This window comes from Cupriavidus sp. H19C3, assembly GCF_049393815.1.
Lineage (GTDB): Bacteria > Pseudomonadota > Gammaproteobacteria > Burkholderiales > Burkholderiaceae > Cupriavidus.
Genome location: NZ_CP184988.1, coordinates 1 through 112,148 on the forward strand (window position 1 = coordinate 1; position 112,148 = coordinate 112,148).

Genomic DNA, 112,148 nt, shown 5'->3' on the forward strand with positions numbered 1-112,148 from the left:
ATGACTTTCGCGCAACGCTCCGTTGCTGGCGAGGATGTTGCTCGCCCACAAAAACACCTTAACCAGACAGACGCTCTGATTGCTCCGGCGCCCAAGCGCCTCAAACGCAAGACTATCGAAGCAGTCGAGCGCGCAACTCGAATCGTCGGGATCGGGCGTAGCGCCCGATCAGCTCTTGCCGCCCTCGCCCGCACGGCGAATAACGATGACCCCACCGGTAAGATCTTTAAGCACCGGGAAACGCTTTGTGCCGAAACCGGAATGTCGCCGGCTACTTGGTACCGTGCTCAACGAGAACTGCTCGACTTGGGCCTAATTACCGTCGACGTTCAAGTTCGGAAGCGATTTGGCCGATTCGCAGGAGCCTACATTTACCTGACGGAAAAAGCGACGGAGATGCTCGGCTTAAGCTCGCGAAAAGAAGAAGAAACCACGGGTACGGGCGAGGACGACACAGCGCAGCTCGGCGAGCCGGCCGTTCCACCACCCTCTTCTATGGCGCAACCGTCTCTCAAAACGAGAGTCCTGTTTACAGAAGATCGTGTCCCATACTCCTTTCAAAAAAGACAGCAGGATCGGCTCCCCCAGGACCTGACACGTCTGCGCGGCCTGGGTCTTGATGTAAATTTAATTTTTTGGTTGATGCGAAAGGCTAAAGAGCAAGGCCACTTTCTCTCAGATGTCGTAAGCGCGACATGGGAGAGTCTTGCGAAAGCACGCGTGCCAAAAGCGTATCTGCTTGCCCTACTCACCGCCCGCACCGATTTCAGTGCTGTCTGCAAAGCAAAGGCACTCAAAGAAGACAAAGCCCGAATCCAAGTGCAGGACCGCGATTTCGTGCGTTCGATACTCGCAGGGGCAGCGCGGCAGTGTTTCGTGGACGAAAAAGGCAACCATTTCGAAGTCGAAAGCGACGGAAGCTCAGTGCTTGTCACCGAGGTCCAAAGTGCGGTCACTTCCCGCTTGGTAGGAACTTCCCTCGCCGAATTTGCAAGGCGACTACACGCTGGTGCGTACCAGAAAGCTGAGGTCTACGCTGCTCCCCAGAGAGCAAGCGGCCGGCTCGAGAAACGGGGAAAGGAGGCGGCTTCGACGTTATCGGCGTTGCGAGCGATGCTGCGCGACCGCAGGTCAGCCAACGCGGCAAACACGACGAACAATGCTCATGCCATGGCCTAGGGTGTGTTTTGCGCTGAAAGAATCTCCGAACGAACACGGAGCCCGTCCTTCGACCAGGCCCCGCCTGAAAAGCAGTAAGCTGCATAACTTGTGACGACTTCGAATGGAAGCTTCATGCCCGACCAAGTCTTGTACGTCTACCGTTGCTCTGCCTGCGACCATCGCGGCCAGGTTCATTTTGACGATGACACCCACGATGGCGACGCCGGGCACTGCAGCACTTGCCATGCCACGGTTACGCTCGAATGGGACGGCGGCGTGACGCTCGATTTCGAACCTTCCAAACCGGGAAGCCCACGTGCCTGAGATCGATCCCACTGTCACCGTTACCCTGGAACTTGCCTACCACTAGGCATTTTCGCGGCCCGCTTCGACATTCGCGAGTGGGCCTAGATCACGACGAGGCTTCCGTGAAGATCGAAGCCATAGGGAGTCCGGCAAGCCTTGGCAGATCAAGGCTTCACGCCTTGTTGAATGCCGATCCGGGCGTTTCTGTCGCCCGGAAATCAATGCAAATTATTTAAGCGCGGCCGCATGAGACGGGCATATGTCCGATTTGACAGATTACGTAGTCGTCCTGCCCACCGTGGCGAACATGGTCATGGGCTTCTTGGGATTCCAGCTCACCAATCAGATCAAGAGGACAGACCTGCTGCTAAAACTGCGCAAAGGCCATGGAGAAGCTCGTTTCGCCCTACCGTGCGCTACGCGGCCTAGCTGATCACGGCAGTCGTTCCAAGTGAGCAGTGATAGCAGCTATCGGCAATAGGGCAGGGCAAGAGGTACGCTGGCGACAACAGGTAAAGACCGACCAAGCAAACATAGGCGAATTCGCGGCTGCTATTCGTATTGACATGCAGACGTCACCCAGCCCGCGTCCGAAGCACTCGGACCAGAATTCGTCGCAGCGCGACGGATAGGAACTGCGTTAGATGATCGAGCGATGAGGTATCGCCGAATTGGCAACGGATCACCGGACGCGCGAGCGCAATTGGTCATGACACCACGGAGCGGCCCACAGCAACGGGGCTACCGTTGCCCGAAGCGTCTCATGCCATTGCGATGAACCTTCCTCGTACGATGCGCTGCGCCGAGAGGGCGAGGGCAAACAGTATTTATATACTGAACGAAGCGCAATACGCCCACGAAAATCGGCAGGCAAGAATTGCTTTCATGAAATTCATGAACTATCATGTTCGCATGGAAACGAAAAACCGACCCGTTCCGAATCGCAGGATCACTTACAAAGCCGCTGGCTCGAGTGGCGTAGCGAGAACTACCGTCGTGCCAACGGACGCCGGGCGCAGGATATTTGCCGACAAGCTTCTAGAGCGAGTCGTGGAGCTGGCAGGGGACGAGGTGCACAGTCAAAAGATGACGGTCGCGTTCCTGGACCGGTTGATCTTGGGCGCGGCGGAAGCTTTGGGCGAAGTTGGCACGAAGCCGACCACCCAGAATGGCCCTGTCGATGCGCTTCAAGCTGCTCGGGAGCGCGGCCGCCAATACGCGTTGGAGGAGCTGCAGCAGCCGGAAAACCTATCCTTACGCGATGCGGCAGCGTACGCGGGTCGCTCCGACCGCGCGATCAACGAAGCCCGCTTGAGCGGGCAGCTGTATGCACTGGTGCCCCCAGGCAAGCAACGCGGCCTGCGCTACCCCCAATGGCAGTTTGATGCCGAGGCTAGCCGACTGGCAGCCGTGCTCGCCCCGTTTATCGCGGCCAAGGCCAGTTGCTGGGTGGTCCATCACTTCATGCAGCGCCCGCTGGAAGTTCTTGACGGTGCACGGCCGATGGACTGGGTGATGGACGCCGCGCGGCCCATCGCGCCACTCGTCGAGGTCATCAACGCCCGGTACGCCGGCGAGCAGGGAGCTGCTTGATGCCGGTGCTGACAGCGGAGGCGCTGGGTTGCCCGGTGCCTCCGCAGGATTTGGCTGCCCGCGTCATGCCGGTGAAGGAACTCGACCCGGGGGTAACTAAGTTGTGGCGGATCCATCGCGGCGTCTACGGGCCGATCCACTACAACCGCCGCTCCACGGGAGGGCAACCCTACCGCTTTGACGCACCCGACGATACGTTTGGCGTCCTGTATGCGTCCCCGAGTTTTGCGGCATGTATGGCCGAAGCGGTGGTCCGGGACCGATTTCAGGGCGAGTCGTTACCTTTGCTGCTCGACGAAGCGGAGCTGACGCTGCGCTGCGTAAGCCGACTGGGCACCGCAACGAATCGCCCGCTGCGCCTGGCCGACCTCACGCAGCCCCACTTTCACCTTGGAATGGACAACCGCATTCTGTCGACGGCAGACTACCGCGGTCCGAACCTGTGGAGCGCCGCCATCCACGCGGCTTACCCGGACATTGACGGGCTGTATTTCACGTCCCGCTTTGCCAATGAAGCTAGCGTGGCGATTTTCGATCGGGTCCGCATCGTGGCGCAAGGAGAGCCAATTCCGCTAGCGCAGTTCCCCTTGCTGCCGGCTTTTCTGGAAGCCTACGATATCGGCATCGCGCCCGCCCAAGACCCTTGGAACTCGTGAAGGGGGAGGGCACAGCGAAGTCGGCCGACCCTACACCGCCGGTAATTTGCCGCCGATGCTGCGCGCGACATCCTCCAGCGCCTCATGGGTGTAGCGTCGCGTCGTGTTGATATCGCGGTGACGCAGCGTGCGTTGCACGTCGGTTACCGGCACGCCGGCCCGCAGCAGGTGCGTGGCGTGTGAGTGGCGCAGCCAGTGCGTGGACGCTGCCCGCAGGTTTGCCGCGCCTTCGGCGTATCCAGATGCTTCTAGCCGAACAGCTGCGGCCTCGAACACCTGCCGCACGATCGTGTAGAGGCCTTGGCGCGTGCGTACCGGACGGCTAAGCCGGCGCTGAAGCGCGAGCGTGTCGGTGAGCGGGGCCAGGCGCTGCCGGCCTCCGGCCATGGCTGGGACGACGGCCATCGTGTCGGTGGCACGCGGCTCGGGCGAGAGCCCCACCAGCTGGCGAAAGCGGGCCAGTTCCGCCATGACGTTATCACAGGGCACGAGCTGGTCACTGCCGCCCTTGGCCTCGCGGATGCGCACCGTCCAGAAATCCCCATGCCTGCCGCGCTGACGCTCGAAGTCCGGCCACGTAAGCGCCGTCACCTCGGAGGCGCGCAACCCGGTGTGGAACAGCAGGGCGAGCAGCAGGCGGTCACGTGCCTTGTGCAGTTGCGCCCATAGCGTGGGCGCCGGTCGCGCCTCGACGGCGTCGAACACGGCCGCTAGCTGCTCGGCCTCTAGGAAGCGGCGCTGCGAGCCTGGCCCGCGCGCCGACCGAGCGCGCGGCACCGCCTGGAACGGATTCACGCGCAGCGCCTCCACCCCGACCAGCCACTCGAACAGGCCCCCCACGATGGTGGCAGTCTGACGCCGCGACGCCTCAGAGAGCGGGCCGCGCAAGGGCCGCCAAGCCGGGCTGTCCTGCCGCACACGGCCGTCCCCGACCGCGTGCGCTGGCGGATCGGCTAAGAAGGCAAGGTAACCATTAGCGTCCGCTACCTGCCAGCTGGCCAGCGGCCGGCCGAGCGCGTGGGCGTACCACAGCAGGCGGTGCGCCTCGAGTGCGTACTGGGCGCGGGTGCTGGCGCGAATGCCGAGGCCCGCCGCGTACTTGGTGTCGAGCCAGGTGCGCACCAACTGGGCATCGCTTTGGCCGGCTGGCAGTACGGGGCTGGCCAGGGCGTTAGGTAGTGCGTCGCGGTGGTCCAGCGAGGGGAGCGTAGGCAGGAGATCTTCCATCAGGCGGCAACGGCGGCGAAATCGGCGGGCAAAAGCGGCGGCAGGTGCCCGCCAGCCAAGGCGGGAGGCGGCTTCGCCTCACGGCAGGTGCAGTATAGCCTTTGTGGGCATCCATTTGTCATTATTGGGATAATGACAAATCGTACTGTTATTGAATACTGATAATCGTACTGAAAAAGGGTAGACTATCGACATGCCCGCCGACGGTCATTTGATAGTTCACCCATGCCCCGCACGCCCACCGCCTTTGCCGACGCCGAACTGCTAGCCATCACCCGCGCGCTGCAGGCGCTCGATGTCGCGCAGGCCGACAACCGCGCCTTCCTGCGTCGTGCCTTCGACGCCATCGATCGCATCACCGGTCGCACGTTCGGGGCGTCCGTCTACCGGCGCCTCTTGGCCGCCGCCGGCGTGGCCCGCACGCCGAGCGGCCAGACCGTGGCGGCCGTCATCGCCGAGCGCAAGGCCGTGCCAACGGCAGCGGGGGAGGTCGAGCGCCGCGCACTGCTCGATGAGGGCCTGCGCGGTTTCCTGCACAAGGAGATCCGCGTGGCCCTGGACGAGACCGGCGGCCTGGCCACCCCGGCTCCGCGCGGGCCCGCCGCCCGGGTCGGGGCGCTGGCAGCCGCCCCGGTGCCAACGATCGCGGGGGAGGGCGCCGCGGGCGCGCCGGCAGGGACGCTGGCGGCGCTGCTCACCCAGCGCGTGGCCGTGTTAGAAGCAGAAAACCGCCAGCTGCGCGAGCGCGCGGCCACCGCGGAGGCGGCCGGCCGGGCGGGGCAGGCCGAGGTGGCGTCGCTGCACGCGACGCTGGCCAGTGCGCGGGCGGCCCTGGCCGACAAGGAGGCCGGCTTGGTGGCGGCACTGCAGGCGGCCACCGAGGAACTGGCGCGCATGGGCGAGCGCCAGGCGGCGGCCGAGCGGCGCCGTGCGCTGGAGACGGACAACGTGCGGCAGGCGTATCGGGCCGAGCGCGACGCGCTGGCCGGGCGGGTGGCGTTTCTGGAGGAGGAATTGAAAACGGCGCGAGCCGGCGTCGACGCCTACCGGCAGGCGCTGCGCGGCAAGGGGTGAACAGCCGGCCAGTAGCGGACACTGTTGTTGAGGAGTCACCCCCCAACTGAGGGATGTTCCGGAATGCTCGCGCTGCTACAGTCGCGCCCAAGACGTCTCCATCGAGGGGCGCGAGCCGCTGCCGGCCAGGCCGGACGGCCACGACAATTCTAAAACCGGGTTGGGTCCATGTTTCCACACGCTCTTGCCGGCGCACGCGCTGCCGGCCTCGCCTTGCTCACCGCGGCGCTACTCGCCGCCTGCGGCGCTGACGACAGTCCCCAGACGCCAGCCGCCTCGCCGGCGGCATCGCGCCTGGTGGTCGACACGGGTAGCGCCGCGCCGGTGGCCGGCGGCTCACTGACGCTCAAGGCGACCCTGCTGGCCGCCGACGGCAGCGAGGTGAAGGGCGCGAGTTTCGCGTGGACGTCGTCGGATCCGACGGTCGCCACCGTGTTGTCCGCCTCGGACAAGGCGCCGGCGGCTTCGGCTTCGGCTTCGGTGATGGCGGCCCCGGTGGGCATCTACGCTACGGTCCAGGCCCTCGCGGCCGGGGCTGCCGATATCACGGCCATGGCGACGCTGGCCGACGGCAGCCGCATCACCAGCGTCACGCACCTGGTGGTGCAGGCCGCGCCCGCCAAGTCCTACACGCTCGCGCTGACGCCGGCGACCGTCGCCGTGGCAGCGGGCGGCGCCGCGCAGACCGTGACCGTGGCCGTGCGCCGCTCGGATGGCGTGGACGGGGCAGGGGACCTGACCCACTGGTCGTGGACGAGCGACGACGCGAGCTTCGTGGCGACGCCGGCCGCCGACGGCCGCAGTGCGCAGGTGGCCAGCCCCACGACGGCCTACGCCGCCGGCGCGGCCACCCTGACGGCCTGCGCCGAGGCCCCGGCCGGCGGGCGGCTGTGCGCCAATGCCGCGCTTTCGCGCAACGCGTCGTTGCCACCGACCTATACGGTGGGCGGCACGGTCTCGGGTCTCGCCACGGGCAAGAGCCTGCAACTGGCCGACACCAATGGTGACACCCAGGTGGTCAGCGCCAATGGTGGCTTCACCATGCCGACGCCCCGACGCAGTGCCACGGCCTATACGGTGACCGTCGCGGCCCAGCCCGCCGGTCAGACCTGCACGGTGGCCAATGGCGCGGGCACGGTTGCGGCGACGAATGTGACCAACGTCGCGATCACCTGCGTGCAGGCGCAGTTCGTGGTTGTCTCCAACAGTACGGACCGCACCTTGTCCGTCTCCCGGATCGATCCCGCGAGCGGTGCACTGACGGCGGTGCCGGGCAGCCCATTTGCCGTCAGTGGTCTGGTCGCCGACATCGCATTCCTGCCGTCCGGCCTGGTCGGCTACGCTGTGACGAGCGACACGAATCTTTTGGTACCATTCACACTGGATGCCGCATCCGGCGCCGTCGTCATTCTTCAGGCATCAAGCGTGTCGCTGCCCTGTTGCGCGGGCGCATCAGTGGCAATGCATCCATCCGGTGCCTCCGTGTATGTAGGAAGCGCTCAAGGTTGGCTCGCTCAGCATCCGCTGAACGGCTCTGGCATGCCGGGCCCGTGGCCGCTCGCTATTAGTTCCGGTACCGGTGCAAATCCCATTAGGGGTCTAGCCTTCTCCGCGAGCGGTCAGTATGTCTACGCTGCCAATATGGAGCAGGACAACCTCTCCTTGCTTCCTTCGGATCTCGGCTTCATTAAACAGAGTGTGCCGGTTGGCGGAGTGTGGCCTAATGCCGTTGTGCTCTCGTCCAATGGAAAGTTCGTCTACACGCCGAATGCGCTGACTTCTACCGTGAGCGTGGCGCCCTTGAACCAAGACGGGACGGTCGGGCCCATTGCGATGTTTCCGACGCCGCTGATAGGCGTGTCCGACTTCGCTCTTACGCCGTCTGGGCAGTTCGGTTATGCGCTAGAGTATCTCGGTAACAGAATTGCCAAGCACCTGATGGACCCGCTGACGGGCACCTCTACCACCGCTATAGATGTCAACGCGGTCGGTCTGAACGGCCGGCGCATCCGTATCGACTCGACTGGTCAATTCCTGTATGCACCATCCTTTGATCGTACGCTTTACGCGTTTGCGATCGACGGCACGTCTGGGGCCCTGACGCCTGTACCCGGCAGTCCGTTCGCCACTGGCAACGGCAACGTGGCCATCGCCATTGTTGAACCGAAGCCTTGAACTGAAAAAGCGGGCCGGCTGGCCCGCTTTCGTCACAGGTGGCTAACGCCAAGAACAACGGCGTACTCCTCATCGGTAAGTTTTTGCATTCTGGCGGCCCGCGCGGCGCCGGTGTGAGGATGTCGCTCGACCTGGCCGCCAGGGCCGGCGCATTGGACAGAGGTGACCTGCAGATCGGCGCGATCTCGGTCGCGGGCCAGGTTGCCAAACATCTGAGCGGTCGGGGAGAGGGGCACAAGGCACTCCTGTGATTGAAGAGCGCTCATTGTCGGAGGCGATTTCGGCGCAGCCGGGCAGCGTTTTCCTAGCAATGGCAGCATGGCCGGGTGCACCGTTCGGCGCGGTCCGTGCACAATGCAAGGCCTAGCCATCCATTCTTGCGATTTCGTCCATGCACCAACCCTCCGCAACGGTTCGACACCATGCGGGCGGCCATCGACCGTGCCGTCGACGAGCGCGATCCCGGTATCGCCACGCAGGCCGGCGAACAGTTCATGTCACCTGCCGGCTCGCCCATGGTCTCGCCCTATCACCGGCGGTTTGCCTACGCGTTTGAGGATGGCACGTCGAGCGTCACCTTTACCTATGGAATGCGTAACCGGAGCACGCCGATGCGGGAAGAGGACGACCGCCACGATTTCTTGCTGTTGCTCAAGGTGGACGACGTGGACCAGGACAAGCACTACCGGCTGTTTCACGGCGTCGCGTGACAGAATCGGTGGGTATCAGGTCGCGCCCTCGGCGACCGGCGCGGGCTGGCATGTTGCCGGCTAAAAGGGCGCGATGCGGCGAGGCAAAAAATACACGCGCCAAATTGTTGTGTAACCGACGCTTTCTGCGATCATCCGGGTTTTCAACCATCAGAAGACCGCAGGATGCCCTCTCAAGACGTCATCGACATCCTGGACCATGTGTCCAAATACCAGCCGGTTCAGTCTGCCGCGAAAAACAAGATGGAGCTTTGGGCAGATACGCTGAGGCTCTGCCTATTCTCATTTGCCGGACTCTGCATTCTAATAGCCGCTGGCCTTATTTTTGGCCACAGGGTTGAGTGGTGGTCGCCAACATGGCTGTCGACAACGCTGATCGTGCTGGTGCTACTGACGACGTTCGCCACCCTCATCGGGGTCATGGTTGAGCCCATCATGTTGCTGATGAAGGTCCGCCGCTGGAAGGACGATGCAAGCGCAGCGGCAAAGGACGCGCTCGCCAACGATTTGCAAGCCGCCGCCGCTCTGGTGACGTACACGGGAGAGTCGCTTCAGATCGCCCGTCATTGGCTCACGACCCGAATCGGTCGGATTGACACGCGGATCTCCCAGTTTTTCGGAAAGGAGACCGCATTCATTTCCCAGGTGGGCCTGGTCTACGCCGTCGTGAAGGAGGGGGGCGGAGTGCCATGGCTGGGACGAGAACTTGCCAACGGATCGAGCAGCTTCGCCGGCACCTTCATGCTGTACGCCTGCGCGGGGGTGTTGGGCTTGTCGTTGGGCGCGATGTGGCTTCGGGCCATACAGGGAGTGCACAAGCACCAGCTGGACCTCGTGGACCTTGCGTTGAAACAGCAGGAGCTGTCGAAAAATGTGCCCGCGCCGTCTGCGGTGGGCGTCACTGCAGGAGCAGCGCCTAACGCCTAACTAACGTGGCCGTCCTGGCAAGCGATGCCGTTTTACGCTTACATAGCACTCGCCCGCTGTGGTGACACCGCGGTCGTCGGGTCCGAGGCATTAGGCCGGCCGAAGAGGAAGCAGGGCTTGTCGCGTCCGGCCGAGGCCGACAACATGCGGTAGCCGAACCGCCCGAGCGGGACGCCCTCTCGCTGGGCGGGTGGTGCTACTGGCTGAGGAATTGAATACCGTACGCATTGGTGCGGAGGCCTATCAGCTGGCGCTGCGTGGCAAGAGCTGACGGGCGGGGCAGGATGACCGCGACAAACGCCGCAATACTCAGCAGCAGATTGCATTGTGCAAGCGGCAGAAATTGGTAAGCTTTAGGGACAATGGCACGCAAGGGACTGCGTATCGACCGGCACACTGGGCGCGCGCTCTAGGAAAAACAATCGTATGCAACTTCAATCGATCCGCGTCACGAACTACCGCTGCTACGCGGAACTGAACGTTGAGTTCAAGCCAGGAATGAATGTAATTGCTGGCGTCAATGGCAGTGGCAAGACGTCGCTCCTCAGGGCGGTACGCGAGGCGTTGCAGGGGCTTATGGGGTTCATTCCGAATCCTTCTGGTGCATTCACTCCGCTTCAGGATTCCGAGATCAGGCTTTTGATGACGACAGTGAACGGGCGCGTTCGTTACGAGCCACAGTTTCCAGCCGGGGTATCGGTCGTCGGCACCGTCTTTGGCCAGCAGAGATCTTGGTCGGTGACAAAAGCGGGACAGGCAAACGGCCCCTTCCTAGAAGGCCAGTTGCCTGGGCAGCTATGGCACGATCTGTCTCAAAAGATTGGCTCCAATGATCTTGAAAACAGCATTACGTTGCCGATTGTGGCGTTCTATCCCGCTTACCGCCAGTGGCCCGCCGCCCGTCCGAATGAATTGCAAGCGGCGACCATGCGGACTTCTCGGGTGCATGGATATCACCAATGGTGGGAGGCCTCCACGCAGGCCGCTGAGTTGCAGGGGTGGGCCATCGGGAAAAGTATGGAACGGCTCCAATTGGTCGCGGAACGTAGCGTATCGTGGGACACCGTGCGCGATGATGAGCTAGCGCTTGTCAATGCTGCGGTGGCAACGGTAGTGGAGGGCGCGAAAGGCTTGCGTTATGACTTTGCGCAAAAGGCGCTGGTTGTCGACTGGCTGAAAGTCGATCGGCAATCGACCTTGTTTGACAACTTGAGCGATGGCCAGCGTGTGTCGATCGCGCTGGTTGCCGACATTGCGCTACGAATGTGCATGCTGAATCCCCATCTTGGGCAGGCAGTCACGGAGCAGACGCCGGGGGTGGTGCTCATCGACGAACTCGACATTCACCTGCACCCGAGTTGGCAACGGAGGATGGTGGCAAGCCTGACGAAGGCCTTCCCGGCGGTGCAATTTATCGCAACCAGCCACTCTCCGCAGATCCTCAGTGAACTCGAGCGAGAGCAGATTATCTTGTTGTCCAACGGCGACAGTCCACTGCATCCGATCGCGAGCTATGGCCTGGACGCGAGCCGCGTACTCGAACAGATTATGGGAACGTCTTCGCGCCCTGTCGAAGTGCAGCGTTTGCTGGATGAAATGTTTCTGGTAATCGAGCGCAATGACCTGGAGCGTGGTGGCGCGATGCTGGAACAGCTCAAGAAAACAGCGCCTGACCTGCCGGAACTGGCCCGCGCCGAGGCACTCATCAAGCGCAAGCAGGTGCTTGGGCGATGAGATTTACGGATAAGGGCGCATCGCCTGCAGAATTTGAAGCGTGGAAGGATCTCGCCACGGAAGACTGGGAACCCTCCTTCGAGCAGTTGCAGAATCCCCAGAAACGCATCCTGCATCAGGCTCTAATTCGAGAGCAGGGGGGGGTATGTTGCTATTGCGGCCGCGCGATCAATCTCGACAATAGCCATGTCGAGCACTTCCGTCCACAGGAGAGCTACCGGGAGCTAGCGCTCAACTTTGGAAACCTGCATGCCTCGTGCTACCGCATGCCGGCGCCAGAAGCGACCCACTGTGGACACTACAAGGGAAATCGGTTCGACGAGGCATTACACATCTCGCCGCTGGACCCGGGATGCGAGCAGCGGTTCATCTACACCGCCATGGGCGCCATTGCTCCGGTGATGGCAAACGACGAGAACGCTTCGTTCATGGTGCAGCTACTTGGCCTGAACGCGCAGTTTCTACGCGACGGCAGGGAAGCAGTACTAAGTGTGCTGGACGATGGATTTCTGGACACGGCTTCCGCTGCGGAGTTGAACGAACTTTGCACCGCGCTACTGCAGGGGGAACCGGATGGTGACAACTCCTATGCTCATGTGCTGGCGCGCTTCATAGATCAATATCGGTAAGGGCAAGGTTTTGGGGGCGAATCTGCATCAAGAACCCTGATCAAACGACAGCAGTATGGAAAGTACCGACACCATGGAGCGCTGGTTCGGCCTCGGAGCCGAGGTTCACGCCAGCCTGCTTGCTGCGGCCGACATGGCGCAGGAATTGACCCGGGCCTCGACGAGCTGGGCACCGGAAGCAGTCGCCGTTCGGCTCTTGCTCCGTTCGTGTCGCAATCTCGAAGGAGTTCTCCTCCTATGCCGGCAGGGTCTGGTAGTGGAAAGCCGTACGCTGGCGAGAAGCCTGATGGAGAACTCTTTTGGCGTCGCAGCCTTGGGGTCAAAGGACGCGGCTCATACGTACTTGAAGATGCTGCGGGACGATTCCGAGGAGAGTCGCCGCAGGCAGGGCAAATTCATCCTGGACAAGCTGCCGAACAGTCCCGGCGATCTGGCCCTGCTGAAGCAGGTTGTCGACGCCATGGACAAGAGCCTAAAGACGATCAGCCCTAAGAAAGTTGCCGGACTTGGCCCTATGCTGCCTCAGTATCTGGGCTATCAGCGACTTTCTGACAACGCAGCACATGCGACCGCCAACGCGCTGAACCATCACGTCGCCATCCAATCCGACGGTGCAAACGAGCATTGGACCTATCGCTTCGAGCTCGGCACAGACGAGGAAACGTCGGCCACGCTTCTTTACGCATTGCTTGCGGCTCTCGCGGTGGGCATCGGTGTCACGCACCTGGTCAAGGCCGATGCTCCCAATGCACATTTGCATCAGCTCAGCGTACGCTGGAAGAACATGCCATCCATCGGGACAATTTGAGGCATGTAGACGGGCGCCGATTTCAACCAGGAGCCGGCAGTGGACAGCAGCCCCAGAGTGCAGGCACCGCCCGACCGCATCGAGTATCCGCCCTCGCTGACATTGCACGGTGGCAACGAGGCAATGTTGACGTTCGGATTGGACGCGAAGGGTGTGTTGCGCCACGTCGACTCTGTGCCTAACGGCAAACAGTGTGGATGCGTGTGCCCGGCATGCGGCGAATCACTCATCGCCCGGCAGGGTGCCGTGCTGGCGCACTCATTCGCTCATGACTCGGGAGCCGACTGCCGGTGGGCGCACGAGACGGTGCTGCATCACCTGGCAAAGTATCTGATCGCGCAGCGGGCTGAGTTTGCAGTTCCCGAAATGAACGTCAGTGTCGAGCGGTCAGCTGCAGGCCAAGTGAGGGTTGAGCGGTTATTGCCTGCGCAAACCATCCGCCCGGATTCAGTCTCTTTGGAGCACTGGATTTTCACTTTGCGTCCGGATGTGGTGCTAGAGCTCGGCGGGCGCAAGCTCCTGGTCGAAATTGCCGTCACCCACAAGGTGGACCACGTGAAGCTCGCAAAGCTTCGCGAACTGGGTCACGCGACGGTCGAGATCGACCTGACGCGGCACCGTCCCGCGACTATCGAACAGCTGTCAGCGGTGCTGTTCGGGCAGGACGAGCGCAAGAAATGGCTGGTAAATCCGAAGGCTGACAAACTTCGCCGCAAACTGGCGGAGGAATGCGAGAAGCTCTGCCAGGAACGGCAGAGCGAGTACGAGGCACAGCTGGAACGACTTGCGCAAGAGCGCACGCTGGAAAACCAAAGACTGGCAGCGGCGATGGCATCGCACTCGAAACCTACTTTGCAGGGCAAGCGCTATACGGTCACAGGCGGAGCGCTTGTGTTGCACCAACAACCTCGCAACACCGTGCGGATCACCATCGAGGGGGATCCAGGGGCCCTCTGCAAAGTGCTCGAACGCCGGAGCCTGACATATGGTGTCGAAGGCTATCTGATGATGAAAGACGATTGGGCGAGGTTCCTTTGGGAGTTCGGCCATCAACTCTGCGCCGATCGCGAATAGCTACTGGTTCGCGGACAATAGCAGGCCCTCAATGCGTTGAAGCGAGAATCGCCAGCTTTGAGGGATTTCATCAATGCTTCCAGCCGCGTGCGCGCGTGCTCCCCAGGCGTGACGCTCATGGAGGATTGTGTCGCCACGACCATTGGCGGTTTGCTTCAGCCGATCAGCGATTTCCGTGGGCGTCGCTAAATAGACTCGCGGCATGGCATCGATCGGCACATCCTGATACTGGACAAGGCAGAAGATTGAGCGCGCCCCGTGGCGCGCTAGCCAAGCGTCAGCCGCGGCGTGGTAGCCAGCATCACGGAGGAGCGACTGCGTCAGACCCCAGCCACCATCCTTACTACCCTTCACGGAGACCTTGAGGATGTCCTCGCTGCGATCAGTTTCGCCGCGCACCACTGGCCTGGCAACGATGAGGTCGTACTCGGGCTGGTTCGCGCCATATTGGACCGACACATCGAAGCCTGCCCGGGCGAACAGTGCCGCGGCGGCTGCTTCTGCTGCAACGCCGATATGACGCGACGACACTTCGATCCGACGCGAGTCCATGTCAGTCAGCGATGCGGAAACGTTCGCGATTCTTCCCGAGCCATGCAGGCACGCGCCCACGGCCGGACCAAGTTTTGCCAGTCTTGGGATCTTGGTACATCGCCGGCAGCGACGCCTTGGCCTTGACTGATTTCACACCAGGCTTACGACCACGGGACGTTGCCACGACGTCGTCTGGCGTCAGCTCATACTGAGCCATCAGCTCGCGAATGCGATCGATCGCGGCACCGACTTCTTGTGCTCGTACGGCATCAATCTCTGCATCAAGTGCAGCACGTCGGTCGAGCAGTTCTTTATAGGTGGCCATATTTTCAAGGGTACCTCATGCGGAGGAAGCGACAGAGTATGCCACGGTATCACTACCCCCGGATGCACGCCGGCGTCGCAAACCTTATAGGTTCCGTTCTGACACGAGTAGGAGCTGCATCTCGTTCACGATTTGACGCCGACGGCCATTCATTCCTGCGCTATTTAGGCTCCCTAATTGCCCCAATACAGATGAAAGGGACGAGTGTGAACCCGATGAATATGCTACCCATGATGTAGTTGCCAGCCTGGCCAAAGCGTTGCTGGGAAATAGCCTCAGCAATTTCCAGTGGAGTTTGATCTCGCCAACCAATCGCTGTCCACATTTCTGGCCAGCCTGCCCAAGCTAGCAGAAGCAGCCCAAGAACTAGCAAGGCGACCCACCAGTAAGGATGGTAGCGCTTCCGAAGCTGATATGGCACGCACCCAAGCGCCGAGCCCGTCAAAGCATGCAGAAAAACGGAAATAATCATCGGAGTAGCTTCGATAGGAGTGAAGGTGCCCACAATTTTAATGATGATCGGTGAAATCGCCAAAAACGGGGTCAAAAATTGGCAATTATTGAATTTCACTCAAGAACGGTAAAGGATTTAATATTTTTTCCCGTTATAAATGTCTCATATTGAAGGAGATCTTTATGAAGAGAATCATTGCTGCAATGACACTGATCGCCGCAGCCGGATCGGCGATCGCCGCAGAGGCGGTGAAGGATTTGCCGGTCGCAGTATTGGCCATGACGTCGACTGGCCCGAGGACGGTGGAGGTTCAGGGGGTTCTGACCAACACGTCTGGAAAGAAGCTGTCCAATGTAGTGGTCACAATTCCGCTATATGACGCGGGAGACGTCCGCGTTGGTCAAGCAATGGCCGTGTCTATGAATCTCAGAGCCGGAGAAAAATGGTCCTTCGCGGCGCCGGGAGCTGGGCCGGCAGCCGGTAGTATCGCGAAGACAGGAGTTCCAGAAGTGCTTGCGATTAGCGAATGAGAGCTACCGGCCATCTTGTCCAAACGCTGGCTCGTGTTCAGGCAGTCTGCTCGTCTGGTCGCGTTTTCTGGTGTGGGGGCAGAGGGGCCGGTTCCGCAGTCATCGCATCTGCAGGATTGAGCCGCAGGAACGTTCGCGCCTCCTCGGGATCTTTGCAGCGCAGCCAATCGTCCCAGGTATCGCGAGGAAGAATCACGACCCCGCGCTTTTCATCGCCGGGCTTATGGAAGCGCTGCATGAGCGGATGGTCTCCTGCGGCCATGGTTGGCATGGTGAAGCTCACGGCGCCATCGGGCCAACTGCGCCACAGGCCGGCGATGGCGAACGGTTCACCATCTGCCAAGCCGATGCGCCAGCGCGTGGACTTGGCCGTGTCATCGTACCGGGGCTCGAAGAAGGCGTCGGCTGGAATAAGGCATAGCTGCCCGGCTTTCCAGTGCTTGGAAATGAGACAAGCTGCCCGATCGTTTCGCTCCGTGCGTTCATGGTGGACCGCATCTTCTGCTCGCCGCGCAGCTGCGCGCGCGGCGTCATGCCGAAGCTTCCGAGAACAGCCTCTCGGCCGCCAACACCGGCCCGAATGATGGGGGCTGGGTAGTCTTGCCAGGCTCGGCTCGCCACTCCGCCGCCGGCAGCTCTACGCCGAAGATTTCCTTCAAGACTTGACGCTGCACGGGGGCATAGCTGACGCACATCGGGGCGAATCTCCACTGACAGCGGTCACTCGAACCGGTGCCGCTCTGAAGAGCTAACCTACGAAATTCGGGCGCGCAGTCCGGATGACATCCGAAACGTCGCGGATGACCTCCGCGCAGGAGAGAACAAACGCGTCATCCACCTCAATTAGAGTCGCGACTTCGGAGACATCTCCCTCAGAGAAGAACGCCTGACCTGGCAACTTGACACGAAAGGGTAATGTTGCGGCCTTGCCGACGAGGTAATTGTAGCTGCGGCCTGTACCGTGTTTCAGAACGTTCACTGCGGCCTGCAGGTCCTCGAATTTTTCTTTCAGAGACACTTCACCTTCGCACTCAAGAATCGTGGCCGCTTCGTTAAACCCGTGCCCAACGCTCAGTCCGTCCTGCAGCATTGCTTCGAACATGGCGAACATCCCAACTGCTTGGATGGCCTTCTGCAACTGCACCAGTTGAAGGGCCTTCACCAGCGACGTCGCGGCGCTGGTTTGCAGAGCGTTGGTGGCGTTTTCGCTAACTTCGCGCAGTGCATCGAGGCTGAATTGGGTGCTGCTATAAATGAGATCCGAGTAGGCGTGCATGTGGTCGGGTGCGTTGTGGGAAGTGGAGCTGAGAAACGGCGCTAGTATTTTTCGGATCGGAACGCCCGGCGGGCTATGACACCAAGGCTACCCACCGTCGCGACCACAAGGACGCTAACTATCCCGCCGAACGCATACAACACGCCCTTGTTGAACTTGTCTGTCAAGGCCTGTCGACGCTCCCATTCCTTCCGTTCTTCCGGCGAAAGGGAGTCAAGGTCGACCTCGGTATCGCATTCCTGTGCGCGGCGTCGGCGCTCGTCATCTTGGTCGTCCGACTCCCGTCGCGCCTGCTCGTAGCGCGCCGCCTCTTCTTCCCGGCGTTCCCGGCGCTCGTCAGCTTCCCGGTCTTCGGCTGCCTGTTGAGCTTCCCGTTCAGCCAGTTCATAGGCGTTGCAGCGAGAAACCTCCGCCTCGTCGAACTGCTTGCTGACCATCGTGCTCTCCCGGAGTGTTGAAGAGCAAAAGCATACACAACTTCGAAGCGCCCAAAAAAGACGCCCACCGTGGAAAGTGGGCGTTACGGGAAGTCAGACCGGTCGGGGTCAATTTCGACAGATCCCCTAGCCGCGCAAACATCCAGGTGCTTGTAGCTTGCCCGCCCGGGGCGCCTTTCTTTATATATAAGGCGGGTCTGCTTCGATCGCCGAAACTGCTCCTTCGGTCGCTGCTTTGCCGTTTCGGCGCGGCCAGCGTTTCTGAGCCACGTCAGACGCCTCGCGCCTCTGGCGCGAGGCTATCACGTCCTCAATCGCGAAATGAACCAGCCGCGCAGGCTGTTACAAAAGTGCGTTAAGCAGCCCCTTTCGAATTATGTGAAGCATGAGGCACCATTGGCGAGCTGGAGTTCTGATTGAGGCGCGGCGGAGCGCTTGCCCAAAGCCTCTATGTAGAAGGCTCGCTAGCAGCCTAGCGCTGCCAGTCTCTGTATCGCATACCTCGCCGGGTGTGCCAATTGCCATGCTATGAAGATAACTTGCGCGCTTTAGCTTTACCCAATCAGGCGAGCGTGTGCCGGCCTGGTAGGTCGAGTTGGCGCGCTTCCCCACCATCCCTTCCAACTTGAGCGCGAGCACGTTGGCCAGCGGCCAGGCGCCGTCGTCGACCGCCTGGACGCGCAGCAATGCGCGCCAGCGCTCGGCCGGCAGTTCCTCGAGCAGCAGGCGGCGCGCCTCGAGTGTGGCGGTACGGGGGACCCCCAAATCGAAGCTAAACGTGGCGATCACACTTTCATGCGTGAAAGTGTTTTCCTCGGTTCTTGATATGAAAGATTATCAAGAATGGGTAAAAGCGTCCCTTATTGATAAATAGTGATCCAAAGGCCTCTCTGTTGACCGGTCACCCCCAAGCGGGGGATGTGTCGAACCCCTCGCGCTGCTACAGTCGCGCGCAAGACGCCCCAACGAGGGCGCCACTGGCCGCCAGCCCGCAAAGGGGAGAGCGGTGCCTTCTATATAGATACGGGTTGGGTCCATGTTTCCACACGCTCTTGCCGGCGCACGCGCTGCCGGCCTCGCCTTGCTCACCGCGGCGCTACTCGCCGCCTGCGGCGCTGACGACAGTCCCCAGACGCCAGCCGCCTCGCCGGCGGCATCGCGCCTGGTGGTCGACACGGGTAGCGCCGCGCCGGTGGCCGGCGGCTCACTGACGCTCAAGGCGACCCTGCTGGCCGCCGACGGCAGCGAGGTGAAGGGCGCGAGTTTCGCGTGGACGTCGTCGGATCCGACGGTCGCCACCGTGTTGTCCGCCTCGGACAAGGCGCCGGCGGTTTCGGCTTCCGTGATGGCGGCCCCGGTGGGCATCTACGCGACGGTCCAGGCGCTCGCGGCCGGGGCGGCGGACATCACGGCCACCGCGACGCTCGCCGACGGCAGCCGCATCACCAGCGTCACGCACCTGGTGGTGCAGGCCGCGCCCGCTAAGTCCTACACGCTCGCGCTGACGCCGGCGACCGTCACTGTGGCGGCCGGCGGCGCCGCGCAGACCGTGACGGTGGCCGTGCGCCGCTCGGACGGCGTGGACGGAGCAGGGGACCTGACCAACTGGTCGTGGACCAGCGATGACGCGAGCTTCGTGGCCACGCCGGCCGCCGACGGCCGCAGTGCCCAGGTGGCCAGCCCCGCCACGGCCTACGCCGCCGGCGCGGCCACCCTGACGGCCTGCGCCGATGCCCCGGCCGGCGGGCGGCTGTGCGCCAATGCCGCGCTTTCGCGCAACGCGTCGCTGCCACCGACCTATACGGTGGGCGGCACGGTCTCGGGTCTCGCCACGGGCAAGAGCCTGCAACTGGCCGACACCAATGGTGACACCCAGGTGGTCAGCGCCGATGGCGGATTCATCATGCCGACGCCACGGCTCAGCGCCACGGCCTATGCCGTGACCGTGGCGGCCCAGCCGGCCGGGCAGACTTGTACAGTGTCCAACGGCGCCGGGACGGTCGCGGCGGCAAACGTGGCCAACGTCGCGATCACCTGCGTGCAGGCGCAGTTCGTGGTGGTGGCCAACCAGAGCGACAGCACGCTCTCGGTCTACCGGATCGACCCGACAAACGGGCGGCTGGCCGCCGTGCCGGGTAGCCCCTTCGCCGCCGGCGGCCCGGTCAACGACCTCGCGTTCCTGGCCTCGGGGCTGACCGCCTACGGCGCGCTTAATACGAACGCCGTGACGGGTTTTTCGCTCGACCCGGCCACCGGTGCCATGGCCCCGATGCCGGGGACCAGCGCCCCGATCGCCGTGGTCGGCTCGTCGCGATCGATCGTGATCAACCCATCGGGTCAATGGCTCTACGTGAGCGGGCAGGGCAGTGCCGAATCTCATTCGATTGGGGCGGGCGGGACCCTTGCCCCGGCCAATAACACGATAGGCGGGAGCGGCTCCAACGTTTCGATGGTGATCTCTACGACGGGTCAGTATCTCTATATGGCGAACATGGTTGCCAATGTCGTCCTCAGCTTTGACTTGGGGACCTATCCGGGTAGCTTTGCTCTCGACGGGGGCAGTCTTTGGACTGGGTCGGGTCCCAACTCCCTCGCGCTGTCCCGCGATGGAAGTTTCCTGTACGCGCCCAACGTTGCGAGCAACGACGTCAGCGTCTACGGTATTGACCCGTTGTCGGGCTCGATGGCCCCCTCCAGCCTGTTTGTCACTCCTGCGCTGGCGCCGGCCGATATCGCGTTGACTCCCTCCAGGCAATTTGCGTACGTGCTTGGGAGTACGAGTAACAATATCGCGATCCATCAACTGGACCTCGGGACCGGGTCGTCCACTGCCGTGGTGGGCACGACGCCTGCCAGCACCAATGGTCGGCGGCTTCGTATTGAACCGAATGGGAAGTTCCTGTACACGCCGTCGCTCAACGGCGCCTTGTATGGGTTCGCGATCGATGGCGCGACCGGGGCGCTGACGGCGGTGCCCGGCAGCCCGTTCCCGGCTGGCAACGGCAACGTGGCCATTGCCATTGTCGAACCGAAGCCGTGAGAAAGCCTCTCTGTTGACCTATCACCCCAAGTTCTTGGCCGCCGACCCGGACCGGGCAGGGCGGCCGCTCTCTCTAGATACGGGTAGGGTCCATGTTTCCACGCGCTCTCGCCGGCGCGCGCGCTGCTGGCCTCGCCGCGGCGCCGGCACCCTTGACGCACAAGGCGACCATCCTGGCCGCCGATGGCAGCGAGGTGAAGGGCGCAGGATTCGCGTGGACGTCGTCGGATCCGACCGTGCCGTCCGCCACGGCCAAGGTTGGGCGGCCACGGTCACGGCGTAGGCGGAGGCGACCGACGCGCCGCCGGCATGGTGAATTCGCCATTGACGCGGACCACCTGAGTGTCACCATTCGCATCGGCCCGTTTGACGGCGCGTTACGAGAAAAAGTAGCTAATGATTATCTTTCAGGGGTTCCCTGTCGTTGACAATGTTGTTCGTCAGGCAAAATAGAGGCGTAAACAAACCTTGGAGGCGGGATGAGAGAGTTACCGGAAGTGCAGCATGTCGGCGCCTGTTAAGTGGTTACTGCTGGAGGCGCTTCTGCCGTTGTTCGGGGCCACCATTATTTATGCCCTGCTGGGTGCCGCGAAATGGTTGGTCACCCCGAAGACTAAGCGGGTGAAATGGGCGTGGAAGGAAGCGTTCGACTCAATGGGTTGGCTCTACGGCGGCGCTATTTTGGCCGTCCAAGCCGGGTTGAGGGGCGAGGACACCGCTACGTATGGGGAGAACGCTTATGTTGTCTGGACTTGTTTCGGGGTCGCCCTCATATGCGGCTTTGTTCTTGCTGCAGCGATGGTCGCCCGCGGCGAAGACCCGGACTGGAAGCCGCCCACGATCATGCTAATATGCACATGTCTGCTGATGGCGGTGATTGTTCTGTCCGCCTTTAAAATTCAGTACACAGCACTTTCCAATGGAGTCGGCAATGCTAAGCACGGCACGCCCGAAAAAACCGGCAGCTAATATTCCGAAGGCGCACTCGGTTACTCGCACCCACTTGAAGCATGGGGCGGCTAGCGGTTGGGCGCGCTCGGCGAATCATAGCGTCGCGACCGGGCTGACCAAGGTCGCCTCGACTCTTAGCGGGGGAGCCTCCCTCGGCCTTGCCACTGCCGTACTCGTCCCAGGTACACCCATCGTCGCGGGAATCGCGGCCGTGGCAGGGCTTATTGGTAGTGGCCTGCTTGTGAAGCGGTACGGCTAACGCGCGCTGTCTGAGAATTGCTATCTGCGGCGAGGTCTTTCGCTGATGGTCAAAAGCCTCCCCCGGGAGGCTTTTGTTTTGGCTATTGCCCTGGTGCAGCATTCAAATAGTCCGCGCCACGGCATCGGTAGGACGCTGATAAGGCGTCGACGCTAGAGGCGGCGCGTGCCCGTGCTGGTCGGCCTGTTTGGGGCTGTCCGTAATCCTCTTGCGCATGCCCCAAAAAACGAACTGGCCTGGACGCAGTGGACATTCTCACGATGGTTTCACTTATTCATCGCAAGCTGGACACGGCGCAGATTTCCCGCTCAGCTTCCCTCGGATTCGGGATAAGGGTATGACCTACGTGGATTGGAAGCATTATCAGCAGGCCACGGCGGAAGTTTTTCGACGCTTGGGCTGCAACGCCCAAGTGGACTACCAGGCAAAAGGTGCTCGTGCGAAGCATGACGTCGACGTCTACGCCACCTTTCCTCGGTCTGGCATTTCATGCACCTGGGTCATCGAATGCAAGCTTTGGAAGCATCGGGTGCCAAAGGAAAAGGTGATGGCTCTCCGAGGCATCGTCGAGGACCTTGGCGCCGATCGCGGCATCCTGATCAGTGAGGCGGGGTTCCAGCCAGGTGCCCATGACGCCGCGCGAGGAACGAATATCACCCTCATAACCTCCTTGGAAGATTTTGAGAGGACCGCATTGGCCGCGACAACGGAGGTCCCGCTTCAATTGAGCGGGCATGACGGCGGCGATGTCTATGCGTTTCCGCCCGGGACGCAGCCTTCTGATCTGCTCCGCCATGGTGACTTCATCATCACCGCAAACTGGGCAGGCTGTAGCATTTCCATCATCAACCCCTCCACCAAATCCATCGTGCGTACGATCGATTTGGACAAGTATGACCTGGTCTCGAATGGAAAGAGGGAGATACATGGTCACCCACCTGGGAGTCTGGTCGTTGCCGATGGCCGGCTTTTTGTTGGCCAGGTGTTTTCGGATGTGATCATCGTTATTGATATGGCAACCCATGCCATCATCCGAAGAATCCCCATCCCTGGTGGCGGTGAAGGGCAACTTTCTGTCTCGAAGGACGAGACAGAAGTCTATTTTGCAAGCAATCTGCTCAGTCAATTCCACATCATCGACACGGCCACTTATGCGCTAGAGACAGTGGCGTATCCCGGAGGCGGCCGAGGCTGCCTTTCTATTCTGCGGCATCCATCGAATCGGCTTTTGTACCTTGGTGTCACGCGCGGCGGGCACATCGATGGCAAGGGGTATCCCCACGCGAATTCGTACCTGGCAATCTACGACTTGGCTCGGCGGGAATACGTGGCGGAGGTCCAGCTAGCTGAGTTGGTCAATGGGCAAGCGGACGACGCCATGCCGGTTTGCATAACGTACGATGATCTACATGAGCGCGTGTACGTTGGAATGATGCAATCCAACCGCGGCATCTGCGTCATCGATGCTCGAAGCGGCAAGGCACTTCAGGACATCCAGTTCAAGCCACATGAGTGGAGTAAGCCTTACCAATGGGTTGACCCATTGTCGCAGTGCATAACCGACAATTTGTTGCTGACCGTCAATCGGAACAATCGGGAGCTCGTTGCAATCGATCGCGATTCATTGACCGCCGTGGGAAGCGCTCTTCTCGGTGACGCGCCGAATGGACCGAGATCTGTTGTTGCTTGGGAAGGTCACGCTGTTGTGAGCTATCCAGGAAGGAACGCGCTCATATTCGTGCCGCTTGAAAGCCTCGGATCGACTCCCCTTAAACATTAGTTCTCTGCCAAGGTAAGCCAGCATGGCCGGAAAAATCTCGACCTTTAGAATCGGTGTTGCCTTATGGGTACTCACTGGACTGCAAGGTGCGACGGCGCAGGAATATGCCCCTGATTACCGATGTACCGTAGAGCGATTTGACGGAGCCGACCACGACGACCGATCCCGTGCAGAGTTCTACAAGGGGAAGACGTTCTCCGTGCATCGACGGACCGGCCTTATCGTCGGCGGGATTGGGGAGCTTAAAAACTCTTACGCCGCCGACCAGCAGCCACAGGTTGTCGACTACGGAAGGGTCGAAATGAACTCGTTCAAAGCGGTCACCATTCAGCCGTTCAGCGGCAGCGGCGGCTCAAACGTGTATCTTCTAGTGATAGACGAGTACGTGAACCGCACGTTGAAGCCATTTATGTTTTCGGCCAATGATCGCGTATGGTTCGGCCACTGCACTCACGCCCACTAGTTAATATCTTCGTGGATAGCTATAGCCGATATTTAGCCCGTCGCAGCAGTTCAACTAGTTTCTCGTGTTGGGGCGTGGAAGATGGCAGATCGACGCCCTGAATGATGGTCTCTATACCATCACCCCACAGCGTCGAGCTGGCAGGTAATATCCTCCACAGAAGGTCAACCAATGCTGGACTGTGGTCTTCAACGATTCGTTCGTCGATCTGATAGAAGAGCGAGCCTGGCACATGATCCGAGGCCCGGACGAGTCGATGCTGCAAAAGCGTTATGGCTTCGGTGAAGCGAGCAGGAACGGCGAAAGCGAGCTCGACTAGACGTTGAGTCATTTCAGTAGTTTTCACGACGATCTGGAGAGGCCAAACCTTGTGAATAAACCTCAAAACCTGATCGTCCATGGTTCCCGCTGCCTCCTTGCTCCACAGCGCAAGATGCCTAACAACGAATCCGCGGAATTCATTACTTGATCTGATTAAAGTCTCGCGCAACTGAAGGTCGGAAACGGCCGCCGCCTGTGCGGGATCTTGCTTTTCGAGCCAGCAGTTGAGCAATGTGGCAGCAAGTACGCTAACAGCGCTCAGTGGAAGTTGCTGCTCATAAAGCCGCTCGAGCATGTGCGGCCGAAGTTCTTGAACAAGACTCCACGACAAAGTGTTACTCGTGAGCGTGCCTTGAAAGAACGGGTCCGAGCTTTCGGGGGCTGCCGCAAGGATCAGTAAGTGCGTCTGTACCCATTCGGGATCTTGAGCGTACATCGGATCCAACCGTGTTGCGATCACAAAGATCGCACGCTGTCGGTGCGGAGGAGGGAGCTCTAGCAGCCGAGCAATACCGTTTTTGAGGTCGACATGGAGGCCCTGTGCCGTTGTTGTCGGGCCCTCAGACACTGTCGCAAAGAGAGTACCAGCAAGGTGGCCAGCGGTCGCGTTCGAGCTTTCGTTCACCCACCGCCGAGCAGAACTATTTTCTTCAGCTTGACTCGCGCGCAATATGCCGAAAAGAGCGTTCCAAAGGTCTTTGAGCGCTTGCGGATCTGTTTTCCAAAGCGCAGCCGCGTGTTCATGCAGCCAACGACTGGCTGGCCGTCGAATCGCGGAGAGAAATTCAAAAGGTAGCTTCGTAAGTCGGCGAGCGGCCATGGTTGCCAGGCGGCCCGAGACAGCCACCTGTTCACTTAAGAATGTGTGCCAAAGCTCCGCGGAAAATTTACCACGTCGTGAAGCCAGTTCGAGCGCGCGGAGTGCACGGCTAGGTTGACCCTGTGCCAAGCCGAGGAAAGGCGCGGCCTCGACATCCCTACGCGGACGCTTGCCATGATGTTCCATGGCAACGTCCACGACACGGTTGAGCGGGACGCCATCGAAAACACTCGAGTCAGTGTCCAGCGAGACCCTAAATACACCTGTACGAGGTCTGTCTTGCCACGCTGCTTCGGTCCAGCTTGGGACTATCTTAAGCAAGGCACCCACTTCAGCTGCATACCGTGTGGTCAGATCGATGCCGGCCTTCTTAAGTGCGTACAGGCGGCTAAGGCGAACATATGCCTGATTTTCCTCGGATGCCGAATTGGGGCCGTACGATGGAATTGGCCCTCGAGCTACCCGATGTTCGATGTCCCTTCTTGTCGCGTCTGGTAGTTCGGACCATCTCAGGGAAAGCGCGGTTGACACATCTCGTTCAGCGCTCGAATCCCAAAAATTTTCATCACTCATTCCCACAAAGGCGTTTCCCGCTTCCTCCGCATCCCAAAACCCCTTGGCGGCTGCCGCAGCAATGCTGAGCCTTTCCGAAATCGCAGTGCCCCTGGGCCAGCGCGCTAGTTCAGCCTTGGCGGCATCGCGATCTGTCTCGGACAAACTTAACAGCATTTCGACGTAGGCAAGAAGGGTACGGTTTATGCCGTAGGCAAACTCATTGTTAGACCTCGCAGTCCGGACTAGACCAGCCTCTAATGAAGGCTGGAAGTCTGCATGTACCGATGCTTCTAACGCCATTGCGCTCTCAATCTCCGTTCGCAGCAACGACAGTGCATCCGGCAGAACCGAAGCAGGGAAGATAAAGCTGCGATAGGGTTTTACGTGCTCGACGCTTGCGTGGACTAGTTGACGCTCCTGTCGGTCAAAGATGGAGACTCCGTACACAGGTTTGACGTTTAGCCTGGCGCGGTAAAGCCGCATAGCGGCGCGCAGAAGTGCCGGTGTCCAGCCATCGATCTGCACCTCCTTATCGACTACGTGGTATTGCGTATCAACCTCGTATCGATCGGAATTCCAGCTATCAAAGATCCATTGCCACTGTTTCCGCATCAATTCTTGATACCTGGAGGCGTCGAATCGCATTGCGTGAATCAGGCGTTCACGTAAATCTGGATGGAGTGAGGTCTCTCCGGCCGCCCAGATCAGTGCTGCGGGCTCATGAGAGACCCGGAGAAACCAGCGCCCGAGATTCGCTAGGCGGCGAGGCAACTGTGGTACCGCGCTGGACCCGATTCCAGGAAGCGATTGCGGCCTTGCTGTCGCGACGTCAGTATCGGTAGGAGAGAAGGCGTCCCAGGAAGATTCTGGCAATTCGACCGCTCGCGACGCCGTCGTGTCCGGCGAAGACTCCGGCGCAGCGTCTGAGTCCAAACCAACCTTCTTGAAAAGCTCTGTGTTCTCTATCAACGGAATGGCGTGTTCCTGTGCTGGCCCGCGCAACCGTGCATATTTATCGAACACGAACAGCCACTCTGCGGAAATCGGACGCTCTGCGTAAGCCAGTCGATGCGAGCCCTCTTCGGTGGACGCCATATGGGCTATCATTCCGCGCTCGTGTGGCTCCATTGAGGCCGGGCCTTCAATGGCCATGTTGATCAGATCATCGTGCCACTTGTCCACGCCACTGGCGCGGGACGCCCATGCAGACAAAGTTTCCCAGAGGTGTGGAAATTCCCGGAATGCCAAGGGCATGACGCCCTTATGGCTCCACTGTGCAATTGCTTGGCCTTCGTCTCCCCCATGAAATGCATACATCGCGTTGCGCTGCGCCGGCCCGAAGCGCTTCAACGCCTCGAGCAAATATTGGACGGGTGGATCATCTGCCGTGTAGCCTACGAACACGATCTGAAAACGTTGCAGCAGCAAGTTGATATAGCGCGTGGCCCAACCCTCAGCGAGGTATGCGTGGCCAAAATCGGCACTCGAAAGAACGAGCTCATCTCCATGTGCCGCGTCATACGAGTCGGTCACTCTTCCGTGCAAGTGGATAATTCCATGAAAATCTTTCTCGCGTCTGGGATCCGGCAAATGCGGCGGCCCTGAAGGGGTCAAGGTTGCGTCGCAGGTCTCGAAGAGCAAGTCGAAGTTCGTTGTGACGAGACGCGAGATCCCCGTGCTTCCTTTGGAAAGTTCAAGAAGTGTTCGGTGGGGGGCGAGGCTTCGGCCCGTCAAATCTGGACACAAGGCGCCTGCGACAGCCGAGCGTACGTCCGCGACATCGAATTCACGCTCAAGTAAGGCGAAAAGTCGGTCCGCCGCAACTAAGCCACCGACATTTGCTCCCTTCGTCTCATTGTTCAGCCGATCAGCGGCTTCAAAGACGCGCTTCGCTGGACTGCTCTCAATGACTCCGAGGCTTTCCATTACAACCTTCGCCAGCGTATTGAAATCGGGCAGGTTGGCTGATTCCCTTGAGACGCCGGCACCGCAGAAGAACAAAACATTGCCGGCATCTCGTGCCACTAGGAGTTGATCGGGTATCGAAGGGCCGTTAGCAATGAAGCGCATGGCGTTTTAGTAGGCAGTGTGGCCGATGTGAGTGTTAAGAGGCGGGCCGATGTTCGGTATTTTCCCACCGCTGGGGCTCGACATCAGTGGCCCTCGATGAAGTTTTCTGCGGTGCTATTTCGGCGTCCATTGTGCTGCTCCACCCCCACCTTTGCAGGGTACGTATCGCCCGGCAAGATTGCTCCGAACCCTCAACCTTTTCTTGACTGTAGCCGATAGTGAATAGACTGCGTAAGGCAGTACTTGTCAACCAAGAAAAAGGAAAAAAATGAAGAAGACTCTCCTGTTTGCAGGCCTCTTGTCTGCAGCGGCAACGGCGATGGCGGCAAACGTGGGCGCAGTGTCCATGCACCTCTCGATCGATACCCCCTCGGGAAAGCAAGAAGCGTTGGTGTCGACGCTTGCGCCTTCGGTCACCTCTAACGGCAGGACGATTAGCTACGCACGATCCTGCAAGGTGGATGGAAGCGGTAAGCCGAGCATCGAGCGTGCCACTATTTTCGAAGGAACGACGGTTACCGTTCATCCCAAGCAAATCAACGATGGAACGCGTGTGATCGCGGACGTCGTCGCGGTTGACACACGCCTTCGCAAGATGGACAAGGTGGAGCAGGGGGGCTGCTACATCGAACTGCCTGACGTTGACAGCGCCAGCGCCGAAAGCCATTTCAACCTGGCCAGCGGCAAGTCGGAATCGATGTCGCTTAGCGGATCGAACGGAGCGTCCCTGAAGGTGACCGTTCAGTTGCCGTAACGCAGTCGAAGAGATGGCCGCGGAAGCGGCCGTCCACCGTATAAGCTCGCGGCCGATCTGGAATTTTGAGATGGTCGCGCCGCCGCGCATCAGGATCTATTCTCTATGACAGACCTTCCCGTTGTCGTGCCGCAGCCGCTCAGTCTTGGCGTATCGTCAGACATGCTGAATGCATCCGCCGCTCTTTGTGAGCTGAAGATCGGCCTTGACAGACATGCGCGCCGCTTCGTTGGGCAGGCATATCTGAATGATTGGATGGGAGGACCGGGGACGTGCGCTTTCTGGGGGGACGAGTTTCTGGAAGTTGTAATCCCGTTCTTGAGGTGGGAGGAGGGCCGTAGCCGACCCTTCCAGGCATTTGTCGATCCCAGGTTCGTGTTGGGGGCGAGTATCAATGGCAAACCAGAAGACATCGCTGCAGCTGAAGTCCCGAGCCGTATCAAGAAATATGCAGAAACATTCGGCTCAATAGATAACGTTCACTATATCTGGTATCGCGCATTAGGAATTCTCTGCGCTCATGAGGGAAAACACCGCGTCGCGTTCATGCGTGCGCACGACCAGCCTGCTGTCGCTGCGTGGGTGAGTGAAGCGAAGTACCCTGAAGCAGGCAGGATTACCATCGTTAAGCCAGATGAGGGTGAGGAATGGCTGGCGATTTTGGATGGGCGATACGTACAGGTCCTCAGGCGGCCGGAGGTATCGAGCGCGATGATGCGCGCTTATGGCGTCGAAGAAACTCGCTGGCGTAACCTCGGCGGCATGCCGGATAAGGACTTAGTCATACAAGCTGTTCGACAACGAGGCTTCCATAGTCAGCCCCGCAGTTCGGCTGAGGAAGACAGGACTCTCGATCTTGAGGAGCTGGCGCGCAACGAACAATCAGCCGCGGAACTGGTGTCCCGAGCCGTCTATGAGCTGGAACCGTTCAGACTTGACGAGAAGCGCTATTGGTTTCCCGTCATTGCTTGCATGGCGGTGGGATTTCTTCTAAGGCTTTTTGATAGCCCCAAGACCAACGAGCCAGCTTTGATGTTACTCAGTTTCGCTTGTGGGCTAGCTGCTAGCATGTCGCTACTTAGGTTTTGGGGGCCGCGCGTGGTGACCGGCACAAGCCGTGCATTTTGGCGACGTTAGGTAAGCAATGCGCGCGGTCACTCCTGAGACCTTGGGGAAGCCTTTGTCGATCTAGGAGGCAGAGGTGCGGGTTCCGCGATAAGGTCTTCGGCTGGGAAAAGCCTCAGGAATGTTCGCGCTGCCTCTGGCTCTCTGCAGTGCAGCCAATCGTTCCAGGTGTCGCGAGGAAGTATCACCACGCCTCGCTTCTCATCTCCGGGCTTGTGGAAGCGGCGCATTAGAGAATGGCTGTCGGCATTGAGCGTGGGCATCGTGAAGGAGATTGCACCGTCAGGCCATGCGCGCCACAAACCGGCAATCGCAAAAGGCTCATCGTCGGGTAGGCCGATCTTCCAACGTACGGCTTTGCCCGTCTCCCAGCAGGGCTCGTAGAACGCACGGGCCGGTATCAGGCATAGCTGGCCAGCCTTCCAGTGCTTTGCAAACGAGCTGAGCTTTCCGATCGTTTCGGATCGAGCGTTAGCTGTCGGGTAGTAGCGCACGCCGGGCGCGATCTTTCCCTTGGGCACCATACTGAAAGATCCGAGCACGGCTTCACGATCGCCACTCTCGGTCGCTCGGATGATTGAGCTTGCCCCCGCAAAACGAATCCCTTGCTGAGGTTAAACTGAAGCAAGGAGAGATGTGATGACAAGCAAGACAAAGCGGGCGCAGTACACGCTGGAATTCAAGCTGGAAGCGGTACGGCTGGTGAAGAGCGGGCAGAGCATGGCAGTGGTTAGCGCGACCCTGGGCATCAGAGCGCAGACGCTGCATAACTGGGTCAAGGCGGAGCGGGAAGGCAAGCTGACTGGTGCGGGTATGAAGCCGGTCAGCCCGGAGCAGATGGAGCTGGCCCGGCTTCGGGCGGAGGTGGCGCGCTTGAAGATGGAGCGCGATATTTTAAAAAAAGCCGCAGCATACTTTGCGAAGGAGTCGGTGTGAGGTATGCGTTCATCGAGCGAAACCGACGTTACTGGCCGGTCTCGGTCCTGTGTGAGCTGTTAGGGGTCAGCCCCAGCGGCTATCACCAGCGCAAGCAACGCACAGTAAGCACCGACAGGCCAGATAGAGGCCGACTCAGTGACGATGCCTTGTTGGCCCACATCAAGGCGATTCACGCCGGGGTCAAGGGGGAGTACGGCTGGCCGCGCATGTGGAAGGAACTGCTGGCGCGTGGGGTGCGGGTGGGCAAGGAGCGTGTTCGCAAGCTGATGGCGCTGCACGGCATCCGTGCCCGCCACAAGCGCAAGTACATCGCGACAACCAACTCGAACCACGATTTGCCGGTGGCCCCCAATCTGCTGCAACGCGACTTTAGCCCAGCAGCACCCAATCAAGTCTGGACGAGCGACATAACCTATGTGGCGACCGCCGAAGGCTGGCTCTACCTGGTGGTCATCATCGACCTGTTCAGCCGGCAGGTGGTTGGCTGGTCGATGCAACCACACATGAAGGCCGAATTGGTCACGGACGCGCTGCGCATGGCCTGGTTCCGGCGCCGCCCGGAAGCCGGTGTGATTGTGCACACCGACCGGGGAAGCCAGTATTGCAGCCATCTGTTTCAAGACGCCCTGAAGGCGTATGGCATGCGCTCGTCAATGAGCCGCAGGGGCGATTGCTGGGACAACGCGCCGACTGAGAGTCTGTGGGGGTCGTTGAAGGTCGCTCGCCTGCACGGTCGCCAGTTCGCTACCCGCCGCGCCGCAATGGACGAGGTAATTGACTGGCTTGGCTTTTATAATGCCAGCCGACTCCACTCGACGCTGGGCTACGTCAGCCCCATGACGTTCGAGAAAAACTGGTCCGCAGCTCAGCAACACCGGGCTGCCTAATTCCCTCGGTTATGGGATTCGTGGAACAGGGGCAAGGTCAGATTGGGGCAGGGTAGTCCGGCCACGCTTCCGATCGCCATTCTCCGGCGGGCGGTTCGACGCCAAACACGTCGCGTAATATTTGCTGTTGCACTGGCGCATAGTTCACGCACATCGTTGCCCTCCATTCATACGGCAGGTTTCCCCCGGCCGCGCACCACATCGGCTGGAATCGGCGTTTCCATTTCTTCGCGCGTGATCGGTCGCATTAGCCAAGCTTGCCGGTATTCTTTCAATTCGAAGGTGGCGCGCTCGAAACCCGTGACGATCAAATCATCGGTGGTCATTCTGACGATCTTCGCGTCGTAAAGCACTCCGAGTTCAGCGACGTCCTGGTGCTGGCTGTAAAGCATGATGGCATGGGGTATGACGCGGTGCGCTCCCTTATCCATTCGGTCCTCTATGACCACTTGGCCGCGCCAAAGCAGTTGCCCGCCCCACCATCCGCGGTGTAACCGTCGCAATGGGTGCCATCCTCCAGCCGCAGCAGCTCGGCGATCTCATCCAGGCTGAAGCCCAGCCGCTGGGCTGATTTCACGAAGCGCACCCGCGTTACATCCGCCTCGCCATAGCGGCGGATGCTGCCATAGGGCTTGTCAGGCTCCAGCAACAAGCCCTTGCGCTGATAGAAACGGATGGTCTCCACATTGACCCCGGCCGCCTTGGCGAAAACGCCAATGGTCAGGTTCTCCAAATTGTTTTCCATATCGCTTGACTCCGTACATGAGTACGGAAGTAAGGTTACGCTATCCAATTTCAATTCGAAAGGACAAGCGCATGTCTGAACCAAAAACCGGGCGCGGCGCGCTCTTCACTGGAGGGCTTGCCGCCATCCTCGCCTCGGCTTGCTGCCTCGGGCCGTTGGTTCTGATCGCCTTGGGGTTCAGCGGCGCTTGGATCGGCAACTTGGCGGTGTTGGATCCCTATCGCCCCATCTTTATCGGCGTGGCGCTGGTGGCGTTGTTCTTCGCCTGGCGGCGCATCTACCGGCAGGCAGCGGCCTGCAAACCGGGTGAGGTCTGCGCGATTCCCCAAGTGCGAGCTACTTACAAGCTCATTTTCTGGATCGTGGCCGCGCTGGTTCTGGTCGCGCTCGGATTTCCCTACGTCATGCCATTTTTCTACTGATCGGAGTTCACCATGAAGAAACTGTTTGCCTCCCTCGCCCTCGCCGCCGTTGTTGCCCCCGTCTGGGCCGCCACCCAGACCGTCACGCTGTCCGTACCGGGCATGACCTGCTCCGCCTGCCCGATCACTGTCAAGAAGGCGATTTCCAAGGTCGAAGGCGTCAGCAAAGTTGACGTGACTTTCGAGACACGCCAAGCGGTCGTCACCTTCGACGATGCCAAGACCAGCGTGCAGAAGCTGACCAAGGCAACCGCAGACGCGGGCTATCCGTCCAGCGTCAAGCAGTGAGTCACTGAAAACGGCACCGCAGCACAACGGACGTCATTGTCTGGCGCCACAAACGATAAAGGATCTGTTGCATGACCCATCTAAAAATCACCGGCATGACTTGCGACTCGTGCGCGGCGCACGTCAAGGAAGCGCTGGAAAAAGTGCCAGGCGTGCAGTCGGCGCTGGTGTCCTATCCGAAGGGCACAGCGCAACTCGCCATCGTGCCGGGCACATCGCCGGACGCGCTGACTGCCGCCGTGGCCGGACTGGGCTACAAGGCAACGCTAGCCGATGCGCCACTGGCGGACAACCGCGTCGGACTGCTCGACAAGGTGCGGGGATGGATGGCCGCCGCCGAAAAGCACAGTGGCAACGAGCCCCCGGTGCAGGTAGCGGTCATTGGCAGCGGTGGAGCCGCGATGGCGGCGGCGCTGAAGGCCGTCGAGCAAGGCGCGCAGGTCACGCTGATCGAGCGCGGCACCATCGGCGGCACCTGCGTCAATGTCGGCTGTGTGCCGTCCAAGATCATGATCCGCGCCGCCCACATCGCCCATCTGCGCCGGGAAAGCCCGTTCGATGGCGGTATTGCGGCAACTGTGCCTACGATTGACCGCAGTAAGCTGCTGGCCCAGCAGCAGGCCCGCGTCGACGAACTGCGGCACGCCAAGTACGAAGGCATCCTGGGCGGTAATCCGGCCATCACCGTTGTGCACGGTGAGGCGCGCTTCAAGGACGACCAGAGCCTTACCGTCCGTTTGAACGAGGGTGGCGAGCGCGTCGTGATGTTCGACCGCTGCCTGGTCGCCGCGGGTGCCAGCCCGGCGGTCCCGCCGATTCCGGGCTTGAAAGAGTCACCCTACTGGACTTCCACCGAGGCCCTGGCGAGCGACACCATTCCCGAACGCCTTGCCGTAATCGGCTCGTCGGTGGTGGCGCTGGAGCTGGCGCAAGCCTTTGCCCGGCTGGGCAGCAAGGTCACGGTCCTGGCGCGCAATACCTTGTTCTTCCGTGAAGACCCGGCCATCGGCGAGGCGGTGACAGCCGCTTTCCGTGCCGAGGGCATCGAGGTGCTGGAGCACACGCAAGCCAGCCAGGTCGCCCATATGGACGGTGAATTCGTGCTGACCACCACGCACGGTGAATTGCGCGCCGACAAACTGCTGGTTGCCACCGGTCGGACACCGAACACGCGCAGCCTCGCGCTGGACGCAGCGGGGGTCACTGTCAATGCGCAAGGTGCCATCGTCATCGACCAAGGCATGCGCACGAGCAACCCGAACATCTACGCGGCCGGCGACTGCACCGACCAGCCGCAGTTCGTCTATGTGGCGGCAGCGGCCGGCACCCGTGCCGCGATCAACATGACCGGCGGCGATGCGGCGCTCGACCTGACCGCAATGCCGGCCGTGGTGTTCACCGATCCGCAAGTGGCGACCGTGGGCTACAGCGAGGCGGAAGCCCACCACGACGGGATCGAGACCGACAGCCGCACCTTGACCTTGGACAACGTGCCGCGTGCGCTCGCCAACTTCGACACACGCGGCTTCATCAAGTTGGTTATCGAGGAAGGCAGCCATCGGCTGATCGGCGTACAAGCGGTCGCGCCGGAAGCGGGTGAACTGATCCAGACGGCGGCTCTGGCCATTCGCAACCGCATGACGGTGCAGGAACTGGCCGACCAGTTGTTCCCCTACCTGACGATGGTCGAGGGGTTGAAGCTCGCGGCGCAGACCTTCAACAAGGATGTGAAGCAGCTTTCCTGCTGCGCCGGGTGAGAAAAAGGAGGTGTTCAATGAACGCCTACACGGTGTCCCGGCTGGCTCTTGATGCCGGGGTGAGCGTGCATATCGTGCGCGACTACCTGCTGCGCGGATTGCTGCGCCCGGTGGCGTGCACACCAGGCGGCTACGGCTTGTTCGATGACGCCGCCTTGCAACGGCTGTGCTTCGTGCGGGCGGCCTTCGAGGCGGGCATCGGCCTCGACGCGCTGGCGCGGCTGTGCCGGGCGCTGGATGCGGCGGACGGCGACGAAGCGGCCGCGCAGCTTGCCCTGCTGCGTCAGTTCGTCGAGCGTCGGCGCGAAGCGTTGGCCGATCTGGAAGTGCAGTTGGCCACCCTGCCGACCGAGCCGGCACAGCACGCGGAGAGTCTGCCATGAACAACCCCGAGCGCTTGCCGTCCGAGACGCACAAACCGATCACCGGCTACCTGTGGGGCGGACTGGCTGTGCTGACTTGCCCCTGCCACCTGCCCATCCTCGCTGTCGTGCTGGCCGGCACAACCGCCGGTGCTTTCCTCGGCGAGCATTGGGTCATCGCGGCGCTCGGTTTGACCGGCCTGTTCCTTCTGTCCCTGTCGCGGGCGTTGCGGGCATTCAGGGAAAGAGAATGAGCGCTTTCCGGCCGGATGGATGGACGACGCCGGAACTGGCCCAAGCGGTCGAGCGCGGGCAGCTTGAACTGCACTACCAGCCCGTCGTCGATCTGCGCAGTGGTGGGATTGTCGGCGCGGAAGCCCTGTTGCGCTGGCGTCATCCGACGCTTGGACTATTGCCACCGGGCCAGTTCCTGCCCGTGGTCGAATCGTCCGGCCTGATGCCTGAAATCGGCGCTTGGGTGCTGGGCGAAGCCTGCCGCCAGATGCGTGACTGGCGAATGCTGGCATGGCGACCGTTCCGGCTGGCCGTCAATGTTTCGGCGAGCCAAGTGGGACCGGACTTCGACGGGTGGGTAAAGGGCGTGCTGGCTGATGCCGAGTTGCCCGCCGAGTATCTCGAAATCGAGCTGACCGAATCGGTCGCGTTTGGTGATCCGGCGATCTTCCCCGCCCTGGACGCCTTGCGGCAGATCGGTGTGCGCTTCGCCGCCGATGACTTCGGGACGGGGTATTCCTGTCTGCAACATCTGAAGTGCTGCCCAATCAGCACGCTCAAGATCGACCAATCGTTTGTCGCCGGGCTCGCCAACGACCGCCGCGACCAAACCATCGTGCACACCGTGATTCAGCTTGCGCACGGGCTGGGCATGGATGTGGTGGCTGAAGGCGTGGAAACATCGGCGAGTCTTGATCTATTGCGACAAGCGGACTGCGACACAGGACAAGGCTTCCTGTTCGCGAAGCCAATGCCGGCGGCGGCATTCGCCGTCTTCGTCAGTCAATGGAGGGGTGCCACCATGAATGCAAGTGACTCGACCACCACCAGTTGCTGCGTGTGCTGCAAGGAAATCCCGCTCGATGCCGCCTTCACCCCGGAAGGCGCGGAATACGTCGAGCACTTCTGCGGGTTGGAGTGTTATCAACGCTTCGAAGCGCAAGCGCATCGGTTACGTCCGCGTCAGCAGCTTCGACCAGAACCCAGAACGGCAGCTCGAACAGATCCAGGTGGATAAAGTGTTCACCGACAAGGCGTCGGGCAAGGACACACGGCGGCCCGAACTGGAACGGCTGCTCGCCTTCGTGCGCGAAGGCGACACGGTCGTGGTGCACAGCATGGATCGTCTGGCGCGCAACCTCGACGACCTGCGCCGCCTGGTGCAGGGCCTCACCCAGCGCGGCGTACGCATCGAGTTCCTTAAGGAGCATTTGACCTTCACCGGCGAGGACTCGCCGATGGCGAACCTGATGCTGTCGGTAATGGGCGCGTTCGCCGAGTTCGAACGCGCCTTGATCCGCGAGCGGCAGCGCGAGGGCATCGCGCTCGCCAAGCAGCGCGGGGCCTACCGTGGCAGGAAGAAATCCCTGTCGTCTGAGCGTATTGCCGAACTGCGCCAACGTGTCGAGGCTGGCGAGCAAAAGACCAAGCTGGCTCGTGAATTCGGAATCAGTCGCGAAACCCTGTATCAATACTTGAGAACGGATCAGTAAATATGCCACGTCGTTCAATCCTGTCCGCCGCCGAGCGCGAAAGCCTGCTGGCGTTGCCGGACACCAAGGATGAGTTGATCCGTCACTACACGTTCAGCGAAACCGACCTCTCCATCATCCGGCAGCGGCGCGGCCCGGCCAACCGGCTGGGCTTCGCCGTGCAGCTCTGTTACCTGCGCTTTCCTGGTGTCATCCTGGGCGTCGATGAGCCGCCGTTTCCGCCCTTGTTGAAACTGGTCGCCGACCAGCTCAAGGTCAGCGTCGAAAGCTGGGACGAATACGGGCAGCGGGAGCAGACCCGGCGCGAGCACCTGGTCGAACTGCAAACGGTGTTCGGCTTCCAGCCCTTTACCATGGGCCACTACCGGCAGGCCGTCCAGTTGCTGACCGAGATGGCCTTGCAGACCGACAAGGGCATCGTGCTGGCCAGCACCTTGATCGAGCACCTGCGGCAGCAGTCGGTCATTCTGCCTGCCCTCAACGCCGTCGAGCGGGCGAGCGCCGAAGCAATCACCCGCGCCAACCGGCGCATCTACGATGCCTTGGCCGAACCGCTGTCGGACGCGCATCGCCGCCGCCTCGACGATCTGCTCAAGCGTCGGGACAACGGCAAAACGACCTGGCTGGCCTGGCTGCGCCAATCGCCCGTCAAACCGAATTCGCGGCACATGCTGGAACACATCGAACGCCTCAAAGCGTGGCAGGCGCTCGACCTGCCTTCTGGCATCGAGCGGTCGGTGCACCAGAACCGCCTGCTCAAGATCGCCCGTGAGGGTGGCCAGATGACGCCCGCCGACCTGGCCAAGTTCGAGGCGCAGCGACGCTATGCCACCCTGGTGGCGCTTGCCATCGAGGGCATGGCCACCGTCACCGACGAAATCATCGACCTGCACGACCGCATCCTGGGCAAGCTGTTCAACGCCGCCAAGAACAAGCATCAGCAGCAATTCCAGGCGTCCGGCAAGGCGATCAACGCCAAGGTGCGGCTGTTCGGCCGCATCGGCCAGGCGCTGATCGAGGCCAAGCAGGCGGGCCGCGATCCGTTCGCCGCCATCGAGGCCGTCATGTCCTGGGATGCCTTCGCCGAGAGCGTCACCGAAGCGCAGAAGCTTGCGCAGCCCGAGGACTTCGATTTCCTGCACCGCATCGGCGAAAGCTACGCCACGCTGCGCCGCTACGCGCCGGAATTCCTTGCCGTGCTCAAGCTGCGGGCCGCTCCCGCCGCGAAGGACGTGCTCGACGCCATCGAGGTGCTGCGCGGCATGAACAGCGACAACGCCCGCAAGGTGCCCGCCGACGCGCCGACCGAGTTCATCAAGCCGCGCTGGCAGAAGCTGGTCATGACCGACACCGGCATCGACCGGCGCTACTACGAACTGTGCGCGCTGTCGGAGATGAAGAACGCGTTGCGTTCCGGCGACATCTGGGTGCAGGGGTCGCGCCAGTTCAAGGACTTCGAGGACTACCTGGTGCCGCCCGCGAAATTCGCCAGCCTCAAGCAGGCCAGCGAATTGCCGCTGGCCGTGGCCACCGACTGCAACCGGTACCTGAACGACCGGCTGACGCTGCTGGAAACACAGCTTGCCACCGTCAACCGTATGGCGACGGCCAACGAGCTGCCGGACGCCATCATCACCGAGTCAGGCTTGAAGATCACGCCGCTCGACGCGGCGGTACCCGACACCGCCCAAGCGCTGATCGACCAGACGGCAATGATCCTGCCGCACGTCAAGATCACCGAACTGCTGCTGGAGGTGGACGAATGGACGGGATTCACTCGGCATTTCGCGCATCTGAAATCGGGCGACCCGGCCAAAGACAAGAACCTGTTGCTGACCACGATCCTCGCCGACGCGATCAACCTGGGCCTGACCAAGATGGCGGAGTCTTGCCCCGGCACGACCTACGCCAAGCTGGCTTGGCTGCAAGCCTGGCACATCCGCGACGAAACCTACGGGGCGGCGCTGGCCGATCTGGTCAACGCACAGTTCCGCCATCCCTTCGCCGAGCACTGGGGCGACGGCACCACCTCATCGTCGGACGGCCAGAACTTCCGCACCGGCAGCAAGGCCGAGAGCACCGGCCACATCAACCCGAAATACGGGAGCAGCCCAGGGCGGACGTTCTACACCCACATTTCTGACCAGTACGCGCCATTTCACACCAAGGTCGTGAACGTCGGCGTGCGCGATTCGACCTACGTGCTCGACGGCCTGCTGTACCACGAGTCCGACTTGCGGATCGAGGAGCATTACACCGACACGGCGGGCTTCACCGATCACGTCTTCGCCCTGATGCACCTCCTGGGCTTCCGCTTCGCGCCGCGCATCCGCGACCTGGGCGACACCAAGCTCTACATCCCGAAGGGCGACGCCGCCTATGACGCGCTGAAACCCATGATCGGCGGCACGCTCAACATCAAGCACGTCCGCGCCCATTGGGACGAAATCCTGCGGCTGGCCACCTCGATCAAGCAGGGCACGGTGACGGCCTCCCTGATGCTCCGAAAGCTCGGCAGCTACCCACGCCAGAACGGCCTGGCCGTGGCGCTCCGCGAGCTGGGCCGCATCGAGCGCACGCTGTTCATCCTGGACTGGCTGCAAAGCGTGGAACTGCGCCGCCGCGTGCATGCCGGCCTGAACAAGGGCGAGGCGCGCAATGCGCTGGCCAGGGCAGTGTTTTTCAACCGCCTGGGTGAAATCCGCGACCGCAGTTTCGAGCAGCAGCGCTACCGGGCTAGCGGCCTCAATCTGGTAACGGCTGCCGTCGTGTTGTGGAACACGGTCTATCTGGAACGGGCTGCGCACGCGCTGCGTGGCAACGGCCATGCCGTTGATGACGCGCTGTTGCAGTACCTGTCGCCGCTCGGTTGGGAGCACATCAACCTCACCGGCGATTACCTCTGGCGCAGCAGCGCCAAGATCGGCGCGGGCAAGTTCAGGCCGCTACGACCGCTGCAACCGGCTTAGCGTGCTTTATTTTCCGTTTTCTGAGGCGACCCCTTCTTGAGTGCGAAACTGTCGTGGCTTTGTTTTGGCGTCCATTGTGCTTTTCCCCATTATTGCAGGGTACGTATCGACCGGCAGGAACGCTCCGGACCTCAACTTTTTCTTGACTTGAGCCGATAGTAAATAGACTGCGTAATGCAGTACTTGTCAACTAAGAAAACGGAAAAAATCATGAAGAAGACACTCCTGTTTGCGGGCCTCCTGTCTGGCTCGGCAGCGGTGATGGCGGCAAACGTGGGCACACCGTCCATGACACTCTCGATCGAAACCCCTTCGGGGAAGCAAGAAGCGTTGGTGTCGACGCTCGCGCCTTCGGTCACCTCTAATGGCAGGACGATTAGCTACGCACGATCCTGCAAGGTGGATGGCAGCGGTAAGCCGAGCATCGAGCGTGCCACGGTTTTCGAAGGAACGACGGTCACAGTGCATCCCAAGCAAATCAACGATGGGACGCGCGTGATTGCGAACGTTGTCGCAGTCAACACGCGCCTTCGCAAGATGGACAAGGTGGAGCAGGGGGGCTGCTACATCGAGCTGCCGGACGTTGATAGCGCCAGCGCCGAGAGCCATTTCAACCTGGCCAGCGGCAAGTCGGAATCGATGTCGCTTAGCAGGCTGCTGAAATACCGGCAGCGGATGTCCGCGCGACGACTAGCTGAAGCGTTAATCTGAGGACTCCATACAACCCCACATTCATGCGCGGCGCTGACACCTTCACCGAAAGTTTGTTCACCATGCGGCGGCTGGAAGATTTCGTGCCGAAGTCCCACCCCTTGCGCCCGATCCGCACCATGGCGAACCAGGCGCTGGCGAAGATGGATCGGCTGTTCGCGCAAATGTACGAGGCCGATATCAAGGGTGGCCGGCCCAGCATCGCGCCGGAGAAGTTGCTGCGGGCCATGCTGCTGCAGGTGCTCTACAGCGTCCGGTCGGAGCGCCAGCTCATGGAACAGACGCACTACAACTTGCTGTATCGCTGGTTCATTGGCCTGGCGATGGATGATGTGGTCTGGGTGCCCAGCGTCTTCAGCAAGAACCGGGAACGGCTGATCAAGCACGATGCCGTGATCGACTTCTTCAACGAAGTGCTGGCCATCGCGCAGAAGAAGGACTGGCTGTCGGGCGAGCACTTCAGCGTCGACGGCACGTTGATTAAGGCGTGGGCTGGCCACAAGAGCTTTGTACGCAAGGATGGCGACGACAAAGACGATAACGACGGTGCTGACTTCAAGGGTGAAAAGCGCAGCAACGAGACGCACGAGTCCAAAACCGATCCCGATGCCAGGCTGTATCGCAAGGGCAAAACCGCCAGTGAACTGCGCTACATGGGTCATACCTTGAGCGACAACCGCCACGGCCTGGTGGTCAGCGCCATGGTGACCAATGCGGACGGACACGCCGAGCGCGAGGCCGCGAAGGTCATGCTTAACGATGCCAGGCAGGTGATTGAGGACCTGAATGTGGAAGTCACCGTGGGTGCGGACAAGGGCTACGACGCGCACGAGTTCATTCAAGCCTGCCTGGAGATGAAGGTGACGCCGCACGTCGCACAAAACACCTCCGGCCGGCGCTCGGCCGTTCCCGACGCCATTGCAGGCACCAAGGGTTATGCCATCTCACAGCAAAAGCGCAAGCTGATTGAACAAGGCTTTGGATGGGCCAAGACCGTTGGGCGCATGCGCCAGGTAATGGTGCGCGGTCGAAAGAAGGTCGACCAAATGTTTGTGCTGAGTATGGCCGCCTACAACCTCGTGCGCATGCGCTCGCTGGGACAAATCCGCCCACAGTTGCAGTAATCGTGGTGATGAGGCCCGAAACGGTCGTCAAATCAACGAAAAAGTCGGTGAAGTGACGCCGCGCTTCCGGATTGTGAAAAATAGCGAGCCCCTCAGGCTTGTAGAGGGAAGCTTCGCTTTTTACGCGGCTAGTACTTCAGCAGCCTGTTAGTGGATCGAACGGAGCGTCCCTGAAGGTGACCGTTCAGCTGCCGTAACGAAGTCGAGGGGATGGCCGCACGAGCGGCCATCCAGCCGGATTTGCATGGCGACGACCAAGCTCGGCGAAATGGACACCAACCCTGCGCATTCACTGCGCATCAGGATCCGAGATTCTTTATGACAGACCTCCAAGTTGTTGAGCCGCAGCAGCTAGAGCTTGGCGTATCGTCAGGCATGCTGGAAGCATCTGCGGCCCTCTGCGCTTTGAAGATCACCCTTGACAGACATGCGCGCCGCTTTGTTGGTCAGGCCTACCTGAATGATTGGATGGGAGGACCGGGGACGTGCGCCTTTTGGGGTGACGAGTTCCTGGAGGTTGTAATCCCGTTCTTGAGGTGGGAGGATGGCCATAGCCGGCCTTTCCAGGCCTTTGTCGATCCCAGGTTCGTGTTGGGGGCGAGTATCAAGGGAAAACCGGAAGACATAGCTGCTGCTGAAGTCCCTAGCCGTATCAAGAAATATGCGGAAACGTTCGGTTCGATAGATAACGTCCACTACATCTGGTATCGCGCTTTGGGGATTCTCTGCGCGCACGAGGGAAAACACCGTGTCGCGTTCATGCGTGCCCACGACCAGCCTGCAATTGCTGCGTGGGTGAGTGAAGCGATGTACCCTGACGCAGACCGCATTACCATCGTTAAGCCAGATGAGGGGGAGGAATGGCTGGCGATATTGGATGGACGATACGTGCAAGTTCTCAGACGGCCAGAGGTATCGAGCGCGATGATGCGCGCTTATGGCGTGAAAGAAGCTCGCTGGCGCGAGCTCGTCGACATGCCCGACAAGGACCTAGTCATACAAGCCGTTCGTCAACGTAATTTTCATAACCAGCCCCGCAGTTCGGCTGAGGAAGACAGGGCTCTTGACCTTGATGAGCTCGCCCGCAAGGAGCGATCAGATGCGGAGTTGGTTTCCCGAACTATCCACGATATCGAACCCTTCAGGCTTGACTGGAAGCGCTACTGGTTTCCGGTCATTGCCTGCATGGTGGTAGGAATTCTTTTGAAGCTATTTGATAGTCCCAAGACCGATGAGCCAGCCCTGGTGTTGCTCGGTGTGGCCTGTGGATTAGCTGCGAGCATGTCGTTGCTCAAGTTTTGGGGACCACGCTCGGTGGCCGGGAGAAGCCGTGCATTTTGGCGACCTTAGGTAAGTGTCAACGCCAATCCGCTCGGCTCTGAGCCTTTCGCGATGGTGGCATGGCAATCACCCGATGAAGTGCTTCCACAAGAGATAGCCCGCCAATGCCAGTATGCCGAGCAGCACGCCAAGAATGCCATATTCACTTTGAATCGGCCGATTCCCTGATGACGGCGCCTTATCGCGCGTGTAATGGCGCTGAGCCCGCACGACGTCTTTGACTTCCTCGGAGGTTGGAAGGGCTATCCGGCTACGGGCGCTTCGCTGAGCTTCTCGTAGTGCAGCGATTTCGAGCTTAAGTTTCTCGATCTCCAAGGCGGTCTTCCGAGCTGACCATACTTGAATCAAGAAGCCGACGCTGCTTGCAGCGGAGGTCGCACCAGCTACGAACAAAATCCAGAAGTTTTCAACGGTCATGAATACCTGCGTGATGTACTAAGCCTCATGGTCGGACCTGGGCTGGTGAGCGTTGTGCTCCACGCGTTGTGTGTGGCGCAGGGCAGGGATCCGCCTATATGTCTGCGGTGTTCTCTGTTGATTTGCGCGTGCGTGGAGGCATTGGCGCTGGCTCAGCGATGAGAGATTCAGCAGGGTAGAGGCGAAGGAACGTGCGAGCGCGCTCGGCATCCCTGCAGGCAAGCCAGTCGTCCCAGTCGGCGCGAGGAACCAGTACCACGCTGCGCTTTTCGTCTCCGGGCTTATGGAACCGCTTCATCAACGGATGATTCTCAGCGTTGAGCGTTGGCATCGTAAAGGATATGGCCCCGTCGGACCATGCGCGCCACAAGCCGGCAATCGCAAACGGTTCATCGTGAGGCAGGCCGATCTTCCACCGCACGGCTTTGCCCGTCTCCCAGTTCGGCTCATAGAAGCCTGTTGCGCCTATCAGGCAAAGCTGGCCAGCCTTCCAGTGTTTTGCAAACGAGCTGAGCTTTCCGATGGTTTCGGCGCGAGCGTTGGCTGTCGGGTAGTAGCGTACGCCGGGTGGGATCTTCCCCTTAGGCACCATACTGAAGGATGCAAGCACGGCTTCACGCTCGCCACTCTCCGTTGCGCGGATGATCGGGGCAGGGTAGTCAGGCCAAGCTTCCGATCGCCATTCTCCGGCAGGCGGTTCGACGCCAAAAACGTCTCGGAGCACTTGCCATTGGACCGGCGCGTAGTTGACGCACATCATCACCCTCCATTCAATTTGCTGGACTTCCCCCGGCCGCGCACCACGTCAGCAGGAATTGGCGTTTCCAATTCCTCGCGCGTGATCGGCCGCATCAGCCAGGCTTGCCGGTATTCCTTCAGTTCGAAGTCGGCGCGCTCGAATCCCGTGACAACCAAATCGTCGGAAGTCATTCTGACGATCTTCGCGTCGTACAGCACGCCAAGTTCCGCAACGTCTTGGTGCTGGCTGTAGAGCATGATGGCATGCGGTATGACGCGGTGGGCGCGCGTATCCATGCGGTCCTCGATCACGACCTGGCCGCGCCATAGCAGCTGCCCGCCCCACCATCCGCGGTGTAGCCGGCGTCCTTCCAGGCAGAGTTTCATGACTTCGAAAAGCATACCTGTATAAATATACAGTGCTCACTAAACGGCCCGCAAGATCTGACGGGAACCACTTCGTCTAGGTTGGCTGTATCCCTCGGACGTCGGGGTGACAATACGGCACTTAAGAACCGAAAATGCGCCATCGTGATTGACCCCACGGTGACGATCCCGGCCCGCGTATCCATCCGCGGGCTTTTTTTTGCCTTTGGCAGGCACGCACGCTAACTACGCCGAAATGCGCCGTGCTTATGCGCATCGGGCCGCTTTACCTTGATCCAGTCAGTGGTTGGCCCACCTTGATAGGGGCTGCCGGCACGCTTGCATACGATGCCTTCAAGATTGAGCGCTAGAGCGCTCGCGAAGAGCCAATCCGCCTGATCAAGGACAGCCTGGACATAGAGAAGGCCGGGCAGGGCAGCGAGTAGCGGGCGCAGCATAGTCTTGCGCTCCTCGATCGGCTGCACCCGCACGTCCCGACCCCTGATCGCGAGAATGTCGAAGACGCAGTAGACAATCGGGTCGGCGCCTTCGTACCAGGACTTGCGCCTGGCCCGCCCATGCAGCCGCTCAAAGTCGGCGCGGCCGACGGCATCCAGCACGCAGACCTCGCCATCGAGGACCGTGTTGGCGGGGAGGGCCTTGAGGCTGTGGTGTAGTTCGGGGAACCAGGTAGTACAGTTGGCACCGTTCTTTGTTCGCACAGACGGGATCGAGCCGGTCAATGCCAAAGCTCGGTAGCCGTCGTACTTGACCTCGGCCCACCAGCCGTCGCCGCGCGGCAGCGACTTGCGCAGGCCGGGAAGCATCGGCGCGAATGCCGCCAGATCCAACGGTTCCGTACCTCGCGGCATGGGCCTTAGCCCTTAACGTCTCGCGGGTCATGGCCGAAGGTGTTGCGCTCACGGATCTGACCGTCGCGGCCGTGGATGAGCAACTCGACCTCGTCTTGTTTGGCGCGTTCGGTACCAGCCGCAATGGCTTCTTCCTGAGTAGCGAACATCGTCCGCCTGCCTCCTCCAGCCGCCTCAACCGCCCAGCCGTCGCCAGCCGGAACCACGTGGATGTCGTTGGCCATGATCGTCTCCTTTGTTGGCCTGACTTCAGTGTTCTATTCGAATCGGCGTTTCGGTATCAGATACTGTCCTACGGGCCATTCTGCGGGGCGTCAGCAGATGCTGCGTGTAAGCTGCAACCGCCACTTTCCGTTCCGAATCACGTGTCAATGTGATTTAACATAAACCTTATTATTGGTATCTGGTAGCTACCAGATAGCTACGCATGGCTTGATGTCGTTTTCCTCATACTGTATATATTCACAGTATGAGGCAGACAATCCATTCTGATGCTGGCCAGCAATTGCCGCTGCTGGTTGATCACTCGCCATGCACGGCGCCTGCAGCGCTGCGGGCGGAGACCATTGCGCCCGCAGTCCGGGCGGGCGAGGATGCTCAAGTGCCGACGGCTAGCGCGGCCCGAGTAATCGATCCGACAACTATCCACCCGTCCCTCTGGCGCGCGAGTCAACTTGCGCGGCCCGTTGGCCGTGTCGTTTCCAGCGGGATTCTAGAACTGGACGCGGAACTGCCGGGCGGCGGTTGGGCTGAGGGATCTGTCTCGGAACTGATCGTTAAACACCCGGGCATCGGTGAACTATCAATGCTCCGAGGAGCGCTGGACGCAGCGGTACAACGCAATCGCCCGATATGGTTGGTAGGCTGTCCGTATGCTCCAAACGGGCCCGAGCTAGCCCGCATTGGATTGGCCAGGCACGTTCGATGGGTAAAACAGAGTCGCCTGCCGACGCACAGTGGGCGTGCGAGACCATCCTGCGGTCGAATGCGTTGGGCGCGCTTGTGGCATGGTTGCCTCGCGCGCGACCAGAAGGGATCCGGCGCCTGCAGGGCCTCGTAGCGGCAACGGACGCATTGGCGTTTGCGATACGTTCTATCGGGGCTGCCCATGACGCCTCCGCGTCACCGCTGCGGATCGCGCTCGAGCCAGCGTCAGGAGGCTTCGTGCGCGCGCAGATACTGAAGCGTCGGGGGCCAGCGGCTTCCAATATTCTGCTGTTGCAGCTTGGGAGCCTTCCACATCTTTCGGGACTCAGTGGTGGCAACCGCGGGCAGGTCCGACCCAATTCAGAGACGACTCTGGACAAGGACAGGGATCGCAAGAAGGTCGCCGGGATCGTTGAAGTGGCCGGAGCTGGCACCTGACGTTGCTGTTCCAGCAGCAAACGCCATGCCGATAATTCCAATTATCGGCATGGGCGTAACACACGAAAAAGCCGCCCGGAGGCGGCTGGCCAGCCGACTTATTTGCCCCAGTCGGGCACAAGCTTGGTCGGCATGTCCAAGGACACGTAGGCATCACAGTCGTCCCATGCCTGAAGCTCGGACGTGCGCGGCGGCTGAACATCCTTGTGATGGCTTTGGCTTGCCCCCGAAGTGGGGTGGTACCAGGCGTACAGCCCGTCTTGATCGTTCACCATGTGGACGCGGTAGCCCTCGTTCTTCAGTTCCGCGATTCGTTCAGGACTTGGACCTTGACTCATGTTCTTCTCTATCTCAGGTTGCGGCTTCCGCCGGTGCGGGGCGCCTAGGGCGCCGGTTTTGTGACCCTGGGGGCGTTTTCTTTGTCATAAGGGACGAAAGGCCGCCCCGAAAGGCGGCCCAATCAAGCGCCTCAGGCCGATCTATGACTTGCGCCGTAGCTTCCTGAGTTCCAGCAGAAACATCCCAATCGTGGCCAGCTGGTAGGCCGCTGTTAGCAGATCTTGGCTGTGCTCCATGGCACCCTCTCTCCGTGTGAATCGAATGGCCAGTGTTCTGTCACGACTTCGTGGCGTCGACTGGCTGGGCCAATCTTCTGGCACCGCCGGAGACTTTTCCTCTTGTGGGTTCTTCGCGCCGCGTTGCGCAACGGAGCACCCAATTCACCCCAAGCCGGCTGCCGGCTGTGGTGCCCCTCGCCATCGCTGGCGTGCGGGTCGATGGCTTGCCGGTAGATGGTTTTCACCAGGTCAGCATGGAGCGCGAGAGGCATCAGCGCATCTCCTTCGGGGACTCGCCCGTCGATTCAGAGCTTATGGCGTGCCCGATGCGTCGGGCGTCGGCTTGCCGCGCGCAACACTGCGCTTCTCGGAGCCGGCCTTTCGCTCAGGCGATACCGGCCCAACAGCGCGCCGGAGATCCACCAGCTTTCGCCCTTCCCGTTCGCCGCGCGCTCGCACTAGCCGGCCGTCTACCAATTGCGCCGTGAGCTCGTTCACCTGGACGTTTGCCTGTTCCTCGCGTGCCGATGCTTCGCGAAGCGCGCTTTCTATGCGCTCGCGCTCCCTTTCCGCGCCTTCAAGTCGGGCGGCGGCTACGGCCGCCTTTTGCTCCGCGATAACTCGATCCCCGCGCTCTTTCGCTGCCTCGGCACGCGCCGCCTTCAGTTCCTCCTCCAGCCCCGGCACGGCTTCCAGGCGAAGTTGCGACTTGGCCAGGTCCGTCCGGACGGATGCGGCCGCGTTGCGCTCGTGTTCCGTTTCGGCACGAGAAACGCCCAGATCTGCCTCGAGCTGCTGTACGCGCCCCGCATATGCATCGCGCTCCGATTGCAAAGCCGCATTCTCGGCCTGCACGGCTTCAAGCTGGCTGATCAGCCGCTCGTTTTCGATGCCAAGGTCACCGTTGACCTGCTGAAGTTCAGCCACCTCTGCGGACAGTTCTACCTTCCCTTCCGTAATGAGCTTGGCGAGATAGTCAGCCAGGACGCGCTGCAGCGGCGCCGGCAGTGCCATCGGCGCTTCGGGGACTTGCACCTGCTCGGATTTCCAGTCGGCCAGCATACGCATCACGGTCGACTGAGAGCCGACGTCACCAAGTTCTTTGCGCACTGCCCGAACGGTGACCTTGGCGCCGGCGGCGCGGAGGGCGTTGGCCGCGGCGTTGACCTGTTCTTGCGTAATGGACGCTTCACGGATCATAACAACTCCAATGTGTTACGTATTGTTATGTTATGAATGTTATGTTTTGTGCATAGCGAACGCAAGCTGGATGCTTGACATGCCGCTTAGTGGCGTACGCTCAAGGGGCAATTTCGCCACATCGCTTGAGTGCCCGCAATGCAGCTTGCCTTCTTCCCGCACAACACAAAAGTCGAATTTGATCCCGCGGCGGCGGCCCTGATTGTTCTGGCTTGTTCCGGAAAGAAAGCCGCCGTCCGCTCCCCTGCCCTGCATCTCTACCAAGGCGTGATGTACCAGACCTACCGTGCCCACACTCCATGCGGCACCGCCGCGCCTGCGATGGTCATCCTCTCCGCCAAGCACGGTTTCGTAGCGCCCGACGACACGCTCGACCCGTACGATCTGCAGATGACAACTGCCCGCGCAGACGAAATCTTGAAAAGGCTGAATCAGTCCGTGATGCAGGTGGCCTGGCCATTCAGGGCCAGTAGAGTGCTCCTCGCCGGAGGACAAACTTACCGGCGCGTGATGCGCGCTGCGATCCGGCTGGTAGGCGCGGAGCGCCTGCCCATCGAGGAGGTCAGCGGCGGTATCGGCAACCAGCGCTCTCAACTTGCTCGTTTCCTCGCTGGAATGGCCCCGCAGTTTGTCGAGCAGATTGGCTCGCATCCGAACGGCAACCCGGTGTTTCGGCGATATGGTCCATTCGAAGTGGGCGCCGAGGTAGAACTCCAATACCGGGTGATTCCAGGTTCGACGACCACGCCTGCGCACGTTCTTGCGCTCTTTCCGGGACCTATCGGGCCGACCGCAGAGGTAGAAATCGCTTGCGATGTGAAAGGTCGCATGAGAGGGAGTACTCGCTGGGTCAGCGTAACGGACTTGGGGCTAACGTCATGAGCATCGAGGCCGAAAACCAGCGCATTTTGAGTGGGGAGGCCCAGCGCCTCGCGGAACATCTGGACGGTACGGCCGAGCAGTTGCTCGCCCTCGCCTTTGCCGGCTACCACGCTTGGACAAGGAATCGTCGACTCCAATTTCCCGAGAGTCGCCGGCACGCCTTTTTGCTTGAAATCCTCCGTTACTGCGCAGACGAGCATCTACTCGAATGCCCGCCGCTTGAGATGAGCCGCGTGGAAGCGGTGGAACAGGCGATGGACGCTTACTACCCTCGTTACGCGCGCCTTCGGCGGGCGCCGCGCTCGGGCAGGCTACCCCTCCACTTGCAAGCAGATCGCGTCGCGAAGCGACGATAGGTTTGCGAGGCAGGCAACTTTCAGTATATAAATTCTTATGGATAAACTGTGGCTTTCCGATCCCCAACGGGCGTATGCCGACTGGCAGGCCCGCGAAGCCGCTGGCGCTGACCGGCGGCCGTTCTCCCAGCAATCCATCGTTCAGCATCGGGCGATGTTCGACAGGTTCCACCGATACCTGGTCGGGTGCGGTGCCACGCTGGCCAGCTTCGGCGCCGATGTTCTCGATGGTTTCTGGCGCGACGGCGATGCCGCAAACTACTCGCCAGCGACGCGCATGCGCTATCTCAAGCTGGTCGATCGCCTCTGCAGGCATCTTGTGGCCATCGGCGTCCGGGATGCCAACCCTGCCAGCGAACTCGTCGTCGGTCAGCACTGGCCCGTCGACGATCCCGATGTTCTGTTCCTGCCCGAAGACGTCGACCGTGACATGCAGGAGTTCGTACGACCACAGCCCTCCGACGATCCGGTCACCCTGCAGAAACGGGCGATCATCGCGATGTTCCTCAGCACCGGTGTCACGGCCAGCGAAGGCCGCGCGGCGCGCATCCAAGACCTGAACCCCCACGCATCACCGCCATATCTCCACGTACCGGCGCGCCCACCCAAGCTATCCCGAACCATTCATCTGGAGCCCTTTGCGGTCGCGACACTGAGCGCATGGCTCGGTGAGCGCCGAGCTTGGCCAGCCGAGGGCGATCTCCTGTTCTCCCTCAAGCGCACAGGCACGCCGATCACGGACATGAGCCTTGGCAAGATCGTTCGTGAGGCATTCGCCGCGGTTGACCACGAGGCCGAAGACATGGGCCCGCGAATACTGCGCAACACCTACTGCCGGCGGCTGTTGATTCGTGGCGTCGCGCCCGACGCAGTTACGGAGCGGCTGGGCCTGGCCAGCAACCGGACGGTTACACGAATCGCCGCCACACTCGACCCGCCTGAGAGCCAGGATCGCCCCCCTCTTTAGCCGGGGAGGCCGTCGCAAGCCTGCTACGCCATACTCGCAGCTCGAATTTCCGGACAAACGAACTGAACAACACCGGGAGAAGCAACATGGTCACCACCCTCGCCTGGGCTCTGTACGCCCTCACCCTCTTGGCCGCGCTTTTTGCGGGCCTGCGCTGGATTATCACGAACGACCCGAGCTACGCATGGGTCGAGTAACGATCTGCTTGGCGGCCTTGGCCATGATCGGCGCTTCGCTGGGCACAGCCCATGCCTTTACGAAATGCCAGCGCGCCAGCCGAGTGTTGTACACGCAGGATCTGTACTGCCCAACAGGTTATTCTCCGGTTGCCAGCACTGCCGTCGGGACGGTCTCTACTATCGGCAAAAGTGAAGGCGTGCGCCGGCAAGAGCAGGAGTATCTCGAGGCGCGCGCGAGCACGTCTCGCGCGGGGGCGCAGAACGCCACTGCTACCACGTCCGTACAGGCCCAGCCACAGGCCGTTGCATGCGATGCGCTCGCCGAGCAGGCCAGGGCCGTTGAAGCTTCGATGCGACGCCCCAACCCATCGTCGTGGCAAGACAACCTGCGCCAGCAGCACCGCGTGATCCGCGACCAACAGTACCGGATGGGATGCTAGGATTCCGAAGGTCTGAGTATCGATTGATCGCGTCGCACAGTGAAACAAGCCAGTCCCAAAACGTCGCAGCGCGCGGCGGCCGCCCTTACCAGGCTTCGCGCCGCCGCCACACTGCAAGGCTTCGTCTGTCACGCGACGACATGGCACAGCGTCAGTGCCAAGATTCTCCTTGAATGCGCCAGTGGGCATCGCTTCGAGCGCGCCGCATACGGCGTCCTATACAAGGCCTCCGGTTGCCCTGAATGCAATCGCGCCAACGTCGCAGCGAAGTTCCACAAGCTCGTGGCCGCACGCGGCGGCCAGTGCCTGAACGACGGCGGATTTTTGGGTGGAGCAGCGATACACCGGATACGCTGCGAAAAAGGCCATGAATGGACGCCAGAGGGCCGAAGCGTATTGGCGGGCTATTGGTGTCCTCGTTGCGCTGGAAAGCCCACGATTTCCACCCCGCAACCGAAAGCGTCAAAGTACGGTCTGATCGACCTCCACAGAAAGGCCGCCGAGCACGGTGGAAAGTGCTTTGCAGCCGTGTGGAAGACTGGTCGCGATCATTACCCGTTCGAATGCGCGGCCGGCCACCGGTGGGAAGCGATGGGCTACAAGGTTCTCAAACAGGGGAACTGGTGCCGAGCATGCACGGATGCCAGACTTGGGGAAAGGCGTACCGATGCCGAGGGCTTAGCGCGCATACAGAAGGCCGCTCACGAGCAAGGCGGCCGATGTTTGAGCACCGCCTATCATGGAACGGCCGCGACCTACCGGTTCCTCTGCAAGGCTGGCCACGAATGGGATGCACTCGGCAACAACGTCCTCCAGGGAGGCTGGTGCCGGCGTTGCCGCAACGAGGGACAAAAGCTGGGCATCGAAGCCATGCACGCCGTGGCACGGGAGCGCGGCGGCAAATGTCTCTCCGAAACCTACCGCACCGGCAAAGCGAAGCTCAAGTGGGAATGCCATCGTGGCCACGTATGGGACGCAACCCCGTCCGGGGTAAAGGCTGGCCACTGGTGCCCGTCATGCGCGATTCTCAACACCATCGCGCCAAAGAATCAGCACAAACGCCGGCGCTACGAGGCCGCAGCAAAGGCCGCAGACTAGCAATTCCTATTGCACGAAACGCGGCCTTCTCGCTAAGCTATTTCGGTCCGGCCAGATGCCGACATTTTCGAAACAGGAGCTCCATGGCAACAAAGAAGACGGCCGCCCCGAAGACAGCGGCCAAGAAACCGGCAGCGCCGGCGAAGAAGGCTGCACCAGCAGCAAAGAAGGCAGCTGCCGCGCCCGTGGCCAAGCCGATCAAGGATACGTTCAACAAGTCGAGCCTGCTCGCCCACCTGGTGACGCAGACTGAGTTGGACAAGAAAACCGTTCAGACGGTGCTTGCCCATCTGGAGAACACCATCGCCAGCGCCATTCACAAAAAGGGGGCCGGTGAGTTCACGTTCCCGGGACTGTTCAAGGTGTCGGCCATCCAGGTGCCTGCGACCAAGAAGCGCTTCGGCCGGAACCCCTTCACTGGCGCTGATCAATGGTTCGCCGCGAAGCCGGCCTCGGTGAAGGTGAAGGTCCGTCCGTTGAAGAAGCTGAAAGACGCGGCTCTGTAATACCGCTGCCTATCAAGCAAAAAGGCCTGGCACATTGCCAGGCCTTTTCATTTGGAGCAGGGGTCCCTTTGATTTCCCTGCACATTACCGGGGTAGCCGCCCCTAGTCTCCACGCGGGGTTCCGGCCAGCGCTCGCCTGATACCCCAGTCAAATCAGTCATTGCTGACTGGTCCTTTGCTCCGTCCCCTGAACCTAGATTGGCCTCTCAGCCCCCGGTAGCGTGCCGGCAAGCCCGTGCGGCGCGCTGTTTCCGCAAGATAACTAGATTTATCCGTCTTCGGTAATTTCAGATTACCTTTAAATTGCTTTCCTAACGTTATACATGTACGTAAGATAGGGTGACATTTACGCTCGGACGCCACCATGCCCCGCCTCGCCGCCACGCCCGACCAGATCCGCGCCACCGTGCTGGCCATGCTGACCGAAGCCGGCGACGCGGCGCCGCCTTCGGCCGCACGCTTTCGACGCGTGGTGTCGGTGCGCAAGCTGCGCGACCGCCTCGGCGGCGGCGACCCGGCGACGCTGTCGCGCACGCTCAATGCCATCGAGGCCGAAGTGGTGCGCGCGGGCCTGGCCGACCTGGCCCTGCCCGAGCTGCCCGCCGAGATCGCCGAAGCGATGCGCGCGTTGTGGCAAGCTGCGGTCGCGGTGCAGCTTGACGATGTGGTGCGTCTGCGGCGCGAGGCGCAACAGACCGCAGAGGCCGCGCAGTCCGCCCGCGCCGAGGCCGACCTGCGGGTCGAACTGCTGCGCCAGGAACTCAGTGAGGTCCGCGGGCAGCTTGCCGCGCGCGACACCGTACTGGCCGAAGCCAGAGCGGCCCTGGCAACGGCTAGCGCGCGGGCCGACGAGCAGGCGGCACGTCGTGGCGAACTCGAGACGGCACTCGCGACCGTGCAGGAACGTGCCGTGGCGGACGAGCGCGCCCACACCGAGGCGATCGCCACGATCCAGACGCGCTACGAGGCCCTGTCGAAACAACTCCTGCAGGAAACCGCCCATCAGCGCGATGCGGTGCGCGCCGAGCGCGCACAACTGGCCTCACAACTCAAGTTCGCGGAGCGGCGCATCGCTGCGCTCGAAGAGGAGCGCGGACGACTGGACGCAGAACTGGTCAGCGAGCGCGCCGCGCGCCAGACCGCCGTCGGCGAGGCGAGCGCGCTCAAGGCCGTCACCGCCAGCCAGCGCGCCCAGCTCGACGAAATGCTGCGCGCGACCCTGGCCGCTGCCACGCCCGCCGCCAAGGTGGCACGTGCGACCCGATCGACCGCCAAGCCGGCCGGTAAGCCCGACGGCAAGCGCCGCGACAAGCCATGAATCCGGCCGACTGGATCGATACGGGCGCGGTGCCGCCGCGCCCCTTGCCGGCCAAGGTAGACGCGGCGCTCGCCTACCTCGCCGAGGCGCTCGGGCACCCGGTCTACGCGCACTGGACCCTGACGCGCATCAAGCGCCGCTACGGATCGCTCGCGGACGCCAAGGCGGCGCAGCCGACGGTCCTCAAGTTGCTGCTGACCCACGACGGGGCGGTCGAGTACTGGGAGCGCGGGCGTCTGCGCACCGCGCCGGCGGATCAGGCGCCGAGCCCGGACGCGGTCCTCGCTCGGCTGCTGCACACGCATCGGCGTCGCTTCCGGTCCGCCGACGCCTCGGCGAACGCAGGGGCAGTGCCGGCGACCGCGCAGACAACGGGGCTGGTGGCAAATCCGTGGTTGGCTGCGCACAGTCACGCAGATCACGCGTGGCTCGCGCGCACCGGCCGCTTTGCCCAGCCACAGGCCGCCGCCAACACGCTGGGCGCCGTCGACGACGCGCAGGCGCTGGCGCTTTTTCTGCGCGACCGGACTGGCCGATCGTCCCACACGCTACGCGCCTATGGGGCCGAGCTGCGTCGGCTGATGCGCTGGTGCGGCACGCATGGCTTCGGGCCTTTTTCGGATCTGACGCGCCAGCAACTGCTCGCCTACCGGCACACGTTGGAGCACGGCTCGTCCGGCACCGCGAACACCACACCGCCGCTGTCCGAAGCGACCCGCACGCGCGCACTCGCGGTGGTAGCCAGCCTCTACGGCTACTGGTACGCCACCGGCTACCTGCATGCCAACCCGGCCGCCGGACTGTCCGCCGGCAGCCGCGCACGAAGCGGCTTTGTGCCGACGCGGCTGATCCCGTCGGCACTGCTAGACGCGTGCGATGCCTGGCTTGACGCAAACAGTGCCGGCGATTTGTTGCCGGCGCTTCGCCAGCGTGCGATTTGGGCGCTGTATCGCTATGCCGGCGTGCGCCTGGCGGAACTGGCCTGGTCGGCCGAGACTGCACTGCCCCGACTGGAGGCCGAGGCGCCTGGGCGGTGGACGCTCTATGTCTGCGGCAAGGGGCGCAAGGTACGAGCCATCCCGCTGCCGGCCCAGTGCATGGTCGTGCTGCGGGCCTATCGGCGTGCCCGCGGCCTGCCACCCGAGCCATCGGCGCACGAAACATTGCCCGTGATCCACGGCAGCAAGGGGGAAGCGCTGCAGCAGACGGGGCTCTATCGGGAGATCAAGGCGATCTTCGCTGTCGTGGCCGATGGTCTGCAGGCGCGCGAACCCGCAAAGGCGATGCTGCTGCGCGCCGCGTCGCCCCACTGGCTGCGCCACGCCTACGCACGTACGCTGGTGGTCGACCACCAGGTGCCGCTGCCGGCCGCCCAGGCGCTGCTTGGCCACGCCTCCGTACAAACCACGGCAGCCTACGCCAAGACAGATCTGACGCAATTGCGTGCCTTCGTCGATGCCACGTTCGCTGATGATGTGCCCTAGTGACCGGTCGGGCCGGCGAGGACCCGTTGTGCAGGCGACGCGGCGCCTGGTCGACCAAATCAGATGGCGCGGAACAACCCATCTCAGTCGTTCGGGGACCTGACATGAAGTGACCGCTATGGGCGCCGATATAGACGTCCTGATCCGGAGCAGTCAGGATGTGCGAGCGATATTGCCAGAACGAGCGTTAAGGCCTCATAACCCGCATTGCGGGGTGATGATCTGCATTCTTCAGCGGAAGATAGATCTCATGCGAAGCGGGGTCGACGGCGAGGCTGTGCGCATTCGCTCCGACAAAGCCTTCCGCGACCTTTGTCACGTCTGTAGCTGTGACCTTGAAAACCGACAGCACGCCTGACTCGCTTGCCACATACACCTGGCCAAGATCTTCGTCATAACCCAGCACATCCGGCTCCCCGCCGACGCCGAAATTTGCGACGATCCGTTTGGCTTCCAAATCCATTACTAGCAAGCGATCAATGCCCTCACAGACGATGAACGCTAGCCGGAACTTCGGCACGATTAGCAACCCGTGGTTGCCTTCTGCTCCCGGCAGCGCGATGCGATCCAAGACTCTGTCAGTCTGCGGATCAATCTCGGCCAGAGACTGGCGACCCTGGACGTTCACGAAGATGTGTTTTGAGACGGGGTCGTACTGCGTGTTCCCGACGGCTCCGCCTAACTCAATGGTAGCCACACGCCGGTTAGTGCGGACGTCGATCACGGTTTCGGTGTTGCCATGCTCGTCAGAGACATACAGCTTGCCAACCTCTGGCGCATAGGCGATCCCGTCAGGATACTTGCCGCCTGGGATGCGGGCTACGATCTTAAATGTGGATGCATCGATTGCCACGACCTCATCGGTTCCGGTTGCCGACGCGTACACGCGATTGAGCTCGGGAATGGCGAGCGTTCCATGCACATGGCCCACGTTGGATATGGTTGCCGCAATGGTCTTCGTCTTGGTGTCCATCACGACGATCTCGCTATCACCGAGATGCGCAATGAATAGCTTGGAACGGGTCGGGTCGAGGCTGAGATAGTCCCATCGGGTCTTCCCACCCGGCAATCGAAAGTCGCCTACGTGTTGCAGCGGCAAGGCGCGAGAAGGCATCGTCGTCGTACCGGACAGGCAGGGAGCTGGGTCGAGCAACATAGCAAACAAGAGTGCCAAAACGGATAGGCCGTGGTATCGCAGCGATTGCTGTTCTCGCGGGGTGCGCCTTGTGAACATAGAGATGCTCCAGAGCCTATGGTTTATGCACGCCAGCCTGTGCGTCCAAGGCCTTCTTGATACTTGCGGCGAGCTCAGTCGCTTTGCCCTTGCCCCAATAATGCAGGAACATATAGCGCGGCTGTTCGTTGGTCATGTGCTGGTGGATGGCAACGATATTGATGCCACCTGATCGCATCGCTTTGAGCACCACCTGAAGCTCCTCTTCGCGCATCGCGAAGTCCCCGTCCACGATGGCGGAGTCATCGGTCCCGGCGAACGCCGCCCACGTATTAAGGCCCATCTCATTGCCGAACGTGACGCCATGCATGGTCCCCTTGGCACCGATGACAACTTTGAACATCCCGTTGCTCGCCTGTCCCTTCTTGCCGAAGACGGTTTCAAGCGGTGCGGCACTGATCGCATTCTCGTGCGGAATCGCACCTGAGAAGCCGCTCCCAACGGAAGGGTTGGCGGCGCGTATTTCGGCTATCTTGTCGTATAGCTTCTTCACGCCGGCGGCTAGCTGATCAGGATTGCCCATACCTCCGATGTGCATGAAGTACACCCGCGGTTGATCAAAGAAGAAGTGATTGTGGAGCGCCGTGACGTCCAACCCGGCCTCGAGCGCGACGCTCATGGCTGGATTCACTTCGTCCTCAAGAAGAACAGTGTCTCCCATCAGCATGACTTGATGTCCGTGTGCCGGAGTGAACGCTGCCCACGACGTTAGCCCCATGAAGGGGGGCATGGCCGCACCATCCACTTTGATCGGCACGTCGGTACGTGGTTTGGAAACCTTGAAGACGTTCTCGGCTTCGGAAAAACTGCCCTTCAAGCCGGTGATCTGCTCGAGTCGAGTGGTATCCAGTGCTACACGTCGCTCCACAGGGGCTGCGGTCGCGATAGTGCAGGCACCGATGATGCAGGAAACGGCCAGTACGACTTGCTTTGCAGCTTGCATTGTTCGCTCCAGTTTCGCGCCTGAAAGGCGCCAGGTCGGCTACACGCCGAATCTCGATCAGTTGAGCGGTTTGATCCGTCTGAAGGCGGTCAGAATGGCGAGGTCATAGCCGATTTTCAGCACACCGCAGGCCAACGGCGGTGCGCCAATCCAGCCCATGGCCATTAGCCCTCCTGCAAGTACCGGGCTGACCGCAGCGGCCAGGCTCCTCGGAACAGCAGTCAGGCTTGCCGCCGCCGTACGCTCAGCGGGAGTCACCACAGCCATCACGAACGCCGTTCTAGTCGGCACGTCCATTTGCGACAGCGCACTGCGCGCAAGCAACAGCAGCAAAGTCAATGCCAACGATGGCGCGAAGGCGGCAGCAATCAGAAAGGCGCTCGAAGGGATGTGAGTGAACACCATGGTGTTCAGCAACCCGATCTTGCGCGCCAACGGCACCGCCGCGAGCTGGGAGGCCGTTGTCAGCAATCCCGCCCAGAAAAAGAACTGACCCGCTGCTCCCGGGGACATCCCGAAACGCTGCATCAGCCAAAGCGACAACAGGGCATTCACTACCAGGCCGCCAGCAAACGCATCGATGCTGAATAGCATCGCCAGCCGGATAACGATGTGACGAGATGGGCCCAGGGGGGTAGTTGGTGCGGTCGACTGCGGATGAGGTTTGGGAAGGCGGGTATAGAGCGCCCATAACGCGATGCCGGTCAAGGCGTAAATGACAAACATCCACCGCATTGCCGCCAGAAACGACACATCGGCATGAGCGGAGATCCATGCCGGCAGGGCAGCAGCCAAGGCGCCGATGGCGGCGGAGAATGCCCCCACAAGGCTGTACCGAGCGAACAGCGCCGTCCGGGCCTCAGGTGTCGCGGCGTCTGCAAGACGGGCTTGCTCCAGCGGCAGGAACACGCTGACATCGCCCGAGCTCGGGTTCAGCGTACCGACAAAGGCTACGATCAACAGTGGCCACAGTGATGTCAGGACTGCAAAGCCCAGCCCTGTAGCCGCCATCAGCACCGCAGCAAGCATCAGCAGACGGCGTTGTGAAAAGCGGCTCCCAACGAGTCCGACGAGAATGGTTCCGAGCGCGGAGCCAATCAGCGTCACGCTGCTGATCAGTCCGACAGAAAACTGGCCGAAGCCAAGCCCCAGCAGATACGCTGGCAGGAGTACCGCGACATACCCGTCGCACAATCCACGCAACGCACGGCCGACGAGAAGCGGCTTCACGCTTGCGTCGATTCCAGGCGGAAGCACAAGACTGGCGAGTTTCGTACGGAAGGTTGCGCGTGCCGACATGCCAGCCTCGCCTGGTGCGGAGTCAGTCCTCGTCATCGTCGTCTGCGAGTTGTCTGCCATCCTCGCCGATCAATATTGTTGTCTTGTCAGCGCCGGACCCGAAAGTGACCTCGTATCTAGTCCTGCCATCCGCTACCTGCTTTTTGATGTCGCCGACGGCGCGGCCCCTCGCCTGCTGGTCAATCGTTGATCTGACTGGTGCGGGAACCTGAGCGATGGCGACCACCTGGTGACTGCGCTCGCCGAATGGGTGCCTGTCGCAGCCCGTCGTGGCCAGGGCTAGTGCACCAGCCAGTGCAGCCGATGCGAACTTGCGAAGACGAGAAGACATCGCAGGCTCCCTCCTTTCTTCACTGAATCACCAACTTCCCTTGCGCCAAGAGGACGCCATCGCGGCGATACTCAATCATTTGGCCGTACCGCCACACCTCGAAACACTCCTCGGCCTTTGCGCTGGGATAGGCCAGGCAAAGATTGCTGCCGCGTACACTCCAGCGCCCCTTCTGCACCTGGCCTTGCATGATGGATTCGACGGTACCGTCCGATGCGAATTTGTCGGCCCAGTGGGGGCCGTCAGTGATCACCTTCCCGCTGATTGTCCGTTTGATCTCCGATGCCTTCAGGTGTCGAAATACGTCTTGCGCCGTTGCTGCGGTCGCTGAACTGGTGATAGCGATTCCTGCACATACCGCAGTCAGTATTCGTTTCATTTGAACGTCCCAAGGGAAGTCAGGTGGAGACCTGTGGTGGCCATTGATGGGTTTCCGCCTAACAGCTTTGACACCATGCGTACAATGCGTCGTACATCACCACGCCTTGCGCAAGCATCTCGTGGTCATTCGTGAAGACATGAGAAAGCCCTAGTGAAATGGCGTAGAGCCCGCTTGACTGCGGCGTGAGGTCGAGCCGCGAGGTATCCGCACCGCGAACAATGCTGGCTAGTTGCTGAAGGGCCGGATTCTCGCCTAACTTGTACTTCTCCAGAAACGCGTCGAAGCTGCACAGCTCACCGACATGCGTGAGCTCAACACCTGGGATGTCGTAGGGGATCGCGCCGGTTTCGTTGGCGATGCGAACCACGTCGCCCGACGGTACATACAGGAAGTCGGGCGCGTCATCGACAAATCGGGCGATCAGCCATGGGCAGGCAATACGATCGATCTTTGGCCGTTCACGTGTGATCCATTTCACGGCTCTATCCGTAATGGTTTCCGAATCGTCGGGTGATTACCTGCGATCCAGTCTTCGAATCCACCAACCAGATACGTCGCGTCGAAGCCAACGGCCTCGAGTAGCGCTGCGCAGTCCTGGCTGACCTGGTGGCCGTGGACGCAATAGACGGTAACCGGGCGATTCGCATCAAGCGTGGCGATCCAGTTGCCAAGTTCGTCCGGATTGCGCCAGGCAGCCCCCGCAATCATTTGTTCACTCGCATCGAACGCAGGCTTACGCCGGACGTCGATCAACTGCGGGGCGTTTAATCCGTGCAAGGCAGCCGCGAGTTCCAAGGAAGATGTGGCGTTAGGCATAGGTGCGCCTGCTTCGGTTAGTCCCGCACGGCAGCCGCGAAGCGAGTGGCCGCCCGTTGCCAGTGGATGTTCTGCATGAACACGTCCACATAAGCTGCCGCCTTTGCGCCGTAGTCCATGTGGTAGGAGTGCTCATACATATCGAGCGCCAGGACCGGTGTACCCCCAGCCAACGTATGGGCGTGGTCAGATGCCCACTGGTTGACCAGCCGCCCGTCACGCGGCGAGTAAGTAAGCAGTACCCAGCCCGATCCGCCGCCGAGCGCCTTGCCCATCGCGGTGAATTCGGCCTGCCAGCGTTCGAACGAGCCGAAATCACGTTCGATCGCCGTCTTTAAAGCGCCGTCCAGCGGACCGCCGTCACCCAGGCTGTCGAAGTACACCTCATGCAGAATCATGGAATTCGTCGCGATGAGTTCTTCGCGCTTCAGTCCGTTGAGCGTGAACACGGGAGCGGTTGCCATATCCAGCTCTGCGAGCGTGGCCGTAATGGCATTCAGTCGCTTGACCGCGCCGCCATAATTGTTCTCATAGTGGCTGAAGATCAGCTTCTCGGAGAGGCCAGTCAGCTTCGCAGGTTCACAACCTAGCGGCTTCATTTCGTAGAGCATAAGAGTCTCCTGTGGCATCTCAGTGATGCAACAACGGATAGGCGACCAGACCAATCAAGGCCGCCCCGGCAACGATCATGGGCTCGGACAGCTTCTTGAACTTCAGAAGCAATGCGACGGTGACAAGCGCCAGCAACGCTGTCGGGATATCAACGATCGACCGCTTCGCCAACACGATCACCGCGCCAGTAATGGCGCCGATGGCCGCCGCGGTGACACCGTCCACAAAGGCGAGGATCGCAGGTAGTTTTCCGTATTTCTTGAAATATGGGGCGGGTAGGACGGTGAACAGGTAGCACGGTAGAAACGTTGCGGCCGCAGCCACGCAGGCGCCAGGCAGGCCGGCGACGAGGTAGCCAATGAAGCCAACGGTGATGACCACCGGGCCGGGTGTGATCATGGCGACTGCGACGGCATCGACAAACTGCTTGTCGTTCAGCCAGTGGTACTCCGTCACCACACCACCGTACAGGAACGGCACGATGGCAAGTCCCGACCCGAAAACGAAGGCTCCCGCCTTGGCAAAGAACACGCCAATCTGGGAAAGAAGCGGCCAATCCAACGTACTCATCATGCCGCTTGCCGCCGGCAGTGGGGTCGCAGCGAACGCATTCATCTTGCCTTGGCGCAGCCACTTCGGCGGGGCGCGCCAGAACCAGACCAGGACGCCCGCGGCAAGGAACAGCCACGCCACTTCCGATTCTGTAATGACCGTGACGGCCACGAGCACCAGATAGATAAACCAGAGCAACTTGTCGTTGCCGACGCTCTTTTTGGTCAGCTTGTACGCGCTGATTGCGATGATGCCAATCACTGCTGCGCCTACGCCATAGAATACCGACTGCATCCAGGTCAGGCCGCCGAAGCGCACATATGCCCACCCGAGTGCCAACACCATGAGAAACGACGGCAGTACAAAGGCCACGCCGACGAGCGTTGCGCCTACGATGCGGTAGTGGACGTATCCCAGGTAAATGGCCAGTTGAGCGGCAAGCGGTCCCGGCGCGAGCTGGGCCAGGGCAAGGCCTTCCTTGTAGTCGGCATCGGTGATCCACTGCTTTGCCTCGACGAGGTCGCGGTGCATGTAGCCGGCTAGCGCCACGGGACCGCCAAAGCCGAGGGTGCCAAGCCGCAGGAAGTACATCACCAGTTGGCGTAGCGTATAAGTGGGCGCGGTATGTACCGAACCGGCTGCAGTGGTATCGGGTGGTTGGGGCGAGTTCATCGTGTCTGTTGAATAGTTTGCTTCTTTGTTGATTGGCAACGACTAGCGTTTGCGCGGGCTTGAGAAATGCGTGTACAGCGAGTCGAGGACATAGCCGACTTCATCCAGCAGTGCGTCGTCGTTAGGGAGGCGTTCCCGGGCGCCTGCCAGCACTGCCTCAAAGCCACTGGCTTCGGCAACCGGTGTGCCGCCGACATCCAGAACATGGATCATCTGGCCGAGGCGGGCGAGCCCTTTGTCTTCGTCTAGTCCGAAGCTGGCGAGCAGCACCTCAAACGAAACGCGGTCGCCAATGTGTGTGAACGTCGCGCCATCGAAGTCGAATCCAAGTGCGTCGTCAGGGCACTGACGGACATCTTCGAGCCAGAGAAAAGTGGCATGGGGATCGATAAAGCGCCGGATCAACCAAGCGCAGGCGACACGGTCTACCCATAGATGCTGGCGGGTCGCCCACTGGCGCCCCTGATACTGGGTCGGGTCACGTCGCGGAATGTTGCCGGCTACTCCGTGCGGCTCGCCGGGCGAAAGCAAGATGTCGATCGCTGCATTGAAGTCGCGCCACTGCAATTCGGCACGGGCGGACGCCTCGTTAGGGAAAAAATCGACCTTGCGGATAGCGTCGATCCCTCGACCGTGCCGGCGTGCCACGCGCAGCAGCTCCGCCTCGTCCGAATCGGACAATGTTGAGCGGGCGCTGGAGAGTTCGACCATCCATTCGGCATATTCGGTGGACCGGTCGAACAACGCGCGATACTCCGCCTCCTGCTGGTCGTCAGCGGCCTGTACGGACAGCATCCAGACCTTGCCATCCTCACTGGCCGCATCGGTTGCCAGTGTCTGCAAAGGTGCCCGCAGTCCTGGCAGATTGGGGAGTAGATAGGCCCCGTCCCGCAGTGCTGTGGCGCCAAGCGCCTTGATCCCGCGCCAGAATCGCATGCGCGCAGTGGAGGCGGATGTTGGCAAGCTAACGACGAGCAGTAGCCAGGCAGTCTCGGGAGAGGATGGGAGAGCGTTCATGCAGACAGCTTAGCGGGCTGTATGCGCTACTTCAATGTTGTAGAGATCTCTACAAAATCAACGTTCGGCGCCTTGGAGATTGCAATAAAGTGCCGTATGAGCACTTTTACCTCCATGGTGCTCGCTCCTTAACTCGCGAGCAGTCTGTAGGACGATGGCGGATGTATGGCCAGCCCCTATGGAGTTACAAGAATTCATCGCCCCCTGCGCATACGACAGAGCCCTCTACATCCGGGCCATCGTTCTTGTTGCCGAGTTGGGTCTATTTAGGAGGTGCCTTATGAAAGGACTCTCGATCGCATTGATTGTGATGGGATATCTCGCCGTTCCTTCTGCTGTTGCCGCCGCCCCGCACGCAAGCGAAGGCATTCTGGTCGACGAACAGGGAATGACGTTGTACGTCTTCGCTGGAAAGAGCGGCCCCGATGCCAAATCCTGCGAGGGGAACTGCGAGCGGAATTTTCCACCTGCACTCGCCGCTTCCGACGACAAACCGGTTGGGATGCTCACGCTAGTCCCCGGCCGCGGTGGTAAATCGCAATGGGCTTATCAAGGAAAGCCGTTGTATCGCGGCCTGATGGACAAGAAGCCAGGCGACCGTTCAGGGGATGGTCTGAATGAGGTTTGGCACAGCGTGCCTGTGCGATGAACGCTTGGTCGAAATGAGAGTTCGGGCGGGAGACCCTCGTGCATTGACTGCGGTCAGAACCCTGGCGGCCGCGACGTTGGCGGCCGCCAGGTAATGCCTGGCTTTGCTTTAGTGGCAGTGACGAATGCCGGTCTTGTGGTCCATATGACAGCCTTGACTGTCAGTTCCGCCGCTGTGCGCCCATACACTGCCCGATGCGCAAGCCAGAACGGCGGTGAGAATGATGGCAATCCGTTTCAAAGTCAGTCTCCCTGGAATATTGGTTTGCGGTCTCAATTTGCCGCACGCTCAAACTATCATCAGAGCGGTGATTAGGCCTTCCCCGCCACGGGAGGGCCTGTTGCGGCCGTGTCACAGCGCCAACGCCCGAGAATCTCGGCGGCAAGACGTGCCGCGAGGCTGAAGTCTCCTTCAGCCCCTGAGTCGCGAATTTCTGCAATTTTCTACCCGAGGTTCAAGGGGGAGTCCTTCGCGCAGCCGTATAAGAGGCAATGGATCTGGATGGAGGTTTGCCATGGCAGACGTGGAAGAGTGGCTGACGCACGCGAGAAAAGTGACGCAAGAGGCGTCCATTGGGGTCGATGTGACCAGCATTCAGGAGTGCATCAGTGCAGAGCCGGCCCAAAGAGTCCTCGTCGCGCGCCGCGACGCGTGGCGTGCCATCTGCTGCGCCGCATTTGCAGCCTTGGTCGCGTTTGCGGCAATCAATCGCGTGGCGACCATCATGTTGGAAAAGCCTGCCCCGACGTGGGTGGCGACGCCGTCCGCCGCCTCTCCCTTTGGACTCCTCATCGGTAAATGATGAAATCTCGTACCCGACGGCTTTCCTTGTCTACGCTGTTTGGCGCACTACTTGGCGTGTCCGTCGCGGCGGCATGGCTGTATTACTCGCATCGGAATGAAGCCGGACATGGTGACTTGCATGAAATCCTGCACGAAGCTGTTCCACTAGATGCCAACGAGCGCGAGATTCTTGAGTTGAAAGAAGATGCCTTTGCGCAGCGTCGGCGCGAGATCGAAACACGCCTGCGGGCTGCAAATGGCAAGCTTGCCGACGCCATCGCCAAGAATCCCGCCTGGTCACCGGAGGTGGAAGCAGCAACCCAGGAAGTAGAGCGGGCCGCCGGCGATCTCCAGCGAGCGACCTTGGTTCACGTGTTTGAAATGCGTGCGGGCCTGAAGCCGGAACATCGACCTGCTTACGATCGCGTTCTTATCGATGCACTACGCCGCGGCTCGCAGTGAATCCGGAAGACGCTGACAGGATCCTTGCCGCACAGGCCGCTTCCGGCAACCAGCGTGCATTCGGCCAACTTGTGGCGCGACATGGCGTGGCGCTGGCTCAGGCCGCGCGCAGCTTCGGCATCCCTGAAACCGATGTGGACGACGTCGTCCAGGACACCTTTGTTGCCGCCTGGCACGCCCTGGATGACTTCGATCCCGACAGGCCATTTCGCGCCTGGCTCTTCCGCATTGGGCTGAACAAGATGCGGGACTTGTATCGCTTTCGGCGCGTCAGGCAGTTCCTTTTCGGTGCCGAAAACCTCGGCGACCTGGAGCTTGCGGGCGGCGTGGCCAACGACGAGCCGGGCCCGGAGCAACAGGTTGCCGCCCGGCTGGAGTTGGCCCGCGTGGCTAGCACTTTGGGCAAGCTGGACACGGGTTCGCGAGAAGTCATAGTCCTGACGGCCATTGTCGGGATGTCTCAGCCAGAAGCGGCTGCCGTGCTTGGGCTGAGTGTGAAGGCTGTCGAAGGGCGCATCGGGCGGGCACGGGCCAAGCTTTCCGCCCTGCTGGATGCTGACTCGGAAAAATAAGTTTGGATTCACCGAGGGGAAGCATCGACCTGGTCCGTATAGAGAGGGATAGCCTCCACCGCTGACCTCTTGATGAAACAGGTGATCTCCTCGTTCCTTTGTCGACCTCGCTTCGTCGGCTCCGCAATATGGCTGCTGCCCGTTGCGTTGAGCCACGCTGCCGAGGCGCCTCCTTTTCCGAACCTGTTGCAGCAATCGCTTGCACTCGCTCCGGCGATGGTCGCGCAGGCCGCCAATGTTCGTGCGGCTGGCGCCGATGCTGCTCAGGCCCAAGCCTGGCTGAATCCGCGAATCGATACGGTGCTTGAAAACCTTGGCGCGCCCAGTAGTGATGGGCTGAGTCAGCGCCAGAATACCTATTCGATCACGCAGCCTTTCGAGCTGGGAGGTAAGCGCGGTGCGCGGATAGAGGTGGGCGAACGCAACTTCGCTGCGGCGCAAGCGCGGGAGCGGCAAGTGCAGGTAGCCTACGCCGCCGAACTTGCAGTGGCCTATGCAACGGCTGAAGCGACGCTCGGACGCAAGACACTGGCCACGGAAAACCTGGCACGCGCCAATGAAGAACTGGCGGCCGCGCGTGCCTTGGTCGATTCCGGGAAGGAAGCCAGCTTGCGCAGCGCACAGGCCAAAGCCAGTGTGGCGGCGGCGCAGGCCGCGGAGGCGGCAGCCACCAACGATGCCACCCAGGCGCTGGCGAGATTGTCCGCGATGTCCGGCGCCTCCGAACCCTATACGGCCGTCACGAGTTCCTTGCTGACGACCCAGGCCGTCGTCCCGAATGCCCCGGCAGCACTTGCCGAGTCTCCGTCAGTGCGGGCGGCCGAAGCGGAACGCAATGCGCTGGACGCTCAGGTGGACGTCGAGAGGAAGCGCTGGATTCCTGATGTTGGCGTCAGTGCGGGCGTTCGCCGCTATGGCTGGACCAATGCCAGTGGCTATGTGGTTGGGGTCACGGCCTCCATTCCATTGTTCGATCAGAATCGGAACGGCATCAACGCCGCAGTTGAGCGGGTTGCAGCCGCCCAGGCGCGTCTTGACAGCGTCCGGCTTGAGGCCAACGTGGCGCGCCAATCGGCCATATCTCAGGTAGCGACCGCCGACAAGCAGCTCGCTGCTGCCAGCGAAGGAGAGCAGGCGGCGGCAGAAGCCTATCGCATGGGGCGCATTGGCTATGAATCCGGCAAGACGCCACTGATGGAATTGCTAGCGGTGCGGCGAGCGCTCGTCGACGCCCGGCAACTGACGATTGATGCGCGCCTGGCGCGCGTGCGCGCCCTGGCGGCGCTGGCACAGGCGGACGGCCGCCTAGCCTTTGAGGAATCACGATGATGAAGAACGAGCGCCGGTCGGTCAACTGGCCGATGATCGCAGGGGTCGCCGCCGTAGCAGCGGCAGTAGGTTTTGGCGCGGCGCATCTCCCAGTGTCGGAGAAGTCCCCCGCATCTACACAGGCCCCGGAAGCACAGAAGCCACAATCCGCCCCAGTAAAGCCCGGTCTGAAGGAGGTTAAGATCCCAGCAACCTATCTTGCCGCCGCAAACATTGCCGTAGAACCTGTGGCGAGCGCCGCCGTCGGAACGGAAATACTTGCGCCCGCCACGGTTGCTGCGCTGCCCGGTAGCGAAGCCGTGATCGTATCGCGTGCGGCCGGCGCCGTACAACGCGTCCAGCGCCGGCTTGGCGACGTCGTGAAGGCTGGCGATGTACTCGCCCTGGTCGATAGCCCCGAGGCCGCCGGCATGGCAGCGGAGCGGAAAGTGGCCCAGGCCAAGGCCGATCTCGCGCGCAAGACCTACGAGCGCGAGGCGAGCCTGTTTCAGCAAGGCGTGACACCGCGCCAGGAAATGGAGGCGGCAAAGGCTGCTCTGGATGTTGCGCAAGCCGAGGCGCTGCGCGCTGCTACGGTGGCCCAGTCCGCTCACCTTGCGTCCGACGGGCGCTCGGTCGCCGTGGTCAGCCCGATTGCAGGAAAGATCACCGCCCAGTCCGTCACCCTGGGTGCATTTGTGGCGCCACAAGCCGAACTCTTTCGGGTAGCCGGAACTGGCGCCGTACAGGTAGAAGCCGCCGTGACGGCTGCAGATACCAGTCGCATCGTCGCTGGGAGCGAAGCCACCATTCTGTTGGCCAATGGATCGCCATTGTCAGCGCGCGTGCAGGCGGTGACGCCAACCGTGACGGGCAGCGCTCGCGTTGCAACCGTGGTGGTGGTACCAGCACAGCCGACAGATCGACTTGTCGTGGGCGAGGGTGTGCAGGTGCGTCTGCGTACAGCGGTTGCTGATGCCGCCGCCCTGTCCGTGCCGGAAGACGCGGTGCAGAACCTCGACGGCCGTGACGTCCTTTTCGTCCGCACGCTGGAAGGTTTCCGCCCTATGCCTGTCCTCGTCGGCACCCGCAGCGGCGGCTCGGCACAGATTCTGTCAGGCGTGCAGGCTGGAGAACAGGTGGCCACCCGTAATGCCTTCCTGGTTAAGGCCGAGATGAACAAAGGCGGCGGGGACGAGGAATGATCGAGAGCATTCTCAGCGGCTCAGTCCGCTATCGCTGGCTGGTTTTGTTTCTGACAGCAGTTGTCGCCGTGATAGGGGCCTGGCAGCTCAACCTGCTACCCATCGACGTCACACCAGACATTACCAACAAGCAGGTCCAGATCAACTCTGTGGTGCCAACGATGAGCCCCGTGGAGGTGGAGAAGCGTGTCACGTATCCAATCGAGACGGCGATTGCTGGTCTGAACGGGGTGGAAAGCACGCGATCGATGTCGCGCAACGGCTTCAGCCAAGTGACGGTGATCTTCAAGGAGAGTGCGAATCTGTACTTTATGCGCCAGCAGGTGTCAGAACGACTGGCACAGGCGCGGCCGAATTTGCCAGAAAACGTCGAGCCACAGATGGGGCCTGTTTCGACGGGGCTGGGCGAAGTATTCCACTACAGCGTGGAATACCAGTATCCGGACGGCACAGGGGCCTCTATCAAGGACGGCGAGCCCGGATGGCAGAGCGACGGCAGCTTTCTTACCGAGCGTGGCGAGAGGTTGGACGATCGGGTGTCACGACTGGCCTATTTGCGCACGGTGCAAGACTGGATCATCCGACCACAATTGCGTACCACGCCTGGTGTCGCCGATGTCGATTCCCTAGGGGGCTATGTCAAGCAATTCGTGGTGGAACCGGACACGGGGAAGATGGCAGCGTACGGAGTTTCCTACGCGGACCTAGCCCGGGCGCTCGAAGATACCAACCTATCTGTCGGCGCGAACTTTATTCCGCGCTCAGGCGAGTCGTATCTGGTTCGCGCCGACGCGCGTATAAAATCTGCGGACGAGATATCCCGTGCGGTGATTGCGCAGCGGCAGAATGTCCCGATCACAGTCGGCCAGGTGGCGCGCGTCAAGATTGGGGGCGAATTGCGCTCAGGCGCCGCCAGCCGCAATGGGAATGAAACGGTGGTGGGCAGTGCGCTGATGCTGGTCGGCGCCAACAGCCGGACGGTGGCGCAAGCCGTGGGCGACAAGCTCGAACAGATCTCGAAAACGCTGCCACCAGGTGTGGTTATTGTCCCGACCCTCAATCGTTCGCAACTGGTGATTGCAACCATCGAAACGGTGGCTAGAAACCTGATCGAAGGCGCGCTGCTCGTGGTGGCGATTCTGTTCACGCTGCTGGGGAACTGGCGTGCGGCCACCATTGCCGCGCTCGTCATTCCGTTGTCCCTGCTGGTCAGCGCGATCGGCATGAACCAGTTCCATATTTCGGGCAACCTGATGAGCCTGGGTGCGCTCGACTTCGGCCTGATCATTGATGGCGCGGTCATCATTGTCGAGAACTCTCTCAGGCGGCTGGCCGAGCGCCAGCACCGCGAAGGGCGGCTGCTGACGCTCGATGAGCGTTTGAAGGAAGTTGTTCAATCTTCACGTGAGATGGTGCGACCGACCGTCTACGGTCAGCTTGTGATCTTCATGGTTTTCCTGCCATGTCTGACATTCCAGGGCGTGGAAGGCAAGATGTTCTCCCCGATGGTAATCACGCTGATGCTGGCGCTTGCCTCTGCCTTCGTGCTGTCGCTCACCTTCGTGCCGGCCATGGTCGCCGTGATGCTCCGGAAAAAGGTTGCAGAGACAGAAGTGCGCGTCATCGTGGCGACCAAAGAACGTTACCGACCATGGCTGGAGCATGCCGTGGCACGCCCAATGCCCTTCATCGGCGCAGGCATCGCGACAGTCGCTGTGGCTACGGTGGCGTTCACATTTGTTGGTCGCGAGTTTATGCCCACGCTGGATGAGTTGAACCTGAACCTGTCGTCGGTTCGGATTCCGTCTACGTCGATTGACCAGTCGGTTGCCATAGACCTGCCGCTCGAACGCGCTGTCTTGTCGCTGCCGGAAGTGCAGACTGTGTATTCGAAGGCGGGTACGGCCAGCCTCGCCGCCGACCCCATGCCGCCCAATGCATCGGATAACTACATCATTCTGAAGCCGAAAAGCGAATGGCCGGAGGGCGTGACGACCAAGGAACAGGTGATTGAGCGTATCCGCGAGAAGACAGCACCGATGGTCGGCAACAACTACGACGTGACGCAACCGATCGAGATGCGCTTTAACGAGCTGATCGGTGGGGTCCGGAGCGACGTGGCCGTAAAGCTGTACGGAGAGAATCTCGACGACTTGGCGGCCACAGCGCAACGCATTGCCGCAGTCTTGAAGAAGACGCCGGGAGCGACGGACGTCCGCGTGCCTTTGACTAGCGGCTTTCCGACATTTGACATCGTGTTCGACCGCGCCGCAATCGCCCGATATGGACTCACGGTCAAGGAAGTCGCCGATACTATTTCCACCGCCATGGCGGGCCGACCTGCCGGGCAGATTTTCGATGGTGACCGCCGCTTCGATATTGTGATCCGCTTGCCCGGTGAGCAGCGGGAGAACCTCGACGTCCTCGGCGCGCTTCCCGTCATGTTGCCGCTATCGGAAGGCCAGGCCCGCGCCTCGGTGCCTTTGCGCCAACTGGTACAGTTCCGGTTCACGCAGGGGCTCAACGAAGTAAGCCGCGACAACGGAAAGCGGCGCGTCTACGTGGAGGCCAATGTCGGCGGCCGTGACCTGGGCAGTTTTGTGGACGATGCTGCGGCGCAGATCGCCAAGGAAGTGAAGTTGCCGCCGGGTATGTACATCGAATGGGGTGGCCAATTTCAGAATCTTCAGGCGGCTACGAAGCGCCTGGCCATCATTGTCCCGCTGTGCTTTATTTTGATCGCGGCGACGCTGTACATGGCGATCGGCAGCGCAGCGCTGACGGCGACCGTGCTGACCGCCGTGCCGCTGGCACTTGCGGGAGGCGTGTTTGCGCTGCTACTGCGCGGGATTCCGTTCTCTATTTCGGCGGCAGTTGGCTTCATTGCGGTATCCGGTGTGGCGGTGCTGAACGGACTGGTGCTGATTTCCGCTATCCGAAAACGCCTGGAAGATGGGATGGCACCCGACTCCGCGGTGATTGAAGGTGCGATGGAACGTGTGCGCCCGGTACTGATGACGGCTCTGGTGGCCTCTCTGGGTTTCGTGCCGATGGCGATTGCTACAGGTACAGGTGCCGAAGTCCAGAAGCCGCTGGCAACGGTCGTAATCGGTGGACTCGTCACCGCAACTGTGCTGACACTTTTTGTACTGCCGGCCCTTTGCGGCATAGTGCTGAAGCGCCGGACCGCCGGCCGACCGGAAGCGCAAGCAGCGCTGGAAACATGAGTTTGCGAGTCCACGCTCCCACTGCGCCTTGATCCTTGATTTCCCATGTCTATTCGTACCGCATCTCCGGCATTACTAGCCGCGCTGCTTTTCGGAGCAAGCACGCCGCTGGCCAAGGCGCTAACCGGGTCCGTTTCCCCGCTCCTGCTGGCGGGCTTGCTATATCTTGGCAGTGGCATCGGACTGGCGCTTGTGCTCGCGATCCGGAGAGTCTTGATGACGCCTGAGCCAGGAAATGGTCACTTAGGTATTCCGCGGGGGGAAGTGCCATGGCTGATCGGCGCAATCCTTGCTGGCGGTGTAGCGGGACCGGCGTTGCTGATGACAGGGCTCGTCTCAACCAGCGCTGCTTCGGCATCACTGTTGCTGAACGTCGAGGGCGTGTTCACGGCTGTCATCGCCTGGGTGGTCTTCAAGGAGAATGCCGATCGCCAAATTGTTCTGGGGATGATTGCGATCGTGGCAGGTGGCTTGCTGCTGTCGTGGCAACCGGGCAGCCTGCAAATGTCATCTGGCGCGCTGCTTATCGTTGGAGCCTGCTTGTGTTGGGCTGTAGATAACAATCTGACCCGCAAGGTCTCCAGTAACGACGCCCTGCTTATCGCTTGCCTGAAGGGGCTTGTCGCCGGGCTATGCAACACGACTCTTGCCATAACGCATGGGGCCGTATTGCCATCGGTCGGCACTGCGGCGGCAGCGCTGATCGTCGGGTTCGCCGGATACGGTGTGAGTCTTGCCTTGTTTGTGGTGGCGCTGCGTCTGTTGGGAACAGCTCGAACCGGAGCATATTTCTCTGTCGCCCCACTATTTGGCGTCCTGCTTGCGTTTGCGATCTGGCCTGAGGTGCCAGGCTTCGCATTCTGGGCGGCTTTGGCTTTGATGGCCTTGGGCGTGTGGTTGCATCTGCGAGAGCGGCACGAGCATGAGCATACCCATGAGCCACTGGCGCATAGCCACTCGCATCGGCACGACGAACACCATCAGCACGAGCATGACTTCCCATGGGATGGCAAGGAACCCCACAGGCATTGGCATCGGCACGAGGTGATGGTGCACAAACATCCCCACTACCCGGACGTGCATCATCGTCATTCTCACTAGAGTGGCGTTGCTCGGATCTGCCTTTCAGGGGCAACCGACTGTAAGTGGCCGTGAAGAGCCCGATGCGCCCTGCCGCGATAGCCCTGGGGTTGGAGCTGCCATTCGGGATGCATCCTGAAGACGCAGGAAACCCAGTGCCAATCTTCGATAACGGCCCGAGTTTGCTCGCCTCTTACAAACCTGCTTCTATAGATCAGAGACTCTCGACCTCCCGACGGCTCAGCCGAATAGTCTTGTTGGGTCATGCTGTACGCCATGCCGACGGTAACGTCTGCGCAATCGTGGCACTCGGCAGCAGTCGATGCGCGTAGCGAGCAATCGGAAAATCGAAAGTACCGCGCAAGTTGATGCCTTCCAGCCGAGTCGGTGCGATCTGACGTAGGTCCTCGGCACGCATGGATTCGCCGCCGATAGCCTCTATCGCCTCTAGGGCGTGCTGCATATGCAGCGTGTTCCAGGCCATCACAGCATTGGTCAGCAGCGTCAATGAGGACGAGACCGCTGCCAGCGACGCATCGTGTCGAGCCAACTCTAAGGGGATTTTTCCATAGTGGATGGCCCGCTGCACGGTGTGCACAGCCTCACCGCGATTCAGGGCATGCTGCATCTCTTGGCGGAACGCGGAGTTGGTGAAATAGTCGACGAGGAAGATCGTACGGAATAGCCTTCCCAGGTGCACGCCTGCCTCATACACGTGTTGGCCCCGTGCCGCCGCGCCGAAGCGTGTCAATGCCAGCACCGCCGTGCATTGGCCGGTCTGGACCGACGCCGCAATCCGGACCAGTTCATCCCAGGCAAGTTCGATCAACACCAGCCGAACATCCGCGTCGGCTACCGCGGCCAGTTCTGACGGAATCGCATGGCCTTTGGGGACATGCAACCGGCGATCACGCAGATGGGAAAGCCGCGGGCAGAGATCGAAGCCCAGCAACCGTGACAGACTCATGGCGAAGTCGGTGTAGCCGTGGGTATCGACGGCGAGCTGTGTGACGTCTTCCCCGCCATTCTGACGAATCACTCCCTCGATGGCGGCACCGGCTTGTCTTTCATTCAAGAGGATCGGCTGGTCATAGAAGATGCCCCATCGGTCGCGGACGTGAGTGTACATTCCAATCGACGCGGTACGCCGACGCGGGTCAGCCCGCGCTTGCCATACCGAGCGCGTCGTCTCCAGGGACATCATGTCCGATGACGCCAACTCGGCGCGCCCCCAATGCCTGGCGATGGGATGCTGATGCATGAAGACAAGCACTGCATCAGCGGAGTTTCGTAGCTTCCGTTCGTCCGCGATACGATGCATCATCTGGCGAATCGCGCTTGATGAGAGTTCTGGCACCATGCGTGCGAGGTCTGCTGCAGACATCGAAGTCCCGTGCGCGAGCACTGCGGCGTAGACCATGAGCAACTCACTGCGGGAATACGGCTCTCTGCCCAGCAGCATCCAACTGAAATGAGTGTGGCTGTCGATTTCCAGAAGGATCTCTGGTAACTGTCCGTCTGGATGCCGGTCAAACAGCGCACGCCGCAGGGCATCAACCGAAGGCTCGGGCCGCTTCGCCTTGAGCGGATCGACATGGATGGCACTATCGATCTTCAGTTCGCCCCGCCTGGCCGCATCGCGCAGCCGGGCGAGACCCGCATCCAGATGCGCAACAACAGGTTCCAAAAATGCGTTGGCGTCCTGCGGCAGTTTGAGATGGCCATAGAAGTGGTTGCGCCGCGCCTGCCAATCCTGGCCGGATATCAGCATGGTTGCTTGGCTGCGGAAGGCGAAGCTGTGATCCAGGAATACGGAGCCATTACGTAGCGCCACTCGCAGGACAAACAGCGCTCCCCATTCGAAAGCGGCCAGAGCTCGCCTACGGTCCTGCCCCTCCAGTATTGGCTGCCAGGCTCGTCCGAAACGCACAGTAACCCGATTTGGTAGCCAGTCGGCTCTTCGTGCATAGAGATTGCGCAGAATCTCCATTGCCTCTATCGCTGGATGGGCGGACTGCGTGGCGAATGGAAGCCGGATCAGTCTGGCCAGCATGGCTCTGGCAAGCCGATGCCGCGACAAGAGTTGCTCGCGAATCATGCCGGCACGGCTTCGCAAGTGCTTCTGGCTGGTTGCGGCGTCGGCCAACGCATCCAAATGTTGGCAGAGCGCTTCTCGTGTTAGCGTGTCATCAGCGATGAGCCTTTTGACGGCAGAAGCAAATTCTCGCAGCTTAATGTCAGGATCCGGTCGGCCAGCGTCAATGAGCCGTCCGGCGTCGTTGACAGATTTGCGAATCCAGTGGCGCAACATGGACGACATTTGGTCCGTGGCAGCACACAAGGCATACCGCAAAAAGCAAGCGGACTCCAGGCGGCGGGATTGTTGCACCACGCGTTTGCTGACCGAGGGCGGTCGATTCGCGCAACGTCTCGCGTAGTGCCGCACCACTGCCTCATTGCAGACCGTCGGCCAGCGATGTTGGATGCCCAACTTGTACAGCCGCTCGATCTTGTCAAACAGCTCCCCCATTTGATGCGTGGAGCTTCGCAACGGAACAGCCCACAGCCATTGCTGCAGACTCGTTTGATTACCTTCCGGGCGAGGTAGCAAGGCTCCCCATGCCTCAAGCGATGCCTCCCCATAGGCGAGCACTAACGCGTCGGTCAATGAAGCCTCGAAGATCTCTACTGCCTGGCTGATGAGGCGCTTCAGCGCACGATCATGAGGAATCAGAACACGATGCTCATACAGCCACCGCTTCAACTCGTGCAGCATGTCACTGCGATTGGGTTGTCCCGCCAATCGCTCCTTGAGCCAACGCGTCACGTAGCGGCGCTGATGCTCTGCCATCGGGCTGAAACCGAGCGTTTGATAGGCGAGCATCTGATGGTCCACCAGCGTGTCGGTGCGTCCGTCATACAAGGCGCCCAGCGTGCCCATATCCGGCGGGGTGATGCCGAGTTGAGCGCCCACATAAGCCCAGAGAAATTTCGGCACCTGCTTGGAGGCGTCAAGAGTGCGCCCCGTCATACGGACAAAGCCGATATGGACGGCACAGGCCAGCCGATACAGGTGGCTGCGCCGGGCGTCGATCAGCGCGCGCTCTTTGGGGGAGAAGGTGAAGAATGTCGCAAGCTCGAACTCGCTGAGCTCACGCGGCATCTGCCGCATGCCAAGATACGCCAGCCGCCAGTGATCCATCGCGCTTTCTCCCAAGCTGTAGACGGACCGCCGAGATTAGCGACAAGAAGACTGAGACGCAACGAGGCGCCGAGCAAAAGCCTCGCAAGCCACTTTGTGCGCTCAAAAATTGTGAGTCAGCAACCCATTGATTTACATGACTATCGTGTTCGTCTTCGCCCGGAAACCCGCATGAATGCTTGGGGTCGCTAGCCCGGCAAACTTCAGAATAATCAAGGGCACCCCGAGCAGCGCGTTGCGCAGCTCGCCGCACCATGAATGTCGTGAAGACAGCGGACGACGCGTCATACCACTCGAGCGGCCGAGTTGCCTTGTGGGTCCGCCGACGCAACAGCCTAACTCGTTGGTTTAGATAGGCCCAGTTAGTGGTCATGGCCACAGCTACCGAACCTCTCGTCGTTGTCCACATTTCCGGACGGCCGACGTTTCACATAGCTGAACCGATCGAGCTGCATTCGGGGCGGTGCCGGATAGTCGGACAGCGCTGCCTTGATGCTGCCGTCCGGGAAGAAATGAACCTCCAGATACTGCGGATCGGCGGGCACCGGGCCATCTAGAACGGCGCTCTGCCTGCACCAAGGCACGCGCCCATCCCGTTTCCAAGCGATATCGATCGTAATCGGTAGTGCAGCGCCGGCTGGGATGGCGGCACAGCACACGCCACCGCCACCGCCAGAAGTCTTTGACGAAACCTCGATGTTGCCGCCGCCGGCCCCGCTGACGGTAAAACTGCCGATGTAAGTATCCGTGTAGTTGTAGCCGACGATGGTCAGCCCGCTCATGTTGGCCGGCAGGCGATTGTGGGGGGTAATCGGAGGCATCCGGTCATCAACGCCCGAAACCGTGCCCGCCGCGGCGCCAGGCGATATCGCCAACACCAGAAGCCCAAACAGCACGGCTCCGAGGAAATTTGCAAATCCGTTAACTCGTGGCGACTTCATAGGCCGTTAATTCCTATCTATTCGACGCGCACAGCGGCCGCGTCCGCCAACGCATAGCACATGACCCTAACCTGGGCGCTACTGATGCCAGCGCTTACGCGCCCGCTCCTCTCTCGCTTGCCGGCTTTTCCGTCGTCGAATTGCACGGCCTTTCCTCCAAGCCGAAAAGCTCTTGACGAACCGGGAGGAGATTCCCCAGCCGTAGTCGATCAACCACACAAGCGCGAACAAGGCGATCACGATGCCGACGAGTATCAGTACGTCGACCAGCGTCTGCTCCCACGACACAAACCGCCCAATACCGCTGCTCCCATGTCTCATTGACGTCTACCTAAGATCGATCTCGAAAGAGCCGGTATGATCGGCACGCCTCGTCCTGGTTTCCCTGGACTATCTCGGCAGCATGTTTACTTGCATGTCGGTGATGGGCCCACCTTGGTAGTCGAATCCTGCGCACACCTCTATCCTGCCAATCTGCCATCGGGCCTCACAGCGCCCGTAGTCGAGCATCCAAAACTGATAGCGGTCTCCCAGCAAATCGACTGCCTCTCCCAGGGTCAGCGAGACCAGACGCAGAGGGTCGAGCAGCACCGCCAAGACTTTCCTCTCCCGCTCGTTCCTTTCCGCCTGTAGTCTGCGCAGTCGGCGCAACCGTACATATCGAAAAAGCACCCAGGCAAGCAGGCAGCCGACAGCTAGCGGCGTGGAGACCACCACGCGTAAGACCTGCGTCTCCACGGAAAGTACCTCGGGAATATGCATAAGCTGTTTGGGGGTGAATAACGTATTGTGCCGAGATCCGTGGTGGCTGTGCAACAGAGAGATACAACGCTCCTTCCACGATATGTCACAAAAAAAAAGAGCCCCGACTCTCAACGAGTCGGGGCTTCTCTTACATCAACACAGGGCCAGCTGGGCCTGCTTGATCGCGTGGGTTCCCCACGCTTCGCGCACCCTGCCCGGCAATGCCTCGGTGGGCACAGTGCGGGCCAGTACGTCTCGGACATCATAAGCGTCCGTCAATCCCAAGCGGTCCTTGAAGGCGGTGCGCCTCGCAATGTCATCGTGCTCTACCTTCTGCGAATGCGATAGCGTGAGACATCCAAAATGCAGGTACCAGCGGTACCCCGCCGTGATAGACCCAGGTCGGTTGCCCGCGTCATGCATCGCCAGCAGGCGCTCGACTTCGAAGTCAACAATGAAGGCAGCAGATTCGGCATCGACATCGAATTGCTGCTCTGTGGGGAGATCCAGTACAGCACGACCGTCGGACGTCGTGACGATCGCTGGCGCACAGCAACTCCCCTCGGTGAGAGCTTCTCGCATCGGGTCACGCAGACCAGTCCAATCCGCGCACGGGGCCGACTCATCCCAACCGTCCCCTACGTGAAGAAATCGAGCGGTCGGAATAGGCGTCGGCGCGACTTCAGGCACATCCGGAATGTCGTATCGTATCCCTCGCGCACGAATGTCACGCAGATCGGCCCAAGCCGCAAAGGGCCTTGCCACGCCGTTCAGAGACTGCATCGCATCGACGGCTATCATCAGGTCGACTGGCAGCAGCCGGAACTTCGGCGAGTCACCCGCAGCTGCCGCTCGTCGTTCTTCATCGAAGTCCAGCTGCAGCATGAAACGAGTCAACTGCCGCAGCATCGCCGGATGATACGTGTCAGGCTGGATCTTGATATAGCCACCTCGAATTGTCCGGCCAATCCAGTGTCGACGCTCCCAGTCATGGCGCGTAGCCCTGATGAAGCGGTTGAGCCGATGCAGGCCACGAGCATAGGCATAGCGCTCGTCGAATGCGATCATGTTGGCGAGGCTCTTGTCCTCCGCCATTTGGCACACGTGACATCCAAGACGGGCGCCACACTTGCCCTGCTTTCTTGCCGCTCCATCGAGGATCGCGTCGGCCACCACGGCGCAGCTGGTGCCAACCGAATGCGCATAAATCCGGCGCATCTCTTCGAAATCCGAAAAGCCTGGCAATGCACCGGACCCATAGAGAGCGACCGCCTCCCAGACATCGTCGTCGGACCACCGTGCGATCGGGCTGACTACCCAGTCGCCATCTTTGTTCTGCATGGCCGCATGATCCGACTCCCCGCGAGAACGCATTGCGGCCGCTCGCCTCCCGCTCTCGTCATACCTCGTGCCCAGGCAAGTTACCGGAGGCGGTAGACCTTTCGCCGCAAGCTCTCGGAATAGCTTTCGTCGGAACGCCCGCTGCGGACTGATCTTCAGGTCGGTACTGCAATCGCCGTGCGTCCCAGGAAAGCTTGGCAAGGCCCGGCCGGATAACACTTTCAACTGAAAGGTTGCGGCCATGGACGGTTGAACCACCTTGACGATAACCTTGAAGTCGTGATCCCTGCCGTACTGATGCATCCGGCGCAACTCCGCCCGGTAATGATGCGAGACCTCTGGCGACTCCACGAGGGTGTCGCCCGTCGTCGCAACAATGATCGGCGTGCCACCTGCCGCGCGATAAAGCATCGCAGCGTGCAACACCAATGCCGCTACGACACTGCTATCTTTGCCGCCGCTGAACGCAACGACAATGGGATGCCGTGCGTGCAACAGAGCGGTGATTATCGCGAGGGCGTTGTCGATCTTCTTCTCGATCGGCTCGAAAGCGCCTTGGGGAAATAATGAAATGGTTTCCATGATGGTCCTGAATGGACCAACGCCCAACGGGCGCTGGTCCCGTTGGGTTGGAAGGAAAGAAGCCTGCGATGACGCAGGCGTTATGAGACGTGCTGGAGCGACTTCGCTCAAACCAGCTTGCGGTTAGGGGGCAGCAAACCGAATTTCGCGAGCGCCTTCAAATTGGTCTCGACGTACGTCACCATGCCGTCGATCTTGACGGCAAGATAGTGGTCAAAGCACGCGGCGTCCTGCGACACCTCCACGCTTTTCGCAGCGTGGAACACCTCGAGAAGCTTCTCGCGATCCACATCGGCCCCCTGCCATCCAAATATACGGATGAATGTGTGGACCTTGCGGCGCCTTGGCAACAACTTTTCGGCCACTTCGGCCGTGACGAAAACTTTTGACATGACTAGTAACAGGGCTACGCCTGTGTGATTAACGGATCAGGAGAGCTCAAAGGCAGCCCTTCGGAAGGGGGATAAAATCCGACCGGCATTTCGGTGTTTGCGTCGATGCCGTACTGGCAAACGGGTCCAGTGCCGCAATTGCCGCCGCCACAAATCTGTTGGCAGTAGCTCTCGATGCCATCGGCTCGGAGTTGGGCAAAAACATCTTCAAGACATTCGATGGACATTCGAGACAAAAGAAAAGCCCGCTCCCTTTCGGGAAGCGGGCATACGGTTAGTGAATGGCGCCGGTCTACTGGAGCGCCAGCGCAACGACATCGATGACGCCGTCGGCGTCGTCGACCAGATCGGGCGTCTGTGAAATAAAGTACTCCCGCTCATACCCGCCGACTCGCAGCACCTCGCGCTTCATCTTCATGAAGGCGCGCTTGCGCTCCGGATCCAGCGGACCGTCAGCTTCATCGGTGAACAGCGTCTGGAAAGGCTGCTGCGCGTCCTGCGCCCGATAGAGGGCGATTCCGCGTGTCAGGCACTCATTGATCCATACCTTCTGTCCACCTGACATCACGCCGAATTCCTTCGAGGTGTCGTTGTCGGCGTCGATCACGTTGATGGAGAAGCCCTCGCGCAGTTCGCCGCTGGCCAGCGCTGTCTGCGTCTGAATCGCGATGGTGAATCGCGGTCCATAGCAGGCTAGCAGCAAGTCGTTGACGATCTGCGTGATGGCCGGGCCCGCGTCATCGATGGACAACGCAATCACGCCATCGTTGCCCAGTCCTTTCGCGAGCAGCTTCCACTGTGCAATCTGATCGGACAGCGTCTGCGCCTTTGCCTCGAGCGCCGGCATGCCGGCAAGCTCAACATCCAGACGCTCACGCTCCGCCACCAACATGCTCTCTTGGCGAATCAGTGCTTCGATCCGGCCGGAAAAAGCCGCGACAGCCTCCCGGCTTGCTGCGATCTGGCGGCCCATCTGGGCTAGCATGCCGGTCACGTCCTCCGTGGCCAGCGTTGCTAACTCCCGACGCACCGCTTCTAGCTGGGATTGCACGTCCGCGATATCGCGCTTGTGGCGCTCAATGCGGGACGCATCCTCCTCGCTCAATGCAATCAGATCGCGTTCGGCCTGCGCCAACCCTTCCCGCGCAGACAGCAGCAACGGCTTCTTAGCAGCCGTCGCCGTGAGGCGCTGCAACAGCTGCTGGTCACGCACGAGGTGCGCCTCCAGGGCGGAAAGCGCAGCTCTGGCGGTAGCACGTTCAGACATTGCGCTTTGCAGCGACTGCATGTGCTCCTGCTTCTTCCGATAGCTCTCGCGCAGTGCCTTGACCGATACAACTTGATCACCGAGCTTGGCCTTGGCACTACGAGCTTGCGCCAGCAGTGGACAGGCGGCGTGCATGGGATCGTCCCGGCATGGAACGGTGTCAATCACATCGGCCTGCAGCTTCAACGCATCGGCCAACTTCGCGCCGGCAACGCCTTGCTGTTCCAGGCCCTTGAGCTCCGTACTAAGCGCAGCATGCTCGACCTGAACGCCATCGAGCTTCTCCACGATCGCGCGCTGGCGGGCGATTTCATCCTGCCTCCGGCCAATGGCCAGTTGCACGATATCCCTCTCGCCCGATGCCGCCTCAATGTTGGCCGCCTCTGCCAGAACCAACCGATGGCTTGCCGTTTGCCGATCCAGATCGCGCCGGCGCACCGCAGCACGTGCGGCCGCAGCCTGTTCATCCTGGGTCAGCGATGCCGCACGCTTGTCCAACTCGCCCTTGCGCTGGTTCAGTTCCCGCAACCGCGCTTCGGTACCGGCATTGGCGGCTTGCTTCGCCGCCAGCGTCGCGCGCTCCTGCAGCAGCTTGGCTGCATTTGCACTTTCACCGTCACGAGCATTGCGCTCCGCATCCAGGCTTTCGCCTATCTGCCAGATCTCCCGAGCCACCACCGCGGCACGATCACGCTTGCCCGTAAGGGTCAGCACGTCGCGCTGCAGGGTGTCGAGCGAGCGGGTCAGCAGCTTGGCCACCTCGCCCGCCTTCGCAGACAGGTCACGCAAGTGATCGATCCCGAGCAACTCGGCGAGCAGCTTCTTGATCTCGCCGGGCTGATAGCTGGCGAGGGGCCGCCTGTTTTGGGCAGAAAACACGCTCGTGAAGAATGCTTCGGGAGACCCGAGGACGGCTTCGAGACACCGGTTATAGGTATCCGCCTTGCCGTCCGAGAGCGTGCCGTCTGCCAACTGCACAGGCTTCCACTCACCCGCGGCGTCTTTCTCAAACAGGTAGTACTCGGCCTTGCGGCTCTTGCCAGGATTGCGAAACGCGAACGCGGAGCGGTAGATCTTGCCGCCGTGCTCCCATTCCAGGTCCTTTTCCGCGCGCGGGGCGCAGAGATGGTCCCAATACGAGAACGCGTCGGCCGACATCTTGCTCGCGTGGCTTGGCATGATGGGAAACGGATGCAGGTTGTCCATGATCGTTGTCTTCCCGGCCCCGTTGGGGCCGACAAGGGCAATCAGGCCGCCCGGCAGCGTCGACAGATCCACCGTGACGCTATCCCGATGCATGCCGTCTCGGATTCCGTGGAATCCGGAAAGCGTCAGCTTCAGTGGGCGCATTCGGACACCTCCGAGCCGGTGAAGGAATGGAGATAGTCCGGCGGCACTTCCATCGCGTCGTCCGAATAGTCGGGCATCTCGGCTAACACCGGCTGATCCTGTTCCGGCTTGCCCTCGATGGCGCGTTCAACAGAGCGCCGCGCAGCGGAGAACTGCTTGGCTGCAAGCTTCATCACAGCGTCCCAATCCTGCTCGCCAGTGAGGGCGCGCAGTTCCAGCTCGCTCCACTGTGATGCCAGGCCGTTGGAGAACGACCAGATCAAGTCCTGCAGTTCCTTGGACGGGGCTACGGCGAAGAAGGTGTTGCCACCCGCCTCACCCAAGGCCATCACCAGCATGTGGTCGCGCTTGGCGATCACGGCGCCGCGGCCGGGGCCGAACGGCTCATACATCGTGCACGGCGTAAAGCCGTGCTGCTCGCAGAGGCGCTTGGCCATGTCCGAGCGGTTGATAAAGGTTTCCTCGACAAAAAGCCACTCGGGGCCTGCGTGGTAAAGAATCATCTTGCACTCCAGGGATATGACGGAGTGCGCCCCGGACGGGAAGCACCCGTCTGGGTAAGGAAAGAAGGAAATGGATACTGCTGGGTCGATGCGCCGGTGGCGCGGGTGAAACCAGATTTCGACAGCCTCGCGGGCTGTCGGAACATGGCTTTCGCATGTTCTAGGGATTGGCGTATTGCTACGCAAAAAGATCGTCGGTCAGCCAGTTCATCGGCGCTGACGCAGTGGCAACGGGCGCTACTGGCTCCACAGCGGCGACCGGGAAAGCCTCGGGTACGGCGCTCGGTTCCTCGAGCTCCATGTCCATCAGCTTCGCAACGAACGGGGGCGCAACAGCTTCTACGGCGCCGACCTTCTGCGTAACGGGCATGGACATTTCATCAAGGCCAGCCAGCACCTGATCGGCTATCGCCTGGGCATCGAGGTTTTGGAGCATCGACAGACTGTCCAGCAACGGATTTGCATCGACACCGGTCAGTTCGCACCAACGTCCCAGCTTCGCGGACAAAGTGGCAGCCCGGCTGATGCCTTCAGCGCGGCTGCGAACAGCCGGCAGGACACGCGCTTCCAGCTTGACCTCGGCACTCCCGACAAAAAGCGCCTCGATGGCTTCGCGATCGACGAGCTGGCGATGCTCCTCATTGACCGTCCACCGCACCCGCACGAACTTGTGCGCTGCGTCGGCGGCCATCTCGGCAAGCTTTGCCATGTCAGGCGGCCCGTCGAAGTCGATGCAGACGGTCTCGCTCGCGGGTGTCTTCACCGGGATAGCCACTGCCTCCCCCGGAGATACCTGCCACTGAAGATAGCCTTTCGCGCCGATTTCGCCGTAGTGGAACCGTCCGATAGACCCAGGATAGGCCACCACCCTGCCCTCACGTTCCCACTGCTGGGCACGGTGAATGTGGCCGAGCATGAACGCGTCGCAGTGGGCCTCGAACAGTGCCCCGATGGTGAACTCGTGGTCGAGTCCGGCCATCGGCACGCCGTGCTCCGTCTGGCAACCGTTGACGGTGCCGTGCGAGATGCCGATCGTACGGACGGCCTGTGAGCGCCATCGACGATTCACAGTGCCCGCGGCAGCAAGATAGTCAGCCAGGTGGTCGCCAACCGCCGTCGCGGCGTTTGCCACGCCGGCCGCGGCCGCCAGCACCGCCTTGTTGACCGTGGGTACGCAGGTGAAGACGACGTCTGGTAGCCCTTGCTGGGTCAGCAGCTTGTCCATTTCCGCATGGCTGAAGATTGCGCCATCGCTCGGAATGAATGTCCGGCCAACGAGCGCGACCTGGTGAATCCGGTCTGCAACGTATACCGGGAAGCTTGCGCCGATCAGTCGGAACAGATCCAGCGTGCCTGGGGGCTCGTGGCTGAAGGTGCCTTGAAGCATCACCACAGGCATGTGCGCGGATAGCTGGTGAATGCGTCGCGCCAGCGCGGAGAGCGCCGGCGTATGGGCATCCAACCGGTGGTCGGTCGAGTCGCCCGACACCACAGCAACGTGGCAACGACTTGCGATCGCGTCCTCCACCGCAAAACCAAAACATCGATCCGCCTCGGCCAAATGGCCAGGGGAGTAGTGCAAATCAGAGAAATGCGCAGCCAACAGGCTTTCGCCATCGTCGAGCATTGTGGAACCTCCAAGGGAATGTGCCGGCATGCGGCAAGGAAGAATAAAGGGAAGCCCATGGGCTTCCCTCAACTGCCGGCACAAGGCTGGCGATAGTTATGTTGCGGTGTCAGCGGCGATAGCTGCCACCTGTTCACGGAAGGCAGCGGGATTGGCCAGCGCAGTGCGAAGTTGAGCCAAGAACCCCCGCACATCCTGTTCCCGCTTGGACCAGCCGCGCCCGAAGGTCGCCGCTGCATAAGCTTTCAGCTGGCGGGCGCCGTCCTCGCTATTGAGCCCAAGGCGGTTCACGAGATCGTGGTATTCGCTCTCCAGGTCCTCAGTACCCGCCGTATCGGATGGGGGCATCGAACCGGCAGATTGAACTACGCCGCTTTCCGACGTACTGGTCTGCGACGCCTCGATGGTGCCGTCATCGACCGAGCCGTGCTCGAGTGGGTCCTCCCTGTCCCCTTCCAGCATGGAGACGGCCTGTTCTGCCATCTCCAATGCCGGCGGGCGCCGATCCGAGCCATCAAGCAATGCTGCGATATCGATTTCGGCGTCGAGCGTGATGAGCCACTGCATCTGCCGCACCGCCTTGCCGGTGTCATCGATGCGGCTGATCTCAAGCTCTTGCTTGGACATCCAAAATTTGGCGCCTACGAGCCGCCCTCGCGCCATCGCCACGGTCTGCATAGCCGCGTGGGCTTTTTGCAGGACGTAGATCGAGGTGGTGGGCATCTCGATGAGCCCGAGTCCGGAGATATGCGGAATCGCGAAGAAGAAGCTCGCCGACAGATTGCAATGACCGCCTTGGTATTGGGGACATTCCTGCGGATCGCACAATCCATCCTGAATATCATTGTCCTGCCTCAGGATGACGGTGCGACCGCCCCAGGTGCGCTTGGCGCGATTGGCGCGCGCGTCGCGCACCGGAGGTGCGTACATCTTGCAGTAGCGCCTGCCGTCACGGCCATATTCCGAGAAGTACTGCCTGCCGCTCTTCGTCCATGCAACGAGCTGGTTGGGCATGTTGCTCAGCCAGTCGTCGAACGCGAAGACCACGGGAAAACGCCAGAGGCGATGTCCGTTGCCGTCGTTGCGATCTTCGCCGTAGCGTTGGACGATGTCTTCGGCCAACGCAGGGTTGGCGAAGTCTGAGGCACGGCAGGTGAACCAGGGAACGTTTTTCGGCACGAGCGGCGTCTTGATGCCTGTCGCCCGCGTGATATCGCCTTCGATGCGCTCGAAGCTGTCGCCCCGCGCGAGACCAGCATCGTGGATCTTCACGGCTTCGAGCTTGTCGCGCGCAGCTTTGGTGAGGACCTTGATGCCGGGTCGGATCTTGCCAATGATGGGCGGCCGCATGGGCCGCTCTTCTAGCAGGCTTCGGCGTCCGCCGGGCTCGCTGTAGGTGATGGGTGCATGCATGCGTTCTTTCTCCTGTCGAGGAAACGAACGACGTTGGCCCGGATGGACGCAGCATGCTCCCGAAGGCGCAGGGCTGTGTCGGCCCCGCGCTGGGTCGTTACGCGATTAAGAAAGTCGTTCTGTGCGACTTCCGGAAGACTGGCGACATATGCCGCCTCACAAAGGGATCGCCAAGCCTGCGGCATGTCCCTGTACTCGGGACGGCGCAAATTCAGCGTTGCCGCGATCGCGGCGGAAATCTCGGCGTTCTGGTGCATGAGCTTCTCCTGAAGATCGAGGTCTCTCACCAGAAACAAAAATAGCCCGCCCCGGTTTGCGCCGGCAGCGAGCTTTGATGTCAGGAACCCGAACTGCCACGCCCCTTCCGGGGGCGTGGCACTCGGGGAGCGGCGCACTAGTGCGCGCGGCTCTATGTTGAGGACGTAAAGTCGCCCTCGTGCAGCATGGTCACGCTGCACAACAACCCTTTTCGCGAACCCACAGGTTCGGCCGCAGGTTCACGGATCGGCTCGACGTCTGCCGTTCTGCCTAGGAGGGGCCTTTGAGAGAGCTCCACATGGTCCCAGGCTCGAACGGTGTCCGGCGTACGCTCATGAAGAGGCACAGCGGGAACGCGTTTTACGAGCTGATGAGGGGAAGTGTTCGGCGAAAACACTTAGCACAAGAGATATCCACACTGGTAGCCAACCAGTCGGCGCGTGCGCAAATGCACGACTTGAACAAAGAGATGGACTCGCCAGGAGTCAGAGTCGATGCGTCGATGACGCTAGGTGTGAAAGCATTGTGGCACAGGACATTCTTTCAAAACTGACGAATGCTCGGCTATTTCGCGTAGCTTTCGAAGTCATGTGGTGTCCGTTCTTGTCCGACAATTCCGAGTGAGAGAGCATCCGAAAACATGGACAAATGGCCGAACAGGATCCACCCAAGAAGCCCGCTACCGGGCTCAGGCCCATCGAGCGCCTGAACAGTGAGGAACGCCTCAGCCGACTGACACCGGCAACGGCATCCGCAACCAACCACGAGTACTGCTCCAAGTTCGCTCGGGACTTCCTGGACGCGCATTTTTACTTTTGCTCGTCCAAATTTGTCGTCGCGCGCGGCGGTAAGGTCAAGGCACTTGACGAGGCATTCCGAGACGCGGAAGCGTGGTACGCCAAAGCCTTGGAGTGGATCGGAAACAAGGATCAGGTCGAGATCCCGCTGTTTTACGAGTCGCGGGAAGTGCAGGTGTCGCATTCGTTTGCCGGTCGGCTTCTCCGCCTGCTGATGCAATACGACAGGCTCTTCGCGGAAACCCTCTACGGCCTGAACTGCGAATCCATCCCGGCTGACGCTCGGGAGAACACAACGGCAGTGGCCGCCAAGCGAATCAAGGCCATCCAGCAACTCTGCATCCCGGACACCGACAAGTTCGCTCCGGACGGCACCCTCCTCAACTCTTCCCGGAGCCAGAACCATGGACATGCGTGAGATCGAGCAGCTGCATGCTCAGTACGCCCAACCCGCCCTGACCATCGACATCTCGCCCTCACCGGCACGTTCGTCGACGCCGCCGTTGTGGCTTGGCAACGATAATAGTGGCGGCTTTGGTAAGGAAGCATCGGCTTCCGCCGGTGGAAACTTGTCCGTGCCTCCGCGTGCGTTGTGGGCAGCCGTCTTCGTCGTGGGCGCCGCCGCAATGTTCCTCATTGGCAGTTCCATGGGCAAGCGCGACGCCCGTACCCATAGCTCGGACGGGCCCGCCGCAGCCGTCACCGCGTCGGAAGCAAGGCCGTCTGCGGCTTCCCAGGCAGAGCCCGAACCGCATTCGCACGAATGGCCCGTGCGCGGCGATGCGAACAATGTCACAAGCCCAACGACGGCATCTGGCGCGGCGCCACTGGCGGCAGCAGCTGACACCCCGAGAATCACCCTGCCTTCGCAGGAACCTGTCAAACCGACTGCGCCCGCCCCGAAGCCAGCCCCCGCGCCTGCAGCGCCTGCAGCGGCGGTCTCCGCGCCGGCGAAAGCCGCGGCGCCCGTCGCACCCGCGCAGATCGCCCGTCCTGCCGTATCGCCGCAAGGCGCCCCCAACCGCGAAATCAAACTGTTCTAAGAGAGCGTCCCATGACGATGCCAAGTACTCCAACTTTCAGCGTCCTGCGCGCCGGCATGAGCATTCACGGCGATCTCGTTTCGGAGGACGGCTTCACCTGCCTCGCCCTCGTTACCGGCAACGTCAGGGCCAGCCACGGCCTGTTGCATATCGGTCGTGGCGGGGTCGTCCATGGCGACGTGGAAGGCGAACACATCATCATCGACGGCACCGTAGAAGGTGACGTCAAGAGTCGGGTCTCCCTCAAGATCAACGGCCGCGTGATCGGCCGCATCTTCTACGCCGGGACCATCCGGCTGGGCGAAAACGTGACGCTTGAAGGCAGCTCCATCACGCGGGTGCCCGCTGTGGGCTACGTGGCGTCCCCCCAAAAGGAGGATGCGCCCGCTATCCACATCGATGACCCGGAGGTCCCCGGTACTGCGGCGTAAGGAAGGAACATGTTCCTTTCAAAAAACGCGAAAGCGACCGTCTGAGACCACTCTTTCAAAGACAAAAGGCCCGGCAACGTCAGTTGCCGGGCCTTCTTGTTTAATAGACACGCCGCAGCGTCATCAGCTCCGCTTGCGTGAACACACCTGGGAACGTGATCCAGGGGAAATCGATGGCATTGGCGGGATCCCTGAAGGACAGGTAGGGAAAATCGCCATCCAACTGTATGCGGAAAATCCGTCGGAGCCGATCCTTGCCTCTGACTTCGTAAAGCACCCCATGTATCAGATCGAAGACAACGGCGCCTTGACTGAAACTAGCTGACGCGCCCCGATTCTGTTGGTATCGCAAGTCCATCCACGTATCGTAACTGAGGGTAGTCAGGCGATCGCGGGTCTGGACGAGCCAAGAGGTATATAGCCCGGTGAACCGCTCCTTCTGCAGGCTGGATAGTTCAATGGTTTGGTGCATGAGTCGGTCCTGTACTCGCTGCACCCTGTTCCCTGCCGTGCTACGGCAAACGTACTCGCCCCGTAGCCCGGCGATTGCGGCATCGCCTCCGCGAAACAGCCATCGCGGATAACGTGAATAGAACTCAATGTGGAACATGGCAACGAGCAAAAGAAAAAAGCCCCGGGCTGTGCCGGGGCTTTAAGACCTGAAACGACCACTCCATTACCAAACAACGGCAACGGAGCGGCTCGCTTGAGGGCGGATAGAAGAGACGCTCGAAGTTGCTTATGCAATCTCCGCGAGTTCGAGGGCTGCGTCCCAGGCGCGCTGCTTGAGAAATGCGCCCGCGCCGAACCATGCAGAGTCCAGCCGATTACCCGGCGAGCGGGCTCGCTGCTGGTGGTCGACGTACTCGGTGACGCTGTTCACCAAGCCCCAACCAGTGCCCGATGCAGACTCCAGCGCAGCGCCGCGGCCGGCCCCGTCGAAAAGACTCAGCACGGCTTTCAGGCCACGCTCGTTCATCCTTGCAGGCGCATCTGCACCATCCCTCACCGAGGAATAGGTAAAGAGGCGCTGGAAGAACCGTTCGGACTCAGCCTTGCTGACCTTACGGTCTGCGAGGCTGTGCATGTTGGCCATGAAACCATCCCACGACGAAATGGCAATGCCGAGCTCTTCTTTCACCGCACGCGGATCGAACTGGCTACGATGCGGCACCTTGACGGCGCCACGATTGCGACCCAACGCGATCTGCAGCGTGTTGTTGCAAACCACGCGGACCGAGGTGAACTGCGCCGTGGTCGCCAGCGTGCCATCGCAGGCCGTGGCCAGCAGCAGGTAGCCACGGACCTCGTCACCACCCTTGAGGAGCGCTGACTGTCCCGTACGGGCGAGCGCCCAGAGCTTGCGACCCTCTTTCAACACGCCTGCAGTCTCGAGCTGATAGCCGCCCACCTGCACGAGGTCTCGATAGAACTCCAGGATCTCCGCAGGCTGAACAACCTGGTACCGCTGAGATACCGTCGACAGCGGCTTGCCGTTGTCCGAGCGGTACAGGACCTTCTGCTCGGGAAACGACTGGATGGGATCCAGGTCATGGGAACCAACGCGGTACATAACGTTGGTCTCCTCAATGCGCCAGTTCATGCCGGCGGCTTCGGCCCAGACTTCGAGGGGCTGATGCTCCGCCAGGCGGTTGCCCAGACCGTGCCAGGGGGTTGCGCCGGCGTACGCCATGGTTTGAACCAGATGGGACATAAGATTGCTCCTAAAAATGGGAATGCGAGCGACAGGCTGTGCTGACGCTCGAAGGTGGAAATGAAGGGAGAAAGAAATGGAGACCGTGCTTGTGCGCGGTCGGGGATGCGACGCTCGCCATGAACCGCCTACGGCGACAAATGACAACGCGCCGTGTGGCTACAGCAAGGTGGATTGCATGGGGATCGGGAAGATGCCCACGGAGCCGTCCCGACAGGGAATGCTCCCTGTGGGCGGTTTCAAGAGATGGCCGGCGGTGCCGGCGTAGGGTCGATGCGTCGGAGACGCGGGTAAAACTTTGTTTGGACTGAACGTATTCACTGCAAACAAAGCTCTGGTGGTACGGGAAAGCCTATCGCAAGAATCTTGAGCCGAGCCTGCGAAAACTACGGATTTTTGATAGCCAAATCGAGAATATCCCCCAGCCGGATTCGGCTGGGGGCAAACAATCAAGCGGTCACCTCGGGGGCGATTTGCGCAATGCGTGCCCGCGCATAGTCGAGCGTGCCGTCCTTTGCACGCAACGGCCGCGACATGCGCTTCACCGGATCATAGATACGGTAGCGCGTGACATTGCCCCGACGCTCGTCGACGAGCTGGGTAAAGCCGGCCTCGATGCAGAAATCGACGTACTCGCGTCCGTTCATTTGCTGACCGGTCTCGAGCCTGTAGGTCGTGCTTTCCGCCAACGATATTGCATCGGCCATCGAACGTTCAGCGCGCTTGCGCGCTTTGTCGATGGCTTCGTGTGCTTCCCATTGCGCTTGCTCGTCTACTGAGAACCCACATAGCTCGAAAAGCCGACGACGGCGCTCTGCCGCGCTGCATTGCAAGACATCGACACCGAGTTCGTCACGCAGAGCGCGCTTAGAGTCGGTATTCCAGTCCTTGGGGCCGTCGAAGATGTGGAGTACTGCCGCAACATTGCGCTCCATGACCGCGAGCGCCACCCGGTTGGCCCAATCGTATCCATAACCGGCCCGGTAGATTGCGGCCGCCTTGGTCTGACGATCAAACTCGCGCTGGCTGATTTTCTGCCCTTCGCGCTCCTCAGCCGCCTTTTTAATGGCTTCCTGGTACTGCCGCTCGCTTATCAGACCGTGGATTCGCGCCGCCAGTTTGGTGGCCGGCCGTGCATTCTCACCTTCGAGGGGCTTGGGCGTGGGCATCGTCCGCGGAGGAACAATTCCGGCCGCGAAAAGAGCGTCATCGACAGCCACGTAGCCACCGTCACTCGGCACGTTTCGCACTGCAGCGAGCAGTCTGGGAGCGTTGTGCGGCGTGATCTCCAGCTTCTCCCCGCGCATGACCTGGCAGAGCGCTTGCAGCACGCTGGGCGACAGGGCTCCCCGCAGGGCCGGCACTTCGATCAATGGCTGCATCCAGGGCTCGGACCGCGCATGGTGCGGATTGTCGCGGTAGGTATTGATGATGCAATCCCGCACCTTCTCTCCGCGCATCAGCGCGTAGGCGACATGTACCTCATGCCGGCAGTTGGGACTCGCGGCCGGGTGGTACAGCGGGCCATTCGTGCCATAGCCGAAACGGCGGACAAATTCGCCGCAAACGAAGCCTGCGATATCGAACGCTCCGCGATCCTCAAACAGATCTACCGTCTGGAACAGCGGACCTGCATCGTCCTGAGACATGTCGATAGCCTCCTCGGGAAAATACGCCAGGCGGCCAGCGGCCACCACGGCGCCCCAGGCGGCGCGGCTCATCTCGTGCGGGCGCAGGATCTTGCCGCCGACACGAACGATGAAGCGATCCACCTCGTCGAGGATCATAGAAAGGATGGCCCGCCGCGTGCCAACGGGTCGCACGGCGAACTTTCCGCCGGCCAGTCGAACCACAGGAATTGCACCGCGTTCGACATGGCGCACTGCGATATCTTCGACGCGCGGCGCTGCCTTGCCGTCTCGATCTTCGTTCAGGTACTGCAGCACGCCGGCGAGCGTGGTGCGATGCTCGGCGCGTTGGCCGATATGAATCACGTACATGGGGAGCTCCACAACGGAGCATGCCCCTGCGGGGACATGCCCCGAAAGGGTTGGAAAAGAAAGACCTAAGCAGGCACGCCCGCTTTCGCGTCGTGGATTGCCTGCAGGAGGTCGACAGAAGTGATGCGCCAGACGGCGCCGCGAGCGTTGCCTACGGCAAGCGTGCGAGTCGGTTCGAAACAATCCGAATCGAGCAGCGCGACCACGGTGGACATAGGCAAGCGCCACAGGCAGACGACGACCTCATTGTCCGCAAGCGTTTCGCTCGGGACGTTGCTCGTGAAAGTCTCGTAGAGATCGCCGGTCTTCGTTTCGACCAGAGACAGTGCAGCGCGGTCGTTGACGGCATAGAGTTCCACTGCGATGCGCAATGGACCAGGCGATCCGGCCAGGCCGGCGCCGTCGATGGTGATGGGCATAGGGGTCTCCCAGGCCCACCGCCTTGCGGGATGGGCCCGCAAGGGTTAAGGAAGGGGTCAGGCAACCGCAGCGGTGCGCCGATCGGATCTGCTGCGACTGGCCACGACCCGTGCCGCAGCGACTTCCGTAAGGATTTCGGCGTCGACAATGCGCCAGACTTCACCCTGGTCAAAACCGACCTGGTTCCAACGGCCGGTTTGCACGAACTTGCCGGTCTCAAGCAAGGCAGCCTTGAGATCGGTTGGCAGATTCCAGTCGCCCGTAACGAGGAACTCGTCGTCGGCCAGATTGGCATCGGGCAGGTTCACCGACAACACGCCGTAGGGCATTTGGTCATCGGCGCAAACCAGTGAGAAGGCTGGGCGTAGGTTGGTGGAATAGACACTGGCACGAAGCAGCACGCCAGCAGGATAGCTGGCCAGGCCTGCGCCATAGACAGTACGGCTCATCGGGATACTCCTTTGGTGGGGAGACGCCCCGACGGGACGACGCCCGTGTGGGAGGGAAAACGAAAAAACGCACCCCGAGAGGTGCGTTCAAGCGGTGAGCCGACGAATCGGCTCCTGAGAAGGAATTGCCTCAGCCGTTGCGGTCGAGGTCTTCGAGCATGCGCTGGCGATCGGCATTGCGTTGAACCCACATGCCGAAGGCGGCCAAACACAAGGCAAAACCAAGAACAAATGGTCCAAACATCACTTCTCTCCTTTCGCCAAGACTGCTCCTAGCGCAAATAGTACAGCAGCACCGAGGAGTAGGCACGCGGCGTTAATCACGACTGTGGCATTGATCGATTGCACGCCGGCAACGTATCCAGCGAAGCCAACGGAGCAGGCTGCGGACAGCGTATGGTAATAGCGACCATATGCCTGCATCTGATCCTTGGTTGGGTTGGTAAGGGCGTCGGCCAGCCGACTGAGCCAACCGTCGCCGGTGGCATGCTCGGTGTCGAGCCGATAGACAGCGTCCACCATGTGCACCAGCGGAACGGAACTGCCCCGTTGATGGGCCACGAGCGCATAGCCCTCGCCGGCATCGACCGCAGCTGTGACACGTGCCGCCATCCGCTTGGGAAGCTCGACAGTGTCATCCGTATGCAGCGTGGCAAACGCCGTGGTTTCTTCTCCGGAAGTGGAGTTGAACGTGACCTTAATCAGTCGACTCATGGCGTACTCCTTTCAACCGCGACGCCCGGCCACCACGCGAAGCGTGGCGACGAGGTTCGCGTAGCCCTGGTCGCTGGCCAACGATTCGACGGCGACAGCGTTTTCACGGCCGCCGGTCAAATCTTCACGGTTCCGACAAGTCCGGTACGACATGAGCACACCGCCTTCGGCGCCGGCGGGATGCTTGATCTCGACGAGCAACGAATCGGTGTGCAGCGCGAACACGTCGACCTCGCGGCGACGCTGACGATGCTCCCTGATCGTGAAATCACGTGGGCGCAACGCCATGTCTCCGGCGACGCGGCGCAGAACGCGGCAAGCATCACGACGGATCTCCTGGCATGCCGCGGTGTTGGTCGACGGATGCCGACGGGTAAAGGATTTGGGGATTTTCATGGATATCCTGGATAAGGACGGGACATCCTTCCCCAACGGGACGGTTGTCCCAGCTGGGTTGGTAGTCCGGCGATGCCGGACGGGGTCGATGCGTCAATGACGCGGGGGAAAGCGACTTGCCGAAGCCTGAGGCTTTGGCAAGCCCTCTCGGGCTTGCAGGCTGCGATGTCAGGTGACATCCAGCATTTTGCTGATGGCGCGAACGAGGTTCCAGCCATGCTGCTGCGACAACGTCTTGCCGATCACCAGCTTTTGCACAGCCGAGCTACCATTCGGCGCCTCGCCGGCGTAGCCAATGTGGTCAACATAGACGATCCATCCTTCGGAGCAACCGCGATGGAGGTAGACCGCAGGCCGATCGCGTGCACCGAGGGTTGGCCACGGCCGATCAGGTTTGGGGCCATACAGCGCTTCGTTGCAGTCGCCCATGAAGTTGGCTGGGTCGAGCCATTCAGGCTCCAGTTCCGTTGCACGGACCGCGGCTGCGATCTGGTCGACCACCTCGGCAATCGATTTGCCCTCGGTGAGGACGGGAGAGAGTTTCTGGGGGACGTTTGCCACCATGGGCATAGTAGCTCCGATGGCCGCAGGGAACCCCGCACGGGGTTTCCGTGCGGGAAAGTGAAGAAAGTTGGGGATCCGAATGGATTCGATTAACGCGTCAGGCGGTAGCCGGCACCAGATGCCACGAGGTAGAGCTGCTGCCCCGTGACAAACTGCTGGTCGGCATCCTGCGTGACGGCGACCTGACTGCCATTCTCCTTGCGGACAATGACTTCCAGACCTGCGCGACGGTTCATGTGGCTGGCCACAGCTTGCGCTGCAACCGCCGACACCGTGCCAGACATCGCACCGGCAATGTAACGACCATTGCCGCCGCCAATCACGCGGGCGCCGAGCAGACCACCCACGACCGCCCCAACGATACCGGGGACGCCGCTATTGGCAGACGTGTAGCCATCACTGTCGACGATCGTGACCTGGCGGACACGGACGACAGTGACGATTTCCGCGGAGCCGGTGCGCATAGCTTCCGAACTGCGATAAGCATTCGGAGACGTCTGCTGGACTGCGCAGCCGGTGAACATGACCGAGCAAAGGAAAAGCGAAACGATACGCTTGAACATGATGGCCTCAATGAAAATAGGGCCAACATGCCTACGGGCAGGGTGGCCCGTAGGTGGGAGAAGAAAAAGCTGTCCGGCTATACAACCGGAAGTGTCGATGCGTCTGAGACGCGGTAGGTGCAGAAATCTTAATCTACCAATCAAAGACTGGCAAGCCAACAAGGCGATCTGCATCCGCGTCGAAATGGAGGAGCGTGATGCCCAGCGCCATGACATGCCGCAGCACAGTTGCCAGATCTTCCGGGATGCGCCGGGGCCCGCTGTGTGGTTCATCAGGATCGACGACCCGCACGAAACAGCCAGCATCCGTAGGTGCGAGTACCGGATAGCTGGTGAATCCGCAGGCAGTCTTCGGCGTCAGATGCGCCGTGGAAAGGGAAACGTAGAAGTCGATGGTCATACCGTATCCGAGAAAAGGGAACGGGGCTTCCATCGCCCGGCCGGAGAAGAAAGCCCCGGTGGGAGTGGCCTGCGATTGCAGGCGGATCGATGCGTCAATGACGCGAGTGATGACGCATCATAGCAGCGCACACAAGAAAAAAGCCACTCCCGCAATGGGAGTGGCTGTTCAAACGGATTGGGGCTTGCGGTTAGCCTTAGCCTTGGCTGCGCCAGGTTTGTAGCTGAAGCGCTCCCATGCCGCCGGGTCGATCGGCATCGCGCTCGTGCGCCCTGTCGTGAGATTGACGAAGGCGCCGTGGTACTGCAGCGTCCCGGTTCGGAACAACGTCCACAACAAGTTGTAGGCCTGCACCGCGATCGCCTGATTGATGACCAGCGACTGCTTTTGCAATGCGTCGGCCATCGAGCAGGACGGCGCCGTGTCGGCCTTGTCCCCTTTCGGGTCCAGTAGCTCCGGAAACAGATCCCCTACATGCGGAAGCCGCACCGCCGCTTTGCCGCGTACCTGACCCAGGATCACCTGGCCACTGTCCGACTCATTGCCGCAGTCGAGATAGTAGCCACCCGTACCGCGTTGCATCGCACCGAGGATTCCCTTGCGTGCAGCCCGCGTATCAACGCAGCCGATCACCAGGTCACACACCAATCGGTCGCCGCTGCCTATCCTGCGGGTCCGCGCTTCCCAGCGCGTGCCCATCAGGTTGTTCAGCCGGTTCACGATCAGTGTGGCCTTGTGCTGGCCGACATCCACGGGATAGAACCCCTGCCGACCGACGTTGGTCTCGCTGACAGTGTCGTCATCGTAGACCGTGCAGTCGATACCGCCGGGGTGCCCGAGCTCCAGCATGGCGTGATGCAGGCGTGCGAGATTTGGAAGCAGCGCGCTGCCGGTGCCACCGGCACCGACTACCGCCACCTTCCAGGCGTGCGTGGTCATGGCCGCGGGGATTCGATGCTCGAAGGTCATGCCAGCACCTCCTCGCGAGCAGCTGCGTACCACTCTGCAGGCACCCGCTCCACCTTCTCGAAAATTCCCTTGGCACAGAACCGCAGCGCCATCGATGGTGCATGCGCCGCGCAATTGCCGATCACGAACGCGAACTTCACGTCATGACGGTCATCCTCGTCGTCGGTCGCCGAAAAGTACGCGGGATGGCTGCCATGGGAATGGCAGTCGACCACCAGCACGTCGTCATCGGCCAGCATAGGGCGCTCGTACTTCAGGTGCCCGCCGCTGTGCTCAAGGATGCCGACCGGGATCAGCCGGAACGCCGCGCTAGCGGCATTCCAGACGATCCAGGCACCGGTTTCCTTCGGGTGCGCAGCCCGTGCCATGGCAGCAAAGTCACCGATCAGCGCGGCAGGCACGCGGCCGCAACGCAGATCGATCGTTTCTGCCACCTCGCCATAGGGAATGGCAGTGCGATAGCTGAAGACGCCTAGCCGGCGCACCACGCGAATCCAAGGTCGGGCGATCTCGAGGAAAACACCGTTCGATGCGATGAGCAGGCGTTCACCGGGCCGGTCCATCGCCGCAAGCTGCCCAAAGCGCGGCACCATGACGGATGGAAATGACCCTTGCAGGGCCGTGTCTGCAGGATGCATGGGATTACTCCAGTTTGCCGGCGATCAGATCAGCCAGCGTGCTTTTCATGGGAACGAGGACCTGCGTCGGGTAGTCGGTGAACCGACCATCGAGCATGTCCTTCCAAAAGGCGTACTCCCCTTTTTCGTAGGTGAGACGTTTGCCGCCGTGATTGGGATGGGTGAAGGCCGAGTCAAAAAAACCGCTCTCCCAGCCGTCGATCGACGCTGCATCGATTTGCTTCGGCACATGCGCCGAGCCGATGCAGATCTTTCCGTGGTCCCAGGTGTTGAAGTACGGTGGCTCGAACAGCGCGGTGCCCGGTACAGGACGCTCGTGGCCCTGTACCGCAAAGACTGCAAAGCCGGTCTGAGACGCCTGGAACACAAGGCCCGGATGCGGCACGATCGCGCTGCGCTTGCCCAGCTCCTTGCAAGAAAAGAAAACACGTCGCATCGCCGGCGGGCACCACCATGTGATGGCATTCGGGCTGATCGACAGCACGTTCGGGGTGAGGAACTCTCCCTTCGGCAGCGCATGCTGCGCAACCTCGCGGACGGCGTGGATAAGCGCCATGCGATTGAGCGGCACGCCAGCACCGATCACCGGACGCTCGGACGCGTCGGTCTCAATGCGATGCGCAGTGGCGTAAGAAAACTGCCCCGGCCCCTGCCCATAAAGCAAAATGGCCCCTTGCAGGGCCACGTCTTGGGACCGCGACGCGGTCAGGATACTGGCCATACGGCCTCCTTTCAGTTGAAGTGCTCAAGCACACGATCCAGTACGGCGATCAGCTTGAGCGTGTCGTGTAGCGCGGCGTATTGCCGCTTGATAGCCGCTTGCTTCGCAGCAAGGGGGATAAAGCACTGGAAATACGTCGCGTAGCCGCCGTTGTTGGCACACTCAAAGTGGTCATCAAGTACTTCACCAACGTAGTCGGTGTGTTCATACGCGAGGGTTGCGGCCGAATAGGCTGGCTCTGCCCATTGCGCGTTCTGTAGCAGAGTTGTGTTGCCCATCTGGCTGAGCGTCAGGTCGAGATCCGCAAGTGCGCCGCATAGGCTACCGCGCCAGTCGTTCGCAGCCGCGCGCGCCAACTCACGCAGCTTGCGGCGGCTCAGGAGGGACAGCTTCCTGTCCTTCTGCGCCCACTGCCACTTCGGCAACGTTTCGTCCGGGGCGAGCACCGGGCGGACAACCGAAGGCAGATACCGGTTGATGTCCGCATCGTCAGCGCCGAAGCGCTCCTTGAGGTGCTCGCGCGCCTCTTCGTCTTCGGTCAGCGGTTCAAAGTCCCAATGCCATCGCGCGAACATATCCAGCAAATCGTCCGGCGTTCTGAGGTGCAGCGACTTGGCAGCGGCTGCCCGGATCAGGTGGAACGTCATGAAGACCAACGAAGGATGCAATTCACGCAATGCCGCCGCGCGCGCTTCTGTGACGGTATAGACCGTTTCCTCTTCGAGGCGAATACCAAGATAGAGGGCCGAGGTCTCCTGCATATCGAAGCCAAAATCGGCAATCTCCGTCTCTACCGCCTGGTGATCGATAAGAGTGAAGTCGAAGCTCAGCACCTTGGTGGCTGGCACGCGCGGTGCGAGCCAGCCGTGGAACGCCTGCGCGAAGGCATCTCCCGCGCTGGACGGACTGGTTACATGCTCGGCGTCGAGTACACCAGCGCGAAACTGTGCCAAGACAAGATCCTTCAGATCGATCTCGTCGCCGAAGCTGAGTCGCGCCGTCGCGGGAAGACCCGCCGGGATGGCGGGGAGCGTCAGAAAATCATGGGCAGGTCGACGTTGGGCAACGGGATGCTGTCGCGCAGGCGTCCATCCGGGTTGTCCTGCATCGACCGCTGGAACAAACGACCGAGCGTCGAACAGCATTGTTGCGTCTCCTCAGAATGTAAAAAAACCGCCCTTTCGGGCGGCTCCGTGGTTGTGGGGAACTGGCCAGCGGCCAGTGCCTTCATCAGGTCAGATTTACGCATGCCGCGCCCTTGGCGCCAGCGGCGCGCACGAACGTGAAGCGAGCAACACCGTCCTTTACCTCCGGTCCATCCACCGCGGCGGTGGTCAGCTCGGGATACTGGGCGGAATAGACGTCGCGCACCTGATCGGGCGAGAACTGCGGACTCACATCCGGCAGCGTCATGCCGTTGTAGGAGAACACGCGCGTGAGCTTGGTGACTTCGAGTGCCATGGTGGTTCTCCTTACAGCAGCGAGGCGAGGTCGGTACCGGTGTTGGCCGGTGCGGCGGTGTCGGCTTTCGCCTCCACCTTCGCATCGGCCGCCGTCGATCCACCCTCTTCGGCATCGTCGTCGCCATCATCCGCAGCACCGCCCGAAGGCGTCGCCGCCTTGGCCAGCGCTTTCGTTGCCTTGGAAGACTGGGTCGACTTCGCGGCATCCAGAATGGACTTCGTGGCTTCGGCCTGTTCGGCGAGCGACCGGTGCGCATCCGTCACGCCCGTCAGAGTCGCGGCGAACTCGGCATCCAGTTCCGTCGGCGTCGCGGTGAGCGACAGCGGCGTGGTCAGCGCCGCATCAGCGGCATTCTTGATGACGGGCATGACGACTACGGTCATCGCGTCGCCGGTCATGGTCAGAGTGAGGACGACCTTGTCGGCCGCACGCACGAGGGGTGCAAGTTCAGTGAACATAGGTGAAATGGAATGGGGAGTCTGAAAAAGACAGAAGGCGCCTGGGGCGCCCTCTGGATGGGTGAACAACTAGTAGTGCAGGACCTTCGGCACCTTGCCGCTGTAGTCGAAGTCCTTCACCGCCAACAGGCCGGCAATGACTTCCGGCTTGGGCTTATTGAAAAGCTTGGCGAACTGGTCGCCCAGCGCCTTGCGGATACCCATCTCGTCGGCGAGAACCTTCATCTCCGACTTGGTGAGCATTTCGAGAAAATCCTGCGCGTTCTGGAGGTTCCAGTGCGGCCGGAGGTCGAGCTTGTGATACCGGCAGAGTTCACGAAGGTTGCTGACGTCCACGCCGTCGATAGCTGCAACCGTCAGACCGATCGTCAGCTGTTGTCGCTTCTCGTCATCCAGCGAGTGGATGGCCGTGAGGCATCCCTGCAGCGTCGAGGACGACTTCTGCTCGGTCAGCTTCTCGAAGAACTTGCCCATCACGTCGCCGGCGATATTGCGCGCCAGCCCGTTCAGTGCAACGGCGAGGAGGTATGCGTTCGCCTGGTCAGGGTTCTGCGCGACTTCCTTGCGCAGTGCCTTGCGCCACAGCGCGGTCCGGTAGTTCTTCACCTTGTCCGATTCGCTAATCGACGTCACGGGCTTCTCGACAGCCGAAGCCGACGAATCGCCTTTCTTCGCAGGTGCTGCTTTACCGCCGGCAGCCGGTTTGGCTGTGGTGGGCGTGGCCGCTTCCTTCTCGGCCTTGATGCGGGCAGCAACCTTTTGCTGGTTGCACACCGTATCGAAGCACTGGCCGCCGTAGACCTTGCCCATGGAGTCGGGCAGACCACTGACCGCGGCGCCAAAGCTCTGGCAGGCGTGGCAGGCTTTCGCCTGCTCTTCGCCGACGCCCGTCGGGCCTTCGACCTTCAACTGGATCCGGGTGTGGTTATCGCCCAGGCGGATAATCCGCACGATCGGATACTCGTCCTTAAGCCCGTAGGCAATGCCTTCGAGCTTGCGGGTGAGCTTGCCGTCGTAACACGCCCGGTTGGTGCAGTTCCCGGTGGCGATCGCCTCGCCGAACATCTCCGTCTGCAACGACGAATTGTGCGGACAGGCCGCGCATTCGGTCTTGTCGAAGATCGCCGTTTCGAGGCTGCACGCGGCGGCCTCGATGGTCTTCTTCAACTCGGCAACGGGCTTGTTCTCGCTCACGATGACCGGCAGAAGCTTGTCCTGCTTGTCCTTGCCGAGCGTGGCGAGCAGTTCGGCGTGCCCGAGCAGGATGGTACGGGTGTTGAGCGCTTCCAGAACGGATTCGCTGCAGTTCATGAGCGCCAGGCGCTTGTCGAGTGTGGAGCGTGACCAGCCAAGCTGGCGGGCCGCTTCGTCGCGGTCGCCTTTGAGCTGGCCAACGATTTCAGCCGCGGACACGGCCTCCTCAGACGGCGCCATGTCGGCGCGCTGCACGTTTTCGATGAGCGCGTAGCGGCGAGCTTCGGCGTCCGTCAAGACCTTGATGTTGACGGGCATCTCGTACCCGTCGCCGTGGGCGGCAAGCGCAGCGCGGTAGCGGCGTTCACCGGCTACCACCTCGTACTCATGACCGTGCTCTTCGTCCTCGACGGGCCGGATTAGGATCGGCTGGATGACACCGTCCACGCGAATGGATTCGGTCAGTTCCGCCATCTCCGCAGGGTCGAAATACTTGCGCGGGTTGCAGCCAGGACGGATCTTGCCAATTACGACAGTGGGGTTTTGCATTGTGGGTTCTCGCGGAAATGGGAACCCGTTGCCGCACCGGGAACGTGGTTCCCGATGGGATGAAAGGATGGGCTACCAGGCTATGCTGGCGGGCCACCGTACTGCAAAGGCTGGCACCCGGAGGTGCGGGTCGATGCGTCTGAGACGCGGTAGGTGGCGAAAGAATACCTAAAGTCCGGCCGACCGGCAACCACCCACAAGCATGGCAACGGCTGCGATCGGCCATGAACGGCCAGTCATTTGCGCGCCGAAAAGCGGCCACAGACCGCGGAGCTTATGTTCTTGAATCATCCGTGGCGCCAGGTCCAACGCGGGCCGCTATCGCAGCGAGGAGGGCCGGCAGATCGGCAGGTTTTACAAATTGATGATCGAACCCGGAGCTGATTGATTCGGCGTGCTCAGAAGGTGACGTCAGAGCGGAAACCGCCACCAGTAAGGGGGCCGGCGCGAGTTTCAGGCGCCGGATCTCCCTTGCCACTGCACGCCCGTCCAGCCCGGGCATCTGAATGTCGAGAACAACAGCGTCCGGACGCCACGCGTAGTATTTTGCGAGCGCGTCCGCACCATCCCCTGTTGTCCGGATGTCGTAGCCTTGAGCGTCGAAGAACAACTCGTATGCTTCCAATGCATTCGGGTCGTCGTCCGCGATTAGGAGACGCACAGCACTTCGGATAGGCATTACTTTCTCCATATTTGCCCTACCATGAGCAATTGATGTACCCGACAAAATCAGGCAGCAGTTCTGCTTCCTGGATTCCGCAAAAAATGCATTATGGGATGCATCTTCCGTCCTTCGGGAGCAGATACATGCGATTGGCCAACTTTATCCTTCGCCGTATGGACGTCGTACTGTTGGAGTGGGAGGCATTTGCACGCACTCAGTTGCCGGCAGCGGCCGATATGAAACCGTTAGCGTTGCGGGACCATGCGCAGCAGATTCTGGTGGCCGTGGCAAAGGATTTGTCTACTTTCCAAAGCAGGGAGGAACAATTTGAAAAGTCCACGGGGCACGCACCCGAATTGGCGGGAGCCCCTGAGACAGCCGCCCAGATGCACGCCCTTCTGCGCGCGCGAAGCGGCTTCGATATCAACCAGATGGTTGCCGAGTATCGCGCCCTCCGCGCTAGCGTGCTCCGAATGTGGATAGACGAGTGCGCGCCCGACAGTCATCATGAGGATGACATGATCCGTTTCAACGAGGCCATCGATCAGGCAATCGCCGAATCGGTAGACTTTTTTAGCATGCAGGTAGACTTGGCCCGTAATCTTTTCCTCGGAATGTTGGGGCATGACATGCGCAGTCCACTCCAGACCATCCAGACTACCGCGTCGTATCTGGCAGCGCTGAACGCGGGGGAAAAAGTATCAGGAGCCGCCTCCCGATTAATTAAAAGCGGCGTTCGCATGCAGGCGCTGCTCGACGATATGGTTGATTTCAATCGAACCAGGCTCGGTCTCGGTATCAATATCGTGCCGACCGATATCGATCTGGGGCAGTTGTTTGCCGATACGCTTGACCAGTTGCGGGTTGTACATCCGGACCGTCAGATTAATCTCGAGGTGGTTGGTGCCTGCATCGGTGTTTGGGATGGCCGACGTCTCCAGCAGTTGTTGGGCAATCTGGTACTAAACGCGATCAAGTACGGAGCGCAAGACTCGCCGGTGCGTGTGACAGTGACCGACAAAGGCGCGGAAGTCCAACTGGAAGTAAGGAATACCGGCACCGCAATTGAGCGGTCGACCCTCGATCTCATCTTTGATCCACTCCAGCGCGGCCCGAACCAACAAGGCACAAATGCCGACAGCAGCCTGGGGCTCGGACTGTACATCGCTCGCGAGATCGCCAAGGCACATGGAGGCGAAATTGCAGCGCGATCCGACGCAACAGAAACGGTGTTCTCTGTAAATCTGCCTCGTGGCAGATAGCGAGCATTGTGTGGTACGCGCAGAGCGCTGCCCGTCTACGGTACGACTGTCCGTTTCCGCTGGACGCCGTTGGCTGTTTTGGGTCGGAAGTCGCCGCTGGCGCCGGCGAGCCCCGTCCCAGCTACCCCGGCGGACGAGTCCGGCCACGAGCGGCCAGTCGCTTAGGTAGAGATCGGTCAATAGCGGACACGTGTCGCGCAGCTTGCAGTGGTTACGTGGTAGGTGTGGCGTGCTCGCAAGAATGGCTGACCCGGACTACCACACGCTCGTGAGTGCGCTCTCGGTACGGGCTCGACGCAGCGCCGCGCGGACGCACTCTCAGCGGTCCTGACGCGTCAGTGCATTAAGTTTGTTACAGATGTGCCGTTACCTGACTCGTAACACCTGCGCCGTGCTGTAACCGTCAAATGCAGCATCATTACTGGCCCTCCTCGCACCACTCGCCGATACCCTCAGGCAATCTCCCGAGCACAACCAGCGTATCCATGACGAAACCCTTCCCGTTGCGCTTCGGCGATCAAGGCCAGTACGAGCTCAGCAAAGATTCGTTTGACCACATCGTCGCAGGCGAGACGACGATTCGTCCTGTGGTGACCCCGACCGGCAAGTACCAAGAGACGGTGCTGTCGGGTGGCCTGCACACCTACGCCGGCTGGAAGAAATTCCTGGCCCTGCACCCAAAGGTCGTTCACTTGATGGAGTTTCGCCTTGGCGTCCATGACGCCTGGTGGTTCGCGCGGGAGCTTCAGAACGGGTGCATCACCCTGAAGATCCCCAGACGGCTGTTCACCAAAGGGGCTGCCGGGATCACCCAGCAGCCAGACAACTACTACAAGTCTGGCTATCTCTGGAAGACGCTGTTTCCGGTGACGTTCACCGAGGACGACATCATAGATGTGCTCGATGAGGCGCTCAAAAACCTCGACCGGGAGCTCTCGGATTCGATCACTGCGGAAAAACCCGACGGCGTGTTGTACGGATACGCCAGGCTGACTAACCCGTTGAAGGCCATGCTGATTCGCGTCCAGATGCGCGGCAATCGGATCATGTCTGCCTTTCCCGCGTGGGATCAGCCTTGGACGGGCAACAATGGCAAGGCCTATTCGCACTTTCATTCGATCAGCTTCTTGCTCGCCGAGTCAACCGTCGACATTGCGGATTTCCGGCCCGAGTTCGGGCCAGTCTTCCAGGGTGGTCGGTTCGATCGGGATGCGCTGCTGGCGAGCACGCCGCAGTTCATCAAGTCGCGCAGGAACCGCAGCCTTGCCACACCGGTCGACGTGCGCAATGCAGCCCGTTCGCAGACCCTGGGAGCAGTGGCCATACGGGCGACCCCGGCGGACTTGGACGCCATTGACCGCTACCTTGCAGACTATCCGTGTGCGAAGGACCCGTTCGCGGTTCAACGTGACATGTACATGCACTTGATCGACGAGCTCGATCGGTGGCCGGAGCTCTTCAATGCCGCTCAGTTCACGGAGAACGTTGGCGAGTGCCTCTATGTTTTGTTCGCGTGCGACAATATGTTCAATACCCGCCGTGCGGTGGACGCGGCGATTCGCTTCCTTGGGCAGGCACTCGTCCACACGGGCGGACTGAACACGTTGATGTTCAAGGCGCTGATCGGGGACATGATCACCATGGCGATTGGCCACGCTGATAAGACAGCGTTGCGAGACGTGCTTGCAGCGCTCGCCGCTTCGCCGTGTCGGGCCGCACTGTATACCGAGTTCGACCTTTTTCCCTTTTACCCGCTTCGCAAGGCGGGTGAGCCCGAACCGCCTGAAGGCCAGGAGAGCCCCAAGCTACAGTTCAACGTTGATCACCTGCTCGAGTTCATCGCCTTCAATCTGGGCGAGAACTACTTGATCGCGTTCAGCAAGGAGGAGCGGCTGACTTTTGCACGCGATACCCTCGACCACGGCAATCAGTGGCGGCTGGCTCGAGATCTGATGTCCAAGTTCGCTGAGCGCGACTTCGATTTCTTCATGCCGGACGTGCTCGATCTGGACGATCTGACCGACCAGGTTCCGCCGGCCGAGCAGGACCTGTTGACCATCGTTCGCGACTACGGACGGATGATGGTCATGATGCGCCAGCGCGTTGTCATGGAAGATCCTGCGGCCTACAGGGCCAAGCTGGAGGACCTGGAGAAGGGCACCGACGCTTACGACGCCCTCTACCGGCAAAAGCACAAGCGCGACTACGTCCTGACGATGCACCAGGTCATGCTGGTCAAGGCCATGAAGTACGCCGATAGGGTGGGCTATGCCAAATTGAAGGCTGCTTGCACGGAAGCGCTTGTGCGGCTTCCAAAGGAGCGCGTGCCGCCGCCTCGACCTGTCCCTGACTACATCGCTATCTATCGAAAGGACGAGTGGGGGCAGATAATGCTTGTCCCCAACGAGGACGATGCCGCTGATTCGACCGCCACCGTCCTGGACGATGACGATGTTGGCTCAGGCGATGACAGAGTCCTTGAGATCTGAAGAGGACTCGTTGGGCTGGCACTTTGTTCTATCACGCCGGCCCCTTGCTCACTTTCTTGCCCGCGACTTGGCGGTCGTCTCATCGGTCGTCCACAGACCGTTGGCGATGAAGCCGAAGTTTACGAGTGTGCTCGCGTAGCCGTCGCCGTCGGGCACCTTTGGTCCCGCCGCGGCGTCGCGGACGACTACCACCTCGAAGCCTTGCTCAAGGAACTCACACAGGTGAGACTCCAGCAGAGATTCGAGGCCATGCCCGCGTGCTAAATCTTCGCCGTACGTGTCCCGCAGCGTGCGGTGGTCAGAAACTAACTTCCGCGGACGCCGTCTGTTCGAGTTCGGTGACCTCCGCTGCTCAACCCATCCAACGGCCGCTTCCAGGCAGGCAACACCGCCCCTGCCGATAGGCCGCTCCGGGTCGGAAGCGGTCCCCCGCGTCCACATGCTCAAACGGATCTGGGCCGATGGCTGTGTCCTGCCAGAGGCTCGGCCAGTGAATTCGCAAAAATGAATCGGCAAGGTCCGAAACTGCCCCCAGATGCAAATGTTGGTCCTATGCTTGCGCTCTTCGGAGCCTGCTGCTGCCTTCGCGCGCTGCTAAGGAGACCAGTAACTCGCTGATCTTTGCAAATCTCCGGCCGTCACATGCTGCATCCCCCATGACATGGAGATACGCGATGGATGACCATACTCAAATTCTCGTCTGCCAGTGCGGCGTCCCCGTCCGGATTCGAGAACGGCATTTCGAGATTGGGGGCAATCAGAGCTTGGACTGGGCGCCATGTCCGCTGTGCTACCGGAAGCTCTACCAGATGAACGTCGAAGGGGTCGTCTCAGCGGAGCTGGTTTCTGAGGCGGAGTGGGACTAGAGGCCGAGCCATGCCTCATCATCAACCGCTGCATCGGTCTATCGGCCTGACGGTCGGGCCTCGCCCTGAACTCGCATGGATGGCAACCACACTCCAGGTCCCGGCTCCCTTTCAACGACGCCCTCTACGATGGACTCGCGCCCGACAAGCGACCGCGCGGCAGTGAGCGGCATACCAATCAGCTCCCAAGTCTGATGGGACCGCGTTTCCAGCATCACGGTCGGGAACGGTTCGTTGCCCTTGATGTGGATTTCGCCAATGAGCGTGAGTCGCTGGGGAGCGGTTGCGACCGATCCGGCACAGGCTGTGATGCCGACCGCCATAAGCACCGTGAGTATGAATTTCTGCATGCTTTCCCAAGGAATTGGGGCGGCTCTTGCCGCCCCGTGGGTCTTATTGAATCACGACTGACAGCGTCGAGTTCGCTGGCACCTTTACAGTCTCGCTATACGTGCCGTTCACAGCCTTGCGCACCACCGGCAGGCTTGCATATGGCTGCAACGTTGCGGGCACCGACTGCGTCAGCGTGCGCAGGGGCAGGTACAGCTGGGGGTCAATGACAGGAAGCGTAAATCCGCCTTCTGCACGGGCAGGGAAGCCGAAGCCACTGGGACTTGGCGCCTTCATGAGCGCGCTCGATGTCGCCGCGAACCGGCGCAGTTGCTCGCCCAGGCCCGACGCTGGGGCGGCTGCGCGGATAGAGGAATCGAGGACGGCCACCGAATCGGTGCTACTGACGTTGGCAAGGAGATGCTTGTAGAAGCCCAGGCCCAGTTGGCGATCGAGGAAGCCGCCGAGCGAGCCCGACACCGAATAGCTATCGCACGCAGGGCCAAATGCATCCCATGACAGCAGGCTGCAGTTGTACGATCCGGCCTTGTAGCCCACGTAGTTTGGGAACCGTACGTCACGGATCGCGTTGTAGGTCGGGTCAATGGACTGGCTCGCGAAGTCTTCCATCATCATGGCGCTTGCCTCTTCCAGCCAGGTATCGAACGCATAGGACGGACCTTTTACCACTGCACGCCGATAGAAGTTCTGCATGTGCATGCCTTCGTGCGCCATCGTTAGCAACATCGACTTCATGCCTTCCGGGCCGCCGCGGTACAGTGTCTCCGAATCCAGGTAGAGCGACACGGATTCGTTGCTGTAAGGGTTCGTTGTGGGATCCTTCTTAATCGCGTTGCGCGCAAAGAAGTACCCGACAACTCCAAATGGCGTCGCATTGTTGTCGAAGTTCAGAATCACGATATCGATAGGCTGCTGCACCGCCCCATCGATGAGATCGCTGTAGACGTGCGGGCCCCATACCGGGCCGCCGGTCTGCTTGAGCATGTCGTAGATCTTGCCGCCCGGCACGAAGCCTGCGTAGAGCTGGTTGACAATCGCGGCGCTGACCTTGGTCGGATCGTTTTCGCCATTCTCGACCCAGAAGTTCACGACCGTGCCGTCGGAAGTCACGTCGGTTCGAACGAGCGTGGTATTACGCGCGGAGTTGTCCTCGTGATACCAGGTGCGAGCATCGCCCACGGCGTAGGCTACGGCACGCAATGGCGGCGTGGCGCCGAACGATGACTGGCTCGGCGCGGTGCCCCGCGGTCCTGCCAGCGCCGCCCAGCCATCGCGGTTGAAATCGGCAATGCGGCGCTTGACTGCATTGACGCCGTCGTCCCACTGGATCGCGCTCGCGGCCACGGTCGGGAGGTATGAAGCGGTGAGCGGGATCGTCGGCATCGTCTGAGCGGTGCCGGACTGGTTCGTGAACACCAGCGTCACGTCCTGGCCAGCCAATCCGGAGATGCTGATCGGCATATCGACGGCGGCAGCCGTCGCATTCATGTTCTGCCAGACACCCACACCAGAGCCAGCGTAGGTGTTCGCGTCGACCGCGGCGCAGCCCGAACAGGCTGGCGTCACAACGCTGGTCGGCTTTGCGGCAGGATCGGCAGGCGTCCCCGCAACGGGCGCGGCCGTGCCACCGGTAGAGGTGCCCGTGGCAGCCTGCGTGGGCTCGCCACTGTCGCCGCCACCGCCGCAGGCGGCAAGAACCGCGGAAGTCAGCAACGCTACCGCCAGAGACCCTCGGAAAGACAAAGCGCGATTGCGCATGATGATTTCTCCTTATTGTGGTTGGCCGCGACCCTTCAATACGCGGCATCTGAATATCGGCGGATTCGCCGCCACCATCACCCCGCTTTTCGGGGGTTTTCCCTACCCCAGAAGCCGCGACGGCACGCAGCCAACGGAATCCGGGTTCTTCAAAAAAAAAGCCCTCACGAGGAGGGCTGGGAGAACGGGTCCATCTTGAGAGAGCTTCCGTAGCGGGGCGCTACGGAAACCATCTTATGGTTGTTTCGGGCGTCGTAGCGCCCAGAAAGCTCAGCTATTTAGGGTGTCTTTCAACGGTAGTGGGCCAATCGGCCGAGCCAGCAGGGTTGTCACCGGCCCGCTCACCCGCCAACCGCCCATTTCCGTCTCGAGAACACCGTGTACCAGGCGATCAAGGCAAATGATCTCGATGCCGTCAGCCTCCAGCGTGCCCAGGATGTTGGCAACGGTGGTGGCGCGCGTGCCGTGACGCTTGATCGTCGCCACGCCCTCACCCAGGGCTATGCTGCTTTCATTCGCTTTCATGCTGCCTCCTTAAGAAGTTGGCGTTGGTCGCGGGTCTTGCGGCCGTGAAGCGCCGCGAGATCGTCGACAAAGGCATCCAGAAGCGTGTCCATGTGCAGAAACGCCTCGTCTTCGAGTTCCGGGGTCGCCCAGTCCAAGCCGGCTTCCATGGCGTCGCGTTTGTGCGCCACCATTTGGTCCTGGTAGACATCGATGCTCCCCGGCAGGTGGAAATACACCACCTTCAATTGCCCTCTCCGGTTCCAACGCAGCGCGCGCCGCATCGCCTGATACTCGATGCGCCATGTCCACGAGCGGTCGTAGAAGAGAACATAGTCTGCGTTCGGGAGGTTGTACCCTGCCCTGCCCGATCCTTTGGTGCAGAGCAATCCCGAGGCCGCCCCGTTCACGAACCGCTTGTCCTTGTCGGCCACGCGCTTCGCAATCGAAATGCCGCCGTGGAACGGTACGGTCTCCACGCCGCGCGCCTGCAGTTGGCCGGCGAGCAGGTCGATCACCCCCGGATTCTCGGCAAAAAGGATCGCCTGCTTTCCTTCACCGGCGATGGCTTCCATTCGCTCGATCACGGCACGCTGCTTGCTGGTCAACTGCCCCAGCGCTCCTACGCCGTCCACCCCATGCTGCGGGTAGTTGGCGGCGAAGTGCACTGCTCGGATGCGCGCGAGGATTGCGATCAGGTTGTTCGAGCGTCCGTCGGTATGACGGATATCCCGATACCATTCCGCGAACTCGTCGGCCGTGCGCAGGTACAGCGACAGATGACTCGGATCCCAATCCGTCTCAACCACCTCGACTGCCGGCGGATCGATCTGGATGTACCGGGCCACGTCGGGCTCGCAGACTAGCCGCCGCTTGGTGTGCGGCGCCAGCATCTGCCTGTAGAGCGGCAGATTGCCGATCTTGGGCACTTCCCGTTTGGCGCCATCCTGCAGGCTCTCCGCGAATTCCCACGTCACCCATTCCAGCACGACGAAGTCATCGCGGAAGCGATCTACGCCGCGTTGAGCATGCTGCGCGGTGGCCAGCCATTGGCGATCCAGGTATCCGCGACGGTAACCGTAGGGCTGAGCCGCCGTACCGTCACCGCCCGTAAAGGCGATCAGACCAAAGACGTCACGGGGGTAGTTCGCAATCGGGCTCCCCGTCAGAATGTACCGGCGCCGCGCCGACAACTGCCAGAGCGCGCGGCTCTGGTCGCTGTTCGGATTGGACAGTCGCTCCCCCTCGTCGGCCACCAGCAGGCCGATCCGGCGCCGCAGACGGTGAGCGTATGTGACCCGCCGCGAAGCCTCCCGACACACCGGCATGCGCAAGCGCTCGTAGGCAATGAGATTGATCTGCCCCAGCTTCCCGAGTGCTTCCGGCGAGTCGATGACATGCACCGACTGCGGCGGCAGGATCTGCGCCAGTTCGGCACGCATTTCCGGGACCAGCCGCGACTCGACCACGATCAGGCCGTGCTTGACCCCTGACAGCAGGATCAAGCCCGCCGCGAGCCGCGATTTGCCGCAACCCTGTTCCCACGCCGCCACAGCACCACAGGGCTTCTGGAGCAGCTCCACTAGGTCATTTTGTTGAAATTCCCAGTTTAGCCAGCGGTCGATACCCAGCGCCTGCATTCGGCGACGCAGGCCAAGGGCTTGCTGCGGATATTTCACCGACAAGCCTTCGTGCACGGTTTCCCAGGTCTGCTCTGATCTGCTAACGGCAAAACGCCCCATCAGCTCGTCCAGCGTTAGCACGAACTGACTGCCGCCGGCGTGGTAGGCATAGCGGCCGTCCGCCTGCCGCGCAAACGCTACGGTCTCGCCGGCCTTGATTACTGGACTACCCCATTTCAGCGGGTCTGCAACATGGCTTTTGAGGGCCACGCCGCAGATGGTTTCCGCTGCGTTCACACCCGTCGTCCAGACCGTGTGCCGCAGCGGCGTAGCCTGGCGCGCGCTGCGCCGTACCCGTTTCGCGAAATGCTTGAGGAACCCCGGGGCCAGTTGCGGTACGCCGCCGGCGCCGCGAATCAGCCGCAGCAAGCCATCCAGCGCCGCCATCGGGTCGTCCTGCACCAGATAGGCCTCGAGATCGAGGCGGCCGCTGCCGGCGTAGTGCATGCCTTGCGGCAGGCGCTGGCCATCCAACGGCCGGATCCTGCAATCGAGGACACTGTTCAGCACCATTGCTTCGACGAAGCCGCACTCAAATC

Annotated in this window: 113 protein-coding genes and 2 pseudogenes (1 of these 115 running past the window's edge); 53 read left to right on the forward strand and 62 right to left on the reverse strand. The window is 61.1% G+C overall.

Annotated elements, in window-relative coordinates; translation table 11 throughout:
* From DFLDMN_RS32130 to DFLDMN_RS32145, 4 genes are all read left to right on the forward strand, one after another.
* Complete coding sequence (locus DFLDMN_RS32130) at positions 1 to 1,179, forward strand: helix-turn-helix domain-containing protein (RefSeq protein ID WP_008649479.1); 1,179 nt, start codon at positions 1 to 3, stop codon at positions 1,177 to 1,179.
* Positions 1,180 to 1,293: 114 nt separating this feature from the next.
* The gene (locus DFLDMN_RS32135) at positions 1,294 to 1,485 is read left to right on the forward strand and encodes a hypothetical protein (RefSeq protein WP_080710358.1); all 192 of its coding nucleotides are present in this window, start codon (positions 1,294 to 1,296) and stop codon (positions 1,483 to 1,485) included.
* A gap of 867 nt (positions 1,486 to 2,352) precedes the next feature.
* Positions 2,353 to 3,060, forward strand: a complete 708-nt coding sequence (locus DFLDMN_RS32140) for a hypothetical protein (protein ID WP_008649482.1) — start codon at positions 2,353 to 2,355, stop codon at positions 3,058 to 3,060.
* Positions 3,060 to 3,716 carry an RES family NAD+ phosphorylase gene (locus DFLDMN_RS32145; protein ID WP_008649485.1) on the forward strand — a complete coding sequence of 219 codons (657 nt, stop codon included), beginning with the start codon at positions 3,060 to 3,062 and terminating at the stop codon, positions 3,714 to 3,716. Before DFLDMN_RS32140 ends, DFLDMN_RS32145 begins: the two co-directional genes overlap by 1 nt.
* 30 nt (positions 3,717 to 3,746) lie before the next feature.
* On the opposite strand, the gene DFLDMN_RS32150 is transcribed toward DFLDMN_RS32145, so the two are convergent.
* The gene (locus DFLDMN_RS32150) at positions 3,747 to 4,943 is read right to left on the reverse strand and encodes a tyrosine-type recombinase/integrase (protein ID WP_008649488.1); all 1,197 of its coding nucleotides are present in this window, start codon (positions 4,941 to 4,943) and stop codon (positions 3,747 to 3,749) included.
* A gap of 225 nt (positions 4,944 to 5,168) precedes the next feature.
* On the opposite strand from DFLDMN_RS32150, the gene DFLDMN_RS32155 reads away from it, so the two are divergent.
* From DFLDMN_RS32155 to DFLDMN_RS32195, 9 genes are all read left to right on the forward strand, one after another.
* On the forward strand, positions 5,169 to 6,017 hold the full coding sequence (locus DFLDMN_RS32155; protein WP_423200834.1) for a cell envelope biogenesis protein TolA: 849 nt from the start codon (positions 5,169 to 5,171) through the stop codon (positions 6,015 to 6,017).
* Between the two features lie 168 nt (positions 6,018 to 6,185).
* Positions 6,186 to 8,192 (forward strand): lactonase family protein, encoded by a 2,007-nt coding sequence (locus tag DFLDMN_RS32160; RefSeq protein ID WP_423200835.1) that lies wholly within the window; start codon positions 6,186 to 6,188, stop codon positions 8,190 to 8,192.
* Between the two features lie 119 nt (positions 8,193 to 8,311).
* Entirely contained in the window at positions 8,312 to 8,443 is a 132-nt protein-coding gene (locus tag DFLDMN_RS32165; RefSeq protein WP_423200836.1) for a hypothetical protein, read from the forward strand.
* Between the two features lie 171 nt (positions 8,444 to 8,614).
* Entirely contained in the window at positions 8,615 to 8,902 is a 288-nt protein-coding gene (locus DFLDMN_RS32170; protein WP_423200837.1) for a hypothetical protein, read from the forward strand.
* Positions 8,903 to 9,067: 165 nt separating this feature from the next.
* A complete protein-coding gene (locus DFLDMN_RS32175) occupies positions 9,068 to 9,829 on the forward strand; it encodes a hypothetical protein (RefSeq protein WP_423200838.1) in 762 nt (253 codons plus the stop codon).
* Between the two features lie 426 nt (positions 9,830 to 10,255).
* Entirely contained in the window at positions 10,256 to 11,563 is a 1,308-nt protein-coding gene (locus tag DFLDMN_RS32180) for an AAA family ATPase (protein ID WP_423200839.1), read from the forward strand.
* Positions 11,560 to 12,192: a retron system putative HNH endonuclease gene (locus DFLDMN_RS32185; RefSeq protein WP_423200840.1), complete on the forward strand. Its 633-nt coding sequence runs from the start codon at positions 11,560 to 11,562 to the stop codon at positions 12,190 to 12,192. Before DFLDMN_RS32180 ends, DFLDMN_RS32185 begins: the two co-directional genes overlap by 4 nt.
* Before the next feature lie 55 nt (positions 12,193 to 12,247).
* On the forward strand, positions 12,248 to 13,000 hold the full coding sequence (locus tag DFLDMN_RS32190) for a DUF5677 domain-containing protein (RefSeq protein ID WP_423200841.1): 753 nt from the start codon (positions 12,248 to 12,250) through the stop codon (positions 12,998 to 13,000).
* A 39-nt stretch (positions 13,001 to 13,039) separates the two neighbouring features.
* The gene (locus tag DFLDMN_RS32195; protein WP_423200842.1) at positions 13,040 to 14,074 is read left to right on the forward strand and encodes a hypothetical protein; all 1,035 of its coding nucleotides are present in this window, start codon (positions 13,040 to 13,042) and stop codon (positions 14,072 to 14,074) included.
* Here the strand turns inward: DFLDMN_RS32195 and DFLDMN_RS32200 are convergent, their stop codons facing one another.
* From DFLDMN_RS32200 to DFLDMN_RS32210, 3 genes are all read right to left on the reverse strand, one after another.
* Positions 14,075 to 14,626 (reverse strand): hypothetical protein, encoded by a 552-nt coding sequence (locus DFLDMN_RS32200; RefSeq protein WP_423200843.1) that lies wholly within the window; start codon positions 14,624 to 14,626, stop codon positions 14,075 to 14,077.
* Between the two features lies 1 nt (position 14,627).
* Positions 14,628 to 14,933 (reverse strand): H-NS family nucleoid-associated regulatory protein, encoded by a 306-nt coding sequence (locus DFLDMN_RS32205; protein ID WP_423200844.1) that lies wholly within the window; start codon positions 14,931 to 14,933, stop codon positions 14,628 to 14,630.
* A 160-nt stretch (positions 14,934 to 15,093) separates the two neighbouring features.
* Positions 15,094 to 15,504 carry a hypothetical protein gene (locus tag DFLDMN_RS32210; protein WP_423200845.1) on the reverse strand — a complete coding sequence of 137 codons (411 nt, stop codon included), beginning with the start codon at positions 15,502 to 15,504 and terminating at the stop codon, positions 15,094 to 15,096.
* Between the two features lie 65 nt (positions 15,505 to 15,569).
* Between DFLDMN_RS32210 and DFLDMN_RS32215 the strand changes: the two genes are divergently transcribed.
* Entirely contained in the window at positions 15,570 to 15,917 is a 348-nt protein-coding gene (locus DFLDMN_RS32215; RefSeq protein WP_423200846.1) for an FxLYD domain-containing protein, read from the forward strand.
* Between the two features lie 37 nt (positions 15,918 to 15,954).
* On the opposite strand, the gene DFLDMN_RS32220 is transcribed toward DFLDMN_RS32215, so the two are convergent.
* From DFLDMN_RS32220 to DFLDMN_RS32235, 4 genes are all read right to left on the reverse strand, one after another.
* On the reverse strand, positions 15,955 to 16,524 hold the full coding sequence (locus tag DFLDMN_RS32220; RefSeq protein WP_423200865.1) for an SOS response-associated peptidase family protein: 570 nt from the start codon (positions 16,522 to 16,524) through the stop codon (positions 15,955 to 15,957).
* A gap of 141 nt (positions 16,525 to 16,665) precedes the next feature.
* Positions 16,666 to 17,193, reverse strand: coding sequence for a hypothetical protein (locus DFLDMN_RS32225; RefSeq protein ID WP_423200847.1), 528 nt, complete (start codon positions 17,191 to 17,193; stop codon positions 16,666 to 16,668).
* A gap of 41 nt (positions 17,194 to 17,234) precedes the next feature.
* Positions 17,235 to 17,630, reverse strand: coding sequence for a hypothetical protein (locus DFLDMN_RS32230; RefSeq protein WP_423200848.1), 396 nt, complete (start codon positions 17,628 to 17,630; stop codon positions 17,235 to 17,237).
* Between the two features lie 342 nt (positions 17,631 to 17,972).
* Positions 17,973 to 18,419, reverse strand: a complete 447-nt coding sequence (locus DFLDMN_RS32235) for a hypothetical protein (RefSeq protein ID WP_423200849.1) — start codon at positions 18,417 to 18,419, stop codon at positions 17,973 to 17,975.
* A gap of 247 nt (positions 18,420 to 18,666) precedes the next feature.
* Here DFLDMN_RS32235 and DFLDMN_RS32240 point away from each other — a divergent pair, with 247 nt between their 5' ends.
* The 4 genes from DFLDMN_RS32240 to DFLDMN_RS32255 all read left to right on the forward strand — a co-directional run bounded on the left by DFLDMN_RS32240 (position 18,667) and on the right by DFLDMN_RS32255 (position 24,123).
* Entirely contained in the window at positions 18,667 to 20,670 is a 2,004-nt protein-coding gene (locus tag DFLDMN_RS32240; protein WP_423200850.1) for a lactonase family protein, read from the forward strand.
* A gap of 504 nt (positions 20,671 to 21,174) precedes the next feature.
* Positions 21,175 to 21,639 (forward strand): hypothetical protein, encoded by a 465-nt coding sequence (locus tag DFLDMN_RS32245; protein WP_423200851.1) that lies wholly within the window; start codon positions 21,175 to 21,177, stop codon positions 21,637 to 21,639.
* A gap of 578 nt (positions 21,640 to 22,217) precedes the next feature.
* Complete coding sequence (locus DFLDMN_RS32250) at positions 22,218 to 23,660, forward strand: restriction endonuclease (protein ID WP_423200852.1); 1,443 nt, start codon at positions 22,218 to 22,220, stop codon at positions 23,658 to 23,660.
* A 22-nt stretch (positions 23,661 to 23,682) separates the two neighbouring features.
* On the forward strand, positions 23,683 to 24,123 hold the full coding sequence (locus DFLDMN_RS32255; protein ID WP_423200853.1) for a hypothetical protein: 441 nt from the start codon (positions 23,683 to 23,685) through the stop codon (positions 24,121 to 24,123).
* A gap of 19 nt (positions 24,124 to 24,142) precedes the next feature.
* On the opposite strand, the gene DFLDMN_RS32260 is transcribed toward DFLDMN_RS32255, so the two are convergent.
* The gene (locus DFLDMN_RS32260; protein ID WP_423200854.1) at positions 24,143 to 27,889 is read right to left on the reverse strand and encodes an SIR2 family protein; all 3,747 of its coding nucleotides are present in this window, start codon (positions 27,887 to 27,889) and stop codon (positions 24,143 to 24,145) included.
* 268 nt (positions 27,890 to 28,157) lie between these two features.
* On the opposite strand from DFLDMN_RS32260, the gene DFLDMN_RS32265 reads away from it, so the two are divergent.
* Positions 28,158 to 28,643, forward strand: a complete 486-nt coding sequence (locus DFLDMN_RS32265; RefSeq protein WP_423200855.1) for a hypothetical protein — start codon at positions 28,158 to 28,160, stop codon at positions 28,641 to 28,643.
* Between the two features lie 105 nt (positions 28,644 to 28,748).
* Positions 28,749 to 29,780: a hypothetical protein gene (locus DFLDMN_RS32270; RefSeq protein WP_423200856.1), complete on the forward strand. Its 1,032-nt coding sequence runs from the start codon at positions 28,749 to 28,751 to the stop codon at positions 29,778 to 29,780.
* A 17-nt stretch (positions 29,781 to 29,797) separates the two neighbouring features.
* Here DFLDMN_RS32270 and DFLDMN_RS32275 read toward each other — a convergent pair whose 3' ends face one another.
* On the reverse strand, positions 29,798 to 30,370 hold the full coding sequence (locus tag DFLDMN_RS32275) for an SOS response-associated peptidase family protein (RefSeq protein ID WP_423200866.1): 573 nt from the start codon (positions 30,368 to 30,370) through the stop codon (positions 29,798 to 29,800).
* A gap of 37 nt (positions 30,371 to 30,407) precedes the next feature.
* On the opposite strand from DFLDMN_RS32275, the gene DFLDMN_RS32280 reads away from it, so the two are divergent.
* Positions 30,408 to 31,594 (forward strand): IS3-like element ISRme13 family transposase gene (locus DFLDMN_RS32280; protein ID WP_085960481.1). Its coding sequence is split into 2 segments (ribosomal slippage): positions 30,408 to 30,663 and positions 30,663 to 31,594, totalling 1,188 coding nucleotides; the frame shifts between segments, so codons are not numbered across the junction.
* A gap of 167 nt (positions 31,595 to 31,761) precedes the next feature.
* On the opposite strand, the gene DFLDMN_RS32285 is transcribed toward DFLDMN_RS32280, so the two are convergent.
* Positions 31,762 to 32,025, reverse strand: coding sequence for a hypothetical protein (locus DFLDMN_RS32285; protein ID WP_423200857.1), 264 nt, complete (start codon positions 32,023 to 32,025; stop codon positions 31,762 to 31,764).
* Between the two features lie 65 nt (positions 32,026 to 32,090).
* Positions 32,091 to 32,339: pseudogene (locus DFLDMN_RS32290) on the reverse strand (MerR family transcriptional regulator); the annotation flags it as partial.
* A gap of 71 nt (positions 32,340 to 32,410) precedes the next feature.
* Here DFLDMN_RS32290 and merT point away from each other — a divergent pair.
* From merT to DFLDMN_RS32345, 11 genes are all read left to right on the forward strand, one after another.
* Positions 32,411 to 32,761, forward strand: coding sequence for a mercuric ion transporter MerT (gene merT / locus DFLDMN_RS32295; protein ID WP_006224622.1), 351 nt, complete (start codon positions 32,411 to 32,413; stop codon positions 32,759 to 32,761).
* 12 nt (positions 32,762 to 32,773) lie between these two features.
* Complete coding sequence (merP, locus tag DFLDMN_RS32300) at positions 32,774 to 33,049, forward strand: mercury resistance system periplasmic binding protein MerP (protein ID WP_003131987.1); 276 nt, start codon at positions 32,774 to 32,776, stop codon at positions 33,047 to 33,049.
* Between the two features lie 71 nt (positions 33,050 to 33,120).
* Positions 33,121 to 34,806, forward strand: coding sequence for a mercury(II) reductase (gene merA, locus DFLDMN_RS32305; RefSeq protein ID WP_011514825.1), 1,686 nt, complete (start codon positions 33,121 to 33,123; stop codon positions 34,804 to 34,806).
* Between the two features lie 17 nt (positions 34,807 to 34,823).
* Positions 34,824 to 35,189 carry a mercury resistance co-regulator MerD gene (merD, locus tag DFLDMN_RS32310; protein ID WP_000995360.1) on the forward strand — a complete coding sequence of 122 codons (366 nt, stop codon included), beginning with the start codon at positions 34,824 to 34,826 and terminating at the stop codon, positions 35,187 to 35,189.
* A complete protein-coding gene (gene merE, locus DFLDMN_RS32315) occupies positions 35,186 to 35,422 on the forward strand; it encodes a broad-spectrum mercury transporter MerE (protein ID WP_003132004.1) in 237 nt (78 codons plus the stop codon). The genes merD and merE overlap by 4 nt, the downstream gene beginning before the upstream one ends.
* Positions 35,419 to 36,420 (forward strand): DUF3330 domain-containing protein, encoded by a 1,002-nt coding sequence (locus tag DFLDMN_RS32320; protein WP_008652068.1) that lies wholly within the window; start codon positions 35,419 to 35,421, stop codon positions 36,418 to 36,420. Before merE ends, DFLDMN_RS32320 begins: the two co-directional genes overlap by 4 nt.
* Complete coding sequence (locus DFLDMN_RS32325; protein ID WP_027982055.1) at positions 36,326 to 36,895, forward strand: recombinase family protein; 570 nt, start codon at positions 36,326 to 36,328, stop codon at positions 36,893 to 36,895. Before DFLDMN_RS32320 ends, DFLDMN_RS32325 begins: the two co-directional genes overlap by 95 nt.
* A gap of 2 nt (positions 36,896 to 36,897) precedes the next feature.
* Entirely contained in the window at positions 36,898 to 39,864 is a 2,967-nt protein-coding gene (locus DFLDMN_RS32330; RefSeq protein WP_001138070.1) for a Tn3 family transposase, read from the forward strand.
* A gap of 210 nt (positions 39,865 to 40,074) precedes the next feature.
* Positions 40,075 to 40,575, forward strand: a complete 501-nt coding sequence (locus tag DFLDMN_RS32335) for a hypothetical protein (protein ID WP_423200858.1) — start codon at positions 40,075 to 40,077, stop codon at positions 40,573 to 40,575.
* 23 nt (positions 40,576 to 40,598) lie between these two features.
* Positions 40,599 to 41,699 carry an IS5-like element ISRme1 family transposase gene (locus DFLDMN_RS32340; protein WP_205182406.1) on the forward strand — a complete coding sequence of 367 codons (1,101 nt, stop codon included), beginning with the start codon at positions 40,599 to 40,601 and terminating at the stop codon, positions 41,697 to 41,699.
* Positions 41,700 to 42,017: 318 nt separating this feature from the next.
* On the forward strand, positions 42,018 to 43,049 hold the full coding sequence (locus DFLDMN_RS32345) for a hypothetical protein (RefSeq protein ID WP_150982636.1): 1,032 nt from the start codon (positions 42,018 to 42,020) through the stop codon (positions 43,047 to 43,049).
* A gap of 57 nt (positions 43,050 to 43,106) precedes the next feature.
* On the opposite strand, the gene DFLDMN_RS32350 is transcribed toward DFLDMN_RS32345, so the two are convergent.
* The 7 genes from DFLDMN_RS32350 to DFLDMN_RS32380 all read right to left on the reverse strand — a co-directional run bounded on the left by DFLDMN_RS32350 (position 43,107) and on the right by DFLDMN_RS32380 (position 48,555).
* Positions 43,107 to 43,457, reverse strand: a complete 351-nt coding sequence (locus DFLDMN_RS32350) for a hypothetical protein (protein ID WP_011514926.1) — start codon at positions 43,455 to 43,457, stop codon at positions 43,107 to 43,109.
* A 94-nt stretch (positions 43,458 to 43,551) separates the two neighbouring features.
* Entirely contained in the window at positions 43,552 to 44,214 is a 663-nt protein-coding gene (locus DFLDMN_RS32355; RefSeq protein ID WP_035832126.1) for an SOS response-associated peptidase, read from the reverse strand.
* 2 nt (positions 44,215 to 44,216) lie between these two features.
* Positions 44,217 to 44,582: a hypothetical protein gene (locus DFLDMN_RS32360; RefSeq protein WP_423200859.1), complete on the reverse strand. Its 366-nt coding sequence runs from the start codon at positions 44,580 to 44,582 to the stop codon at positions 44,217 to 44,219.
* Between the two features lie 221 nt (positions 44,583 to 44,803).
* The gene (locus tag DFLDMN_RS32365) at positions 44,804 to 45,412 is read right to left on the reverse strand and encodes an RNA ligase family protein (RefSeq protein ID WP_223506440.1); all 609 of its coding nucleotides are present in this window, start codon (positions 45,410 to 45,412) and stop codon (positions 44,804 to 44,806) included.
* A 26-nt stretch (positions 45,413 to 45,438) separates the two neighbouring features.
* A complete protein-coding gene (locus tag DFLDMN_RS32370) occupies positions 45,439 to 45,657 on the reverse strand; it encodes a DUF2188 domain-containing protein (protein WP_029306742.1) in 219 nt (72 codons plus the stop codon).
* 1,239 nt (positions 45,658 to 46,896) lie between these two features.
* Complete coding sequence (locus tag DFLDMN_RS32375; RefSeq protein WP_029306741.1) at positions 46,897 to 47,136, reverse strand: hypothetical protein; 240 nt, start codon at positions 47,134 to 47,136, stop codon at positions 46,897 to 46,899.
* A gap of 531 nt (positions 47,137 to 47,667) precedes the next feature.
* Positions 47,668 to 48,555, reverse strand: coding sequence for a DNA-binding protein (locus DFLDMN_RS32380; RefSeq protein ID WP_029306740.1), 888 nt, complete (start codon positions 48,553 to 48,555; stop codon positions 47,668 to 47,670).
* A 138-nt stretch (positions 48,556 to 48,693) separates the two neighbouring features.
* Between DFLDMN_RS32380 and DFLDMN_RS32385 the strand changes: the two genes are divergently transcribed.
* The 8 genes from DFLDMN_RS32385 to DFLDMN_RS32420 all read left to right on the forward strand — a co-directional run bounded on the left by DFLDMN_RS32385 (position 48,694) and on the right by DFLDMN_RS32420 (position 55,785).
* Positions 48,694 to 49,437 carry a DUF6884 domain-containing protein gene (locus DFLDMN_RS32385; RefSeq protein WP_029306739.1) on the forward strand — a complete coding sequence of 248 codons (744 nt, stop codon included), beginning with the start codon at positions 48,694 to 48,696 and terminating at the stop codon, positions 49,435 to 49,437.
* Positions 49,434 to 49,793: a hypothetical protein gene (locus DFLDMN_RS32390; protein WP_063834240.1), complete on the forward strand. Its 360-nt coding sequence runs from the start codon at positions 49,434 to 49,436 to the stop codon at positions 49,791 to 49,793. The genes DFLDMN_RS32385 and DFLDMN_RS32390 overlap by 4 nt, the downstream gene beginning before the upstream one ends.
* A 37-nt stretch (positions 49,794 to 49,830) precedes the next feature.
* Positions 49,831 to 50,760 carry a tyrosine-type recombinase/integrase gene (locus tag DFLDMN_RS32395; RefSeq protein ID WP_029306737.1) on the forward strand — a complete coding sequence of 310 codons (930 nt, stop codon included), beginning with the start codon at positions 49,831 to 49,833 and terminating at the stop codon, positions 50,758 to 50,760.
* Positions 50,761 to 50,980: 220 nt separating this feature from the next.
* A complete protein-coding gene (locus tag DFLDMN_RS32400) occupies positions 50,981 to 51,379 on the forward strand; it encodes a hypothetical protein (RefSeq protein ID WP_051731334.1) in 399 nt (132 codons plus the stop codon).
* A 39-nt stretch (positions 51,380 to 51,418) separates the two neighbouring features.
* A complete protein-coding gene (locus DFLDMN_RS32405; protein ID WP_011514871.1) occupies positions 51,419 to 52,477 on the forward strand; it encodes a hypothetical protein in 1,059 nt (352 codons plus the stop codon).
* Between the two features lie 83 nt (positions 52,478 to 52,560).
* On the forward strand, positions 52,561 to 52,983 hold the full coding sequence (locus DFLDMN_RS32410) for an HU family DNA-binding protein (protein ID WP_011239982.1): 423 nt from the start codon (positions 52,561 to 52,563) through the stop codon (positions 52,981 to 52,983).
* A gap of 364 nt (positions 52,984 to 53,347) precedes the next feature.
* Positions 53,348 to 54,301, forward strand: coding sequence for a DNA-binding protein (locus DFLDMN_RS32415; RefSeq protein ID WP_011514872.1), 954 nt, complete (start codon positions 53,348 to 53,350; stop codon positions 54,299 to 54,301).
* Positions 54,298 to 55,785 carry a tyrosine-type recombinase/integrase gene (locus tag DFLDMN_RS32420; protein ID WP_011239980.1) on the forward strand — a complete coding sequence of 496 codons (1,488 nt, stop codon included), beginning with the start codon at positions 54,298 to 54,300 and terminating at the stop codon, positions 55,783 to 55,785. Before DFLDMN_RS32415 ends, DFLDMN_RS32420 begins: the two co-directional genes overlap by 4 nt.
* A gap of 187 nt (positions 55,786 to 55,972) precedes the next feature.
* Here DFLDMN_RS32420 and DFLDMN_RS32425 read toward each other — a convergent pair whose 3' ends face one another.
* From DFLDMN_RS32425 to DFLDMN_RS32470, 10 genes are read right to left on the reverse strand one after another with little or no spacing between them, the layout of a single operon-like run.
* A complete protein-coding gene (locus DFLDMN_RS32425; protein WP_011514873.1) occupies positions 55,973 to 57,019 on the reverse strand; it encodes a YncE family protein in 1,047 nt (348 codons plus the stop codon).
* 16 nt (positions 57,020 to 57,035) lie between these two features.
* Entirely contained in the window at positions 57,036 to 57,962 is a 927-nt protein-coding gene (locus tag DFLDMN_RS32430) for a DUF1259 domain-containing protein (RefSeq protein ID WP_011514874.1), read from the reverse strand.
* Positions 57,963 to 58,019: 57 nt separating this feature from the next.
* Positions 58,020 to 59,261: an MFS transporter gene (locus tag DFLDMN_RS32435; RefSeq protein ID WP_011239977.1), complete on the reverse strand. Its 1,242-nt coding sequence runs from the start codon at positions 59,259 to 59,261 to the stop codon at positions 58,020 to 58,022.
* 22 nt (positions 59,262 to 59,283) lie between these two features.
* Positions 59,284 to 59,592, reverse strand: a complete 309-nt coding sequence (locus DFLDMN_RS32440; protein WP_011514875.1) for a hypothetical protein — start codon at positions 59,590 to 59,592, stop codon at positions 59,284 to 59,286.
* A gap of 19 nt (positions 59,593 to 59,611) precedes the next feature.
* Positions 59,612 to 59,971: a hypothetical protein gene (locus tag DFLDMN_RS32445; protein ID WP_011514876.1), complete on the reverse strand. Its 360-nt coding sequence runs from the start codon at positions 59,969 to 59,971 to the stop codon at positions 59,612 to 59,614.
* A gap of 58 nt (positions 59,972 to 60,029) precedes the next feature.
* Positions 60,030 to 60,452, reverse strand: coding sequence for a chromate resistance protein ChrB domain-containing protein (locus tag DFLDMN_RS32450; protein ID WP_011239976.1), 423 nt, complete (start codon positions 60,450 to 60,452; stop codon positions 60,030 to 60,032).
* The gene (gene chrE, locus DFLDMN_RS32455) at positions 60,449 to 60,790 is read right to left on the reverse strand and encodes a rhodanese family chromate resistance protein ChrE (RefSeq protein ID WP_011239975.1); all 342 of its coding nucleotides are present in this window, start codon (positions 60,788 to 60,790) and stop codon (positions 60,449 to 60,451) included. Before chrE ends, DFLDMN_RS32450 begins: the two co-directional genes overlap by 4 nt.
* Before the next feature lie 17 nt (positions 60,791 to 60,807).
* Positions 60,808 to 61,401, reverse strand: coding sequence for a superoxide dismutase (locus DFLDMN_RS32460; RefSeq protein WP_017510987.1), 594 nt, complete (start codon positions 61,399 to 61,401; stop codon positions 60,808 to 60,810).
* 19 nt (positions 61,402 to 61,420) lie between these two features.
* Positions 61,421 to 62,626 (reverse strand): chromate transporter, encoded by a 1,206-nt coding sequence (locus DFLDMN_RS32465; RefSeq protein WP_011514877.1) that lies wholly within the window; start codon positions 62,624 to 62,626, stop codon positions 61,421 to 61,423.
* A 42-nt stretch (positions 62,627 to 62,668) separates the two neighbouring features.
* Complete coding sequence (locus tag DFLDMN_RS32470; RefSeq protein WP_011514878.1) at positions 62,669 to 63,643, reverse strand: chromate resistance protein ChrB domain-containing protein; 975 nt, start codon at positions 63,641 to 63,643, stop codon at positions 62,669 to 62,671.
* Between the two features lie 280 nt (positions 63,644 to 63,923).
* Here DFLDMN_RS32470 and DFLDMN_RS32475 point away from each other — a divergent pair, with 280 nt between their 5' ends.
* Positions 63,924 to 64,292 (forward strand): regulatory protein ChrI, encoded by a 369-nt coding sequence (locus DFLDMN_RS32475; RefSeq protein WP_029306713.1) that lies wholly within the window; start codon positions 63,924 to 63,926, stop codon positions 64,290 to 64,292.
* A 108-nt stretch (positions 64,293 to 64,400) separates the two neighbouring features.
* Here the strand turns inward: DFLDMN_RS32475 and DFLDMN_RS32480 are convergent, their stop codons facing one another.
* Complete coding sequence (locus DFLDMN_RS32480) at positions 64,401 to 64,568, reverse strand: YHYH domain-containing protein (protein WP_349677146.1); 168 nt, start codon at positions 64,566 to 64,568, stop codon at positions 64,401 to 64,403.
* A 238-nt stretch (positions 64,569 to 64,806) separates the two neighbouring features.
* Here DFLDMN_RS32480 and cnrY point away from each other — a divergent pair, with 238 nt between their 5' ends.
* The 7 genes from cnrY (at position 64,807) to cnrT (ending at position 72,950) form a co-directional block, all read left to right on the forward strand.
* Entirely contained in the window at positions 64,807 to 65,094 is a 288-nt protein-coding gene (gene cnrY, locus DFLDMN_RS32485; RefSeq protein ID WP_011239971.1) for a cobalt/nickel resistance anti-sigma factor CnrY, read from the forward strand.
* Positions 65,091 to 65,537 (forward strand): periplasmic nickel sensor CnrX, encoded by a 447-nt coding sequence (cnrX, locus tag DFLDMN_RS32490; RefSeq protein WP_011239970.1) that lies wholly within the window; start codon positions 65,091 to 65,093, stop codon positions 65,535 to 65,537. The genes cnrY and cnrX overlap by 4 nt, the downstream gene beginning before the upstream one ends.
* Positions 65,534 to 66,109: a nickel resistance ECF sigma factor CnrH gene (gene cnrH, locus DFLDMN_RS32495; RefSeq protein WP_011239969.1), complete on the forward strand. Its 576-nt coding sequence runs from the start codon at positions 65,534 to 65,536 to the stop codon at positions 66,107 to 66,109. The genes cnrX and cnrH overlap by 4 nt, the downstream gene beginning before the upstream one ends.
* A 72-nt stretch (positions 66,110 to 66,181) precedes the next feature.
* Entirely contained in the window at positions 66,182 to 67,438 is a 1,257-nt protein-coding gene (gene cnrC, locus DFLDMN_RS32500; RefSeq protein WP_017510983.1) for a nickel efflux RND transporter outer membrane subunit CnrC, read from the forward strand.
* Positions 67,435 to 68,622, forward strand: a complete 1,188-nt coding sequence (cnrB, locus tag DFLDMN_RS32505; RefSeq protein ID WP_029306712.1) for a nickel efflux RND transporter periplasmic adaptor subunit CnrB — start codon at positions 67,435 to 67,437, stop codon at positions 68,620 to 68,622. The genes cnrC and cnrB overlap by 4 nt, the downstream gene beginning before the upstream one ends.
* Positions 68,619 to 71,849 (forward strand): nickel efflux RND transporter permease subunit CnrA, encoded by a 3,231-nt coding sequence (gene cnrA / locus DFLDMN_RS32510; RefSeq protein WP_423200860.1) that lies wholly within the window; start codon positions 68,619 to 68,621, stop codon positions 71,847 to 71,849. The genes cnrB and cnrA overlap by 4 nt, the downstream gene beginning before the upstream one ends.
* A 45-nt stretch (positions 71,850 to 71,894) precedes the next feature.
* On the forward strand, positions 71,895 to 72,950 hold the full coding sequence (cnrT, locus tag DFLDMN_RS32515; protein WP_029306711.1) for a nickel diffusion facilitator CnrT: 1,056 nt from the start codon (positions 71,895 to 71,897) through the stop codon (positions 72,948 to 72,950).
* 241 nt (positions 72,951 to 73,191) lie between these two features.
* Here the strand turns inward: cnrT and DFLDMN_RS32520 are convergent, their stop codons facing one another.
* The 10 genes from DFLDMN_RS32520 to DFLDMN_RS32565 all read right to left on the reverse strand — a co-directional run bounded on the left by DFLDMN_RS32520 (position 73,192) and on the right by DFLDMN_RS32565 (position 86,548).
* Positions 73,192 to 76,131: a Tn3 family transposase gene (locus DFLDMN_RS32520; RefSeq protein WP_150982823.1), complete on the reverse strand. Its 2,940-nt coding sequence runs from the start codon at positions 76,129 to 76,131 to the stop codon at positions 73,192 to 73,194.
* Positions 76,132 to 76,493: 362 nt separating this feature from the next.
* Complete coding sequence (locus DFLDMN_RS32525; protein ID WP_150982821.1) at positions 76,494 to 77,072, reverse strand: DUF3304 domain-containing protein; 579 nt, start codon at positions 77,070 to 77,072, stop codon at positions 76,494 to 76,496.
* A 390-nt stretch (positions 77,073 to 77,462) separates the two neighbouring features.
* Entirely contained in the window at positions 77,463 to 77,834 is a 372-nt protein-coding gene (locus DFLDMN_RS32530; protein ID WP_150982819.1) for a hypothetical protein, read from the reverse strand.
* Between the two features lie 135 nt (positions 77,835 to 77,969).
* Positions 77,970 to 79,739, reverse strand: coding sequence for a phosphoadenosine phosphosulfate reductase family protein (locus DFLDMN_RS32535; protein WP_223506442.1), 1,770 nt, complete (start codon positions 79,737 to 79,739; stop codon positions 77,970 to 77,972).
* Between the two features lie 107 nt (positions 79,740 to 79,846).
* Complete coding sequence (locus DFLDMN_RS32540; RefSeq protein ID WP_011239962.1) at positions 79,847 to 80,131, reverse strand: hypothetical protein; 285 nt, start codon at positions 80,129 to 80,131, stop codon at positions 79,847 to 79,849.
* A 292-nt stretch (positions 80,132 to 80,423) separates the two neighbouring features.
* Positions 80,424 to 82,748 (reverse strand): SMC family ATPase, encoded by a 2,325-nt coding sequence (locus DFLDMN_RS32545; protein ID WP_423200861.1) that lies wholly within the window; start codon positions 82,746 to 82,748, stop codon positions 80,424 to 80,426.
* Complete coding sequence (locus tag DFLDMN_RS32550) at positions 82,736 to 83,251, reverse strand: hypothetical protein (RefSeq protein ID WP_423200862.1); 516 nt, start codon at positions 83,249 to 83,251, stop codon at positions 82,736 to 82,738. Before DFLDMN_RS32550 ends, DFLDMN_RS32545 begins: the two co-directional genes overlap by 13 nt.
* A 178-nt stretch (positions 83,252 to 83,429) precedes the next feature.
* A complete protein-coding gene (locus DFLDMN_RS32555) occupies positions 83,430 to 84,878 on the reverse strand; it encodes a metallophosphoesterase family protein (RefSeq protein WP_423200863.1) in 1,449 nt (482 codons plus the stop codon).
* 96 nt (positions 84,879 to 84,974) lie between these two features.
* A complete protein-coding gene (locus DFLDMN_RS32560; protein ID WP_423200864.1) occupies positions 84,975 to 86,291 on the reverse strand; it encodes a hypothetical protein in 1,317 nt (438 codons plus the stop codon).
* Entirely contained in the window at positions 86,240 to 86,548 is a 309-nt protein-coding gene (locus DFLDMN_RS32565) for a DUF7696 family protein (RefSeq protein ID WP_035822786.1), read from the reverse strand. Before DFLDMN_RS32565 ends, DFLDMN_RS32560 begins: the two co-directional genes overlap by 52 nt.
* Positions 86,549 to 87,197: 649 nt before the next feature.
* Between DFLDMN_RS32565 and DFLDMN_RS32570 the strand changes: the two genes are divergently transcribed.
* From DFLDMN_RS32570 to DFLDMN_RS32580, 3 genes are read left to right on the forward strand one after another with little or no spacing between them, the layout of a single operon-like run.
* Positions 87,198 to 87,764: a hypothetical protein gene (locus DFLDMN_RS32570; RefSeq protein ID WP_011239958.1), complete on the forward strand. Its 567-nt coding sequence runs from the start codon at positions 87,198 to 87,200 to the stop codon at positions 87,762 to 87,764.
* Positions 87,751 to 88,389 carry a hypothetical protein gene (locus tag DFLDMN_RS32575; RefSeq protein ID WP_423200810.1) on the forward strand — a complete coding sequence of 213 codons (639 nt, stop codon included), beginning with the start codon at positions 87,751 to 87,753 and terminating at the stop codon, positions 88,387 to 88,389. The genes DFLDMN_RS32570 and DFLDMN_RS32575 overlap by 14 nt, the downstream gene beginning before the upstream one ends.
* Before the next feature lie 11 nt (positions 88,390 to 88,400).
* The gene (locus DFLDMN_RS32580) at positions 88,401 to 88,820 is read left to right on the forward strand and encodes a bactofilin family protein (protein ID WP_011239956.1); all 420 of its coding nucleotides are present in this window, start codon (positions 88,401 to 88,403) and stop codon (positions 88,818 to 88,820) included.
* Between the two features lie 100 nt (positions 88,821 to 88,920).
* On the opposite strand, the gene DFLDMN_RS32585 is transcribed toward DFLDMN_RS32580, so the two are convergent.
* The 18 genes from DFLDMN_RS32585 to DFLDMN_RS32670 form a co-directional block, all read right to left on the reverse strand.
* Positions 88,921 to 89,292 (reverse strand): hypothetical protein, encoded by a 372-nt coding sequence (locus tag DFLDMN_RS32585; RefSeq protein ID WP_017510411.1) that lies wholly within the window; start codon positions 89,290 to 89,292, stop codon positions 88,921 to 88,923.
* A 267-nt stretch (positions 89,293 to 89,559) separates the two neighbouring features.
* On the reverse strand, positions 89,560 to 90,534 hold the full coding sequence (locus DFLDMN_RS32590) for a DUF932 domain-containing protein (protein ID WP_423200811.1): 975 nt from the start codon (positions 90,532 to 90,534) through the stop codon (positions 89,560 to 89,562).
* Between the two features lie 449 nt (positions 90,535 to 90,983).
* Entirely contained in the window at positions 90,984 to 92,534 is a 1,551-nt protein-coding gene (locus DFLDMN_RS32595; RefSeq protein ID WP_423200812.1) for a hypothetical protein, read from the reverse strand.
* A 65-nt stretch (positions 92,535 to 92,599) separates the two neighbouring features.
* Positions 92,600 to 92,953: a hypothetical protein gene (locus DFLDMN_RS32600; RefSeq protein WP_423200813.1), complete on the reverse strand. Its 354-nt coding sequence runs from the start codon at positions 92,951 to 92,953 to the stop codon at positions 92,600 to 92,602.
* Between the two features lie 57 nt (positions 92,954 to 93,010).
* Positions 93,011 to 93,403: a hypothetical protein gene (locus tag DFLDMN_RS32605; protein ID WP_011239952.1), complete on the reverse strand. Its 393-nt coding sequence runs from the start codon at positions 93,401 to 93,403 to the stop codon at positions 93,011 to 93,013.
* 243 nt (positions 93,404 to 93,646) lie between these two features.
* A complete protein-coding gene (locus DFLDMN_RS32610) occupies positions 93,647 to 94,117 on the reverse strand; it encodes a hypothetical protein (protein ID WP_011239951.1) in 471 nt (156 codons plus the stop codon).
* A gap of 12 nt (positions 94,118 to 94,129) precedes the next feature.
* Positions 94,130 to 94,513 (reverse strand): hypothetical protein, encoded by a 384-nt coding sequence (locus tag DFLDMN_RS32615; protein ID WP_011239950.1) that lies wholly within the window; start codon positions 94,511 to 94,513, stop codon positions 94,130 to 94,132.
* A gap of 168 nt (positions 94,514 to 94,681) precedes the next feature.
* Positions 94,682 to 95,077 carry a hypothetical protein gene (locus DFLDMN_RS32620; RefSeq protein WP_423200814.1) on the reverse strand — a complete coding sequence of 132 codons (396 nt, stop codon included), beginning with the start codon at positions 95,075 to 95,077 and terminating at the stop codon, positions 94,682 to 94,684.
* Positions 95,078 to 95,166: 89 nt separating this feature from the next.
* Entirely contained in the window at positions 95,167 to 95,640 is a 474-nt protein-coding gene (locus DFLDMN_RS32625; protein ID WP_423200815.1) for a glycine zipper 2TM domain-containing protein, read from the reverse strand.
* A gap of 133 nt (positions 95,641 to 95,773) precedes the next feature.
* Positions 95,774 to 96,040, reverse strand: coding sequence for a hypothetical protein (locus tag DFLDMN_RS32630; RefSeq protein WP_423200816.1), 267 nt, complete (start codon positions 96,038 to 96,040; stop codon positions 95,774 to 95,776).
* Between the two features lie 168 nt (positions 96,041 to 96,208).
* Complete coding sequence (locus DFLDMN_RS32635; protein ID WP_423200817.1) at positions 96,209 to 97,009, reverse strand: PRTRC system ThiF family protein; 801 nt, start codon at positions 97,007 to 97,009, stop codon at positions 96,209 to 96,211.
* Positions 97,006 to 97,647 carry a PRTRC system protein A gene (locus DFLDMN_RS32640; RefSeq protein ID WP_423200818.1) on the reverse strand — a complete coding sequence of 214 codons (642 nt, stop codon included), beginning with the start codon at positions 97,645 to 97,647 and terminating at the stop codon, positions 97,006 to 97,008. The genes DFLDMN_RS32635 and DFLDMN_RS32640 overlap by 4 nt, the downstream gene beginning before the upstream one ends.
* Positions 97,648 to 97,651: 4 nt before the next feature.
* The gene (locus DFLDMN_RS32645; protein WP_423200819.1) at positions 97,652 to 98,368 is read right to left on the reverse strand and encodes a PRTRC system protein B; all 717 of its coding nucleotides are present in this window, start codon (positions 98,366 to 98,368) and stop codon (positions 97,652 to 97,654) included.
* Positions 98,369 to 98,379: 11 nt separating this feature from the next.
* Positions 98,380 to 99,513, reverse strand: a complete 1,134-nt coding sequence (locus tag DFLDMN_RS32650) for a PRTRC system protein F (RefSeq protein ID WP_423200820.1) — start codon at positions 99,511 to 99,513, stop codon at positions 98,380 to 98,382.
* An 85-nt stretch (positions 99,514 to 99,598) separates the two neighbouring features.
* A complete protein-coding gene (locus tag DFLDMN_RS32655) occupies positions 99,599 to 99,829 on the reverse strand; it encodes a PRTRC system protein C (protein ID WP_029306703.1) in 231 nt (76 codons plus the stop codon).
* Between the two features lie 11 nt (positions 99,830 to 99,840).
* The gene (locus DFLDMN_RS32660) at positions 99,841 to 100,290 is read right to left on the reverse strand and encodes a PRTRC system protein E (protein ID WP_423200821.1); all 450 of its coding nucleotides are present in this window, start codon (positions 100,288 to 100,290) and stop codon (positions 99,841 to 99,843) included.
* Positions 100,291 to 100,359: 69 nt separating this feature from the next.
* Positions 100,360 to 102,033: a PRTRC system ParB family protein gene (locus DFLDMN_RS32665; RefSeq protein WP_423200822.1), complete on the reverse strand. Its 1,674-nt coding sequence runs from the start codon at positions 102,031 to 102,033 to the stop codon at positions 100,360 to 100,362.
* A gap of 274 nt (positions 102,034 to 102,307) precedes the next feature.
* Positions 102,308 to 102,712: a response regulator gene (locus tag DFLDMN_RS32670; RefSeq protein WP_423200823.1), complete on the reverse strand. Its 405-nt coding sequence runs from the start codon at positions 102,710 to 102,712 to the stop codon at positions 102,308 to 102,310.
* A 128-nt stretch (positions 102,713 to 102,840) separates the two neighbouring features.
* Here DFLDMN_RS32670 and DFLDMN_RS32675 point away from each other — a divergent pair, with 128 nt between their 5' ends.
* The gene (locus tag DFLDMN_RS32675) at positions 102,841 to 103,959 is read left to right on the forward strand and encodes a sensor histidine kinase (protein ID WP_423200824.1); all 1,119 of its coding nucleotides are present in this window, start codon (positions 102,841 to 102,843) and stop codon (positions 103,957 to 103,959) included.
* 485 nt (positions 103,960 to 104,444) lie between these two features.
* Positions 104,445 to 106,448 carry a hypothetical protein gene (locus DFLDMN_RS32680; protein WP_423200825.1) on the forward strand — a complete coding sequence of 668 codons (2,004 nt, stop codon included), beginning with the start codon at positions 104,445 to 104,447 and terminating at the stop codon, positions 106,446 to 106,448.
* Between the two features lie 48 nt (positions 106,449 to 106,496).
* On the opposite strand, the pseudogene DFLDMN_RS32685 reads toward DFLDMN_RS32680, so the two are convergent.
* The 4 genes and pseudogenes from DFLDMN_RS32685 to DFLDMN_RS32700 all read right to left on the reverse strand — a co-directional run.
* Positions 106,497 to 106,705, reverse strand: a pseudogene (locus DFLDMN_RS32685) (cysteine hydrolase); the annotation flags it as partial.
* Between the two features lie 1,002 nt (positions 106,706 to 107,707).
* Positions 107,708 to 109,423 (reverse strand): M30 family zinc metallopeptidase, encoded by a 1,716-nt coding sequence (locus tag DFLDMN_RS32690; RefSeq protein ID WP_423200826.1) that lies wholly within the window; start codon positions 109,421 to 109,423, stop codon positions 107,708 to 107,710.
* A 270-nt stretch (positions 109,424 to 109,693) separates the two neighbouring features.
* A complete protein-coding gene (locus tag DFLDMN_RS32695) occupies positions 109,694 to 109,948 on the reverse strand; it encodes a hypothetical protein (RefSeq protein ID WP_423200827.1) in 255 nt (84 codons plus the stop codon).
* Positions 109,945 to 112,148, reverse strand: partial view of an SNF2-related protein gene (locus DFLDMN_RS32700; RefSeq protein WP_423200828.1) — the 3' portion only. Its footprint extends 898 nt past the window's final position; the window shows 2,204 of its 3,102 coding nt (coding positions 899-3,102); its start codon lies off the right edge, out of view — the gene reads right to left on this strand; its stop codon occupies positions 109,945 to 109,947. Before DFLDMN_RS32700 ends, DFLDMN_RS32695 begins: the two co-directional genes overlap by 4 nt.

Bases quoted from the DNA above. Each gene is read 5' to 3' on its own strand.
- DFLDMN_RS32380 (WP_029306740.1), bottom strand. From the start codon at position 48,555: ATGATCCGTGAAGCGTCCATTACGCAAGAACAGGTCAACGCCGCGGCC.
- DFLDMN_RS32285 (WP_423200857.1), bottom strand. From the start codon at position 32,025: ATGGATAAGGGAGCGCACCGCGTCATACCCCATGCCATCATGCTTTAC.
- DFLDMN_RS32680 (WP_423200825.1), top strand. From the start codon at position 104,445: ATGACGAAACCCTTCCCGTTGCGCTTCGGCGATCAAGGCCAGTACGAG.
- DFLDMN_RS32375 (WP_029306741.1), bottom strand. From the start codon at position 47,136: ATGAGTCAAGGTCCAAGTCCTGAACGAATCGCGGAACTGAAGAACGAG.
- chrE (WP_011239975.1), bottom strand. From the start codon at position 60,790: ATGCCTAACGCCACATCTTCCTTGGAACTCGCGGCTGCCTTGCACGGA.
- DFLDMN_RS32130 (WP_008649479.1), top strand. From the start codon at position 1: ATGACTTTCGCGCAACGCTCCGTTGCTGGCGAGGATGTTGCTCGCCCA.
- cnrY (WP_011239971.1), top strand. From the start codon at position 64,807: ATGGCAGACGTGGAAGAGTGGCTGACGCACGCGAGAAAAGTGACGCAA.
- DFLDMN_RS32250 (WP_423200852.1), top strand. From the start codon at position 22,218: ATGACCTACGTGGATTGGAAGCATTATCAGCAGGCCACGGCGGAAGTT.
- DFLDMN_RS32140 (WP_008649482.1), top strand. From the start codon at position 2,353: ATGAAATTCATGAACTATCATGTTCGCATGGAAACGAAAAACCGACCC.
- DFLDMN_RS32645 (WP_423200819.1), bottom strand. From the start codon at position 98,368: ATGGCCAGTATCCTGACCGCGTCGCGGTCCCAAGACGTGGCCCTGCAA.
- DFLDMN_RS32260 (WP_423200854.1), bottom strand. From the start codon at position 27,889: ATGCGCTTCATTGCTAACGGCCCTTCGATACCCGATCAACTCCTAGTG.
- DFLDMN_RS32540 (WP_011239962.1), bottom strand. From the start codon at position 80,131: ATGTCAAAAGTTTTCGTCACGGCCGAAGTGGCCGAAAAGTTGTTGCCA.
- DFLDMN_RS32150 (WP_008649488.1), bottom strand. From the start codon at position 4,943: ATGGAAGATCTCCTGCCTACGCTCCCCTCGCTGGACCACCGCGACGCA.
- DFLDMN_RS32410 (WP_011239982.1), top strand. From the start codon at position 52,561: ATGGCAACAAAGAAGACGGCCGCCCCGAAGACAGCGGCCAAGAAACCG.
- DFLDMN_RS32610 (WP_011239951.1), bottom strand. From the start codon at position 94,117: ATGAGTCGACTGATTAAGGTCACGTTCAACTCCACTTCCGGAGAAGAA.
- DFLDMN_RS32185 (WP_423200840.1), top strand. From the start codon at position 11,560: ATGAGATTTACGGATAAGGGCGCATCGCCTGCAGAATTTGAAGCGTGG.
- DFLDMN_RS32545 (WP_423200861.1), bottom strand. From the start codon at position 82,748: ATGCGCCCACTGAAGCTGACGCTTTCCGGATTCCACGGAATCCGAGAC.
- DFLDMN_RS32355 (WP_035832126.1), bottom strand. From the start codon at position 44,214: ATGTGCGTCAACTACGCGCCGGTCCAATGGCAAGTGCTCCGAGACGTT.
- DFLDMN_RS32265 (WP_423200855.1), top strand. From the start codon at position 28,158: ATGAAGAAGACTCTCCTGTTTGCAGGCCTCTTGTCTGCAGCGGCAACG.
- DFLDMN_RS32360 (WP_423200859.1), bottom strand. From the start codon at position 44,582: ATGAAACTCTGCCTGGAAGGACGCCGGCTACACCGCGGATGGTGGGGC.
- DFLDMN_RS32205 (WP_423200844.1), bottom strand. From the start codon at position 14,933: ATGGCCACCTATAAAGAACTGCTCGACCGACGTGCTGCACTTGATGCA.
- DFLDMN_RS32615 (WP_011239950.1), bottom strand. From the start codon at position 94,513: ATGAAAATCCCCAAATCCTTTACCCGTCGGCATCCGTCGACCAACACC.
- DFLDMN_RS32155 (WP_423200834.1), top strand. From the start codon at position 5,169: ATGCCCCGCACGCCCACCGCCTTTGCCGACGCCGAACTGCTAGCCATC.
- DFLDMN_RS32445 (WP_011514876.1), bottom strand. From the start codon at position 59,971: ATGAAACGAATACTGACTGCGGTATGTGCAGGAATCGCTATCACCAGT.
- DFLDMN_RS32590 (WP_423200811.1), bottom strand. From the start codon at position 90,534: ATGTCCCATCTGGTTCAAACCATGGCGTACGCCGGCGCAACCCCCTGG.
- cnrC (WP_017510983.1), top strand. From the start codon at position 66,182: ATGAAACAGGTGATCTCCTCGTTCCTTTGTCGACCTCGCTTCGTCGGC.
- DFLDMN_RS32595 (WP_423200812.1), bottom strand. From the start codon at position 92,534: ATGTACGTGATTCATATCGGCCAACGCGCCGAGCATCGCACCACGCTC.
- cnrT (WP_029306711.1), top strand. From the start codon at position 71,895: ATGTCTATTCGTACCGCATCTCCGGCATTACTAGCCGCGCTGCTTTTC.
- DFLDMN_RS32535 (WP_223506442.1), bottom strand. From the start codon at position 79,739: ATGGAAACCATTTCATTATTTCCCCAAGGCGCTTTCGAGCCGATCGAG.
- DFLDMN_RS32435 (WP_011239977.1), bottom strand. From the start codon at position 59,261: ATGTCGGCACGCGCAACCTTCCGTACGAAACTCGCCAGTCTTGTGCTT.
- DFLDMN_RS32190 (WP_423200841.1), top strand. From the start codon at position 12,248: ATGGAAAGTACCGACACCATGGAGCGCTGGTTCGGCCTCGGAGCCGAG.
- DFLDMN_RS32385 (WP_029306739.1), top strand. From the start codon at position 48,694: ATGCAGCTTGCCTTCTTCCCGCACAACACAAAAGTCGAATTTGATCCC.
- DFLDMN_RS32330 (WP_001138070.1), top strand. From the start codon at position 36,898: ATGCCACGTCGTTCAATCCTGTCCGCCGCCGAGCGCGAAAGCCTGCTG.
- DFLDMN_RS32370 (WP_029306742.1), bottom strand. From the start codon at position 45,657: ATGGCCAACGACATCCACGTGGTTCCGGCTGGCGACGGCTGGGCGGTT.
- DFLDMN_RS32640 (WP_423200818.1), bottom strand. From the start codon at position 97,647: ATGCATCCTGCAGACACGGCCCTGCAAGGGTCATTTCCATCCGTCATG.
- DFLDMN_RS32570 (WP_011239958.1), top strand. From the start codon at position 87,198: ATGGCCGAACAGGATCCACCCAAGAAGCCCGCTACCGGGCTCAGGCCC.
- DFLDMN_RS32675 (WP_423200824.1), top strand. From the start codon at position 102,841: ATGCGATTGGCCAACTTTATCCTTCGCCGTATGGACGTCGTACTGTTG.
- DFLDMN_RS32690 (WP_423200826.1), bottom strand. From the start codon at position 109,423: ATGCGCAATCGCGCTTTGTCTTTCCGAGGGTCTCTGGCGGTAGCGTTG.
- DFLDMN_RS32175 (WP_423200838.1), top strand. From the start codon at position 9,068: ATGCCCTCTCAAGACGTCATCGACATCCTGGACCATGTGTCCAAATAC.
- merE (WP_003132004.1), top strand. From the start codon at position 35,186: ATGAACAACCCCGAGCGCTTGCCGTCCGAGACGCACAAACCGATCACC.
- DFLDMN_RS32625 (WP_423200815.1), bottom strand. From the start codon at position 95,640: ATGTTCAAGCGTATCGTTTCGCTTTTCCTTTGCTCGGTCATGTTCACC.
- DFLDMN_RS32230 (WP_423200848.1), bottom strand. From the start codon at position 17,630: ATGGTCAGCAAGCAGTTCGACGAGGCGGAGGTTTCTCGCTGCAACGCC.
- DFLDMN_RS32145 (WP_008649485.1), top strand. From the start codon at position 3,060: ATGCCGGTGCTGACAGCGGAGGCGCTGGGTTGCCCGGTGCCTCCGCAG.
- DFLDMN_RS32425 (WP_011514873.1), bottom strand. From the start codon at position 57,019: ATGTTCACAAGGCGCACCCCGCGAGAACAGCAATCGCTGCGATACCAC.
- DFLDMN_RS32240 (WP_423200850.1), top strand. From the start codon at position 18,667: ATGTTTCCACACGCTCTTGCCGGCGCACGCGCTGCCGGCCTCGCCTTG.
- DFLDMN_RS32345 (WP_150982636.1), top strand. From the start codon at position 42,018: ATGACAGACCTCCAAGTTGTTGAGCCGCAGCAGCTAGAGCTTGGCGTA.
- DFLDMN_RS32460 (WP_017510987.1), bottom strand. From the start codon at position 61,401: ATGCTCTACGAAATGAAGCCGCTAGGTTGTGAACCTGCGAAGCTGACT.
- DFLDMN_RS32575 (WP_423200810.1), top strand. From the start codon at position 87,751: ATGGACATGCGTGAGATCGAGCAGCTGCATGCTCAGTACGCCCAACCC.
- DFLDMN_RS32665 (WP_423200822.1), bottom strand. From the start codon at position 102,033: ATGCAAAACCCCACTGTCGTAATTGGCAAGATCCGTCCTGGCTGCAAC.
- DFLDMN_RS32630 (WP_423200816.1), bottom strand. From the start codon at position 96,040: ATGACCATCGACTTCTACGTTTCCCTTTCCACGGCGCATCTGACGCCG.
- DFLDMN_RS32335 (WP_423200858.1), top strand. From the start codon at position 40,075: ATGAAGAAGACACTCCTGTTTGCGGGCCTCCTGTCTGGCTCGGCAGCG.
- DFLDMN_RS32470 (WP_011514878.1), bottom strand. From the start codon at position 63,643: ATGAACGCTCTCCCATCCTCTCCCGAGACTGCCTGGCTACTGCTCGTC.
- DFLDMN_RS32465 (WP_011514877.1), bottom strand. From the start codon at position 62,626: ATGAACTCGCCCCAACCACCCGATACCACTGCAGCCGGTTCGGTACAT.
- DFLDMN_RS32420 (WP_011239980.1), top strand. From the start codon at position 54,298: ATGAATCCGGCCGACTGGATCGATACGGGCGCGGTGCCGCCGCGCCCC.
- DFLDMN_RS32585 (WP_017510411.1), bottom strand. From the start codon at position 89,292: ATGCACCAAACCATTGAACTATCCAGCCTGCAGAAGGAGCGGTTCACC.
- DFLDMN_RS32395 (WP_029306737.1), top strand. From the start codon at position 49,831: ATGGATAAACTGTGGCTTTCCGATCCCCAACGGGCGTATGCCGACTGG.
- cnrB (WP_029306712.1), top strand. From the start codon at position 67,435: ATGATGAAGAACGAGCGCCGGTCGGTCAACTGGCCGATGATCGCAGGG.
- DFLDMN_RS32135 (WP_080710358.1), top strand. From the start codon at position 1,294: ATGCCCGACCAAGTCTTGTACGTCTACCGTTGCTCTGCCTGCGACCAT.
- DFLDMN_RS32635 (WP_423200817.1), bottom strand. From the start codon at position 97,009: ATGACCTTCGAGCATCGAATCCCCGCGGCCATGACCACGCACGCCTGG.
- DFLDMN_RS32550 (WP_423200862.1), bottom strand. From the start codon at position 83,251: ATGATTCTTTACCACGCAGGCCCCGAGTGGCTTTTTGTCGAGGAAACC.
- DFLDMN_RS32555 (WP_423200863.1), bottom strand. From the start codon at position 84,878: ATGCTCGACGATGGCGAAAGCCTGTTGGCTGCGCATTTCTCTGATTTG.
- cnrX (WP_011239970.1), top strand. From the start codon at position 65,091: ATGATGAAATCTCGTACCCGACGGCTTTCCTTGTCTACGCTGTTTGGC.
- DFLDMN_RS32430 (WP_011514874.1), bottom strand. From the start codon at position 57,962: ATGCAAGCTGCAAAGCAAGTCGTACTGGCCGTTTCCTGCATCATCGGT.
- DFLDMN_RS32600 (WP_423200813.1), bottom strand. From the start codon at position 92,953: ATGCCCATCACCATCGACGGCGCCGGCCTGGCCGGATCGCCTGGTCCA.
- DFLDMN_RS32605 (WP_011239952.1), bottom strand. From the start codon at position 93,403: ATGAGCCGTACTGTCTATGGCGCAGGCCTGGCCAGCTATCCTGCTGGC.
- DFLDMN_RS32580 (WP_011239956.1), top strand. From the start codon at position 88,401: ATGACGATGCCAAGTACTCCAACTTTCAGCGTCCTGCGCGCCGGCATG.
- DFLDMN_RS32400 (WP_051731334.1), top strand. From the start codon at position 50,981: ATGATCGGCGCTTCGCTGGGCACAGCCCATGCCTTTACGAAATGCCAG.
- DFLDMN_RS32180 (WP_423200839.1), top strand. From the start codon at position 10,256: ATGCAACTTCAATCGATCCGCGTCACGAACTACCGCTGCTACGCGGAA.
- DFLDMN_RS32475 (WP_029306713.1), top strand. From the start codon at position 63,924: ATGAAAGGACTCTCGATCGCATTGATTGTGATGGGATATCTCGCCGTT.
- DFLDMN_RS32530 (WP_150982819.1), bottom strand. From the start codon at position 77,834: ATGCATATTCCCGAGGTACTTTCCGTGGAGACGCAGGTCTTACGCGTG.
- DFLDMN_RS32525 (WP_150982821.1), bottom strand. From the start codon at position 77,072: ATGAAGTCGCCACGAGTTAACGGATTTGCAAATTTCCTCGGAGCCGTG.
- DFLDMN_RS32160 (WP_423200835.1), top strand. From the start codon at position 6,186: ATGTTTCCACACGCTCTTGCCGGCGCACGCGCTGCCGGCCTCGCCTTG.
- DFLDMN_RS32660 (WP_423200821.1), bottom strand. From the start codon at position 100,290: ATGTTCACTGAACTTGCACCCCTCGTGCGTGCGGCCGACAAGGTCGTC.
- DFLDMN_RS32320 (WP_008652068.1), top strand. From the start codon at position 35,419: ATGAGCGCTTTCCGGCCGGATGGATGGACGACGCCGGAACTGGCCCAA.
- merT (WP_006224622.1), top strand. From the start codon at position 32,411: ATGTCTGAACCAAAAACCGGGCGCGGCGCGCTCTTCACTGGAGGGCTT.
- DFLDMN_RS32620 (WP_423200814.1), bottom strand. From the start codon at position 95,077: ATGGTGGCAAACGTCCCCCAGAAACTCTCTCCCGTCCTCACCGAGGGC.
- DFLDMN_RS32225 (WP_423200847.1), bottom strand. From the start codon at position 17,193: ATGCACGCCTACTCGGATCTCATTTATAGCAGCACCCAATTCAGCCTC.
- DFLDMN_RS32415 (WP_011514872.1), top strand. From the start codon at position 53,348: ATGCCCCGCCTCGCCGCCACGCCCGACCAGATCCGCGCCACCGTGCTG.
- DFLDMN_RS32390 (WP_063834240.1), top strand. From the start codon at position 49,434: ATGAGCATCGAGGCCGAAAACCAGCGCATTTTGAGTGGGGAGGCCCAG.
- DFLDMN_RS32350 (WP_011514926.1), bottom strand. From the start codon at position 43,457: ATGACCGTTGAAAACTTCTGGATTTTGTTCGTAGCTGGTGCGACCTCC.
- DFLDMN_RS32165 (WP_423200836.1), top strand. From the start codon at position 8,312: ATGTCGCTCGACCTGGCCGCCAGGGCCGGCGCATTGGACAGAGGTGAC.
- DFLDMN_RS32520 (WP_150982823.1), bottom strand. From the start codon at position 76,131: ATGGATCACTGGCGGCTGGCGTATCTTGGCATGCGGCAGATGCCGCGT.
- DFLDMN_RS32255 (WP_423200853.1), top strand. From the start codon at position 23,683: ATGGCCGGAAAAATCTCGACCTTTAGAATCGGTGTTGCCTTATGGGTA.
- DFLDMN_RS32170 (WP_423200837.1), top strand. From the start codon at position 8,615: ATGCGGGCGGCCATCGACCGTGCCGTCGACGAGCGCGATCCCGGTATC.
- DFLDMN_RS32340 (WP_205182406.1), top strand. From the start codon at position 40,599: ATGCGCGGCGCTGACACCTTCACCGAAAGTTTGTTCACCATGCGGCGG.
- DFLDMN_RS32440 (WP_011514875.1), bottom strand. From the start codon at position 59,592: ATGTCTTCTCGTCTTCGCAAGTTCGCATCGGCTGCACTGGCTGGTGCA.
- DFLDMN_RS32650 (WP_423200820.1), bottom strand. From the start codon at position 99,513: ATGCTGTTCGACGCTCGGTCGTTTGTTCCAGCGGTCGATGCAGGACAA.
- DFLDMN_RS32565 (WP_035822786.1), bottom strand. From the start codon at position 86,548: ATGCACCAGAACGCCGAGATTTCCGCCGCGATCGCGGCAACGCTGAAT.
- DFLDMN_RS32200 (WP_423200843.1), bottom strand. From the start codon at position 14,626: ATGGACTCGCGTCGGATCGAAGTGTCGTCGCGTCATATCGGCGTTGCA.
- DFLDMN_RS32560 (WP_423200864.1), bottom strand. From the start codon at position 86,291: ATGCATGCACCCATCACCTACAGCGAGCCCGGCGGACGCCGAAGCCTG.
- DFLDMN_RS32215 (WP_423200846.1), top strand. From the start codon at position 15,570: ATGAAGAGAATCATTGCTGCAATGACACTGATCGCCGCAGCCGGATCG.
- DFLDMN_RS32695 (WP_423200827.1), bottom strand. From the start codon at position 109,948: ATGAAAGCGAATGAAAGCAGCATAGCCCTGGGTGAGGGCGTGGCGACG.
- DFLDMN_RS32655 (WP_029306703.1), bottom strand. From the start codon at position 99,829: ATGGCACTCGAAGTCACCAAGCTCACGCGCGTGTTCTCCTACAACGGC.
- DFLDMN_RS32670 (WP_423200823.1), bottom strand. From the start codon at position 102,712: ATGCCTATCCGAAGTGCTGTGCGTCTCCTAATCGCGGACGACGACCCG.
- merA (WP_011514825.1), top strand. From the start codon at position 33,121: ATGACCCATCTAAAAATCACCGGCATGACTTGCGACTCGTGCGCGGCG.
- merP (WP_003131987.1), top strand. From the start codon at position 32,774: ATGAAGAAACTGTTTGCCTCCCTCGCCCTCGCCGCCGTTGTTGCCCCC.
- cnrA (WP_423200860.1), top strand. From the start codon at position 68,619: ATGATCGAGAGCATTCTCAGCGGCTCAGTCCGCTATCGCTGGCTGGTT.
- merD (WP_000995360.1), top strand. From the start codon at position 34,824: ATGAACGCCTACACGGTGTCCCGGCTGGCTCTTGATGCCGGGGTGAGC.
- DFLDMN_RS32245 (WP_423200851.1), top strand. From the start codon at position 21,175: ATGTCGGCGCCTGTTAAGTGGTTACTGCTGGAGGCGCTTCTGCCGTTG.
- DFLDMN_RS32270 (WP_423200856.1), top strand. From the start codon at position 28,749: ATGACAGACCTTCCCGTTGTCGTGCCGCAGCCGCTCAGTCTTGGCGTA.